The organism is Arcobacter sp. L (assembly GCF_000284235.1).
Classification (GTDB): domain Bacteria; phylum Campylobacterota; class Campylobacteria; order Campylobacterales; family Arcobacteraceae; genus Aliarcobacter; species Aliarcobacter defluvii.
This window is the reverse complement of sequence record NC_017192.1, coordinates 2,825,900-2,941,242: the sequence shown is the minus strand read 5'-3', so window position 1 is coordinate 2,941,242 and position 115,343 is coordinate 2,825,900. Positions and strand designations below refer to the sequence as shown.

The following is a 115,343-nucleotide window of genomic DNA, read 5'->3' as shown; positions in this document are numbered from 1 at the left end:
GTAATTTTAGCTATTGGAATCATAAATACTATAATTATCTATCAAATAAGAGAGAATAATTCAACAAAAGAGTTAATTACTAATTTGGTATCAATGCAAGAAAAAATGAATGAATTATTAAAGGATACTACTTTAGTAAATTCACTTGATGAGTTAGAATCTAAAAAAGCAGACTTCATAAAATATGAATTAGAATTTGAAGCTATTGAAAAAACTTTTAGTTTAAAAGACGAGAATGATTTTGTAGATTTTTTTATTTCGGATATTCATAAAGATAGTGTTATCTCTTCAAAGTTACATTTACTTTATGAGAGTGAAAAACAAATTGAAGAGGCATTTGATACTATCTATGAATTAGAAAAAGAAAAAATCAATTTAAAAAATCAATTTGATAGAGATTATCCAATTGAAAATACGTATAGAAAAAATTTGGATTTAAAAATTCAAGAATTAAAAGATTTTGAATTATATAGATTATTTAGTGAAATAAAATATTATAGTAAAGAGACACTTTATCAATATAAAAATCAAATTACTTTAGATAAATGGCTTAACAAAATAGAGTTATTTAAAGAAAAATATAATAATCAAGAGATAGAAGAATATCAACAAATAGTTACTAAAGTAGGAAATTATGTTGTTTCTTTGAAAGATATAGAAGATAAAGAAAATAGTTTACGAAGTAAAATTTATAATGTAATTAACCAAAATAAAATCTATAGTTCGGAAATTGAGAAGAAAATAGTAGAGTTATCTACAAATTTTATAAATCATACCTATTTTACGATTTTACTTTTGATTTTAGTAATAATCATTTTTATAATAGTGTTAGGTTATAAAGTTTACAAAAATGTAGGTTTATCTGTTGATGAAATTGAAACAAAAGTACAAGAGGGTTTAGAAGAGATAAAAAATCTAAATCATGAAATAGAAAAAACTCAAAAAGAAGTAGTTTTTACAATGGGTGCTATTGGAGAAAGTAGAAGTAAAGAGACGGGAAATCATGTAAAAAGAGTTGCAGAATACTCAAAACTTTTAGCTCTTTATTATGGTTTAAATGAAAAAGAAGCAGAAATGTTAAAACAAGCAAGTCCAATGCATGATATAGGAAAAGTTGCAATTCCAGATGCCGTGTTAAATAAACCTGGTCGTTTTGATGAGAGTGAACGAGAAATCATGAATACTCACGCAGCTTTAGGTTATGAAATGCTAAAACATTCAAATAGACCACTTTTAAAAATGGCCGCAGTTGTAGCAAATGAACACCATGAAAAATGGGATGGAAGTGGATATCCAAGAGGCTTAAGTGGTGAAAATATTCATATTTATGGAAGAATCACTGCACTCGCAGATGTTTTTGATGCTTTAGGAAGCCATAGGGTTTATAAAAAAGCTTGGGATGATGAAAGAATTTTTAATCTTTTTAAAGAAGAGAGAGGAAAACATTTTGACCCAAAACTTGTGGATATTTTCTTTGAACATTTAGATAAATTTTTAAAAATTAGAGAGACTTTTAAAGATAAGTTTTAAAAAGATTTATTATGACTTATATTGTTCCAAACTATTTTATAGAAAAAAATGATAGTAGAATTATCGATTTAGAAGAGATTTATTGCGTAAATTATATTACAAAATATCGAGAAGATTTTTTATCGATTAGAAATACAATGCACGCAGTTATGATTCCTTTGACTGGTCAAAAAATTATAACTACAAAAGAGCAAAAATTAGATATAAACTCTTCAAATATCTGTTTTTTGTATCAAAACAACTACTTTTTAAGTAAAAGAGTAAATGAAAATTTAAAATACAAATCAATAGTTTTGTTTTTTAGTGATAAGTTTGTATTGGATTTTATAAAAAAATATAAAATAAAGATTGATAAAAAGTCTGAAACTGAACTTTTTAATTTTGATTATTCAAAGTTTGAAGAGTTAAAAATAGCTATAAAATCTTTTGAAAACTATTTGGAAAAGGATTTTTCAAAAGAGCTCTTAAAACTAAAAATAGAGGAGTTATTTCTTTTAGTTTTACAAAAAGATGAAAAGAGTTTGATTCAATTTTTTAACAAAATTATAAATACTACAAAAGATAGAATCAAATATATTTTAGAATCAAATCTTGATTTTGTAAATAATTTTGAAGATATTTGCAGTTTAACTAGACAAAGTCCTGCAAAAATTAGAAAATATTTTAAAGATGAATTTAATACAACCCCAAAACTTTGGATAAATGAAAAAAGATTGGAAAAAGCAACTTTGTTATTGAAAACAACAGATGAAACAATCTCTCAAATTGCAACTTCATGCGGATATTCAAGTGTATCTTGGTTTATTTTAGAGTTTAAAAAAAGATATAACTTAACACCAAGAGATTACAGATATAAAATATAACTTTTCTTATACTTTTAATTTTTCAAAAAATATAAAATTTCTTAAAATAAAAAGGAATTAATTATGAATGGAAATATTTGGAATGCAGGTGATTATTCACAAAAAGCAAGTTTTGTTTCAAATTTGGCTTTTTCTTTAGTTGATATTTTAGCTGTGAAAAAAGATGAAAAGATTTTGGATTTAGGTTGTGGAGAGGGAACTTTAGCAATAAAAATACAAAATCAAGGTGCAAATGTAATCGGAATTGATTTAAGTGAAGAGATGGTTTTAAAAGCAAAAGAAAAAGGTATAAATTCTCATATTATGAGTGTTACGGATTTAAAATTTGAAGATGAGAGTTTTGATAAAGTTTTTTCAAATGCAGTATTACATTGGGTAAAAGATTTAGATAAAAGTGCAAAAGAAATAGCTAGAGTTTTGAAAAAGAATGGAAAATTTGTAGCTGAATTTGGTGGTTATGAAAATATAAAATCTTTATGTGAAGCTATGAGTGAAGTTTTTTTTAAACATAAAGATTTTGGAGAGTTTAATAATCCTTGGAACTTTATAAGTGATATTGAATATAAAAAAATATTAGAAAAAAATGGCTTTGAAATTGAATCAATAGAGTTGATAAATAGACCAACAAAAATTGAAGATATAAAAGTTTGGTTGGATATTTTTGCAAATGGAATAACTAAAAATTTGACAACAAAACAAAAAGAGATTTTTAAAGAAGAAGTTGAAAAGATTTTAAAAAATAAAATTTATTCAAAAGAGTTTGGTTGGCTTGCTGATTATGTAAGATTAAGAGTTGTTGCAAATAAATTATAAAACAATTTTAAAAATATTAAATTCATTTTCATAAGAGTAGAGTAGTTGGAAATTGTGTCTATCAAGGATTTTTTTTACAATACTAAGTCCTAAACCAAAGCCATCTCGTTGACTTAATTCTTGCGTAAAAGGTTTTAGATAGTATTCAAACTCTTTAGAGAGTTGTTTTCCTTTATTTGAAATAGAGATTTCATTTTTATTTACTTTTATGATTATTGGAAATGAAATAGCATATTTTAAAGCATTATCAATTAAGTTTTTTAGAGCTATTGAAAGATAATATAAATCAGCATCTATTTTAAAATCTTCATTTATCTCAATTTCTATTTTTGATTCATCTTCTAAATATAGTTTTCCTAGAGATTCTAAAACTAAAGTTTCTGCACTAAATGTTGATATATTTAATTTTGTAAGATTTAGCTTTTCAAGCTCAATTAGTTCATTTGTTAAGATTTCTAAATCCAAGAAGATTTTTTTGAGTAACTCTTTTTGTGAAAAATCATCTATTTTTTCTATAGCAAATTTTCCTTTTGCTATTGGCGTTCTTAGTTCATGACCTATATCTCTTAGAAGTTCTTCTCTTGTTTTTATTGAGTTTTCAAGTGAACTTGCCATACTATTAAAAGTTTTTGCTAATGTTCCTATTTCATCTTTTGAGTTTATATTTATTCTTGTTGATAAATCACCATTTGCAAAATTTGTTATCTCTTTAGTGATAGTTTTTAAAGGAGTCAATAGTTTTATAATATATAAAAAGATAAGAAAAAGTGCGAAAATATCTAAAAATACAAGAAGATTTAAAATAGTTTTGTCATTTAGATTTTGTTCATCGGGAGTTTTTAAAATATACTCTTCATCAAGATATTTTATTTTTATAATAAATTCATCTGCAAAAGATCTTTTTAGAATAATAATATGTCCAAAAGTATAGTTTTGTTCATAAATAATCTCTTCATTTGAATCTTTAAAATCTTTTAAAAGTTCAAGTTGATTTTTCTCAAAAACAGAATTTATGTAGTTTTTGTTTTCAATATTTCTAAAAATATCTTCTATTACTTTTAGGTATTTTTCTTTAACTAAATTATCCATTCTTTTTGAATTTATAGTATCAATCCAAGAACCAATAATAGTCATCAAAATAAGACTTATAACAAATAAAAAAGATATTTTTTTTAATATTGACATTTTAACCTACAAATTTGTAACCAATACCCCAAACAGATTTGATATATTTAGGATTTTTTGAATCATCACCAATTTTATATCTTATGTTTGAAATATGCATATCAATTGTTCTATTTTTTGTATTAATATCAAGTGTTGTTGCATTTAAAATCTGTTCTCTTGAAGAGATTTTATTTTGATTTTCAACTAAAAATAAAAAAATCTCAAATTCAATTTTTGTAAAATCAATAGCATAATCATCCATAAAAACAGTACGATTTTCTTTATCAATTACAAAATCACCAACACTCATAGTTTTATTAAAACTTTTTTTCAAAATATGTTCTATTCTTAAAACCAATTCTCTGGGTTCATAGGGTTTTGCAAGGTAATCATCAGCTCCAAGTTCAAAACCATGGATTTTATTTCCTATATCACCACGCGCACTTGAGATAATAATAGGAACATCTTTTATTTGTTTTAATTTTTTGAATAAATCAAAACCATCCATTTCTGGAAGCATCAGATCAAGAATTATGATTGAATAATCGTTTTCTTTAAAATTCTCAATTGCATCTTTTGGTTGGTCAAATGCAATACAATCAAAACCATAATCTTTTAAATATTCGATTATAAATTTTTGCATTTGTAAATCATCTTCGATTAATAAAACTTTTTTATTCAATTTCCCATTCCTCCAAATAGTCTGCAAACTCTTTTTTCTGTTTCTTATCTAAGATTTCATGTATTTTTTTTATTCTTTTAACTTCTAGTTTTGCTGCTTTTGTTCTTAAATCCATAATAATCTTATAATATAACTCTTCATTAAAATTATCAGCTTCTATAATATCTTCTAAAATATCTTCTTGTTCATCTTTATATTCATAAAAATCTTTATAATCTTTTTTTAAATCAAGTAAAGCTTTTTTAATAGCTTTCACTTGGGAATCATTTAAATCTAAATAATCAAGATTTTTATAAGAGTGTTTATATTTATGTTTATCATCATCTGCATTTAAAACAAAAAACAGACTACTTAAAATCAGAAATATCTTTAATATTTTCATTTTCAATTAATCCTTTTTCGATATCTGTATGACATGCTTTACAGTTTGAGATACTTTTTACTTTTGGATTCTCAAAAATCTCTTTTGGAATATCTTTGTGTTTTCTTTTCCAATAATCTGTTTGGCTTAAAGCTATTATATCTTTATTTCCAATTGAATTTAAAAAATTCCAACTAGCTTGCATAGTAGAAGTTTCTGCACTATTTTTTACTAAGAAAGCTAAAATTTCTTTATTTGTTTCATCATCAACTGAAGCATCATCTCCAAAATGATTTTCTAAATCACCCATGATTAATTCCCATGATTTTTTAGGCAAAAGATTGGGTGGGATAAAGAGTATGGCAACTTCCACACTCGGTTACAAAAACTTCATTTTGTGTTTTATAATCTATTGGTTCAAATTTTGAAGCAATAAAAACATTTTTTGGTTCAATTAGATTGAATACCAAAAATCCAATAAAAACTATAAACATCAAAAGAGCAAAAAGTTTTTGAAAAATATTTAGTTTTATATTTTCACTCTCATTTGTCATTTTATAACCTGTAACAATTGAGTTTAAAGTTTGATGTTTTTTATGTAAAAATCTATCTACCATCACACCACTTACGTGAGCAACAATTAAAGCAATAAGAATATTTGCTAAAACTTCATGAATCTCTTTAAATAGTTTCATATCTTTAAAAAGAGAATCATTTAAAAATGATACTAAGCCTTTTCCTTCTTGTACTCCAAAAGCTAAAACACCTGTAAATATTGTTAAAAATACAACTACAAGCATAGCTATCATTACATAAGAAGCAAGTGGATTGTGACCTAAATATTTTTGATTTTCTTCAAAGATATTATTTAAAAATTCTTTTACATTTTTTTTACCAGTTGGAAAATCTTTAAATTTTGAATATTTAGGACCAAATAATCCCCAAAATACTCTAAAAACTAATAAAATAAAGATTGAATATCCAATTACAGCGTGATAATTCAGTAATTTATCATCATCTGTTAAAAAAGCTAACAATATAAAAACTGCAAACAAAGAGTGAAAAACTCTTGTTGGCAGTGACCAAATATATGATTTTTCCATGATTTATCCTTTAATCATCTTCCCATCTACCAAAATTTGGGATTTTTATATCTCTTTCACTATATATTCCTTTATCTGCTGTTGTATGACAAGCTATACAATTAAACAGACCTTTTACTTCTTTTTGAGTAATTAAATCTTTTCTAATTTCTCTATGTTTTTTTACCATATAAGGTGTAGTAGAAATAGAATCAGGTATTTGATTTGGACTTAAACTAGAAACAATTCTATTACTTCTTTTATATTGCATATTTTTTTCTGCACTATTATCATTTAAATATTTTGATAAAGTTTTGAAAGTTTCATCATCAAGTGATGCATCAGTATTGAAGTGATTTTCTAAATTTGACATCATTTTATTCCATGCATTACTTGGAAGTAATCCTGGTTGATATGGAAAATGACAACTTCCACACTCTTTTATATATAAGTCATTTTTAACAGGTGCCACATCTGGCATTGATGAATAACCTTCTGCAAACAAAGCATTTATCATTAAACTTAAAAAAATTAGATATTTCATATTTTATCCTTTATTGATTTATGATGTATGTAGTTACATCACCTTTTTCAAGAGCTGTTCCTTCACGATTGTAAACATCATTGAAGTTTCTTTTCATCCATTTTTCAATAGTTTTTATATCAGTAAATCTTTCTTTATTCGCTTTTGGAGAAAGTGGTTCTATTACTTTAGTAGTAAAAATATTTTCACCAGCTTTTTGTAGATTTGCTCCATGACAAGTTGTACATGAAATCTCTTTGCCTTTTTTCCCTATATGTTTTGATGTAAAAATCTCTTCCCCTCTTTTCGCATCAAAATCTTTAAAAGATGGATTTTCTTTAAGAACTTCCTGTTTTAATGAATTTAAATAATCATCAACAGTTGCACTAAAACTTAAACTGGCAACTAAAGCTGAGATAATTAAAGCTTTCATAATTCCTCCTAATATTTTATATTATTAGAAGTTTAGAATAATAGTTTAAATTTTTATTGTTAAGTTAATTGACAATTTCTTGACAAAGTTTAAAAAATGTCTATTAAAATAATCACCCAAGTAACAACAAAAATAAAAATACTTAAAAATACGATTGCACTACCAACATCTTTTGCTCGTCCTGCCATATCGTGATGTTCTAAAGTTACTAAATCAACAACCCGTTCAATAGCACTATTTGTTGTTTCTGCTAAAATCATTCCCATTAAAGTTATAAATAATAGAGCTTTATTTGTCAAAGTTGTATCTATAAAAATAATAACAGGAAGTAAAACTAAAGTTATAATCAATTCAATTTTAAATGAGCTTTCTGTTTTTATTAAATCAACTAAACCTTTTAAAGCATAAGATGTGTTTTTAAAAAAATTATATTTTGGTTGGTTTCTCAAAAGTTCGCCTTTGTTGTTTGAATGAAATGAATTTTACTATTATTAATATTATAAGCCAAGCCAAAAGCATGGTGATTATAGTATGACTTAAAAAATGGTCACCTAAAAGCATTTTATAGTTTCCCATTGACCACGCAAGAATTAACACACTAATTAAAGCAATTTTTTGATTTCTTGGTTTTTTAAATAAAAAGAAAATTGACATTAAAGCAAAACCACCACTTGCATGACCTGCAGGCCAACATTTTACTTTAGATTTTTGTACAAAACCTTCTGGATAAGAATCAAAAACTTTTTTTTCTGGATATGTTCCACCAAATTTTACAATATTACAAGGACAAGGAGTATTTGTAAAGGCTTTCAAACTTCCAATAATACTTGGAATAAAAATAGATGAAAGTAAAACTATTAATAAACCCTTTTTATACTCTTGAACTATTTGCTTTTTTCTAAAAAATAGTAAAGCAATTAATATTAGAACATTAAAAAGAATAATTGCTTTTTTTAATCCATCATATAAAAAGAATCTTAATATAGGTTCATTTTTATCTATAAACCAATCTTTTGTATTAAAATCATAAAAAAATGATTGTACATAAATATCAAGATTTGTAAATTGAAATAAACAAAGTACAGCTATTAATAAAATAGCTGTTATGAAAATTTGTTTATTCAGGTTTTCTTGAATCATTTAAAATATCCATATCTTTTTTATAAACATCTGTTCCAACTTCAAAAAGTCCTAAAAGAGTGTGAAATAAATTATCTTGAGAAAAACTTTTATTTTTATAAGAATTTAGTTTCTCAATATCATAATCTTCTCTCATTTCTCCTCCTAACCATAAAACAGAAGCAATATGTTTTTGTTCATCAGGTGCTAGCATATATGGCATTCCATGTAGATAAAAACCATTTTCTCCTAAACTTTCTCCATGGTCACTCATATAAAGCATTGCAGTTTCATAATCATTTGAGTAAGGTTTTAAGAAATTAATTACTTTTGATAAGAAATAATCAGTATATAAAATCGCATTATCATAAGCATTACTTACTTCTTCTTGTGTACACTCTTCAAGTTGATTTGTTTTACAAACAGGAGTGAATTTTTCAAACTCTTTTGGGTATCTTTTATAATAAGCAGGTCCGTGATTTCCCATTTGATGAAGAACAATTAATATATCTTTATCTTTATGATTTTTGATATATTCATCAAGCCCTACAAGCATTCCTTCATCTCTACACTCATCATCACAAATAGTATTTGTTTGTGCTGTCCTATAATCTTCAAAATCAACTCTTAAAGCAACACCTTTTGAATCAGAGTTATTATCTCTCCATAAAATGTCTATATCATTTGTATGTTTTAAAACATCTAGTGCATTTTGTGTTGAAATTCCTTTTTTATAATCATAATCAGCTTTATCAAATATAGAAAACATACAAGGAACAGATTGAGCAGTTGAAGTTCCACAAGAGTACATATTAGAAAAATTTATTACATCTTCTTGTTTTAATAATGGATTAGTCTCTTTTTTATAACCATTTAAAGAGAATCTATCTGCACGAGCTGCTTCTCCTACAACCATGATAATTAACTCTTTTTTCTCTTTATCTGTATATTCTTGGATAATTTTTGCATCTTTACCTATTTCTTTTACAACAATTGGACCACTATTTACTGATTTATTTACATAGTTTCCAATACTATAAATCCAGTATATTGGGTTTACATGATATCTTAGAGGTTTATGTTCTCTAAAAAAAGATGTATAAAATTTACTAAAACTAAATAAAATAATCAGAATAATAGAGATAGATAAAATAATAGTTTTTAATTTTGCAAATAATTCTTGTCTAAAAGGTTTGTATTCAATTTTAAGTTTATAGATAAAATAACTTGGAAAAATAGCAAGAAAAACTACATATAAAACAAGTTTTAAACTAAATAAATCTGATGATTCACTTAAATTAGTTTGTAAACTATTTCTAATCATTTCATCATCAATAATCACATGATATGTATCCATAAAATAAGCTGCAAATGCAGAAATAATAATTGTAATTAATAATAAGGGTTTAGTAGTATATTTTGAACTAAATATTGTAAAAAACAGTGTTAAAAAACTAACTAATAAAAGAGCTGTAGATAAAATATAAATACTATTTAATCCACTGAAACTATAAGTTTTTATTACATTTGTAAAAAATGAGTAATTATAAAATAATGTAAAAAATATTGAACTAAATATGATTAATTTATATTGTGAAGATATTTTCAAGAAATTCCTTTTAGATGATTAAATTTAACGGTAGTTTATACTTTAAAAATTAATAATAGATGAATAGAATATGAATTTTTATTCATATTCTATTCATCTATTATATTATAAAAAATGTTTTCTTTTTGTAATGAATATAGGAATATAAGTAAAAATTTAGTATAATCGCGAAAATTTATATAAAGAGAATCAATGAGAGACATTAGAAATATCGCAGTAATAGCGCACGTTGACCACGGTAAAACAACACTTGTAGATGAGTTATTAAAACAATCAGGAACTTTTTCTTCACATCAAAATGTAGATGAAAGAGTAATGGATAGCAATGCTATCGAAAAAGAAAGAGGGATTACAATCCTTTCTAAAAATACAGCAATTGATTATGAAGGTGTAAGAATTAACATCATTGACACTCCAGGACACGCCGATTTTGGTGGAGAAGTTGAGAGGGTTTTAAAAATGGTTGATTCTGTTTTATTACTTGTTGATGCCCAAGAAGGAGTAATGCCTCAAACAAAATTCGTTGTTAAAAAAGCATTATCTTTAGGACATAGACCAATCGTTGTTGTAAATAAAATTGACAAACCAGCAGCAGAACCTGAAAGAGTTGTTGATGAGGTATTTGACTTATTTGCTCAAATGGATGCAAATGAAGATCAATTAGAATTCCCAGTTATTTATGCAGCTGCTAGAGATGGTTATGCAAGATATGATGCAAATGATGGAAATATGGATTTAAAACCATTATTTGAAACTATTTTAAAAGAAGTTCCAAAACCTCAAGGTGCTGATGAAAATGGATTACAACTTCAAGTATTTACTTTAGATTATGATAACTTCATTGGAAAAATTGGAATCGCTAGAATTTTTAATGGAACAATTTCTCAAGGTGAAACAGTTATGCTTTGTAAAGCAGATGGAGAAAAAGTAAAAGGAAGAGTTTCTAAACTTATTGGATTTAAAGGTTTAGAAAGAATTGATATTAAAACTGCTGGTGCAGGTGATATTTGTGCGGTTGCTGGATTTGAAACTATTGATGTAGGTGATTCATTATGTGATCCAGTTAATCCAATGCCATTAGACCCAATGCATATTGAAGAACCAACACTTTCTGTTACATTTGCAGTTAATGATTCTCCATTAGCAGGAACTGAAGGTAAATTTGTTACTTCAAATAAAATTGATGAGAGATTAAAAGCTGAAATGAACACTAACATTGCTATGGGATATGAGCAAATTGGTGAAGGTAAATTTAAAGTTAACGGAAGAGGTGAGCTTCAAATCACTATTTTAGCTGAAAATATGAGAAGAGAAGGTTTTGAGTTCTGTATTGGAAGACCTGAAGTTATTATTAGAGAAGAAAATGGTGTAAAAATGGAGCCATTTGAGCACTTAGTAATTGATACTCCTGATGAATTTTCAGGTGCAATTATTGAAAAACTTGGAAAAAGAAAAGCTACTATGACTAACATGGTACCAATGGGTGAAGGTTACACAAGACTTGAATTTGAAATTCCAGCAAGAGGATTAATTGGTATTAGAACAGAGTTCTTAACTGAAACAAAAGGTGAGGGTGTTATGAATCACTCATTCTTAGAGTTTAGACCATATTCTGGAACAGTTGAATCTAGAAAATATGGAGCATTAGTATCTATGGAAAATGGAGAAGCTTTAGGTTATTCAATTTTCAACTTACAAGATAGAGGAGTAATGTTTATTAAACCTCAAGATAAAGTATATGTTGGTATGGTAATTGGTCAACATGCAAAAGATAACGATTTAGATGTTAATCCAATTAAAGGAAAAGCACAATCAAACGTTAGATCTTCTGGTGCTGATGAAGCTATTAAATTAGTTCCACCAAGAACAATGTCTTTAGAAAATGCTTTAGAGTGGATTGAAGATGATGAATTAGTTGAAGTAACACCTTTATCTGTAAGAGTAAGAAAAAGAGAATTAGATCCAACTGTAAGAAAAAGAAGTGCGAAAAAAGAAAAATTTGCATAATTTTTAATAGAATTATAAAAATCTAATCAAAAAGGGGAAGATGTATAATCTTCCCCTTTTTTTATAGTTTATAAACTATTCATACTAAAATGTATATTTAATAAACAGAGAAAAATAGAAAGAAAGTAATTATTTAGTAATTTTTCAGATAATAAAGACTAGAATTTATTAGTTTAGGAGGTGTAAATTGCTAGATATAAAAAATGAGACGAATGAACTATTTTGGGAAATATTTTCAAAACAAGATAGATTAAAAATTGATGAATTCCAAAAGTATATGGATAAATTTGCAGTTAATTTCAATCTTTATAAAGATGGAAATTTTATTGAAAGATCACTTCCTTTTGATGTTATTCCAAGAATAATAGATTCAAAAGAGTTTGATAAAATGGATAAAGGTTTATCTCAACGAATAAAGGCTTTAAATCTTTTTTTAGAAGATTTATATACAGATAAAAAAATAGTAAAAGATGGAATTATTCCAGAAGAATTTATTTTTCAGGCAAAAGGTTATTTAAAAGAGCTTGAAGGTTTCTCTCCAAATAAAAAAATCAGAACACATATAAATGGTATAGATTTAGTAAAAGATACAGTAACAGATGATTGGGTTATTTTAGAAGATAATTTAAGAGTTCCAAGTGGTGCTAGTTATCCTTTGTCTGTTCGAGATACTTATAGAAAAATTTATCCAGATTTTTTTGAAAAACTAAAAATAAAACCTATAAAAGGTTATCCATCAATTTTAGAAGAAGCAATGAATTATGTTAGTTGTGGAGGAATAAACGTAGTTTTAACTCCAGGTAGATTTAATTCAGCTTATTATGAACATGCCTATTTAGCTAAAAAAATAGGTGCACAACTTGTAAGAAATGATGAAGTTATAGTTAAAAATAAGAATTTATATTTTAAAAATTATAATGGTCAATTAATTAAAGTGGGTGCAGTTTATAGAAGATTAGATGATGAATTTTTAGACCCAAAATTCTTTAATGAAGAAAGTCTTATTGGAGTTCCAGGCATAATGGAAGCATACTTAGCTGGAAATGTGGCAATTATGAATGCACCGGGAAATGGTATTGCTGATGATAAAGGTATTTACTATTTTGTTCCAAAAATGATTAAATATTATTTAGGTGAAGAACCAATTTTACATAATGCTCCAACTTATTTACCATATTTTGAAGATGATAAAAAGTATGTATTTGAAAATATGCATAAATTAGTTATTAAAGATGTTGCAGAAGCTGGTGGTTATGGAGTTATGTTTGGACATGCTATGTCAAAAATTCAATTAGAAGATTTGAAAACTATTATAAATGCAAATCCAAGAAGATTTATAGCTCAAGAGTTAATAGAGTTTTATGATGAAGAGTGTTATATAAATGATGAAATTGTTCCAAGAAAAGCTGATTTTAGAGCTTATGTAGTTATGTCAGATGAACCAAAAGTTTGGCAATGTGGATTAACACGATATGCAATGGAAGCAGGTAATTATTTAGTAAATTCATCTCAAGGTGGTGGATTTAAAGATACTTGGGTAATGGAGGCTTAATATGGAACAATTATTAACAGCAAATGTAGCAACTAATCTTTATTGGTTTGGAAGATATCTAGAAAGAGTAGAAGCAACACTTATTGAAGCAGTTTATCATTTTGATAGAATAATAGATATAGATAAAAATTCAGGAAAAGATTTTTATAAAAAATTAGGTGTTGATTTAGAATATACAAATGCAAGAGATTTTTTAAATGTTGCAATTTTTGGAAATCATAGTGCAAATATAAATAGTTTAATTTCATATGCAAAAGAAAATGCAATTATAAGTCGGTCAAATATGGATACAGAAGCATTTGGTTCTGTAATTGAATTAGCTGATTTGTTAAAACATTCAAGTCATGCAAGTTTTTTAATAGATTGTAGATTTATTGATTATGTCCTTTCTTTAATTAGTGAGATTTGGGGAGAATTAACAAGAAAACAAAAAAGAAATACAAGTGATTATTTTATTAGATTAGGGAAATTAGTAGAGAAAGTAGATTTCCATTTAAGAATTGAAAAGGATAAAGAGTTTTCATTGGTTGTTATGGAAGAAATTGATAAAATTGTAAGTATATTAGCACCAAATGCAGAATTTCTGACACATAATGAGAATGACTCTTATGAAGCAATTCTTAATTCAGTGAATAGAAAAATAAATAAAATAATAGTTGAGGGATAATGATTACAAAAGAAATATTTACATCTAATCTACCTGTAGGAGAAAAATTATCTGTTAAAAGAACTAGATTTGAACCTATTTATGTTGATGAAAATAAAAAATTAAAAAGAATCTCAATAGTTAGTGGAATACATGGAGATGAATTAGAAGGTCAATTAGTAATTTATTTATTAGCTGATTGGTTAAATAAAAATAGTGAAAAACTAAAAGGTATAGTTGATATTTATCCTGCGGTTAATTCTTTGGGTGTAGATACAATTACAAGAGGATTTCCTTTATATGATGTAGATTTAAATCGAACTTTTCCTGGAAGTGCTGATGAATTTCTTCCTGGGCAAGTTGTTTATGCTTTAGCACAAGATGTGAGAGGAAGTGATATTGCTATTGATATTCACTCAAGTAATATTTTTTTAAGAGAAATTCCTCAAATTAGAATAAATAAAGAGTTTTCAGAAGGTACTTTGCCCTTAGCCAAAGAGTTAAATTGTGATTTTATTTGGATTCATGATGCTGTAACTGTTCTTGAAGCAACTTTTTCTCATACATTAAACTCTATGGGTACAAAAACACTTGTTGTTGAAATGGGTGTTGGAATGAGACTTACTAAAGAATACGGAAATCAACTTTTAATTGGTATTTTAAATTTGATGAAAAAAGAGGGCATTATCGAATGTGATGAAGAGTTTTCAGTAAGAGAACCTTTTAGTTCAGAAATTGGTGATGTTTTTTATCTAAATGCTGCAAAAAGTGGTTTATTTGTTCCTGCTCTTGATCATTGTGCAATTATAAAAGAAGGAGATAAAATAGGTGATATTGTAGACCCTTTAACAGGAACTATCTTAACTACACTAACAGCTCCAAATAATGGTATTTTATTTACTTTAAGAGAATATCCAGTTGTTTATGAAGGTTCTTTAATAGCTAGAATTTTTGGAGAAAATAGTGGAAAAAATTGAAATATTAAGAATAGAATCTCTTAGTCGTGAACCTTTGGTTGTTGAAGGTTATTTATTTAAAGGAACAAATCCAAATGCTCCTAAAATTGCAATAGTTGGTGCAATGGAAGGAGATTCAATATTACCTTTATATTGTGCTTCTACTTTAGTTGATTTTTTTAAAAATAAACTTGAACAAGAAAAATTAAAAGGTGATGTTTTAATTATTCCTTCAATAAATCATTATGCATTAAATATTGGAAAAAGATTTTGGCCTTTAGATAACACCGATTTAAATATGATGTTCCCTGGATATGAATTAGGTGAAACAACTCAAAGAATTGCAAAAAAAGTATTTGATGTTTTAAATGGCTATGATTTTGGAGTTATACTTGAGCGACGCCCAGATCCAGCAACATGTTTACCTTATATAAAACTTTATAAAAGTGGATATGAAGATTTACTTGCAGCAAAGAAATTTGGTTTTAAACTAATTCATCATAGAACAATGAAATCAATAGATACAGTAACTTTACAATATAACTGGCAACTTTGGGGAACTAAAGCATTTTCAATTATGTGTCCTAGTGATAATCAAGTAGATAAAAAAGTTGCAAATCAAATAAATCAAGCAATTATCAGATTTATGGATAAAAGTAAAATCATAAATTATCATATTTTTAATGGATATGAATCAACAGTTATGGATAGAAATACAATAAGTGTTGTAAAATCTGCTAAAAGTGGAATTTTTATTTCAAAAGAATCACCAGGAAATTATGTCTCAAAAGACCAAGTAATTGGTGAAATAGTACATTCTTTAGAAGGAAATGTAATACACCAATTTTTAGCACCTTGTAATGGAATGATTACATGTTTTTATAGTAATTCACTTATTTTTGAACATGCTGTTGCATTTAGAATTGCAAAAATTGGCTAGAAAACTAGCTAATTTTTCAATTTTATTTTAAAAGTATTGACAAGTTAAAAAAAATAAAATATAATTTCACCAATTTAGTAGGTGATAAATGAAAATATCAAAAAAAACAGATTATGCTTTAAGAGCTTTATTTGCAATTGCTGAGCAAAAAAATAGTTCGATTTCAATTAGAGAATTATCAGAATCAGTGGATGTACCAAGAAGGTTTTTAGAAAATATTATGCTTGAAATGAATAGAGCAGGTTGGGTAAAAAGTATTCCTGGTCGTTATGGTGGATATATTTTAGCAAAAGCTTCAAATGAGATAACTTTAGGTGAAGTTATTCGTTATTTTGAGGGAATGATAGCTATGATTTCTTGTGTATCTGTTTCTAGTTATGAGCCTTGTTCTCAAGAAAGCAAGTGTTATTTTAGAAGAATATTTTTAAATATTAGAAATTTAACAGCTCAGATTTTAGATAAAACAACAATAGCTTCTTGTTTATTACAAGAACCTATTTCAAAAGAAGATGTTTACAAAGAAGAATTTATAGGTGGTTTAGGGATTTAACTACTTATATTTTTTTTAATTTTAAATATTCACCTATTTAGTGTATATTATATAAAAGGAGCCAAATATGATGTGTGATATGTGTAGGACTAAGAGTCGGTTTTAAGAATTGGTGAGATTTTTTTAAATCTTTAATATTCACACATTTAGTGTATATTAATTAGTAAAATAGGAAATAAAATGAAAAGAGTAATAAAAAATATAAAAAATTTAGTTTTAGTAGGTTTATTGATACCTGCATTTGCAATTGCAGATAAAGAGTATGACTATAAAGCAGAAGCACAAAAAAAATCAATTGAGATATTAAATGTTTCTTATGACCCAACAAGAGAGCTGTATGAAGAATACAATAAAGAGTTTTCTAAATATTGGAAAGAAAAAACAGGTCAAGAGGTAAAAATAAAACAATCTCATGGTGGTTCAGGAAAACAAGCACGGGCTGTAATTGATGGATTAAAAGCTGATGTTGTAACTTTGGCACTTGCTTATGATATAGATGCAATTAGTCAAAAAGCCAATCTTTTTCCAAATGATTGGCAAAAAAGATTTGAAAATAATTCATCTGCTTATACTTCAACAATAGTTTTTTTAGTTAGAAAAGGAAATCCAAAAGCTATAAAAGATTGGGATGATTTAATAAAAGATGATGTGGAGGTAATTACTCCAAATCCAAAAACATCAGGAGGTGCAAGATGGAACTATTTAGCAGCTTATGCTTATGCACTTAAAAAAGAGTTAGGAAGCTTAGATAATCTTGATAAAAATTCACAAAAATATAAAGAAGCAGATTTAAAAGCAAAGCAGTATTTAACAAATTTATTTAAACACGTTCCTGTTTTAGATTCAGGAGCAAGAGGTGCAACAAATACATTTGTTCAAAGAAAAATAGGAGATGTTTTACTTGCTTGGGAAAATGAAGCATTTTTAGCAAAAAATGAACTTGGACCTGATGAGTTTGAGATAGTTGTACCATCAATTTCAATTTTAGCTGAACCTCCTGTTGCAATTGTAGATGAAAACGCAAAAAAGAAAGGAACATATAATATTTCAAAAGCTTATTTGGAGTATTTATATTCAAAAGTTGGTCAAGAAATAGCAGTTAAAAATTATTATAGACCTTACAAACCTGAATTAGTCTCACAAGATGAATTAAAAATATTTCCAAAACTTGAATTAGTAAAAATAAATGATTTATTTGATAGTTGGCAAGATGCACAAAAAACACACTTTAATGATGGTGGAACATTTGATTCAATTTATAAATAAAAGTGATAGAAATGCAAATAGAAGATATAAAGATTAATCTTGCTAATAGAAAAGAGTTTTTAGAAGATAATAAAAATAAAATGTTCAATAAAGTAGCTATCTTTGATGTTAATGGTTTTGGAAATATAAATCATTATTATGGATATGATTTTGGTGAAAAAGTCTTAAAAATCATATCTTTAAGATTAGAAAATAGATTTTTAAATAGCAAAATTTATTATTTAGGAGCAGATAATTTTGCAGCAACTTCTAGTGCTGAAATATCTAAAGATAGATTTATTCAAACTATAAAATCAATCGTTTGGTATTTTGGATATTCACCTATTGAACTAGAGGGATATAAAGTATATATCCCTTTAAGAGCTGGTGTGGCTATAAATTATCCTGAACTTTTATTTAGTGCTGAGTTTGCCCTAAAACAAACAAAAATTGTAAAACATAATTTAGTGATTTATGATAGTGAACAACATCATATTTGTCATCCAAATTCTTTATCTATTGAACAAGATTTATATTGGGAAGCTCAAATTATTGAAGCAATTAGAAAAGATAAATTTGAAATTTTTGTTCAATCAATAACAAATCAATTTGAAAAAAAATATGAAGTTTTAGTTCGTATGAAAAATTCAAAAGGTGAAATAATAAGTCCATATTTTTTCATAAATAGGGCAAAAAAAATAAATTTATATAGTGAAATTACAAAAAAAGTAATTCAAAAATCTTTTGAGTATTTTGAAAACAAAAATATAGAGTTTAGTATCAACTTATCAATAAGTGATATTTTAGAAAAAGATGTTGTTGATTTTTTGATTCAAAAAATTTATGAGTTTGATATTGCACATTTTTTGACAATAGAAATAACAGAGAGTGAAGGTATAGATAATCTTGAAGAACTTATATCTTTTATCAAAATTATGAAAAATTTAGGGACAAAAATAGCAATTGATGATTTTGGTACGGGATATTCTAATTTCTCATATTTAGTTAGATTACAAGCAGATTTTATAAAACTTGATGGGTCAATTATCCAAGATTTAAATAGAACTAAAACAGCAAAAGCAGTTGTAGAGGCTATTGTTTTTTTTGCAAAAAAAGTTGGAATAAAAACAGTTGCAGAGTTTGTTTCAACAAAAGAGATTTATGAAACTTGTAAAGAGTTAGAAATAGATTATTTTCAAGGATTTTGGTTTGATGAACCTAAAAACGTCAAAGAGTTGAAGAAGGAAATATAAATGAGATTAAATTTTGGCATATTAAAAAGACCAAAATCCACAATCCCAGGATTTGGTTTGACTTTGGGATATACAGTTTTTTATTTAAGTATTATTGTGATTATTCCACTTATAGCTTTGTTTACAGAAGCTTTTAGTATGGGATGGCAAGCTTTTTTGGATGCAACTACAAATGATAGAGTAATAGCAAGTTATAAACTAACTTTTTTTACATCTTTAATAGCAGCACTTATAAATACTTTTTTTGGACTTATTGTTGCTTGGTGTTTAGTTAGATATAACTTTTTTGGAAAAAGAGTTTTTGATGCGATTGTTGATTTGCCTTTTGCTTTACCAACAGCTGTTTCAGGGATTGCACTTACAACACTTTATTCATCACAAGGTTGGTTTGGACAAATTTTACAACCACTTGGAATAAAAGTTGTTTTTACTCCTATTGGAATAACAATAGCTTTGATTTTTATTGGTCTTCCTTTTGTTGTAAGAACAATTCAACCAGCATTTGAAGAGTTAGAAGTTGAACAAGAAGAAGCAAGTGCAAGTTTGGGAGCAAGTAGATGGCAAACATTTTATAAAGTGATACTTCCTACTATTTTTCCAGCACTATTAACTGGATTTGCTTTATCTTTTGCAAGAGCTTTAGGTGAATATGGTTCGGTTGTTTTTATAGCTGGAAATATGCCAATGAAAACAGAGATTAGTACACTTTTGATTATTACAAAACTTGAGCAATATGATTATGCAGGAGCAACAGCGATTGCGGTTGTAATGTTATTAATCTCTTTTGTAATGTTACTTTTAATAAATATTCTTCAAAGATGGAGTTCAAGAAGAAGAGGAATGGAGGCTATATGAAAACTTTTAATAATTCAAAAAGTTCACAAGGTGAATCAAAAGTAGTTAAATATCTACTAATAACAACAGCAATAACTTTTTTAGCTGTTATGTTAGTAGTTCCTTTGATTACAATATTTGCAGAAGCTTTTAGAAAAGGAGTTGAAGCATATTTTTTAAGTTTTGAAGATGAGTATGTTTTAAGTGCAATTAAACTTACTTTTATAACTGCAATTATTGCTGTTCCTTTAAATTTAGTTTTTGGGCTTGCAGCTTCTTGGGCAATAGCAAAATACTCTTTTTTTGGGAAAAGTTTTTTGATAACTTTGATTGATTTACCTTTTGCTGTAAGTCCAGTTATTTCAGGATTTGTTTATGTTTTATTATTTGGAGCTCAAGGTTGGTTTGGTTCTTGGTTGATTGAAAATGATGTACAGATTATTTTTGCAGTTCCTGGAATTGTATTAGCAACTATATTTGTAACTTTTCCATTTGTTGCAAGAGAGTTAATCCCTTTGATGCAAGAGATGGGAAATGATGAAGAACAAGCTGCTTTACTTTTAGGAGCAAGTGGTTTTCAAACATTTTTAAAAGTTACTTTACCAAATATAAAATGGGGACTTTTATATGGAGTTATTTTATGTAATGCAAGAGCAATGGGAGAATTTGGAGCAGTTTCAGTTGTTTCAGGACATATTCAAGGTGTGACAAATACGATGCCTTTGCAAGTTGAGATTTTATATAACGAATATAACTTTGTTGCAGCTTTTGCAGTTTCAACACTTTTAGCAATTTTGGCCTTATTAACTCTTGTTTTAAAATATATTTTAGAGTGGAAAGTACAAAAAAGAGCAAAAAAATTAGAAAACGAAGAATAATTTATAGGAAAAAATATGAAGATTGAAGTAAAAAATTTAACAAAAAACTTTGGAAATTTTGTAGCACTCGAAAATATAAATTTAGATATTGTTGATGGTGAATTATTGGCACTTTTAGGACCATCAGGAAGTGGAAAAACAACTCTTTTAAGAATGATTGCTGGACTTGAAACAGTTGATGATAAAGATAGTGGAGAGATTTTATTTAATGGTATAAATGTTGCAAAGAAAGATATAGGTGAACGAGATATTGGTTTTGTTTTTCAACATTATGCACTATTTCGTCATATGACAGTTTTTGAAAACATCGCTTTTGGACTTAGAGTAAAACCTAAAAAACAAAGACTTTCAAATAAAGAGATTGAAGAAAAAGTAAATAAACTTTTAAAACTTATACAACTTGATGGTTTTGCTTCTCGTTTCCCTTGGCAATTATCTGGTGGTCAGAGACAAAGAGTTGCATTAGCAAGGGCTTTAGCAGTTGAGCCAAAAGTTTTACTTTTAGATGAACCTTTTGGTGCGCTTGATGCAAAAGTACGAACTGATTTAAGAAGATGGTTAAAAGAGCTTCAAGAAGAACTTGGAATTACAACTATTTTAGTTACACACGACCAAGAAGAAGCACTTGAAGTTGCAAATAGAATAGTAGTAATCAGTAAAGGAAAAATAGAGCAAGTTGGAACTCCTGAAGAGGTATTTCATAATCCTAAAAATGAGTTTGTAATAAACTTTTTAGGAAATGTAAATCTATTTCATGGACGAGTTGATGATGGAAAGTTAAATCTTGAAGATAGCTCAGATAATAAATATTTGATTAGACCCCATGAGTTAGAAATAATTTCTGTAAATGATAAAGAAGCAATTTTACAAGCAAAAGTAAAATATATCCAACTTGCAGGTTCTTTTGTGAAAATAGATTTAAGCCATCTAAATGATGAAACAAAAACTTTGATGGTTGAGATATCACACTCTGAGTTTAAAGAAAAAAATATTCAAAAAGGAAATCTTGTAGGTATTCGTCCAAGAACCTTAAGAACATTTGAAGATGGGGCAGGAATATAAAACTTCATTATAAGATTATTTATAAATATAATATAAGGAATATACTCCATAAAATGGATAGATTAATCTAATTATGTAAGTCTTATGTAATAAATTATTTAGTAAAGTACGCGATAGTAAATAACTTGTAAATAAGGAAAACTTATGTTAAAGAACTTAAATACAAAAATGAAACTTTTATTGTTTCCTTTTATGTTTGTAGTTATTGTTTTTGTATCAGTATTAATCTATTTAAATTATAGTAATTTAGCTGAAAAAAGAAATGAAGTTGCACTAGAAACAGAAGGTTTTGTACAAGACCTTTTAAAAGGAAGAATATCAGTATATCAATTTTTAAGAAATCAAAATGCAGAAAATATTCAAAAAGTTAGAGATAATTTCAGTGCATTAGATAAAAAAGTTTTAAATTTAAAAGAGGCTGTTTCTGTTGAAAGAAACAAAATCTTATGTGATGAAATAATTGAATCTTCTAAAAACTATATGGAAGATTTTGAAGCTTTCTCAAAAGATTATAGTAAAGATAAAGAAGAAACAGAGTCTTTAAAAGCAACTCTTAATGATATGGTAAAATCTGGTGAAATTTTAGAAGTTAAGATTAGAGAAATAAATAAAAGTGCCTTAGATCTAAAACAAGAAGCACATAATTCTCTAAATAATATTTTAATTGCATTAGCTATAGTTGCTATAATAAGTTTTATTTTGATTTCACTAATAATTTCAAAAATAGTTATAACTTCTTTAGACAACTTCAAAATAGGATTAATATCGTTTTTTTCATATCTAAATAGAAGCTCAAAAGATATTTCATTATTAGATGATTCTTCAAAAGATGAATTTGGTGAAATGGCTAAATTTGTTAATGATAATATTAAACAAATTGAAAAAACTATTAATCAAGATACAGCTCTAATAGAAGATGCTAAAGTTGTAATGACTAGAGTTAATAATGGTTGGTATGGTCAGTTTATAGAAAAATCAACTTCAAATGCCTCTTTAGAAGAGTTTAGAGATAATGTAAATAAAATGATTGAAAGTACTAGAAAAAGATTTGAAGAAGTAGATGAAATCTTAGAAGAGTACTCAAAACTTGATTATAGAAAAGCTTTAAAAATGCATCCAAATGATGAAAAAGGTGGAGTGTTTGAAAGATTAGTAGTAGGAATTAATACCCTACAAGATTCAATTACACAAATGTTAATAGATAATAAAACAAATGGATTAACATTAGATGCAAGTTCAGATATATTACTTATAAATGTAGATAAATTAAATCTAAGTTCAAATGAAGCAGCAGCATCTTTAGAAGAGACAGCAGCAGCAATAGAAGAGATAACAAGTAATGTAAGAAATAATACAGAGAATATTGCAAAAATGGCAATGCTTTCAAATCAAGTAACAAAATCAGCAAATGATGGAGAGAAACTTGCAAACCAAACAACTCAGTCAATGGATGAAATAAATAATCAAGTAAACTTGATAAATGAAGCAATAACTGTAATTGATCAAATAGCATTCCAAACAAATATACTTTCACTTAATGCAGCAGTAGAAGCAGCAACAGCAGGTGAAGCAGGAAAAGGATTTGCAGTTGTAGCAGCTGAAGTGAGAAACCTAGCATCAAGATCGGCAGAAGCTGCAAAAGAGATAAAAGCAATAGTAGAAAATGCAACAAGTAAAGCAGATCAAGGGAAACAAATAGCAGGACATATGATAGATGGATATAAACAATTAAATGAAAATATCCAACATACAATAAACTTGATTTCAGATATACAAAATGCCTCAAAAGAGCAATTGTTAGGAATAGAGCAAATAAATGATGCAGTAACCCAGTTAGACCAACAAACACAACAAAATGCGATGGTGGCAAGTCAAACACATGATGTAGCAGTAATAACAGACCAAATAGCGAAATTAGTTGTAAGTAATGCAAATGAAAAAGAGTTTAATGGTAAAAACGAGGTTAAAGCTAAGGATATGAATCTTAATACGGCTAAAAAAGAGAATTTTGTTGTTGCAAAAAAATCAACATTAAAACAACAAGAAACAACTTCAACTAAAAAAGAGACAAAAGTAGTATCATCAACAAAATCAAATGATGATGAGTGGGAAAGTTTTTAAACTTCCTTCTTCTCTTTTATAGCCTCAACATTTACTTTCACTTTTAATGTACTTCCTCCACTACTTTGAACAACACCTTTTAAAGGTGAAATATCTAAATAATCTCTTCCATATCCAAGAATAATATACTCTTCATTTGGGATTTTATTATTTGTTGGATCAAAATCTGCCCAACCAAAAGTAGGAATATATATAGAAAACCAAGCATGAGAAGCATCTGCACCAAAAAGTTTTTCTTTTCCTTCTGGTGGAATAGTTTGAATATAACCACTTACATATCTTGTTGGTATTCCAATACTTCTTAACGCTGAAATAGCAAATTGAGCAAAATCTTGACATACACCTTTTTTCTCTTTGAAAACTACTTCAATAGGAGTTGTAATATCTGTAAAACCAGAAACGAAATCAAAATCATTAAAGATTCTTCCCATAAATTCATTTGTAGCTTCAAATAAATTTCTATCATCACTAAATGATTCTAAAATATAATCTTTTATTTGAATTGATGGCATAGGAATAGATTCTGTTTCAAATAAAAATAGTTTTGCTAATACATCATCTTTATAATATTTATTTAATCTATCTTTTGCTTCTTTTACTGTAATTGAAATATTTTTAAGAGTTTCAATTTCTTTATTTATCTCTTCTTCTAATCTTTCAACTTTTGATTTTGCAATTACTTTTAAAGTTCTATGTGATTCTCTTATTAGCATAAAATTATTTGTATTCCCAAAATAATCAATAAATTCATTTGTTTCATAAGGTATTGGCTCAATATGTAAAGAATATTCTAAAAGTTTTTGAGTATTTATGTCTTTGGGTTTTAGTCTAGCTATATTATGGCTAAAAGTTACAATTGCAGCATAATCAAATTTTGTTTCGTGATATATTTCATAAATCATTAAATTACTCGTTGTAGTGTGAAAAATAAGTTTTTGTTAATTCTTCTGAAGTTTGACTTAGTAAATCAGAAATTACAGAAAGAAAACTTTCAAGCTCTTTGTATATGTATTCATCTTCTTTAGTTTCTAAAAGTTTATTTGTATTTGCAAGTGTTAACATAGAAAAGACTTTAAATATAGGCTCTTCAAAGTTGCTTAATCTTGAATTATCAATATTTTTTGGTAACTCTTTTAAATCTTCTAACAACTGAGTTATTATGTAAATCAGAGATTTTGGATATTTTTTGTTGAATAATAAAAAATCTAATACATTTTTTAAATCTAAAGATGATTTATAATAAGCTCTATAAGAGTTATAACTTTCATAAGAGTTAAGCATAGAATCCAAAACATCATATTCTAAAAGTTTATCAAGCTTTAAAGTGAGTAAAGAACGTAATTTAGAAATAAGCAATTGAGAAATCTCTATTTTACATCCTATGTCATATAAAATTAAACCTTGCTCTTTAAATATACTTTCATCAATCAATTCTTTGTAAGCCATTAAATAAATCAAAAGTTTATCAAGTTCATTTATATGGTCTTTATATGAAATTACTTCTCTTTTATTATAACTATTCCACTCTTTTTGGAGTTTTTCGTAGATTCTCCATGCTTCCATTGTTAGAAGATTTTTTACACTAGCATTTAAATTTGAGAGTAAACTAAGAGAAAAAGAGAGACTTCCAACTCTATTTTTATCTTTTATTAGTGAAATTATTTCTGTAAGAGGTTGTTTTAATTTTTCATCTAAAAATCCTGGATAACACATTGTAAGATGAGTTAATGCTCTATTTAAAATCTTTGTTGTTTGTTTTGAACTTATGTTATCATCATATCTGTTGATATTTAACATAGATTTTAAATTAAATCTAATCATTCTTGCTGTTGTAATAGCTCTACTTAAATATCTTCCCATCCAAAAGAGATTTTCAGCTCTTTTTGTAGAGATATTTTCAAGCCTAGAATCAAAAAAAGCTCTATTTTTAAATATATTATTTCCTACATATTCTTCATCTTTTCCTAAAATCCATAAATCTTTACTAGCTCCTCCTTTTTGATTAGAAACAACTAATGAATCTTTAGAGGGAGAAACACGAATTAAACCACCTTGTAAGACATTATAATCCTCTCCTTGTAGATAGGAAAAAGATCTAATTACAGTATTTCTAGGCTCAACTTTTCCTTTTGAAAAAGAGGGTGTAGTTGAAAAATCTATGATTTCTTGACCTACATAATAATGAGGTGCTTTTTTTATCTTTTCTGTTAAATCAAGAAGTTGTTTTTCATCAAGTTTATTTGCAAAATATACTTCAATATTATCAGTTCTATCAATCTTTTTTATTATTAGATTCTTCAGATTTGCAAGTACAAAGTCAAGTTCTTTTTTTTGTCCACACCACCAAGTGGCAATTTGAGGAAGAATTAATTCTTCATCTAATAAAAATTTTGCAATATTTTTCATAAAAGGATTTAATCCAATATTTTCAAGTATTCCAACTCCAATTGGATTAATCATAGATAAGTTATCTTCTCTAACAACATTTACAAGACCTGCAACACCTAATTGAGAATTGTTTTTTAATTCAAGTGGGTCACAATATTGGGCATCAACTCTTCTTATTAAAGTATCAACACGTCTTAATCCTTTTAGACTTTTTAGCCAAAGGTGATTGTTTTTTACAAGTAAATCTTCTCCTTGAACTAAAGTTAAATCTAAATATGAACTAAGATAAGAGTGTTCAAAATAAGTCTCATTTAATGGGCCAGGAGTTAAAAGTACAATTAAAGGATTATCTTGATTTGAAGAAGATAAAGATTTAAGCATATCTTTATAACCTTCTATAAATTTAGCCATTTTTTTTATTTCAACATTTGGATATAAATCATTTGAAATAGAGTTCATAGTAAGACGATTTTCTATAGCATATCCAAGACCTGATGGGGATTGAGTTCTATCATTAATAACCCAAAATTTACCATCTGGACCTCTGCTTATATCACTTGCATAAAATCTTAGAGAATAGTAGTCTTGATTATGAAAATTAAAAACTTCAGGAATAAAACTTTTGTGACCAAAAACTATTTCAGCAGGGATAATTCCTTCTTTTATAAGTTTTTGTTCAGTATATAAATCTTTAAAAATAAGATTTAGAAGTTTTGCCCTTTGTTTTAAACCTTTTGAAACTTCTTCCCATTCTTGTGAAGTTATAACTAAAGGAATAGGATCAAGATTCCATCTTCTATTATTTCCTTCTGGATCATTATAGATATTGTAAGTAACTCCATTATCTTCAAGTCGCCAATCAATTTCTAGTTGTTTTTGTTCTAATTGTTTGATTCCAGCATTTTCAAGTCCAGCTATAATATCTTTCCAGTGAGGTCTAATATTACATTCATTATCAAACATTTCATCAAATGATGATTCTAACCTACAACTATCAAAAATTGACATCTAATTTTTCATCCACCTTTGTCTTAAATCTAATGTATGAGGATACTCTTTATTTTTTGGCATTTCATGGAAGTATAGTTTTTTACTTCCAGTTTTACTTGTCATAACTCTTGATGCTTCAACTGCAAAAACAGAGTTTGCTTCACCAGTAATTTTAGGTTCAATTGGAGTTACTTCTCCTTGTGAATGGTTAAAGTCCCAATATCTATTTATTCTTCTTGATTCAGCTTCATAAGAATTTACAGGGAATGTATCATAACTTCTTCCACCAGGATGTGAAACAAAATAGTTAAATCCACCAATCGATCTTGTATTCCATTTGTCTATTATATCAAAAGTTAAAGGTGTATCAACTTTAATGGTTGGATGTAACGCTGACCAAGGTTGCCAAGCTTTATATCTAACACCACTTACATATTCTCCTTCAACATTTGTTTTACTAAGAGGAACTTGAACTCCATTACAACTTATGACATATCTTTCTTCATTGAAATCTTGGATTTTAATTTGTAGTCTTTCAAGTGATGAATCAACATATCTTGCTGTTCCTTGACTTCCAGATTCTTCTCCTAAAACATTCCAAGGCTCAATAGCAGCTCTTATTTCAACATGCATTCCTTCAATGGTTGTCATACCATATAATGGGAATCTAAACTCAAAAAATGGATCAAACCAGTCTAATTTAAATTCATATCCTTCATCATTTAGATACTCAACTACACTTTTTAAATCCTCTCTTACATAGTGCTCTAGTAAGAATTTATCGTGAAGTCTTGTTCCCCAACGAATAAGATTATGTTTATATGGTCTTTTCCAAAAGCATGAAACTAATGCACGAACTAATAACATTTGTAAAAGTGCCATTTGTGAATGAGGTGGCATATCAAAAGCACGTAATTCTAAAATTCCAAGTCTTCCACTTGCACTATCTGGTGAGTATAGTTTATCTATACAAAACTCACTTCTATGTGTATTTCCTGTAATATCTGTTAACATATGTCTAAATAATCTATCTGTTAGCCAATAAGGAACATCTCCACTTTCAGGTATTTGAGAAAAGGCAATTTCTAATTCATAAAGATTCTCAACTCTTCCTTCATCAACTCTTGGAGCTTGTGAAGTAGGACCTATGAATGCTCCACTAAATAGATATGAAAGTCCAGGGTGATGTTGCCAGAAAGTAATTAAACTTCGTAATAAATTAGGATTTCTTAATAGTGGCGAATCGCTAGGCTCCATAGCTCCAATAGTTACATGGTTTCCCCCACCAGTTCCTGTGTGTCTTCCATCTATCATAAATTTTTCAGTTCCAAGACGACAAACTCTAGCATCTTCATAAAGACTTAAAATATTGTCACTTAACTCTTTCCATGAGCTTGTTGGTTGAATATTTACTTCAATAACACCTGGGTCTGGAGTAACTTTTATTCTATCTGTTCTTAAATCATAAGGAGGTTCATATCCTTCAATTATAACAGCCATATTTAATCTAGTAGCTGTTTCTTCAATAGAAGCTATTAAGTCTAAAAATACTTCAGTTTTTTCAATTGGAGGAAGGAAAATACAAAGTTTGTTATCTCTTATCTCAATACTTAATGCTGTTCTAACAAAAGCTGTATATTTATTTTTAAGAGTAGTTTTTTTACTCATTTTTTTAGCACGTTTTTCAACTGCACTTATATAATCACCAAGCGCAGGATATGAGGCAAATAAATCTGGTTGAAAATCTTGCTCTAATTCAACTTGTGGTTTTACGATTAATGATTCTAAAGGAAGTCTAAATCCTATTGGCGAATTTCCTGCACTTAGAAATAGATGACCACGTCTAAATTCCCATTTTGATGTAATCCATTTTGTTGTTCCAAAATTAATAGGTAGAACATATCCTACTTCACTATTTAATCCTTGAGTTAACTTTTGAGCAATAGTTTTTCGCTCTAAAGGATCTTTTAAATCATATTTTAAAGGGTCAATATCAATAGGAAGTTCTGCTTCTTTCATAATATAATAAATTGGGTCTTCAAAAGCTGGAATTACATTTTCATCACTTATACCTAAAATCAAAGAAAGTGTTGAAATAAACTCTTTTGCATCAGCTGTCGTATACGAATAGCTTTTATTCATATCAGCTAATAAATCTGGATTCTTCCAAATAGGTTTATCATCTTTTCTCCAAAAGATAGTTGTTTGCCATCTAGGAAGTGGTTCTCCAGGGTACCATTTCCCTTGAGCGTGATGAAGTAGTCCACCATTTGTATTTGTTTCAAGTAATCTTCTTGCAAGATTATTTGCTAATTCTCTTTTATGTTCACCATCTGCTTCACTATTCCATTGAGCAGATTCCATATCATCAATAGATACAAAAGTTGGTTCTCCTCCCATAGTTAAACGAACATCATTTTTTACTAAATCTTCATCAACTTTAAAACCTAAGTTATAAATAGCATCCCATTGTTCTTCTTTGTATGGTTTTGTAACTCTTGGTGATTCAAAAATTCTTGTTACTTTATTTTCGTAATCAAACTCAGTTTCACATTTATCACTAAATCCTTCAATAGCGTGAGCAGAGTTATAATGTGGTGTACAAGCAAGTGGAATATGACCTTCTCCTGCAAAAAGTCCACTTGTACTATCAAGCCCAATCCATCCTGCTCCTGGAACATAGACTTCTGTCCAAGCATGTAAATCTGTAAAGTCAGCTTCAGGACCACTTGGACCATCTAATGATTTAACATCGGCTGTTAATTGAACTAAATATCCAGATACAAAACGGCTAGCAAGTCCAAGATGTCTTAATACTTGAACAAACAACCAAGCAAAATCTCTACAACTTCCAAGTTTCTTTTCTAGTGTTGTTTTACAAGTTTGAACACCTGGTTCAAGTCTTACAGTGTAGTTTAGGTGTTGATTTATTTTTTGATTTACTTCGACTAGAAAATCAATAATAGGTTTTTCTTTTTTATCAATACTATTTATAAAATCTTTTAATATTTTATTCTTTTCTTCAATTTTTAAATAAGGTTTTAACTCTTTTTTTAAATCTTTTTTATATTCAAATGGGTAATTTTTTGCACTATCTTCAACAAAAAAATCAAAAGGATTAATAGTAATCATATCAGCTATGATTTCTACATCAATACAAAATTCATCAGTTTTTTCAGGAAAAACCAATCTTGCTAAATAGTTTCCAAATGGATCTTGTTGCCAATTTAAGAAGTGATTTTCTGGCTTGATTTTCAATGAATAAGCTTCAATTGGAGTTCTACTATGAGGAGCCGGTCTTAATCTAATTATATGTGGAGATAATGAAATCTTTCTATCGTATTTGTAGTGAGTTTTATGAGAAATTACTACTTTTAAAGACATTTTGAATCCTTTTATTTTGATAAAAATCATTATACAGAAATAAGCAAATAATAAAAATTAAATATTGTATATAAAGTGATGTACTGTATAAATTAGCATACTAGGTAAAGAAGTGATAAATATAAATACAATAATAACGACTATATTTCTAAAATTAGCAATTAATATTGACAAGTGCTAAAAAATATGTTAATATTCTAAGACTTGATATAAATACTATCAAGATTAAAAATTTTTAAGGAGTTAGAAATGCTTTTAACAAAATTTGATCCTTTTAAACAAATAAGAGAAATTGAAAAAAATTTATATAATCAAACTAATAGTGAAGGTGTAAATGCTTTCGTCCCTGTAGTGAACACAAGGGAAGGAGAGTTTGCTTATCACGTCGATATTGATTTACCTGGTGTAAAAAAAGAAGATATAAAAGTAGACATAAACAAGGGTATTTTAACAATCAGTGGTGAAAGAAAAATCAAAGATGAAGTAAAAGAAGAAGATTACTACAAAGTAGAGACATATTTTGGAAAATTTTCAAGAAGTTTTACTCTTCCAGATAATGCAGATATTGAAAATATTGAAGCAAGTAGTGAAAATGGAGTTTTAGAGGTAATTATTCCAAAACTTAAAGATGAAACTACTAAAAAAACAATAACAGTTAAATAAAAAGAAGGAGTTTACTCCTTCTTAAAAAAGGAGATTTAAATGAATAAGAATAAAACAAATAAGATTGATTATATTATTTTAATGAGTATTTATACTATATCTATTTTAAGTTCATTTTTTTTATTTCATAAATAAAAAAAATTTATTAAGATAACTTTAAAATAGTTATCTCACTTGAAGCCCCTAATCTCATAGGTGGTCCCCAAAATCCTGTACCTTTATTAACATAAACTTGTGTAGTTTCATTGTGTTGATGTAAACCTTTTACATAAGGTTGTTGAAGTTTTACTAAAAAATTAAATGGAAAAATTTGTCCACCATGTGTGTGTCCACAAAGAACTAAATCTATACCTTTTGTTTCTATTTCTTCTAAATATTTTGGTTGATGGGCTAAAAGAATAGTTGGTTTATCTTCACTATTTTTTAAAGCTTGAGTTATATTTGGTTTGTAAGAGCCATATCTTTCACCAAATCTATCATAAACTCCACAAAGATAAAAACCTTTATCTTTTTCCCCTATATAAATATTTTCATTTTCTAAAGTTTTAATTCCTAATGAATTTACATAATTAATAATTGGTTTTACACCATGAAAATATTCGTGATTCCCTACTATAAAATATGTTCCATATTTAGAGTTTATATTTTTTAATTCATCCAAAGCAGGTTTTGCATATTCAAGTTTTGTATCAACTAAATCACCAGTTATTACAACAACATCAGGATTTAGAATATTTACTTTTTTTACAAGATTTTTTATAAAATCTTTTGTAATTAATCCACCAATGTGAATATCACTTAGTTGTAAAATAGTATAAGGTTTATTTAAATTATTTATCTTAACATCAACTACTTCAATTTCGATATGTCTTGCATTATCCATAGCTTTTGCATTTGTTGCAATTACAGCTGAAATAATACCTATATCTAAACCTTTTTTAAAAAATTCTCGTCGATTTTTAGTATATTTTGTTTTTGAAATTCCAAGAGAGATGATTTCATGAAATAAAGTAATAATAAATGTTAAAAAAATCACCCCAATTGGTAAAGAAAGGAGAAAATAGAGCCAGTTGGGCACTAAGGGAAAATATCTAGCTATTGGATACATAAGTACCCCAAAAAATGTTAGATATAAAAATAAGCTAAGATATTTTCTAGTCTTATAATTAAAATCTAGTTTATTTATAAGACGTTTTTTTATTATCAATGTTTGAAAAGCAAAAACAATCATAAAAACTGAAAAAAATATTATAAAACTCATTTTGGATTGTATGCTTTCTTAGTTAATGAATTTTAAATAGAGTGTTTAGAGTTTGTTTAATTTGCAATTTTTTTAATACTCTCAATTAAATTTTTAATATCTTCTTTTGTTTGTGAAAAATGAATAGAAATTCTAACCCATCCTGGACGATTATTTATATCTAGTTCTTTTATCCCAAGTAAATCATGTCCATAAGGTCCAGCACATGAACATCCAGCTCTAGTTTGAAAATTATCAGTTGAAGACAAATTGTTACATAAATCATAAGGACTTAAACCTTTTATATTAAAAGAAATAATTCCTATATTTTCAACTTCTTGATTTCCATAGATTACGCAATTTGGTATATTTCTTAGTTCACTGATAAAATACTTTTTTAATTCATTTTTTCTATCTTTTATAAAATCAAAACCTATTTCATTTCTTAGTTGATATGCAAGACTTGCTCGAATAAATTGCAAAATAGGTGGAGTTCCAGCATCTTCTCTAGCTTCTATATCTTTTTGATAATATTGTGAATCTTTATTTACATACTCTACAGTTCCACCACCAGCAAATGTTGGAGCAATTGATGTATCAATTAGATTTTTTCTAATAATTAATAATCCACAACTTCCAGGACCTCCAAGAAGTTTATGAGGAGATAAAACTAATGCATCATATAATTCACAAGGTACATTTATATATGGACTTGATGCAGCTGCATCAAATAAAACTTTCCCACCATAACGTTTAATAAGTTTTGATATCTCTTCATAAGGAGTAATTATTCCAGATACATTTGAAGCAATACAAAAGCAACCAATTATTTCTCTATGAGCATTTTCTTGCAAAATTTCTTTTAATTGAAAAAGATCAACCAATCCATCACTTGTTAGTTTTATCCTTATTACTTCACATAAAGCTTCTCTATAACTTACTTCATTTGAATGGTGTTCATAAGGTCCAACGATGATTAGAGGAAGTTTCTTTTTAGCTACTGTTATTCCAAATCTTTTAATTGTTGCAGGAGGAATATATATTCCTAATAATTCTTGAAATTTTTTTATAGCAGCAGTTGTTCCACAACCGCTAGGAAGTATTGCAAATTCATCATTTAATTCCAAAGATTTTGCTAGATTTTTTCTGGCTTCTTCATAATAATTTGATGTAGTATCAGCATTTGAAGCTTCTTTAGAGTGGGTATTTGCATAAGTTTCTAAAACATCAAAAATTCTATTTTCTATTTGTCTAAATGCAAGTCCAGAAGCTGTGTAATCAAAATACTCTTTTTTATTTTTTCCAATAGTGTTGTATCTAATAAAGTTTAATAAATCTGTATTTTCATTGAAAAAAGGTCTAAAAATATTTTTATCCATAAATTTTTACTCTTTATAATTAGTTATTGTTATCAATTTTATAATTTTAAGTTATTTACTATAAGAGTTGGCTTCAATAAAAAGAGCTTAATAAAAAGCTCTTTTTTAAATAAAAGGATTAAAGTTGATTTTTTCTAACTCTTTTGCTAAGTTTTCAGCACTATTTGTAGGAACATTTAAAATAATAATATTTCCTTTATGAGTGATTTTAACTCTATTTGCTTCATATTTTTCAAGTAAAGTTGATAATGTGTCAATATTTGTACTAGAAATAGTTGAAGATTTTACTCTACAACCTATATAACTTTGACCTTCAATTTTACTTTTATTAATTCCAAGTCTAGGTTTTCTTGGTATGATATTTCCGCTTTTATTTATATTTCTTTGAATTTTGTAATTTACAGTTGAATTTAAAATATCAGAAAATTTGTTAAATCCCCAATTATTTACAAGATACTCAAATGTACTTCTTCTTGAATTTTCTCTATCACCAAAATCTTTATAAATATTAGCAATTGCAATTGCAGTTTTTATAACTTGTGCAGGTGTGATATATCCTATAATTTTGTCTAAAATTTTAACTGCAAAAACTATTTTATCTTTTTCATCTTTTGTTGCATTAAAACTAACATCAGGAGTAAATCTTACATCACAACCCTCTTCATAACCACTAATTGCGATTTGAAGTTTATTTGGAAGATTTTCAAAATTCTTATTCCCAATAAATGTTTCATTTAACTTATTAGCAAGTGGTTCAACATCTAAAAGTTGCGTATGGTCTATTCCATTTACTGGACAAGTTAAAACTCTTCTTACTGTATGACCCGCTTCAAAATAAGTGTTTAAATTTATCTCTTGAAGAAGTTTGAAAATCTCTGGCAAATCAAAAATTTTTAGATTTGTAAGTTCTATTTTTTGCTCATCTGAAAAGATTAATGTATTATTACTATATTTTTTAGAAATCAAACTAAGAGTTTTTAATTGGATTAAATTTAATTCTCCCATAGATAAAGGGATTCTTAGTTTAAAATAGTTTTGTTGTTCATCTTGTGTATAAAGTCCATACCATTTGAATCTCTCCAAATCTTCAAGGCTCATTTTTTCACCAAAAACAGCATAGAAGTAGATGTCAGCTAAGACATCTACTCCACTTTTCTCTTTTTTTATTTTTTCCATATTAAATGCTAAGTTATTAGACATTATATAGCCTTACATTCCCATTCAGGGTAGTTTCTTCTAATAAATTCATTTAATTCAACTTCTGCTTTAGTATAAACTTTTTTATTTTCTTCAAGTTTTGCAAAACCTTCAATAGAAGATATGATCATTCCTGCACCAACAGTTGAGTTTGTATATTTATCAATGATAATGAAACTTCCTGTATATCTATTTTCATGGTATGGATCAACGGCAATTTCTCTATCTAATGATAAAGTACATTTTGCAATATCATTAAGTGCTAATTCTGTTGTATCAATTTCTTCAAATGTATTGATATTCTTTTTAAATTCAATAGCATTAAATGCACCATTTAATACTGAAGTTGCTCTTTTAATAATATAGTTTTGGTTCAATTTTAAAGGAGTTTCATCCATCCATACAACCATACAAGATAAGTGATTTGATACTTTTGGAATATCGTCTGATTTTACAATCATATCACCTCTAGAAATATCAATCTCATCTTCAAGTGTAATTGTTGTTGCCATTGGAGAAAATGCTCTATCTATAGTTTCAACAGTTTCATCTTTTCCAATTGGTCTTAAATCTTTAATCTCATTTGATACTATAGATTTAACTTTTGATGTTTTTCTTGATGGTAATACTGTAATTTCATCACCAACTTTGATTTCACCACTTGCTATTGTTCCTGAGAAACCTCTAAAGTTTAAGTGAGGACGTACCACATATTGAACAGGTAATCTAAATGAAGATGACTCTTGTTTATTAATAGGTGTAGTATCTAATAATTCCATTAAAGGAAGCCCTTTATACCATGAACATTTAGGTGAAATAGTTAAAATATTATCTCCATCAAGTGCAGAAATTGGAATAAACTGAATATTTAAATCTTTGTTATGAGGAAGATATTCAATAATTTCATTGTAATCACTTTTAAACTTTTCAAATACTTCTTGGCTAAAGTCAACTAAATCCATTTTATTAATAGCAACGATTAGGTTTTTAATTCCTAAAAGACTTGCAATATATGAGTGTCTTTTAGTTTGAGTTAAAATACCTTGTCTTGCATCAACTAAGATAATTGCTAAATCAGCTGTACTAGCTCCTGTTGCCATGTTTCTTGTATATTGCTCGTGACCTGGAGTATCTGCAATAATAAATTTTCTTCTTTCTGTTGAAAAAAATCTATAAGCAACATCGATAGTAATACCTTGCTCTCTTTCACTTGCAAGACCATCAACTAAAAGTGCTAAGTCAATTTTATCACCAGTTGTTCCAACTTTTTTACTATCTTTTTCAATAGCAGCTAATTGGTCTTCAAAAATCATTTTTGAATCATAAAGTAATCTTCCAATTAAAGTTGATTTACCGTCATCTACTGAACCACAAGTAATAAATCTTAAGATTTCTTTGTTTTCGTGTTCTTTTAAATATTGTTCAATATTTTGTGAAATTAAATCTGATTGATGTGCCATCTTAAAAATATCCTTCTTGTTTCTTTTTCTCCATTGATGCGTCACCATCAGAGTCTATAAGTCTTCCTTGTCTCTCACTTGTTGTACAAATAAGCATTTCTTGAATAATTTCAGGTAATGTTGTAGCAGTTGAATTTACTGCACCTGTTAATGGATAACACCCTAAAGTTCTAAATCTTACCATCTCTTTTTTAGCTGTTTTTCTTAATTCTTCAGGCATTCTATCATCATCAACCATGATTTTAGTTCCCATATATTCTACTACATCTCTTTCTTTTGAAAAGTATAAATCAGGAATAGAAATATTTTCTAAATAGATATATTGCCAAATATCAAGTTCTGTCCAGTTTGATAAAGGGAATACTCTAATAGACTCACCTTTTGTGTGTCTTCCATTATAGATATTCCAAAGTTCTGGTCTTTGATTTTTTGGATCCCATCTATGGTTTTTATCTCTAAATGAGTAAATTCTTTCTTTAGCTCTTGATTTTTCTTCATCACGTCTAGCTCCACCAAATACAGCATCAAACTGTTGAATGTTTAACATATTTTTTAAACCCTCAGTTTTCATGATATCTGTGTGTAAAGCTGAACCATGAGTAAATGGAGAGATATTCATCTCTTTCCCTTTTGGATTGATATAAACTAAAAGTTCCATACCAACTTCTTTAGCTCTTTTATCTCTAAACTCAATCATCTCTTTAAATTTCCATGTTGTATCAACATGAACTAAAGGTAGTGGTGGAGGTGCTGGATAAAATGCTTTTTGTAAAAGATGTAACATAACTGAACTATCTTTTCCAACACTATATAACATCGCTGGATTACTAAATTCTGCTACAACTTCTTTCATAATATGCATTGATTCTGCTTCTAGTTGTTTTAGATGAGTTAACCTATCTTGGCTTATTTGCATTTTCTTCCTTTCTTATTTTTTGTGTAAACCACACTCTTTATGTTCTGGGTTCTCCCACCACCATCTTCCTGCTCTTATATCTTCACCTTCTTTTATAGCTCTTGTACAAGGAGCACATCCAATACTAGGATATCCTTTATCGTGAAGTTTGTTATATGGAACTCTATTTTCTTTTATATAATCCCAAACATCTTTTTCACTCCAGTTGATTAAAGGATTTACTTTGATAACTTTAAAGCTATCATCCCATTCAACTAAAGGCATATCAACTCTTGTAATACTTTGAGCTGCTCTTAATCCTGTAATCCAAACTTCAACACCATTTAAAGCTCTTTTTAACGGTTCGATTTTTCTGATATTACAGCAGTTTTTTCTTTTTTCAATACTTTCATAATGACCATTTACACCTTGAGTTTGATAAAGCTCTTGTACTTTTTTATTATCAGGAAAAAATACATCGATTTTTACACCATATTTTAGATTTGTTGCATCCATTACATCATAAGTTTCAGGATGTAATCTTCCTGTATCCAATGTAAATATCGTTGCATTCTTATCTTTTTTAAGTAGTAAATCTGTCAAAACTTGATCTTCTACTGCTAAACTTGAACTTAAAGCCACATTTTTAAAATTATCTAAAAAATAAGTAACAACTTCTTTTATTGATTTATTTTCAAGTTCTTTATTTAAATTTTCTATTAACTCTTTTTTACTCATAAATTAACCTAAATTTGATAATCATTTTCTGCTGGTTTTACTCTTCCAAAAGATAACTTATTCCAAGCTCTTTCGTGAAAATAGTATAAAATCATTTTTGTTATAACTTCTATTGAGCCAATAGAAGCAGCCATTATTAAATTCCCTGTGACAAAATAAGAAACAATCATCGTATCAAGTGTTCCTACTGTTCGCCAAGATATTGCCTTTACAACTGACCTATAAGGTTTTTCGTGCATGTAATTTCCCTATTTTAATTGAACCTTATGATAAAGAGTTCTTACTCTTCATCATAATTGTATAAACCAGAACTTAAGTATCTTTCACCTGTGTCACATAAAATTGTAACTATAGTTTTACCTTTGTTTTCTGGTCTTGCTGCAACTAATGCTGCTACATGAGCATTAGCACCTGCACTGATTCCTACAAGTAGTCCTTCATTTTGTGCTAATTTTCTTGAACTTTCAATTGCATCATCATTTGCTACTTGAATTACTTCATCATAAATTGTTGTATTTAATACATCTGGTACAAATCCTGCTCCAATTCCTTGAATTTTATGAGGTCCTGGTTTTCCACCACTTAATACTGGACTTGCTTCAGGTTCAACGGCAATAATTTGTACATTTGGATTATGAGCTTTTAAAACTTCTCCAGTTCCAGTTAATGTTCCACCTGTTCCAACTGCTGCAATGAAAATATCAACTTTTCCATCAGTGTCAGCTAAAATCTCTTTTGCAGTTGTAAGTCTATGAATTTCTGGGTTTGCTGCATTTGCAAATTGTTGAGGAATAAAAGAGTTTGGTGTATTCTCTTTTATCTCATCAGCTTTTTCAATAGCTCCTTTCATTCCTTTTTCTGGTGGAGTTAACACAAGTTCAGCTCCTAATGCTTTTAATAATCTTCTTCTTTCAATACTCATTGATGCTGGCATTGTAAGAATTAGTTTTATTCCAAGTGCTGCACAAACTGAAGCAAGTGCAATTCCTGTATTTCCACTTGTTGGTTCAATTACAGTTGTATCTTTATTGATTAATCCTGCTTTTAAAGCAGTGTTTATCATATTTGTACCAATTCTATCTTTTACTGAATGTGAAGGATTCATAAATTCACATTTTCCTAAAACTGTTGCTCCACTTGCTTCACTTGCACCTTGCAATTTTACTAAAGGTGTGTTACCAATTAATTCTGTTATATTATTTGCATATTTCATCTTTTATCCTTTATATGTTGTAATGTAAAAATTCATTATATTTTTCTTGATATTCATCTAGTTTAGATAATTTTATATCAAAAATTTTTTTCATACTATTCTTTGACTCATCAAAAAAGATATTCAAAATTGGATTATCCGCTTTTGTATCTGTTATTTTTATGTCATCTTCTAATGCAATCAAAATATCAACTACTTTGATTTCATCAGGACTTTTTGCAAGAATATATCCACCTCTTGCTCCTCTTATACTTTTTACAAGTTCAGCTCGTCTTAGTTTGCTTAAGAGCTGTTCCAAGTAATTTTGAGGTATGTTTGCATTTGCAGATATTTCCTTAATTTGCATGGGACTATCTTCTTGATGCTTACTTAACTCGTACATGGCTGTTAATCCATATACACCTTTTGTTGATATTAAAGGCATTTTTAGTTTAATGCTTGAGTTAGATCTTCAATAAGATCAATAGGATTTTCTAAACCAATAGATAATCGAACAGTTACCGGATTTACGCCAGCTTTTAATAACTCTTCTTCAGTCATTTGAGAGTGAGTTGTTGAAGCTGGATGTGTTATAAGTGATTTGCTATCACCGATATTTACAACAACGCTAAATAATTTAACGCTATCAATTACTTTTTTTGCATCTTCAAATGATTCTACATCAAAAGAAATTAATCCAGAAGCTTTTCCATTTTTAAAATATTTTTGCGCTCTATCATAATATTTATTTGATTTTAACCCTGGATAATTTACTGCTTTTACTTTTGGATGTGATTCTAAAAATTTTGCAACTTCTAAAGCATTATCAGAGTGTTTATCAACTCTTAATCCTAAAGTTTCTAATGTTTGAATTAAAAGCCAAGAGTTAAATGGAGCAGGTGTTGCACCAATATCTCTCAATAGTGATAATCTAATTCTTAAACAAAAGTTTGGAAGAGGAACATCTGTATAAACTAATCCATGATATGATTCATCAGGAGTTGTGAAATGAGAATATCTATTAGAATTTGCTTTAAAAAACTCTGCTAAACCATCTCTTTCAACTATGATTCCTCCTAAAGCTGTTCCTTGTCCACTTGTGTATTTACTTGTTGAGTGAACTACAACATCAACTCCCCATGAAATAGGGTTGAATAATGCAGCACTTGCAACAGTGTTATCACAAATAGTTAAAACACCATGTTTTTTTGCAATTTCAACAATCTTTTCAAGAGCTGGAATAGCAATTTGTGGATTTGATAATGATTCAAAATAGATAGCTTTTGTTTTATCATCAATTAACTCTTCTAAATTTGATGCATCATCACTATTAAATATTTTTGTTTCAATTCCAAATCTTTTACAAGTATATGTAAAAAGTGAAACTGAACCACCATATAATTTATCAGAGATGATGATATTATCTCCAGCTTCTGCTACATTTGCTACTGCAAAAAATGATGCTGCTTGTCCTGATGATGTACAAATAGCTGCTGCTCCACCTTCAAGTTGTGCAAATCTTTGCTCTAAAATATCAGTTGTTGGATTTGTTAATCTTGTATAAATTGGTCCAAGTTCTTTTAAAGCAAATAAGTTTGCAGCGTGTTCGCTATCTCTAAACGCATAAGCTGTCGTTTGAGAAATTGGAACTGCCATCTCTCCATTTCCTTGTTTTTTATTATATCCTGCATGTATTGCAATTGTTTCTTTTTCCATGTATGTTAATCCTTTTTAATTTAATCAACTTTAAATATGTTGAAATTATAGACAATTTTTTTTATAAAGTCAAGTAGTTTAATCAAATTTAATATAATTACCTTTAAATAAGGTGTGTTTATATAACTTGATTAAATCAATCAAGATTATATCACATCATAATATGAATTTGGGTAAAATACCAAAAAATCAATATTTTAGGTCAAAATAAATATGAAAAAATATAATATCTTTGATGAAATTCCAATAGATAAAAGTGAAGAAAAATTTTTTGAAATTTTTAAAAATGAGAAGATAAAAATAGAAAAGATTGTTTCAAATGGTCAAAATTCACCTGAAGATTTTTGGTATGAGCAAGAACAAAGTGAATATATTTTACTTCTTGAGGGTTTTACTATACTTGAATTTGGTGATTTTGAAGTTGAGTTAAAAAAAGGTGATTGTTTAAATATAAAAGCTATGCAAAAACATAGAGTAAAATTTACAAGCCAAACAGAGCCAACTATTTGGTTTGCAGTTTTTTATTAAAAAAGGAAGAAAAATTGATTTATATTATTGGTGATGTTCATGGTTGTTATAAAACTTTATTGGCATTGATTGATAAATTACCAAATAAAAATGCCAAAATCGCTTTTGTTGGAGATTTGATTGATAGAGGAAAAAATTCTAGGGATGTTATAGAGTTTATAAGAAATAATCATTACGATTGTATTTTGGGAAATCATGAAAAAATGATGATAGATTCATTTGAACATATAAATACAAATAATGAAAATCCAATATTAAGAAGATGGATTGAAAAAGGTGGTGCAATGAGCACTATCAAAAATTATCAAAACAAAGAAGATATGATTGAAGATGTAACTTTTTTAAAAACACTACCTTTATATATTGAGTACAAAAATATCCAAGATGAAAATGGAAGATATTTGGTGATTAGTCACTCAAGTGTTGGAAAAGCCTGGAATTTGAAAGATTCAATAAATGAAGAAGATAAAGAGCAGTTTGAAGTCCAAGTTCTATGGAGTAGAAATAGACATTGTAACAATAGTGAAATTTTTAATGTTTATGGACACACGATTTTAGATGAAGTTTATCTAAATGAGTATAATGCAAATATTGATTTAGGCTGTTATGCAAAAGATAAAATGCCAAATCCAAGGTTGTGTGCTTTTGAGTTTCCAAGTATGAAAATAATTACTCAAGAAAATATAGAAGATTAGTTTCTAACTAAAAAATTACAATAGACCTTCCAAAAGGGATTCTATCTTTTCTGTTTGAAAGTGCCCAAAGAACTTCATATGATGGAGGAATTCTTGGGAAAATTCCATCACCATCAGTAAAATATAAAAGCATACTACTCATAGGAAAATTTGCATCTATGTAGTCAAATACTGGACGATAGTCAGTCCCTCCACCACCTTTTAAAACAAAATCAATATCTTGTGCATTTTTAAAACTATAGTGACCTTGTATTTTTGCATCAGCAATTAGAAGTTCTATATTTACTGCTGGGAAGTTTTGCATAATAGTTTTAAACTCTTCAACAAAAGCTGCTAAAATCTCCTCTTGAATAGAGCCTGATGTATCAATAGCAACTATTAAACTTAAAGTATCACTTGTTAGTGATGGCAAAGCAAAACCTCGATAAAGATGTTTTTTATTTGGTGGCATAAAAGCGTAGTTGTTTCTCATATGCCGATTGATAGCATTGTATAGTTCAAATTTCCAATCGATATTTTTTGCTTCAACTTTTTTTGCTAATCTTTCAAATCCCAAAGGCATAAGAGATTTTCTTATAGCTACCTCTTTTGCCAAAGTTGAAGCATATTCCCACTGTTCTTCATCTCGTTCATCAAGATTTTCTTCTATATTTTTTACTTTTGTAAATTTATTTTCATCATTTTGTTCTTGCTCTTTTTCATTGAGATCTTCTTCATAAGCATCTAATCCAGCTTCAATTCTCTCTTTTTTTAGCTCTTCATAAATCTCTTCAGCGTACATATTTTTGTATTTTTTATCAAAATTTGCACCTTTTGGGATTTTTACTCCATTTTTAAAAAGGAGATTATTGATTGCAAAATCAGTTGCAAGTTGCCAAAGAAAACCTTTTCTTTTTAGTTTTCTTTGTTGGTGAGATAAAATATGATGCATAACGCAGTTAGTTAAAACAAAAGATAACTCTTCGATACTACAACTCTCCACAAAAGAAGGATTATATAAAAATCGTTTTCCATTACTTGCATATGCTCTAATGCTTTCATTTTCTTCATGTTTTAGTCTTGAAGCTAACATACCAAAATATGGATGTTTGGTAGTTAGTTGGCTTTTTGCTTTTGTTAGTAAAATATCTGCGCTCATAATTTATCTAAGTAAAGTGTTAAATTTTTTCATCCATAAAGGCCAAGATTTTAGATAATCTAGTTCGATACTTCTTTGTCTTAAATCTTGGATTATCATAACTGCAAACTCTCCTGGAAGATTTAAAGAGTAAGTTACAAGATTGTCTAACTCTTTTGTTCTTGTTTCATCATTTACTTTTAGTGTTAAAGCAGTACATAAAATATGTAAAGCAGAAGTATCTGTTGGAGTTTCAGTCGTTGTTCCTTCAAAAATTGCGTTCATATCTGGTAAATCTTTAACTACAGATTTAAATCCTAAAAATGAAGCAGCTAACTCTTCACCAATTGCTCCACTAATAAGTGGCATAAGTAGGTCATCTTCAGGTGTTGATAGTAAAATCTCATTTACATAAGCCCAAGTTCTAGGAGTCGCAAAGGCTTTTGAATCACTGTGAGTATTAAAAGTAAATAGTGCATCAGGTCTATATGAGATAAATGAGATTATTGATAAATCTATATTTGCGACTCTTGCCCAAATCTTCCAATCATCAACATTTACTTCCATATCAAGGTGAATAAATCTATTGGCTAGTGGTGCAGCCATTCTAAAAACAACACCTTTGTCACTTTCTCTATTTCCAGCAGCAACTATCGCCCAACCATCAGGAAGTTTGTATTCTCCGATTTTTCTATCTAAGATAAGTTGATAAGCAGAAGCTTGAACCATCGGAGCAGCAGTATTTAACTCATCTAAAAATAAAATTCCCTCTTTGATACTACCATCAGGTAAAAATGAAGCTGGAGCCCAAATAGCTGTTTGATTAGAAGAGTCAAAAAATGGAATACCTCTTAAGTCTGTTGGGTCAAGTAGTGAAAGTCTTAAATCTATACAAGCTATATCTTTTTCTCGTGCTATTTGAGAAATAATTGATGATTTTCCAATACCTGGAGGTCCCCATAAAAATATAGGTACTTTTCGCTCACATAAGTGTTCAACTGAACGTTTTATTTTTTGTGGATTCATAAACTATCCTTTATTTATGGGAGAAGTAATGCAAATAACGTTCCTCATATTTTGAAAGAGTCTAAAAGAGTTCATTGGCTATAATCAAAAAAATGATTTAGGAAATAGTATTGAAAATAGCGATTATTGGCTGTGGAGCAGCTGGAATTATGGCTGCAATTACAGCTAAAAGATTAAATAAAAATTTACAAATAGATATGTTTGATGCAAATAAAGGTATTGGAAAAAAAATCTTAGCTTCAGGAAATGGAAGATGCAATATCTCAAATAGCAAGATAACTTCAAAAAACTATATTGGAGAAAATCCCGAGTTTGTAAATTTTGCTTTAAAAGAGTTTGATTTCAAAGCTTTTGAAAAGTTTTGTAAAAGTATCGGACTTTTACTAGATATTAAAGAGAGTGGAAAAGTTTATCCTCTTTCAAATGAAGCAAAATCTGTAACAAATCTTTTGGAGCTTGCTTTAAAAGAGTTGGATATAAAACTATATTTAGAACATTTCATAAAAGATATAGAAAAAATTGAAGATAAATTTGTAGTAAAAACAGCTGAATTTGAATATAAAAACTATGACAAAGTTCTAATCTCAAATGGTTTAGGTGCAGCTCCCCAACTAAACGCAAATGAAAGTGGTTTGGACTTTGCTTCAAAATTTGGACACACATATAATCCAACTTATCCTTCACTTGTGGGACTTCAAACTGATAATAACTACAATGGAAAACTTCAAGGGGTAAAAAAAGAGTGTTTAGTAAGTCTATTTGTAAACAATAATTTAGAGCAAGAGATATTTGGAGATGTACTTTTTACAAGTTATGGAGTTTCAGGTTTTGCAATACTTGATATCTCACAACTTGCTGTTTTAAATCTAAGCTCATATCAAGATGTGAAAATAGCAATAAACTTCTTCCCAAAAATCAATAAAAATGACTTAGCCGACCAAATACAAAGTTTGTTAAAAACTGTACCAACTCAAAAAGTTGTAGATATCTTAACTGGAATGGTTTCAAATAAAATAGCTCCTGTGTTACTTGATATTTGTAAAATCAGTCTTGATACAAAAGCAAATGAAATAAATGCAAAACAGATAAAAGCAATAGCCTATCAACTAAATTCTTGGAAAATGAAAATCATAGATACTCAAGGTTTTGGTCATGCAGAAGCAAGTGGTGGAGGAGTGAGAACTATCGAAGTTGATAACAAAACTTATGAGAGTAAGTTAGTGAAAAATCTCTATTTTGCTGGAGAGGTTTTAGATATAGTTGGGAATAGGGGAGGTTTTAATCTTCATTTTGCTTGGGCGAGTGGGTATTTGGTTGGGAAGAGTTTTGGAAAAATAAATTTCCAATAACTTTTAATTATTTTTTAATTAAATTTATATCATTTAATAAATTTATGATAGAGTAACCAATCGCTTCCGCAAGATTAACAGGAACAGCATTTCCTATTTGTTTATATTGTTGACTTTGAGAACCCTCAAATATCCAATCATCAGGAAAAGTCTGTATTCTTGCGTATTCTCTAATTTCAAAAGGTCTTGTTTCGTCTGGATGGCATCTTTCAGTTTGTTTTTGTGCAGGTGAACAAGTTAGTGTTAAACATGGTTCATCCCAACTTATTCTTCTAGCCATTCCAGTTTTTCCTCCTCCTAAATAAAAACTTTTTTGCATATATTCTTTTTGTATTTCAAGAGGAAGACTTCTCCAATATTCACCAGCAGGTACTAAAGATAAAATTTCCTTTTTTCTTTTTGGGTACTTTTGACCTGATGATTTTGGAACATCTTTATCAAAAAGTTCTCCTTTTTTTAGGGCATCTTTTAGAGTATATATTTTTTCATTTGGTTCAGGATATGAATAATTTATTTTTCCCATAAATTCTTTTTTTATGCCTACAATGATTAATCTTTCTCTTTTTTGAGGGACTTTGTAATAGATGGCTTTTAGAACTTGTGGTTTAAATACGTGATAACCAAGTTCATTTAAAACATTAATCATGATCTCAAGCGTTTTACCTTTTTCATGGCTTAATAATCCTCTAACATTTTCTGCTAAAAATACAGGTGCATTTGTCTCTTTTAAAGCTCTAGCAAATTCAAAGAATAGTGTTCCTCTTGTATCTTCAAATCCTAATTTCTTTCCAGCATAACTAAAAGCTTGACAAGGAAAACCACCTGTTAATAAATCTATTTTATTTTTATAAGGAGTAAAATCTATTTTTGAAACATCACTATGTTCAATTTTCCAATGAGGTCTATTTCGTTTTAAAGTTTGTACAGCATATTTATCTATTTCATTTAAAAGTATGTGTTCTATACCCGCTTTTTCAAGTCCTAGAGCTAAACCACCAGCACCTGCAAATAATTCTATACTTTTATAAATCTTTTTTGTATTGATAATAGAAGAAGGTTTTTCATTAAAATATATCTTTCCTTTTTCAAAAAGTACAATATCCTCTTTTCTATATTCTCTATAATTATTTATTGGATTTCTAATACTTTTTAATTTCCCTAGATTATCCCATCTTCTTAGCGTTTCTTTATCTACATTTAAAATTTCAGCAGTTTCACTAAGTGAAAAAATGCGTTGATTCATATACCCACCTTATACAACATTAAACATGGTTATTATACTAAAATGTATTTTAAATTATAGAATATATTTTGATAAAACATAAGAAATATTGCATATTGCAATATTTTATGAATTTAATTCTTTAGATAGTTCTTGAATATAATCAGATTTTGATAGCTCAATTATAATCTCATTAAGTTCATTTTTAAAATTTGCTTCAACAGCTACTTCAGCAATTGATTTAATCAAATCAGAATAAAAATCTTTATCTCCTGTTAATCTATGCCAAAAATCTTCACCAACTATTACTTCATAATTGTAATCTTTAGAAATTCTTTTATAGTGGGAACTTAATTCTTCTTTCTCACCATAGATTACACCTACAATCAAGTTATGAAAACCAAGTTTTAGATTATTTGTTTTTCCTAAATTTATAATATTCTTAAAATGCCCTGCAATAGTTTCAACATCATCTTTATTTATTGTATTTGGACCAGATTTTAGTTGGCAATATTTTTTTTCACCATCAATTTGATCAATAAATTCTATATCAATTCCACTTGTTGTACTTGCAAAAGATGAAAGAACATTTGATGTAAATTTTTGTATTTGAGTACCAAAAGATGTATTTATTGATGTTCCTAAAACTTTTGGAAGAATTAAAGCTTTTGCGATACTAATAGGTTCGTTATTACCTTCTAAGAAATTTGAAAGATAAGTGATTAAAAAAGGGTTAATTTGGAATTTTTTTATATTTGAAAGTTTTTTAGTATTCTTGATATGTTGCTTTGCAATTGATTCTTTAAACCATAATTTGGCATTTTGAAGTATCTCTTCTTTGTTTATCATATTTCTTACCTCATTCATATTTGTGTAAAAGTATATAATAAATAATTTAAAATAACTTTTTAAAACTTCTCCCTCAAAACCACCAACTTTTTAATCTTTTCAAACTCAAAAACACCTTTATCACTATAAAGTCTATTCTCATTATCTAGTTTTAGAGGTTTGATATTTTTATAACTTTTATTTTCATAACTAAAACTAATATAATTTTTATCATTGATTGCTTTTTGTAGAAATTTATATTCGATATTCATGTGAAGTATTTGAGATTTTTATAAAAAGAGAAAATATAAATCTTTCCTCTTTTTATAAATAATTATTTAGTTTCTAAAACTTTTTCTGTACAAACAGTGATAGCTTTTTTAACAATATCACTGCTAATATTTGCAAAAGATTGAATTTGTGAAGCTTGAGAACATAACTCTTTTGCTTTATCCATAGAAGAAACAGCAGTATTATTTGATTTTACAGCAGTTGCTAGTTTTTCACCTAAAGCTTCTGATGTTAATCCAGCTGATTCAGCAGCTGTTTTTGAAAGAGATTTTACATCAGTATCTCCATTTAATGCAGCAGTTCCAGTAGCTGTACCAGCATTTTTTAATGCCCCACCAATATCAAAAGCTAAAAGTGCTGAAATTGATAAAGCTGTTGCTAAAATGATTTTTTTCATATATTAATCCTTAAAATAAAGTTGCGAATTGTATCCGTTCTTTCTTTAAAAAACTTTTTAAGAGATTAAATTATTCAACTTTCTCATTTCCACCAAAAACACTATATAAGGAAACTCTATTTGTCAAATCTTCTAAATATGTATTTATTAAGGCTTGTTGTGAACTTATCAAAGTTCTTTGAGCAATAAGAACATTTAAATATGAACCAACACCAATTTTGTAAGAGTTTAAAGATATATCATAACTTTTAGAAACAGAATCAACTAACTCTTTTTGTTTTTGGATTTGCTCTTTTATTGTAGCTCTTGTGATTAAAGTATCAGATACTTCTTTAAATGCAGTTTGAATACTTTTTTCATATTCTAATAATGCAATATCTTTTTGAGTATAAGAGTAATCAAGATTTGCTTGATTTTCTCCTGCATTAAAAATTGGAATAGAAATATTTGGAGAAAAAGACCAAATACTTTTTGCTCCACCATCAAATAACGAAGATAAAGACCTACTTGCTAATCCAGAACTTGCAGTTAGTGAAATAGATGGGAAGAAAGAAGCTCTTGCTGCTCCAATATTTGCATTTTTAGCTTTTAGATTATATTCTGCTTCCATAATATCAGGTCTTGAAAGTAAAATATTTGAAGAAACTCCTGATTTTACTATCATTAAACTATTTTTATAACTTTCAAAATCTTTTGGTAAAAAATCTTCTTTTAAAGGTTCTGCTATTAGTAACTCAAGTGCATTTTTATTTTCTTCAACTTTTTTTGAATATGAAATTACATTTAATTCACTCTCTTTTAGTGAAGCATTTGCATCGTAAACATCATTTTTTGAAACTACACCAGCTGTAAATCTTTTTTGGGTAAGTTCATAAACTTTTTGAAGATTTGTTGCTGTTTGTTTTGCGAGTTCTAGTTGCTCCATATTTGATGCTAAAATAATCCAAGCATTTATAGTTTCACTAATAAGAGAAATTTTTGTTGCATTTGTTGCAAATTGAGTTGATAAATAGCTGTTTAGTGCATTTTCATTTAAACTTTTTATTTTTCCAAAAAGGTCCAATTCATAAGATGCTGCTATATTTGCATTGTAATTATGAGAAATTGTTGAGTTATTTGATGAATTTAAACTTTTTGAGTGAGATATATCCATATTTCCAGTTATATTAGGGAAAAGGTCAGCTCTTGAAATTCGATAAGTTGCCCTTGCTGCTTCAATATTTAAAAGTGCAATTTTTAAATCTTTGTTATTTTCAATTGCTTTTGATACAACTTTTTTTAGTGTTTCATCTTTTACAAAATCTTCCCAAGATGGTTTTATTAAAGCTAAATCATTACTATTATTTTCAATATTTGTTTTCCACTCTTTTGGTATAACTTTTGAATCTAAAGGCTCAAGTTTTGGCTCTAAAGAGACACAACCACTAAAAATAACTATTAATAAAAATATTGATATATTTGTTTTAATCATTTTAGTTTGCCTCATTTGTTAAGTTTTTATTTGATGTAATTTTTTTAATCAAAACAAAAAATAGTGGAACAAAGAAAATAACAAGAACGGTTGCAGTTAAAGTTCCACCTATAATTCCTGTACCAATAGAAATTCTACTATTTGCTCCAGCTCCTGTAGATAAAGCTAGAGGTGTAATACCTGCAATAAAAGCTAAAGAAGTCATAATTATAGGTCTTAATCTCAAAGTTGCACCTTCAACAGCTGCTTGGATTAGAGGTTTTCCTTCTTTATACGATGTGTCAACAAATTCTACAATTAAAATAGCATTTTTTGAAACTAAACCAATAGTTGTAAGAAGAGCTACTTGAAAATATACATCATTGTCTAATCCTCTAAAATATACAGCTAAAACAGCTCCGATAATTCCTAAAGGTACCACCATCAAAATAGAAAAAGGTACAGACCAACTTTCATATAAAGCAGCTAAACATAAAAATATAACTAAGATTGATACTGTATATAATAATCCAGATTGACCAGTTGATATTTTTTCTTGATAAGATAATCCACTCCATTCATGCATAGTTCCTGATGAATATTTATTGGCGATTTTATCCATTTCATCCATAGCTACACCAGAACTTACACCATTTGATGCTGAACCTTGTATCTCAAATGAAGCAAATCCATTATAACGAGTAAGTTCTTCTGGTCCAAATTCCCACTTTGTAGTTGCAAATTCTGAAAATGAAGTCATTTCTCCAGCAGAATTACGAACTTTCCAACTATATAAATCTTCAGGTTTTGATCTAAAAGGAGCATCACCTTGAATATAAACTCTTTTTACTCTTGATCTATCAATAAAATCATTTACATAAATTCCACCCCAAGCAGCACTAAGTGTATAATCAATATTATTTAAACTAAGTCCTAAAGCCAAAGCTTTATTTATGTCATAATTGACTTTTAATTGAGGTGTACTATCTGTACCATCTGCTCTTACGGAATCTATATTAGTATTTGATGATGCCTCTTCTAAGATTTTATCTTTTACTTCTGCTAGTTTAGTTCTTGTTGTTCCAGCATCTGCTTGAAGTTGAAATTCAAATCCATCACTTTGACCTAAACCTTGAATTACTGGTGGATTCATTGCAATTACTCTTGCATCTCTGATAAAATAAGGTGATTTTGAATTTGCAAAAGCTTTTGAAGCTCTTTGTCCTATCATATCAGAACGATTATTTACACCTTTTCTTAAATCCCAACTTTTTAAAGAGACAAAAGCTGTTCCTACATTTTGACCACTACTTCTACTACTATATCCTGAAATAGTAAAAATAGAATCCATATTTTCTTTTTCTTCAACCAAGAAATAATCTTTGATTTTCTCTGCAACTTCTACTGTTCTTGAGGTTATAGCTCCTTCAGGTAGAGTATATTGAATCATAATTGTACCTTGATCTTCTTTTGGAAGGAAACTTGTAGGAAGTTTTATAAATACAAAACCTAATAAACCAATAATTAATACATAGATAAACATCCAACGTTTTGGAGTTAGTAAAATCTTATTTAATGTAGCTTTATATTTTAAAGAAAGAGAATTAAACATCTCTCCAAACCAATTAATGAAACCATTTTTCTTTTGTTCTTCTTGTTTTATTGGATTTAAAATAGTTGCACATAAAGCTGGTGTTAACGTTAGTGCAACAATAACTGAAAGAATCATTGAAGAGACAATAGTTATAGAAAATTGTCTATATATAACTCCAGTTGAACCACTGAAAAATGCCATAGGTAAAAATACAACTGATAAAACAGTTGCAACTCCAACTAAAGCACTTGTGATTTCTTGCATTGAAAGAATAGTTGCTTCTTTAGGTGCAAGATTTTGTTCTCTCATATTTCTTTCAACATTTTCAACTACAACGATAGCATCATCAACTAATAAACCTATTGATAAGACCATACCAAACATAGTTAAAGTATTTATTGAATAACCTAAGATATTTAAAATTCCAAAAGTTCCAAGAAGAACAACAGGAACAGCAATAGCAGGGATTAAAGTAGCTTTCCAATTTTTCAAGAAAAGATACATAACTAAAACTACCAATAAAATAGCTTCCAAAAGAGTCTTTATAACTTCATATATCGAAGCTTTAATAAATAAAGTTGAATCTCTTGGATAATCTATTTTATAACCTTCTGGTAGATTTGGTTCATATTTGTTTAAAAACTCTTTTATAGCATTTGCAGTTTTTATAGCATTTGCTCCTGAAGCTAGTTGAATTGCAATCCCTGATGAAGGGTAGCCATTTAGATTTGTTATATTGTTATATGATTGTGAACCTAACTCAACTCTTGCAACATCTTTTAGTTTGATAAGCGAACCATCACTATTACTTTTTACAACTATATCTTCAAACTCTTTTACTGTTTGAAATTTTGAACGAGCTGTAACAGTAACTGCTAATTGTTGATTATCAATAACAGGCATTCCTCCAAGTCTTCCTGCTGAAGCCTGAGAGTTTTGAGCCTCAATAGCAGAATTTATATCAGATGGCATAAGTTTATAAGCATCAAGCTTTGTAGGGTCAAGCCATATTCTCATAGCATACTGACCACCAAATACTCTAACTTCTCCAACTCCATCAATTCTTGCGATACTATCTTGCAAATTACTTACCATATAATCTGCAATATCAATTTTTTCTGCTTTTCCTGTTGAATCATATAAAGAGGCTAAAAGTAAAAAGTCACTTTGAGATTTTACAACTCTTACTCCTTGTCTTTGAACATCATCAGGAAGTCTTGAAAGAATTTGTTCTACTTTATTTTGAACTTGAACTTGAGCAATATCAGGATCAGTTCCTTGTTCAAAAGTTACTGTAATTCTTGAACTACCAGATGAACTACTACTTGAAGAAAAATATATCATTCCATCAAGACCCGTTAGTTGTTGCTCAATAATTTGAGTTACACTATTTTCAACAGTTTGAGCAGATGCTCCTGTATATGTTGTAGAAATATTAATTTGTGGAGGAGCAATATCTGGATATTGTTCAACAGGAAGAGTATATAAAGATACAGTTCCTGCAATCATAATAACTAAAGAGATAACCCATGCAAAAATTGGACGATTAACAAAAAAACGAGCTAGCATATTTTTTTAATCCTCTTGAATATATTTATTTGTAACATCAATAGGATTTACTTTACTTTTCATATTGATTTTATTTAAACCTTCAATAATAATTCTATCACTATTGTTAATTCCACTTGTAACAACCCACTTATTACCTATTGCTCTTTCTATTGTAATTTGTCGTCTTTTTATACTGTTATCATCTTGAACAACTGTAATAATAGGATTTGCTTTTTCATCTCTTGATACAGCTTGCTGAGGTAATAAAAATGCTTTTGTATCAATTGCTCCTTCAATAGTTGCTTTTACAAACATACCCGGAAGCAAGATGTTTTCATCATTTGGAAAAATTGCTCTTAAAGTAACAGAACCTGTATTTTCATCAACTGAAACTTCTTGAAGTTGTAAAGTTCCTTTATGTGAATAAAGTGTTTCATCACTTAAAATTAGGCTTACATTAGTACTACCTTCTTTTATATTCTTTTTTGTTAAAAGTTTTTTTAGTGCTAAAAGTTGAGTTTGAGATTGGTTTAAATCAACATAAACGGTATTTGTATCTCTTATTGTTGTAAGAGCTGTTGTTTGATTTGCAGATACTAAGGCACCTTGAGTGATAGTTGAAATACCAATATATCCAGAAATAGGAGCTTTTATTTTTGTTCTTTCAAGGTTAATTTTTGCACTTTCAAGTGCTGCTTTTTTTTCTTCAACTAAAGCAAGAGCTTCTAAATAAGAGGCTTTTGCATCATCTGTTTCTTGTTTTGAAATACCATCAACTTTTAGTAATTCATCATATCTTTGACTTTTTAATTTTGCACTTTGTAAAGTTGCTTTTGCACTTTGTAAAGCAGCTTTTTCTTGATTATAAATTGCTTCATAACTTGAAGAATCTATTTGATAAAGTATATCACCTTGAGTTACTTTACTACCTTCTATAAAAAATTGCTTTTCTATTATTCCATTGATTTGTGGTCTTACTTCAGAAACTAATTTTGCTTTTACTCTTCCTGATAATTCTTGTTGCAAAGCAATAGGTTGTTCTTTTATAGTTATTGTACCAACTTCTATTGATTGTTTTGTTTGAGCTGATTGTGAATTTTTTTCTTCACAACCTGATAAAATAAAAAGAATAGTTAAAATAAAAAAAGAGAGTTTAGATATTCTTATCAAAATAGATCCTTAACTAAAAATTGTTAAATTTTATTCAATTAATATTAATGTTATATTAATAAAAATACCAAAAAATGCAGATTCTTATCTGAAAATTACAACTTGATCTCTTCCATTTTCTTTGGCTTTATATAGTGCTTTATCTGCATTTGAAACTATCTCTTCAGCTTTAAAAATATTTTCATTATAAGAAGCAACACCTAAACTCATAGTTATAGTTTTTGGATAAGTTGAGAAAATATGATTTTTTATTGCATTGTTTATATTTTTTGCAAGTTTTTGAGCACCTTCTAAATCAGTTTGTGGGCAAACAATTAAAAATTCTTCACCTCCCCATCTTCCTAAAACATCTACATTTCTAATTGAATTTCTAAGAATATTAGCACTTTCAACTAAAACTTCATCACCTACTTGATGCCCAAATTCATCATTAACTTTTTTAAAAAAATCTATATCAATTATAATAACAGAAAAAACAACACCATAACGTAAACTTCTGTTCATTTCATATTGAAGTGTTTTATCGAGTTTTTCTCTATTGTAAAGTGAAGTTAATTTATCAGTAATAGATAATTTAAGTAACTCTTCATTTTTTAAAGATAATTCTTTTGTTCTTTGTTTTACTTTTTCTTCTAGTGAGTGTTGATAGTTATAAATTGATTCAGACATACTTTCTAAAGAAGAAGAGAGTAAAGCAACTTCAAGTATTGAAGTTTCTACCTTTGTAATAGTGTTATATTTTCTTTTTTTTACTTTAATACTTTGTTTTACCAATTCATAAATAGGTTTTACAATAATCCCTGAAAAATATATAATAATAGGAATCATTAAAAGTACAGTGATAATAAAAGTTAATAATAAATTTAATATTTGTACTTGATAAGGTTCAATAATCTTATCATATTCTGCTAATAATATGATATTTTCTTCATTGTTTTGTTCATTAAGAGGTACTATCTGAACCACATATTGTTTCTTATTTAATTTGATGATTTTTGGTTTTGTAAAATCTGTTATAATTATATTTTCTTTGAAAAATTCTTTAAACAAATTTGTATTATCCGATAAAGATGAGATAATAGTATTATCTTTTTTAAATAAATAAACATCTATATAATCACTATTTATATGATTCTTGTAAATACTTCTAAAATCATTTATTAATACATCAATGGCAATAATATTTTTACTATTTGATATCTGTTTTGCATAAGTAATTCCAGTTGAATCAATATGAGAAAATTTATAAGGTGGAGTTTTTATAGAAGAGTTACTACTAATAGCCATTTTATACCAAGGTCTAGTTGTTGGGTTATAGTTATTATCGCTTATTCTTGAATTTGTTAATTTTAAATCAGAATTATATAAATAAATTTCTCTTTTATTTATATCTTGCCCTGAAATTTTTATAAGTAACCATTTATCTGTGGATTCTGCATTATAAATTTGAGGTAGGCTTTTATTGCTATTTAAATTGATAATTTCATAAAAACTACCATCTTCATAACCTGTATAAATTGCGTATAAAGAGGGATGAGTTGCTAATATATTTATATATAATTCAAAATTATTTTTATCTTTCATAAGGCTTAACATTTCAATCATATTAAAATTAAGAGTTTCATTGCTTTTAATAGATGTTCTTATATCTTGAACTAAACCATTAAGCTGTAAATCTATACTTTCAAGAGATAATTTTTTACTAAAATAAAAAAGTTGAGAACCAAGTACAATAATCAAGATTATGGTTACCAAAGAAAAAATAGATAAAACAGTACTTTTTAAAGATACTTCTTTTTTCTTTTTTAAAAGATTAATAAGATATTTATTCATGATTATTTTGCCTATATTAAAAGAGTGAATTATTAAAAATAAAATAGAAAAAATAATAACATAAAAATGTTGATAATAAAATTTATCTTTTAGCCTTTGTTAAGTAAAAAATAAGATAATTTCTAATTATTCCTTGCCCAATTGATAATTTTTCTATCTTCTTGAATTATATGATGAACTAACGCAATATCTATTATCTTTGCTAACTCTTTTTCAAAAAGAGTATCATTTAAATCTGGAAGTTTTTTTACAAAATTATTTATTGTTAAAATTATTTCTGCATGTAATTTTTTATGCTCTTTTATGTATGGATAATTTATCTCTTGCATATAGTGTTCTTCATGTTTAAAATGAGTTTTCATATAGTCATACAATTTAGTCAAAATAGTTTTAATTTTTGAAGCTTTTAATTCCTCATCAACTTCAATAAAAGCCTCTTGGGCAATATCAAAAAGTCGTTTATGTTCTGCATCAATTTTGGTATTATTAACACTATAAATCTCTTTCCATCCAAAATTCTTTTTTAAGTCTTCAAGATTTGTATTCCAAAGTTGAATTTTTTTATCTTCTAATATAATATGTCTTATAAAATACTCTTCAATAAAATCATATAGTGACTTTTGTATCTCTTCTATTTCCATATTATTTAGTTCTGAAACAAGTTTTGTAAGCATATTTAACATATTTTTATGAAGAAGTTTGTGTTTTTCTAAATCAGGATATTTTATTTTTTCCATATATTTTTGCTCATTACTAAAATGTGTTCCAACATAATCAAATAGTTTTGTTATTATTTTTTTTAATTTATCAATTTGTTCATTATTTTTTTTAAATTTTGAGATATTTAGTGCTTCTCTTGCAATTGCAAATAAATGTTGATGTTCTCTATCAATTTTTAAATTATTGATGTTATATTCAGACTTCCAAATAATTGAAGTATTACTATTTAATATATAATTCATAAGATACCTTTGTTATAAAAAAAAATTATATAATAAAATAATAAAAATAAGAGTAAAAAGAATTTTATTATTTTTATTAACTTGAAAAATAGCTAAAAATAATTTGTTTAAGTAGATTTTACAAGTTTTATTTCAAAAAACTTTACTATAATACGCAAAAAACTAGGAAGCATTTAAAAATGAGCAATATAAATATAATAGAAAAACCAACAACAAGTGAGCAAGAAAAGTTAGTTCAATCAAAATTTAATACAAATGTAGCTTTTTATGTACATTTAAAAGCATATGATAATAAAGTAAGAGAAGAGTTAGAAAGTAGAATTACAGAAGTTTTCTTTTTTACAAGAGGTATTGATTGGAAATTTGACAGCTTTGGAATAGAAAAAACAGGCTCAAGAGGAACTGAAGTTTTAGGATATTTTATATTTAGAGCTGTAGAAATAGAAAAATTACAAAAATTATTTGTTGAAGAGTTTAAAGATTATGAAAATGCAGTAAAAATCACTTGTTCAGTTGCAAAATATGAAAAAGTTGATGAATCATTTTTTGAATTAGAAGTATAAAAGATAAATTCTTTTATACTTTAATCATCTAAAAGTTCTTTAATTTCTAAAAATTTATCTAAATTATTAAAAAATACATCTATTAAATTTGGGTCAAAATGTTTGCCTTTTTCTTCTTTTAATAGTTTATAAATATCTTCTAAAGGCCAAGCTTTTTTATAAATTCTATCATGACCTAAGGCATCGAAAACATCAGCTATTGCAGTTATTCTTCCATAAATATGGATGTTATCGCCTTTTAACCCTCTTGGATAACCACTTCCATCCCATTTTTCATGATGTTCTCTTGCAACTATAGCTGATGCTTTTAGAATCTCTCTTTTTGAGTGTTTTAGCATTTCATAACCTAATTGAGCATGAGTTTTCATAATCTCAAATTCTTCAGGAGTTAAAACACCTGGTTTATTTAGGATATTATCAGGAATACCAACTTTTCCTATATCATGCATAGGACTTGCTTGTCTTAATAAATTTGCATCTTCTTCACTTAATCCAGATAAAATAGCAAGTAAATAAGAGTATTCAGCAACTCTTTTTACGTGAAGTCCTGTTTCTTGAGATCTTGTTTCTCCAATGGCACCCATTGTAAATACAACTTCTTTTTGTGTGTTTATTATCTCTTCATTTAAATTGAATATATCAGTTACATCAGTTAAAACATTTATATATTCAATAGTTTCATTTTTTAAATTTGTAATAGGATAAAAGTTAGATCTTGTGATAAAAGTTTCTCCATTTTTTCCTACTTTATTTAAAATATAATTTACAACTTCCCCTTCATTTAATCTTTTAGAAATATTCTCGAAATCACCATTGTTTTTATGTTTTATATCAAGTAATTTATCCCAAGAAAGACCTAATAACTCATCTTCTTTATATTGAGTTAATTCCAAAAATTTATCATTTGTATAGGTGATTATAAGATTTTTATCAATTTTTATAATTGCAACAGAAGTATTAACAGCATTTTCATATTGTTTTGTATAATTAAGATTATCAGCTAAAGTTTTACTTGTATTATCAAGTTCATATTTTAAAAGTATTTTATATTCTTCAAGTTCAGTAACATCATGTCTAATTCCAAGATATTCTCTAAAATCACCATTTTTATAATAAATTGGTGCAATATCTGATAAAACATGATATGAACTTCCATCTTTTCTTTTATTTTTTATAAGCCCATGCCAAGTTTTACCTTTACTTATAGTTTCCCATAAATTGATAAATTGTGAACTTTTATTTTCAGGGTGTCTAACAAGATTATGATTTTGTCCGATAAGTTCTTTTTTACTAAAACCACTTGATTTTTCAAAGTTTTCATTTACATAAGTAATTTCACCCATTTCATTTGTTGTTGAATAAATAGAAGATTCTTCAACTAATTCTTTAAATTGTTTTAGATAATAGTTGTTTTCATCAAGTTTTTCACTTGTTTTTTTTATAAGATTTGTAAGTGCGTTTAGTTTTATATCTTTTTTTGATGTTTTGATTTTTATATCTTTAAATGATATTTCTTCTTCTAATTCTTTCTCATTTAATGTTACAAAGGTTGAAGTGATATTTAATAAATTATTACAATTGCACGTTTTATTATGGAAAAATTCGCCAAAAAGAACTAAACCACTACTAGGTCCTAAACAATTTAAGATTTTCATCTCTTTTTCAAAATATGTACCAAGCATTTCACGTCTTGCTGCACAAGAATAGATAAAGACACCTTCTTGTTTATTTTTATATAAAGATAAAAGTTTTTGTTTATTGTGTAGTTTAATAGAGTCAATATTTGCAAACCCAAATTTTACTTTTTTCTTTTGAGGAATCTCTCCTGCAAAAGTAATAGATCCGTTTTCATTATCATAATCTATAATTCCCCTTGCAATCTCCACATTTGAATCTGTATAAATTAAAGGAAATTGTCCAGCATTTTCAAGTAAATTTGATGTAATTTCATCACCAAGATACTCTTTGTAAACATTAATTGCTTTTTTGTTATCTATTGTATAAACTGTGGCTTTATCTGATTTTGTGATAATCATCTCTTCACCTATAGTTTCCCAGTTAAATAGATAATCTGTTTTTACTTCTAAAACGTCAGAATTTATGGTTGTAACTACTAAATCACAATCCAAAATATCTTTTGTAAAAATATTTGGATTTATTTGTTCATAATAATTCCCCGTATTTCCCCCTGCAATAACAAGATTTGGAAATTTTTCATTAAGTTTCATTAAGAAATTTGAAGAATCAAAAGCAAAAACATTTGTAAAAGCAATAAGAAGTTTAGTATTCGATTTTATAATATTTTGAGATAAATCATTTAAGATATCTTCTAAATCTATATTTTTATATCCTTTAGATAAAGTTTTAGAGGCTTTAAAAATAGAAAAAGAGATGATAATATCATCATCTATTATCTCTTCATTTGAAATTATTCCTGAACTTACAGTTCCTAAAATAGAGGCTTTTGAAAAGATTTTTTCTAAAAAATCTTTTATTTTTAAAACTTTTTTTAAATCTTTTCCAGTATGTAAAATTTGAATAAAAAGTTTATTTGAATTTTTAATATGGTTTTTTTGCAAAAAATTTTTTAAATGAATTTTATTTTTGTAATGATAATTCAAAATATACATACTTACTTAACCTCTTTTTCTTGACACTATTTATAATGTACAAGATTTAGTTATTTGTTTTTAATAATTTAAAAGTGGGATTAAAAACTTTCCCACTCTTCATCATTAATTTTTTTAGATACTATTTTAGTATCTTCTTTTTTTGCTGTACTTTTTGTAGTAGATTTTGTTGTTGGTTTATGGTGAGTAGCTTTATCTATATTTCTAGCTTTTACATCATTTTTCCCTGCAAATTCTTTTTCATCTGCACTACTTACAACTAATTTAGCTATTTCATCTGTTAGAATAGCAACATCATGCGTTTGACTTGCTACCATTGCATTTTGTTGTGTTTGTTGGTCAAGTTGATTAACAGCATCATTTATTTGCTCAATTCCTAAAAGTTGCTCTTTTGAAGCATTTTGAATATCTGAAATTAGGTTGATAGTTTGAGAAATATTTTCATTTAATTGAATATATCCTTCTATCATATTTCCAGCTATTTCTTTACCTTGGTTTGCTTTTTGCGTAGCATTTTGAACTAATTCTTTTATCTCTTTAGCTGCTTCAGCACTTCTACTAGCAAGATTTCTAACTTCTTGAGCTACAACTGCAAAACCTTTTCCAGCTTCTCCAGCAGTTGCAGCTTCAACAGCTGCATTTAATGATAAAATATTTGTTTGGAATGCAATTTGATCAATTACCGTAATCGCTTCATTGATTGCTGTAACTTGAGCGTTTATTTCATCCATTGAAACATTTGTTTGATTTGCTAATTTTTCACCATGTGTTGCAGAGGCAGTTACATTTTCTGAGAAATTTGCCATTTTTGCAATACTTTCAGTATTATGTCTTATATTACTTGTAATCTCTTCAATAGCCGCAGCTGTTTCTTCTAAAGATGAAGCTGCTTCGTTTGAGCTTATATTTAGTTTATCAACATTAGTAAGTAAAATATTTGAACTTTGATCAAGCGTTAATCCATTTGATTTGTTTTCTATCAACATTTCAGTAATAGAATCTCCAAGAGTATTAACTCCATTTGCAAGTTTTAATAAATGCTCTTTTAAATTATTTGTTGAAATTTTATTTAAATAAGTATAAGAAGAATACTCTTCTAAAATATGAAGAACATTGTCTATGTTTGATTCAAGATTATTTGCCATATTATTTACAACATCTTTTAATTGCATTAAAGCAGGATTAGAAACATTGATATTTAATCTTTGACACAAATCACCTTGTTCAAATTCTCCTAAAACAGTAATTGTTTCATCAATTAGTTTTCTATCTTCTTCAATACCTTTTTTAGTTTTTGCTATATTTTCATTTACAACTTTTGACATTTCTCCAAATTCATCTTTTGCAGTGTCATCTAGAAGTGAAACTTCACTTGATTCTCTATTTAAATAAGAGAAAAATATTAATAAACCATTTTTAAATGATGTCAATGAATTTACAATAACATTTGAGATAAATATAGATATTAAAATAAAGATTAAAATTGCAACAACAGCAAGAATAATTAATGCGGTATTTAATGAATTAAATGCTTCATCTCTTAAATCAATTGCATTTTTATTTATTTCTTGAATTTTATCTTCAACTTTTAGTCCAATTTCTGCCATTTTTGATGAAATAGTTTTTATATCAGGAGATTCTACACCTGTAGTAGAACTTTTTATTTTTTCTTTTGCAAGAGAGCCAAATAAATCTAAATAGTTTTCTATTGAATTTATTATTTCATCACATAATTCTCTATTTCTTTTTAAAGAAAAAGATAATTTAGCTTGAGTAACACTTTCTACTAATTCTTTAAAATCACTTCGAACTTTATTATCTTTTATTTCTGTTGGTTCTGATAGAAATTGATAAACTGAAATTCTACCCTTTAGATTTTTTTGGATAAATATTTCTGTTGAAATAGCAGCATTATTTCTTGCTGTTGATAAATTATTATAGTGTTGATACACTAATGCCGAACCTATTACTATTAAAATAAATAGAATAGGAAATAAAAATAATTTCTTTTTCGTGTTGAGACTACTTAACATTTCACATCCTTTGCTTCCCTTTTTTATAAAGGAGTATAGTACAACTTTGTAGTAGAAAAATGACAAATAATTAATTCATGTTAAGCTAAATTTAGCAAAAAATTATTTTGTTACTTTTAGAAGCAAATTATTTCAGTCTATAGCCTTTATTGTAAATATTTTCGATAAAAAATTCAGAATCACTTGTTATTTCAGTAATTTTTTTCTTTAATCGTGAAATAAGTTGAATTATTGAATTATTTTTTAGGTCATGATTTAAGAAGATATATTCATTTATTTCTTCAGGTGTAAAAAATTTAAAATCATTTTCCACAAAAAGATTTATAAGAGATAATTCATTTTTAGTTAATGAAATTTTTTCTTTATTAAAATATAACTCTTTTTTTAATTTATTCCAAATGAGATTCTGACTCAATTTCTTTAGATTTGGATTTGAATATTCACAGAAAAATTCTTTTTTACATTTGTCAATAGTTTCTATTAATTCATTTATTTTAAATGGCTTGATTAAATATGAGAAAGCATGAAGATGTATTGCTTGCAAGAGGTTATCTTTATCACTATATGCTGTTAAAAAGATAATAGGTACTTTTTTATTTTTTTCTCTTATTTTTGTTGCTAATTTAATTCCATTTAATTTAGGAATATTTATATCTAAAATAATAATATCTGGATCTTTTTCTTCAAAAAAAGACAGAGCTTGTTCACCATCTTGTGCAATATATATTTCATTAAAGTGTCTTTTTAAAAAGAAATCTATACTTTCTACTGTCTCTTCATCATCTTCAACATATAATAAATTCAATCTATTCATTTATTTTCCTTTTGTAGGGTTATTATAAAGTTTGTAAAAGAATTATCAGAGTTAACATCAAGTTTCCCTCCAATGCTTTGTTCTATTAGAATTTTAGCCATGTATAAACCAATCCCTGAGCCTTCTTTTTTAAATTTTGTTGTGAAATAGGGTTCAAATATTTTATCAATAATAGATGAGGGAATGCCTCCTGAATTATCTCTTATTATTAAAGTAATTTTCTTTTTCTCTTTTTTTGCAAAAATACCAAGATATTTATTTTTTGAAGAGTTTAATTCAAAATTATCAATAGCATTTTCTAAAATGACTAAAATAACTTGTAATAATTCATTTTCAAAGTTGAAAATATTAATTTTTTCATCAACTTTGATTTCAAAATATATATCTGAATCCTTACTTTGAATTAAAATGATTGCTTTCATGATTAATTTTGATAAGTTAAAAAGATTTTTTTCTTTATTAGGGTGAAAAAAGTTCATAAAATCTTCAATTGTATTTGACATATAAATTATATTTTTATTTACGTGTAAAATTTTTTTATCAATGATATTTAAATCTTGTTGTTCCAATAAATTTTTATTTTCTTTCAAAATATTTTCAATTATTTGAACAGATAAGTTAATTCTATTTAATGGTTGTCTCCATTGATGAGCTATATTATTTATCATCTCTCCCATTGCAGCTAATTTTGTTTGTTTAAATAGCATTTCATCTTTTTTTCTATTTTTCAAACTTTCTTCTAAAACTCTTTTTTCTAAGTTTTCATTTAATTTTTGTATTTTATTTTTTAATATACTTTCTCTTACATAAACAATAGTAAGTAAACTTATAACCAAAAAAGAGCTTATTAAAACAATAAATAAAGTTTTATAATTCTTAACTTCCTTATACTTTAATAAAGTGTAATTATTTAAAATTAACTCTTTTTCTTCTTTTGAGATATTACTAATTACCTTATTTAAAATATTTTGCAATAAAAAATTATTGCTATTTATTGCTAAAAGAATATTCGTTTTATAATCAAAATTTCCTGTAATATTCACATCAGTATTATACTCCTTTTGCAAGTTATAAACGACATTTGCAATATTCCCAAGATATCCATCTGAGTTATTTTCTGAAATTTTCTTGAAAGCATAAGATGGATTATATGTAGTATATAAGTGAATATAAGGATAGTTTCTTTTTAAAGTTTGGAATAAATTAATATTATTTTCAACAAATATTTTTTTGTTTTTTAGTTGTTCAAAGTTTGTAATAAATGAGTCTTTTCCTGTGGTTACTAAAACAAAAGGCAATTCCATATAAGATTTTGTAAATAATATATCTTTATCTTCTATATTACTTTCATCAAAGAAAGAGAAAAAATCACATTCATAATTTTTTAGTTTAGATATAGATTCTTTTAAAGTATTCACAGGAACTAATGTTATACTTTTACCAATCTTCTTCTCAAATATTCTTAAATATTCAGAATTTATTCCAATAATATTCCCATCTATAATCGCTTCATATGGTAAAAAATTCTTTCTAACACACATTTTAAAAGTATCTTTATCTTTTAAAAATTCTTTCTCATATTCACTAAAAATTGGTTTATATTCATCAAATACCAAATCAGAAGGATAGGTAGAATTTTTGATATAACCCATTAAATAATAGATATCATAAATTCTTTTTAATTTATTTTCATCTATATCTCCAAGAGGATTGTTTTTATAGTAAGATAATTTTTTTAGAGCATTAGCTTCATAAATTAATTCATCTTTTGTAAGATTTTGAGAGTTGTATTTTTTTAAAATTATATCAACACTCTCTTCTATATTGTTAAAGGCATATTGCCAACCTAATAAAGAAGCTTTTTTAAAAGCAATTACTTTGTCTTCATCTTTTTTTATAAGAGTTTTATTAGTAAATAAAAAATCACTATAAAAGTCAAAACCTAAATCTTTTGGTGAAAAAATATTAAAAGGAATATGGTCTTTTTCTAAAAGATATGGCGTTTTTGAAATATATGCACTTATAATATCTGTGTTGTTATTTACTAAATCATTTACATTATGAGTATGCTTTAAGAATTTTATTGAATCTAAATCAACTTTATTTGCAATAAGCAAGGCCTTTATTGAAGCTTGAATATAATCATTATCAGTAAGCATAATTCTTTTATTATAAAATTCTTTTATTTCATTTATATTTGAATCTTTCTTTGAAATAAGCACTAAAGGTGAAATTTGAAATAGGGCATATAATGCAACTAGATTATTATAATTATTGATTCTTTCAGGAATTAATGTCTCTCTTGCAATTCCAAAATCACTTTTGTTTTCATTTACATCTTTTACAACATCTATATTAAAATTAAAATATTTAATATCAACATCCAATCCATAATCTTCATAAAAACCTTTTTCTTTGGCAATATAGTAACCAGCAAATTGAAATTGATTAAACCAAGATAGTTGTAGAGAAATTTTTTCTAAATGCTCATTTGCAATTAAAAGTATTGGTAGGAAAATCAAATATAAAAAATATCTATACAAAAAGATCAACCTTTAGTAAATTAAGGGGATTAAATGGATAAATTATAATCTAAAATAATATATAAAAAATGACACTTTTTATTCAAGAAAAATATTAATTTGTATTAAATTATTAAGTAGGATAGAATAAAGATTAGGATAATTCCTAATCTTTTAATAGCTTATGAACTAAATATTTTACTAAGGGTGAGATGATAGTGATTACTGGGAAGGCTACAAAAAATGCTTTTATCCATGCTTCAAGCCAAATTAATATAAATCCATCTATGAAACCAAGATTTATAAAGGTAATCACAAAGCTCATTATGAAACTCATAATAAAGCTCATAACAAAAGCAAAAACAATTCTTTCATATTTTCTTTTTATTAACATCAAAATCCTTTTTATTTGTAAGTTCTAATAATCAAAAATGAGATTATTGAAATGATTGTAATACTTAGTGCAATTGGTAAAAAAGTATTATTATGAAAACTTAGTGCGACTGAAGAGATAATTGCACCTAAACCAAATTGTAAAACGCCAATTACACCAGATGCAACTCCAGCATTCTTTGGGAAAAACTCCAATGCCAATGCCATACAATTTCCAAAGATAAATGGCATCATACACATATAAGAAGCAATTAAAATCATAATAGTAACCAGATGTATATCTTTTTGAAGGAGTATAAAAATTAAACCAACTATAATTTGAACTAAAATGGCAGTTTTTACTAAAAGCAAATCTTCATATTTTTTCAGTAGATTTATATTTACTTTAATCATAATAATTAAAAATATGAAATTAATTCCAAAGAAAAAAGGGAAATAATCAGTTGAAATTCCAAAATGTTCAATATATATAAATGAAGTCTTTGCAATAATTATAAAAAATCCACCAAAACTAAATCCAAGTGTTAACATAGCTTTCATGGCTGTTTTATGGGATAAAACGATTTTATATGATTCAAAAATATTTTGTTTTATATATGTATAACTTTCTGGTAAATCCTTATAAACAAAAAATGTAACAATCAAAGCATAAAGTGTTAAAAATATAAAAACAGCTTCCCAATTAAAAAAATGAATAATTGCTGCACCAATTGCTGGTGCTAAGAGAGGAGCTAAACTTCTTACTATTCCAATCAAAGAAAATACTTTAGCCGCTTCTGCTCCATGAAATCTATCTCTTACAGCTGCTGCTGCATTTACTACAACAATTCCACCAAAAAATGCTTCTAAAAATCTAAAAATCCATAATTCATAGATATTTGTTATAAAAATAATGATGAAACTAAATAGAGCAAAACCTAAAAGTCCAAATATTGAACTCACTCTTCTTCCATATCTATCAGAAATTGGTCCTCCGAAAATTTGCCCAACAGAAAATCCAATCAAAAATATTGATAAAGATAACTCAATTTTATCAATGCTAACACCAAATGATTTTGCAATTTCTGGAATTGAAGGAAGATATGTATCTGTTCCCATTGGTGCAGCAGATGATAAAACAGATAGTAAAACTATTAAATAAATGTGATTAATAGGTTTTTTCATTATTGTTCTTGTACATTTAATGCTACTTTTTCAAGTAAGTTTAGTAATAAAGTTATTTCATTTTTTTCTAAATTATTAAATAAAGAATCACGAAACTCTTTCACAAGATTAGAACTTTTATTTAAAATTTCATCACCAAGATCTGTGAGTTTAATAAGATTTGTTCTTTTATCTAATTGTTTTTTTTGAATAAAACCTTTTTTTTCTAAAGTTGATAAAGTTCTACTTATAGTTGTTTTATCTTTACCTAAAATATTTGCAATTTTTGTTTGATTGACATTTTCTTGGTATTTTATAATTTCTAATGTTGCTCTTTGTTCTGGAGCTATATTAAAAGTTTGAAGTAATTGAATATATTTATTATTGATTTTATTTGCAGTTTGGTTTATTTTGAAGCCAATAGATTTTTCTAATTCATAAGACATTTTAATCCTTTAATTGTATACGCAATAGTTGCATATACAACCTTTTGTAATACTTAAATTTAAATAGTATGAATTTTTAAAACTTTATCTAATCTAATTTCTTGTTTATTTGAAAGAATCAAATACTCTTCTTTATTTTTTGTTCTAAAATCAATAATCATATCTTCAATAACTTTTTCTTCATAATTATCAAGATAAGTTATTTGTACTTTTGATTTTTTTACTGCAAATTCTTCAAGTTGGTCATAAAGATGGCAATTTATAGGAATATATTTATCACTCATTTAAATCCTTTTTTTGAAGATTATAGCTGAAATAAATTAGTTATTTAATTTATAAATAAATGTTATAATTATTGGATAAGGAGTTTTTATGAGTTTGAAAAAAATCACTTCATTAACAATGCTTTTATCAATGTTAGTGATGACATTTACAGGAATTTTACTTTTTATTACACCTCCTGGAAGAGTTGCAAATTGGTCAAATTGGGAAATTTTAGGATTAACAAAAGATTTAATAGCCAATTTTCATACTACTTTTATGGTGTTATTTATAGTTGCAACAATTTTACATATTTTTTATAATATAAAACCAATGCTTAGTTATATGAAAAATAGTTTAAGAGAATTTGTCTTTTTTACAAAAGAGATGATAGTTTCTTTGATTGTTTTTGTTCTTTTTATATGTGGAACAGCTTTTGGATTTTTTCCTTTTTCAACTTTTTTAGATTTTGGAGATAAAGTAAAAAATTCTTGGGAAAAACAAACAGGAACGGCACCATATGCCCATGCAGAGTTATCTTCTTTGAAAAGTTTCACAAAAAAAATAGGTTTTGATTTGGAAGAATCAAAAATTATATTACAAAAAAATAACATAATATTTGAAGAAGAAAATAGTTTATCACAAATTGCAAAACAAAATGATACAAGTCCTAGTTTTATTTATGAATTATTAAAGAAAAATTTAAAAAATAGTAATCAAACTATTCCATTGACAGGATTAGGCAAAAAATCTATTGAAGAAGTTGCTTCAACTTTAAATATTTCAGTTGATGAGTTTATTTTAAAATTAAAAGAGTTAGGAATTGAAGCAAAAAAAGATGATAAGTTTAAAAATATTGCAGAACAATATGATATGAGTGTAATGGATATTTTAACTAAATTAGGTTATCAAAAAGAGTAAAGAAGTTTTTACTTCTTTACAATCTCTAAAATATCCAAAGGATGTTTTACTATGAAATCTGCTCCATTTTCATTTAGCTCTTTTTCATCTCTAAATCCCCATAAAACACCAATTGCTTTCATTCCTGCACTTTTTGCAGTTTTCATATCAACCAAGGTATCTCCCACAAAAAATATCTCTTCACAAGGAATATTTAATGCTTTAGCAATATTAATTGCACCAATTGGATCAGGTTTTCTTGGAACTTCAACTTTTTGTCCATGAACCTCTTTGAAGCCATAATCTTTAAATAGATAATCTACATATTGCACTGTAAAATCATGAGGTTTATTTGATAAAACAGCAAGATTATAATCAAGTTTTTTAAGTTCATCTAATAACTCATAAATGCCTTCATAAGGTTTTGTATTTTCATGAAGTTTTTGATCATATTCTTTTTTAAATCTTCTAGATACTTCTTTTTTCATATCTTGTGAAGACTCTTTTAAAGCATTCTCCACTAAAACATCAACACCACTTCCTACGAAATATTTATAATCTTCTATTTTATGAATAGGAAGATTTAATTCTTTTAAAACTTTATTCATAGATATAGCAATATCTTCAATTGAATCTAAAAGTGTTCCATCTAAATCAAATATAATTGTTTTTTTACCAGCCGCCACTTGCGCCTCCTCCTCCAAAACTTCCTCCGCCACCAGAGAATCCACCAAATCCACCACTTGAAGATGAAGATGAGCCAAAACCACCAAATCCACCTGAATTTCTTGAACTATTTGAATAACTAATTTTTGATAGTTTGTCAAAATCTACATTTTTTGAAGTGATAAAATTGAAAACAAATATTACTATAAACATAATTAATGCAGCAAACAAGTTATATGTGGTAAATATTTGAGACATAATAAACGTGAAAAAAGCAAAAAATGACGAAGATATTGAGGATTTTGTAACTTTATATAAAAATTGACTTTTTACTTTTCTTGAAATAGTATTTGCTATCATTGATAAAAATATCAAAGCAAAAAATCCTAAAGGTACAAGGGCATTAATAGCTCCATTAAAATCATTGTTTTTAGCTTTTGCAACATATTCACCTTTTATAGAAGCAATTATTTCATTTACGGCTTTTAATATTCCAAGTTCATATTGATTTGCTTTAAAGTTGGGTTTTATTGTGTAGTTTATGATTTCATGGGCAATTTTATCTGTTAATACTCCTTCAAGTCCATAACCAACTTCTATTCGTATTTTTCTCTCTTCCATCGAAACAACAAGTAAAACACCATTATTTTTATCTTTTTGTCCTATTCCCCAAAAACGACCAAGTTGATAAGAGTATTCTTCTATTGTGTAACCATTTAAAGAATTTAGAATAACAACAACTATTTGATTTGATGTTTTTTCTTCTTCTGTTTGTAATATTAAATCTATATCTTTTTTCACAGCTGGTGAAAGTAGATTCGCTTGATCAATAACTCTTCCGTCTAATTTTGGAAAATATTGCGTAATATCTGCATTTAATAAAGAAAAAGCAAAAAGTAAGAAAATTATAATTTTTTTCATTTTAACTCGATTACTTCATTTGATAGTTCATTTTCATCATTCTCTTGGATTGGAAAATGTTTTATCAAAATAGCTTTTGAAGTTTTTATAGCTTTTAAATAACCATTTAAAAAATCTTCTTTTTTTACATCTAATGTAAATTCATAAACTAATTGTTGCCAAAATTCATCTGGGATTTTTTTAGATATTTCACTATCTGTTATAATTTCAACATACCTTTCATCGAAACTAACAAAAAACATAATTGCCTGTCTTGTTTTTGTTCTATTTAATCCTAAATTGTTAAATTGTTCTTTAGCATTTGAAGAGGCTTTTTGATGTTTATAACTTAGAGGAACTATTTTTAAAATCAAATTATCAAATTTTTCAAAGAAAAGATTTATTCCTACAAATATTAAAAGTTGATATTGTAATAGTTCTAAAGTAGATATGTCTTTTATAAAAAAAAGAAGAAAAGAAATTAAAAAAACAAAAAATACACTAATCATTAAAGAGGCATATTTATAATCAGAACTTTTTTGTGCAATTACTGCAACTAATTCAGCAGAACTTAATTTCTCAAGATTTTCTATCTCTTTTGAAATAAGCTCTTTTTCTTTGTCATTTAGAAGCATTAAAATTTTACTTTTGGAGCATCTTGCTCTGTTGAACTTGCACTAAAAGTTTCTTTGATTTGAGCTTCTGGATGAACAATTGCAGCTACAAGTTTTCCAGGCATTGTTCTTAATTCTAAGTTATAAAGTTTAACAGCTTCAATAAAATCACGTCTAGCAACAGTGATTCTATTTTCAGTTCCTTCAAGTTGTGATTGTAAAGCCATAAAATTTTCATTTGCTTTTAATTCAGGATATTTTTCAACAACAACCATTAGTTTTGATAAAGCACTACTTAATCCAGCTTGTGCACTATCAAATTGTTGTAAAAGGGCAGGATTATTTAATGTTTCAGCATTTATATTCATTTGAGAAACTTTGCTTCTTGCTTCTGTAACTTCAACAAATGTACTTTTTTCATGTTCCGCATAACCTTTTACCGTTTCAACTAAATTTGGAATTAAGTCTGCTCTTCTTTTGTATTGATTTTGTACTTGCGACCATTTTTCTTTTACATTTTCGTCAAGTTTTGGAATATTGTTGTAATTTGTAACAATTAAATATGTAAAAGGAATGATGATAATAAGTGCCAAAATTAATAAAATTTTCTTCATAGTGTAACCTTTCGTTAAATATGAAATATAGTATTCAAAATATTATTAATTTTATCTAAACTTACAGTTTTAAAATGGTTATAATGTTAAGTGTTAATCAACTATAATTCGCAGTTGTAAAATAACAGTAACAAAATTATTCATATTCGAAATAAAACTAATAAATTAAGAGAAATTAAATAGATATTGAATATGATTATCAATTATATTTTATAAAAAATAATGGAGAAATAAAATGAATGCATCAGAACTATTTGTAAAGGCATTGGAAAATGAAGGTGTTGAGTATATCTTTGGTATTCCTGGTGAAGAAAATCTTGATTTTCTTGAAGCACTAAGGACATCAAATATTAAACTAATTTTAACAAGACATGAACAAGGTGCTGGATTTATGGCAGCAACTTATGGAAGACTAACAGGAAAAGTTGGAGTTTGTATTTCTACTTTAGGCCCTGGTGCTACAAATTTTGCTACAAGTGCAGCTTATGCACAACTTGGTGGAATGCCGATGATGATGATCACAGGGCAAAAACCAATCAAAAAATCTAAACAAGGACGATTCCAAATCGTTGATATTGTTGGTATGATGAAACCAATGACAAAATATGCGAAACAAGTTGTAAATGGAAATAATATTCCTTCAATGGTAAGAGAAGCGTTTAAAATTGCAACTACTGAAAGACCAGGTGCTGTTCATATTGAGTTACCTGAGGATATTGCAGCAGAAGAAGTAGAATTTAATATTTATCCAGTTAAACCTTTTAAATATCCAAAAGCAGGAAAAGAAGCAATTGCAGATGCAGTTGGTATGATTGAAAAAGCAAAAAGACCATTATTACTTATTGGTGCTGGTGCAAATAGAACAAGAATTGGTACAGCTTTAACTGATTTTGTTAATGAAACTGGAATCCCTTTCTTCTCAACACAAATGGGTAAAGGTGTAATTGATGAAAATCATAAACTTTGCTTGTCAACAGCTGCACTTTCAAAAGATGATTTTATTCACTGCGCGATTGAAAGAGCAGATTTAATTATCAATGTTGGACATGATGTTATTGAAAAACCACCATTTTTTATGGAAAATAAACCAAATGCAACAAAAGTTATTCATGTAAATTTCTTCCCATCAGAAGTTGATGATACTTATTTCCCTCAATTAGATGTAGTTGGTGATATTGCTTCAAATGTTTCTCAAATGACAGCAGCTATTTCTAAACAAGAGCATTGGGATTTTGATTATTATGTAAGATTAGCAGAAGATATTAGAACAAGATTATCTAAATATTTTGGTGATAATAGATTCCCTATTTTACCACAAAGAGCAGTAAGAGCTATTAGAAAAACTTTAGACGAAGAAGATATTGTAACACTTGATAATGGAGTTTATAAAATCTGGTTTGCAAGAAATTATAGATGTGCAAGACCAAATACATTATTATTAGACAATGCACTTGCCACTATGGGAGCAGGACTTCCATCTGGAATGGCTGCAAAAATGATAAATCCTGATAAAAAAGTTGTTGCAGTTTGTGGTGATGGTGGATTTATGATGAATTCACAAGAAATGGAAACAGCAGTAAGATTAGGACTTGATTTAACAGTTGTTATTTTAAATGATAATGCATACGGTATGATTAAATGGAAACAAACAGGAATGGGATTTGAAACATTTGGTTTAGATTTAGATAATCCTGATTTTGTTAAATATGCAGAAGCATATGGAGCAACTGGACATAGACCACAAAGTGTTGAAGAATTTGAAGAAACTCTAGACAAATGTGTAAATGGAAAAGGTGTTCATTTAATAGATTTAGCAGTTGATTATTCTTTAAATCACTCAATTTTAAATGAGTTATTAGCTAAAAAACAATGTTTAATATGAAAATTTGAAAGGAAAAATATGAGTACAATAGAAGTAACATCACCATTTGACGGAAAAGTAGTTGGAACAGTTCCATTCACAACAGTTGAAGGAGTACAAAAAGCTATCGACACTGCATATGAAAGATATTTAGATGTTGATAACTGGATTCCAAAATATAAAAGAGTGGAAATCTTAGAAAACTTGATGAAGATTATGTCTTCACAAGTTGAAGAGTTAACAATTCTTTGCGCAAGTGAAGGTGGAAAACCATATATGGACTCAAAAGTAGAAGTACTAAGAGCTATAAATGGTGTAAAAATAGCAATCGAACAAATAGGACTTCAAGAAGGTCATGAAATTGCAATGGGACATACTCCCACAAGTACAAATAGAATAGCTTATACTATGAAAGAACCAATTGGAGTTGTTGTATCAATTTCAGCGTTTAATCACCCATTAAATTTAGCAATTCACCAAGTAATTCCAGCACTTGCAGTAGGTTGTCCAGTTATTATTAGACCAGCAACTCAAACTCCAATGTCTGCTGTAAGATTAGTGGAATTATTAAAAGAAGCTGGATTACCTGAAGGTTGGGCACAAGCAGTAGTTTGTGATAGAGCAGGTGGAGAACTTTTAGTTACAAGTCCTAAAACAGCATTCTTTTCATTTATTGGTTCAGGTCCTGTTGGTTGGTATTTAAACTCAAAAGCTAGTGCAGGAACAAGAAGTGCATTAGAACATGGTGGTGTTGCGCCTGTTATTGTTGAACCAGATGCTGATATTGAATCAATGATACCAGATCTTGTAAAAGGTGGATTCTACCATGCAGGTCAAGTTTGTGTTTCTGTTCAAAGAATTTTTGTACATGAATCAATTGCAAATACAGTTGCATCAAAAATTACTGAAAAAGCTTCAAAACTTGTAGTTGGAAATCAATTAGATCCTAAAACTGAAGTTGGACCATTAATTAATCACAACGAAGTAAATAGAGTTGAAGAGTGGGTTAATGATGCAGTGGCACGTGGTGGAAAAATATTAACTGGTGGGAAAAGAATTTCTGATTCTTGTTATGAGCCAACTGTTATTTTCAATCCAAGTGATGATGCAATTATCTCTCAAAAAGAGATTTTTGGACCAGTTGTAGTTGTTTATCCATATAAAACTTTAGATGAAGCAATTAAAAGAGCAAATCAACTAGATGTTTCTTTCCAAGCAGCAGTATTTACAAAAAATATTGATACAGCTTTAAAAACTGTAAAAAGATTAAATGCAACAGCTGTTATGGTAAATGATCATACAGCATTTAGAGTTGATTGGATGCCATTTGGTGGAGCAAAAACTTCAGGTCTTGGATTAGGTGGAATTCCTGATACTATGGCTGAAATGCAAAATCAAAAAATGATGGTTATTAAATCACCAGTTTTATAATTTTTGATTTATGATTCTTTTAAAGCTAAGGTGAAAGCCTTAGCTTTTTTTATTTAAAAAAATTAGGGATAAAGAATGACTTGGGAAAATGTAATAAATATAGAAAAAGAAAAACCATATTATAAATTTTTAAAAGATGAAATAGATAAAAGATATGAAAATACAAGAGTATTTCCTGAAAAGAAAAATATTTTTAACGCTTTTTCTCTTACAAAATTGGATAATTTAAAAGTGGTAATATTAGGACAAGATCCTTATCATGGTTTTGGTCAGGCACAAGGTTTAGCTTTTTCAACACCAAAAAATATAAAAAATCCACCTTCAATGGTAAATATTTTAAAAGAAATAAATGATGATTTAGGTAAAAAATCTGTTTGTGAAGATGGAGATTTAACACCTTGGGCAAAACAAGGAGTTTTACTTTTAAATACAATCTTAACAGTTCAAGAAAGCTTAGCAAAGTCTCATCATAATTTAGGTTGGGAAACTTTTACAGATAATATAATTAAATTTATTAGTGACAATAAAGAGAATATAATTTTTATTCTTTGGGGAAGTCCAGCTATTTCTAAATCAAAATTAATTGATAAGAAAAAACATCATATTTTAACTGCACCACATCCAAGTCCACTTTCATCTTATAGAGGATTCTTTGGTTGTAAACATTTTTCAAAAACAAATGAAATACTAAAAAGTTTAGGAAAAGAAGAGATAACTTGGTGATTAATCAAAAAGATTGAAAATTTTAGATTTTATTTTACTTAAGGATAATTTTATTGCAGAATATTTCATAATTTTTGCAATGTTTTTCCATCTTTTTTTTTCATAGCAAGGATTTGGACAAATTCTGCATCTAGGTTTTATTTCATGTGGACAATTATTTAATCTTTCAAAAGAGTAACTTATAGCTTCTTTGCACTCTTCACATAAATGAAGGTTTAATTCAAAAGATTTCTCTTTATATATTAGATTTATAGTATAAGATTTTTGATTTAAATGTTTGTCATTACAATATAATTCATAAAATCTTTTTAGTGTTTGTATTTCTATCTCATATTTTTCAAATGTCATTTTATGTCTTTTCAAATTAAGATAGATATTATCTTAATTAATTTTCTTTTTTGAAATATTTACATAAAATACAGAATTAAACATTGATGATAATCAAGAAAAGAGTACAAATGATAAATAAAACGTTAGAAGATTTTTCTTTCTTTAATTTTCTAAATGAAACTGACTTATTACGATTAAAAGAGATTTCTATAAAAAAATATTTCAATAAAGATGAAATTTTATTTTATAAAGGAGATGAAGCAAAATATCTTCATCTCCTTTTAAAAGGAATAGCAAAAGTTTATACTTATGATCATAAAGATAATGAAGTAATTATCCATAATTTAATGGGACCATCTTTGATTGCAGAAATTGTAAATTATGAAGAATTGAAATTTCCTGCAAATTGTTCTTTTGAAACTAAAGCAGAAGTATTATTAATTGATTATGATAAATTTAAAAAAGAGTTCTTATTAAAACCTGAAATATCAATGTTTTTTATTAAATCTTTAACAAAAAAAATAAAAGCTCTTGAGAGCTTTATAAACTATAATATTAGTTCAAATAGTTTAGAAAAGATTGCAAAATTTTTATATGATAATGAAGCAATTTTGATAAATCTAAAACAAGTAAAAATCGCTCAAATTTTAAATATAACTCCTGAAACATTCTCAAGAAAACTTGCAAAATTAAAAAAAGATAATATTATTCAAAATGATAAAGGTTACATAAAAATTTTAAACCATGAAAAATTAAAAAATTATATAAATAACTAAAATATAGTAGTTTTTTAAACTACTATATCAATAGAATTTACAACTCCCAATCCTGAACCATCTTCTTTTATAAAAATACCATTACTTTTTTGAACAGCTTGTTTTGATTCAATACTATTTTGATATGAAAATCCACTTTGTACATCACCTAAATAAATAGCTCCAACATTAGCATCTAAAAGAGAAATAAGTGAACTATTTCCAGATTCATCAATACTCCAGATCTTTAATTTATTAAAAATCATATCATTTTCATCTATGAAATTATTATTGTCGCTATCATACATAGCTAGTTCTTTAAATCCATCATTAGTTTTTGGACCAAAAAGTTCACTTCCATTGTCTATATTTCCATTATCGTTTTTATCCAAAGCTAAAAATCCTGCACCATTTTTTAGATATGGAATCATCTCTGTTTCACCATTGTTATCTAAATCAAAGGCAAATCGTAATGAACTAATATTTTCAAAAGGATTGATATCTTCTCCATAATTTATAATCAATGGATCAACAAAATTTTTATCTCCTATTATTATTTGAGAAGAACTTGCTTCATATAATTCTTTTGAAAAAGAGATATTTAGATTCATTTCATAAGTATTATTTGGTGTTTGGAACTTAACAGAAGCAGAAAAATCAACACTTTGTTTTTGATAGTAGTTTTCTTGTGTTTGAAAAACCATAGCTTTGAGTTCTAGGGTTTTTTGGTTATCTTTATATGGATTTAAAGGCATAGTTATATTTTCTTTAAGATTAGAAACAATCTTTTTATTTGGATATAAAGATACTTTTTTTTCATTATTTAAACGTTCAAGAAGTTTTTCAATTATTAACTTTTTTATTCTATCTTCCAAACTCATATTATCTTCATAATTATATGCAACACGTTCATATTGAATAGAAGAAGCATAAGCTTGTTGGAAATTTAAGACAAATGCTTGATTTGTTTGTTTTTCATCTTGAGTTTCTTCCCCATAATGTAATTGTACACTTGTACTTGATGAATGTTTAAAAGCATATTGTGATTGAGAACTAAGCAAAATTTGAGAATTTTTTATAATCATAATAAAACCTTTTTAAACTAATATTAAGAATTGTATAACAAAAATAAAAAATTGTCAATTATATTTATTTTGCCTCGAATAAAGAGATATTTGAATTTGTTCTATTATTTTTCAATTTCATGCATCTTTTTTTAATTCTTTTAATAATATATAAGTATTCTTCTTATTTATTCTATTTAGTTGAACATATATAATTGCAACTATAATTACATTGAAATGTATCATTGCTTCTGTCAAAGGTAAATATATAAATAAAATTCCAGAAATTAAAATAAAAACAGGAGTTAAGAATTTTGCAAAAATTTCAGTTTTTTCACTTTTTTCTTTGTATTCTTTTTCATTTTGAGTTATATAATTTTTATCTTCTTGAGTTAATTTTTTTTCTGTTTTTAACTCATCAAGTTTTTTTATAACATCAATTCTTTTTTTATGTCTTAAATAAGAAACAACTAAAATTACAACAAGAATAATAGAAACAATATTTGAGATAATCTCAGGAGGCATTTGATTCATTTTTCACCTTTTAAATTTTGTTTTTAGATTAGCATAATTATATATAAGAATTTATTTAATAAGAAATTATAATGTTTTAGTATATAATTTAAAAAATTATTTTAAGGAGAAAATATGAAAAAAATTGTTGCATTATTTGCATTATGTGGAAGTTTATTGTTTGGTGCTATAAATTTACAAACAGCAAGTAAAGAAGAACTTATGAGTATCAAAGGAATTGGTGAGAAAAAAGCTGAACAAATAATTGAATATAGAAAAACAAATAAGATAAAATCTCCTGAAGATTTAAAAAATATCAAAGGTTTTGGAGATAGTATAGTTACAAATGTTGAAAAAAATGTAACAGTAAAAGATAAAGCTGAAAAAACATTTGAAGAAACAAAAAAAGAAAAGAAAAAAGAGTTAAAAGAAAGTAAAGAAAAACTTAATAAAAAAGTAGAAGAAAAAGCGATTAAAACTCTTCAAAAATAGAAAGTTAGAGTAGGGAAACCTACTTTAATTTTTTTACTACATTTATGATAGAATCTTTTAAAAATTATATAAAGGTAAATTTTGAAATTCTCTGTCAATGATTTTTGTCCTTGTGGAAGTTTAAAAAAATATAAAAAGTGTTGTAAACTTTTCCATGACAAAATAACTTTTCCAAAAACTGCACTTGAACTTATGAAGTCAAGATTTTCTGCTTTTGCTGTATCTAATAGTGATTATATTATTTTTACAACTCATGAAAATAATCCTGATTTTACAATAGATATAAAATCTTGGAGTAAAGATATTTTAAATTTTTCAAATAATACAGAATTTAAAAAGTTAGAAATCTTAGAGTTTATTGATGATGAAATAGAGAGTTTTGTAACTTTTAAAGCTACACTTATTCAAGGTAAAGAAGATATTTCATTTATCGAAAAAAGCAGATTTTTAAAAGTTGAAGGTATTTGGAAATATGTAGATGGAAATTTTTTAAACTAAGGATAGATATGAAAATACTTTTTTCTCCAAGTGAAACAAAAAATTCTGGTGGAATTACAACAAAATTTGATAATAATTCTTTTATTTTTCCAGAACTTTTTGAAAAAAGAATGCAAATAGTAAACGCTTATAATAGTTTTATAAAAAAAGCAACAAAAGATGAACTAATAAAACTTTTTGGAACAAAAAAAGATGATGTACTTGAACAATATAAAAAAGATATTTTTGAAACACCAACAATGAAAGTAATAGAAAGATATGAAGGTGTTGCATTTGATTATTTGGAATATGGAAAATTAAATAAAGAAGAAAAAAGTTATATTGATGAAAACGTGATAATCTTTTCAAATCTTTTTGGACCTTTAAGTGCTGGAAATAGTGGACTTCCTGATTATAAATTAAAACAAGGTGAAACATTTGATAGCTTAAAAATAGAGAAATTCTATATGGATAATTTTTCAAAAGTTTTAGATGAATATTTAGAAAATGAAGATATTATTGATTTAAGAGCAGGGTTTTACGAAAAATTTTACAAAATAGATAAACCATATACAACAATGAAATTTATAAAAGATGGAAAAGTTGTAAGTCATTGGGCTAAAGCATATCGAGGAATAATTTTAAAACTTCTTGCAAAAAATGAGATAAAAACAATAGACGAACTTATGAATATGCAAATAGAAAATTTAAAAATCCAAGAGATAAAAAAACAGAAATTAAAAACTGAAATAGTTTATTCTATTATTTAAGGTGAAAAATGATTTTTGATAGTCCAATGCAAGCTTTTTTATTAGATAAAGAGGGTGGAGCTTTAGAATTAAGTTATGAAGAATTAAATAATGTTGATTCAACAAATAAAATATTATGGGTACATTTTGATTATTCAAGCAATGAAGCAAAAGAGTGGATAACAGATAAAAGTGGAATAGATTCAGTTGCTATTGATGCACTTCTAACAGAAGAAACAAGACCTAGAACAACAGTTTTAGGTGAAGCTTTGTTGATTGCATTGAGAGGTGTGAATCTAAATCCAAATTCAAAACCTGAAGATATGATTTCTATTAGATTATTTATTTCACCAAATTTAATAATAAGTACAAGAAAAAGAAATTTATTATCTGTTGGTGAAATAATTGATAATCTAAAAAAAGGTTCAGGAGTTAAAAGTTCTTCAGAATTTTTAGTTGAATTAACACTAAGAGTTACTGATAGAATGGATGATGTTATCGATCAAATACAAGAACGAACAGATTTTTTAGAAGAGATTTTGATAGAAAATTTTGACGCAGAATTTAGAAGCGAAATTTTAGCAATAAGACGAGAAACAATAATTTTAAAAAGATATTTGTCTCCTCAAAAAGATGCTTTAATCAAATTATATAATGAAAAAATATCTTGGATAGATGAATATCAAAGAATAGAATTACGAGAGACAAATGACCAACTTATGAGACATATTGAAGAGTTAGATACAATTCGCGATAAAGTAATTTTGATTCAAGAAGAGTTAGCAAACAGTGTAAGTGAGCAGATGAACAGAAAGATGTATGTATTATCTATCATTTCTGCAATTTTTTTACCACTTACATTTTTAACTGGACTTTTAGGTATAAATATAGGTGGAATTCCTGGTGCAAAAGATGATAATGCTTTTTTAATATTCTCTTTTTTATTGATTATCGTTGTTACTATTCAATTTATAATTTTTAAAAAGAAGAAATGGATTTAAAAATCTAATTTCTTCTTAAATGAACATCCATTTGTGGAAAAGGTATTTCTATTTTATGTTCTTGTAAAGTATTATAAATAAATATTAAAAAATCTGACATATTTGATGAACCAACACCATTCTCATCAGGATTTTCACTAATCCAAACAAGTAACTCAAAATCAATCGAACTTGCATTCATCCCTGTCATTCTAACTTTTGCCATTTTTTCAGGGCTACTTCGTATATACATTAATGAACTATTTTGTAAAGATTTTAGAATTATTTTTATAACTTCTTCAATATTCGAGCCATAAGCTACTCCAAAAGGAACATTTAATCTTCTAATATCATCTGAAAATGTAAGATTTATTACATTATTTTGGATAAGTGTTGAGTTTGGAATGATAATATCAATATTATCAAAAGTAGTAATAACACTACTTCTCATATTTATTTGTGTCACTTTTCCTCTTAATCCAGCTTCAATCTCTATAATGTGACCAACTTGAATAGATTTCTCAAATATCAAAATAATTCCAGAAATAAAATTTGAAACTATATTTTGTAAGCCAAATCCAATACCAACTGATAATGCCCCAACTAAAATAGTAAGAGATGATAAATCTATTCCAATTGCATTTAATCCAAAGATAAAAGTAATAGCAACTAAAAAGTAATATCCAAGATTTGCAAGCATTGTTCTTGTTGCAATAGAAGTTGTTTTCAAATAGTGTGTAGTTGCATTTGAAATCTTTCTTTTATAAAATGTTGCAATTGAAAATCCAATTATAAAAATTAACAAGAATTTTGTAATTGCAAAAATAGAAATACCTTCTCCAATAGGAATAACTGGATTATTTATCTCTTGCCATGTATATTTAATCATATCAATAAAACTCTCTTTTGTATCAGCAAAAGTTGTTTTTGTAACTCCTAGATGTTCCCTTGATAAATATTTTAATAACTCAATTAAAGAGCTGTAATCTTCATTACTTGATTGAATAAATTCTTGTAAATTTTTACTAAAATCAAAATATTGTGATTTTTTATTTTTCAAAGATGGTAATAACTCTTCAATCTTTGTATAAATTATATTGTCAATAACTTTTGATTTTTCATTTTTAAGTTGATTAATATCATTTTCTAAAGAATTGATTTTTGATTCATTTTCACTTATTTGTGCTTTATCTAAAGCTAATAATAATCTTTTTTCTTCCTTTAATATTTGATTATAGTTAGTTTCTATTTTTGATAACTTTATTGCTAAATCTTCATTTGTCACAATTTTTAGACTATTTAAACTATCTAATAGTTTCTTCTTAAAATTCTTTTGATATTTTATATAGTCTTCTATAATAGTTTTATTTTGTTTATTTTTTAAAATATAAAAGGCATATAAAAGTTGAGAATTTATAGTGGGATAAGCATCTTTTTCTGTTAATTTACTGATTTGTTCTTCTAAAATTTCAATTTTCTTAGATGTCTCTTCATATTCATCTTTTTTATTTGTAAAATCTGATTCAATTTTCAAATAATCTTTGATTTTTTTTATATAATCATCTAAATTTTCGATTTGAACCACATCTTTTAATGTAAATTGATTATCTTGTTTTATAAAATTTGAGAGTTTTTTTAGGAGTAGATTTTGATAATCAAGTTGCTCTTTTTCTTCTTGTGAAGCAGTTGTTTTTAGAGAATCAATTTTTTTTATTTGATCTTGATATAACTTATCTAAATTTTCATTAGTTCCTTCATACCAACTTTTATCTATTGCAATTGCAAAAATATTTGAAATTAAAAATAAAATCAAAAATACTATTCTCATTATAATCCTTTTAAAAAATGGAATTTTACTATTTTTTTATGAAATATAGTGAAATAAAAGATAAAAGAGCAAATAATGCACTAAATAAAAATAAAAATTCTCCATAAACTGCACCTGCAACAAATGCACCAATAAATCCACCTAAGCCATATGCAACACCATACATAAACTGTTGAGCTAATTTTTTATTTTCATAAAGTGTATATAAGAAAATTATTACCGTACTATGATAAAGCCCAAATGAAAAGGCATGAAGTGATTGAGTTAAAAATGTAATTGTTAATGAATCAGGATATAAATATAATAAAAACCATCTAACTATAGTTATTCCAACACAAATTTTTATAAGATTTAAAAGATTGTTTTTTAGTAGAGGTGCTTGGAAATATAACATTAGAATTTCACAAATTACTCCAAAAGACCATAAATATGAAGTCATTTCTAATGAGATATTGTGTTCCGTTTCATAAATAGTAAAGAAGTTATAAAATCCTCCAAAACTCATTTGCATGAAAAATAGACTAATCCAAAGTGGCCAATATTTTAAAAAAGAAAAAGGTTCTTTATTTTCACTTTCAACTTTTTGTACATCATATTTTAAAAGTAAAAGGGCAAATATAACAGTTAAAATATTTAAAACTAAATAGTAATGAATAGCAATAAATGGTTGAGTTAAAAATTTTGCTAAAACTAAAGAAATTATCATAAATCCAATAGAACCATAAAGTCTTGATTTTCCATACTTCTCTTTTCCTAATGTAGAAATTGCAGTAACTTCAAGGTAAGGTAAAATCAAAGATAAACAAGCTGCCAAAATAGCATTATTTATCATAAAAAGAAAAAAGTTCTCAATAGTTAAATAAAAACATGCAGATGAAAATACTGAAATATAAAGTGCAGATTTAAACATCTTTTGGTCAAGTTTAATATGTTTTAAAAATAAAAAAGGTGTAATAAATCTCATTAAAGGTGCAAGGGCAAAAATAATACCTATATCAAAAGTACTATATCCAATATCATGAAGTACCTTTGGTAAAAATATTATATAAACACCAACAGCAGCAAAATAAAAAAAATAAAATGCTGAAAGATTAAAAAAAAGCATTATTTTTCGTTAATTATAGTAGTGTTAGAAATTATATCTTGAAAAGTTTTTTTATCTTTGTTGAAATAAGGAACAAAAAGTAAGAAGAAAGAGATAATTGCAAATAGAGTTGCAAAATATCTAATAAAAACTTGAAAAAATGAAACTCTTTGTTTTGTTAAAGAATTAACTATTTTCATTCCATAAGCTTTCATTCCAGGTGTTTGAGATTTTACATACCAAAAAAATACAATTATAAATGCACTAACACCTAAAATCAGACTCCAACCTAAAACTCTATTTTCAGCAAAGGCAGTACCTCCACCTAAAATTAGATACATAACAATGTATGTGATTGGAGTTGTAATCAAAAAAGCATCTGTTAAAAATGCTTTAAATCTAGAAGGAAGAGATGTTAAATCACTTTTTAATGATTTAGTTTTAAGTTCGTTTGTTTTATTTTGAACTTTATTATGTTTTACATCTCTCCATTTAGACATTAGTTTCCTCTGCTTCCTGGTTTGTAAGCAACACTTCCTTCTTTACACATAGGACACTCTTCAGGAGAATACATTTCAAATGCAAAATCTTCTAAAGCAAAAAGTGGTTTATCTAAAGGTAATTTACAGTTGTCTTTTCTTTCAATAGAACTTCCAACTCTTTCACAGAAACCTCTATTTGCTAAAGCAGCATAAGCAACTACAATTCCGCCAGCTTTTTCGATTTCACGTGCAGCTTCAAGTGCACTTCCACCAGTTGTGATAATATCTTCACAAACGATATAAGTTTCACCTTCTTTTACTTCAAAACCTCTTCTAATAGTCATTTCACCATCAGCTCGTTCAGCAAAAATAAATCTTACATCAAGTGCAGTTGCAAGTGCAAATCCAGCTATTAATCCACCAAGTGCAGGAGAACAAACACCATCAATTTTTAATCCAGATTTTTTTATTTGCTCTGCAAGTGCATCAGCTAATAACTTAGCAGTTTTAGGATCTTCTAAAACTTTTGCAGATTGTAAATAAAATTTTGAATGATTTCCACTACTTAATTTAAAATGACCTTCAAGTAGGGCAGAAGCGTCTTTATATATTTGTTCTACGTTCATAATTATACTTTTAAAATTTCAGCTTCTTTAGCTTTGAATGTATCATCAGCTTTTAAAACATAAGAATCAGTGATTTTTTGAATTTCGTCTTGAGCTTTTTTACTTTCATCTTCAGTAATAGCTTTATCTTTTAACAGATTTTTGATTTTTGTATTAGAGTTTTGTCTGATATTTCTAATTGCAACTTTTGCATGATCAGTCATACCTTTAGCTTGTTTAGCTGTTTCTTGTCTTTGTTCAACAGTCATTGGTGGGAAAAATAGTTTAATAATTACACCATCATTATTTGGATTAACACCAATATTTGCAGTTTGAATAGCTTTTTCAATTGGTCCTAAAAGATTTTTTTCCCATGGGCTAATAGTAATAGTTGTAGCATCTGGTGCTAAAACAGAACCAACTTGACTTAAATCAGTAGGTGTTCCATAATAATCAACTTTAATACCATCTAAAATATTTGTGCTAACTTTTCCCGTTCTTAAAGATTTGTAATCTCTTTTTAATGCATCGATAGCTTTGTCCATATGTTCTTTAGTTTGAGCATATACTTCTTCTAACATTTATTCTCCTTTATTTGATTAGTAATTTATTTGAAATAGTGTAATAGTCAGTACTTATAGCTATTCTATTTCTATTTAGATTTAGTTTTTTATCTAATTTGATATCTATTATACCATTTTTAACTTTGATATCTTGCCATCCATAAGTTGATATAAACAATTTTGCATCTTTTATATCTTTATTTACTTCAACTTTTACATGTTTTAGTATTCCATCTTTTGGATAAACTTGAGGTTCTATCCAGTTTGCTTCAAGAGTTTTATATTTTATCTTCTCTTCTAAATTTATTTTTCCAACAAGTGCTATTCTATTTAAATCGAATAAATCACTTTTTTCATTTACTGAACCATTCTTTTGATTCATAATATATTCAAAACCAAAATTTTTTATCTCATTTTTTACTCTATCATCATATTCACCATAAGGATAAGAGTATGCTTTTGGTTTAAATCCTAAATTCTTTTCAAATATTTCTAATGCTAAATTAGTATCTTTAGTAATTTCTTCATTAGTTAATTTTACAAGTTGCTTATGTGAATATGAGTGAAGTTCAATCTCTCCATATTTTGAAGCCTCTTTTATTTCATCCCAAGTCATAAAATCAGGATATTTATTTTGAGTTGCTTCAACATAAACAAAAAGAGTAAATGGATAGTTATATTTTTTAAATAATTCTAAACCATTTTGATAAAAACTTTTATAGGCATCATCAATTGTAAATGCAATCCAATTATCTGGTATTTTTTCTCTATTTTTTAGTTTCTCAACAATTTTTGAAACAGTTACAACTTTATAATTATTAGTTTTGAAATATTCAAACTCTTTTTTTAATTCTTGTAAAGAAGTATTTGTACTTTCATGTTTTGAATCACCAAATCGATGGTAAACAAAAACATGAGCATTTGCATTTAAATAAAGATAAGATAAACAAAGAAGTAAGAAATACTTCATATCTCTTTATTCTTTGTAATTATTTATTTTCAGGAGCTGTTGGAACAGGTGTCGCTGTTGGAGCAGCAGGAGCTGAATCAGTTTGAGTTGTTGGTGTTGTTGGGATTAAAGAATCAGTTTTTATTGTGTCAACAGCACTTTGATTTCTTTGTTGATTATATAAATATCCTAATGCAACAGTATTTATAACAAAAACTAATCCTAAAGCCATTGTAGCTTTTGTTAAGAAATTTGCTGGACCTTTAGCACCAAATAATGAATCATTACTTCCACTATATGCTCCAAGACCAATGCTTGAGCTTTTTTGAAGTAAAATGATTATAGTTAATAAGATTGCTAAAACAAACTGAACGATTAAAAGTGTAGATGTCATTATCTATTTCCTTTTTAAAAAATGGTAATCATTTTATCTAATACTTATTAAAATTAAGTTAAAATGAATTTTAAAACATGATTTCAGTCATTTTATAAAGAGTAAAATTGTCAGTAAAAAATCAATTCTCAAAATACGCAAACGAGTATAAAAATCATAATATCATTCAACAAATTGTTGCAAAGTCTCTTGTTCGTGAATTAAAATTTCAACCAAAAAGAATTTTAGAATTAGGTTGTGGTTCAGGTCAGGTTTTTAATCACATTTCATGGGAAGTTGAATTTTATAAAGCAATTGATGCTTCATCTTCAATGTGTGAATTACATCCAAAAGCACATAATATAGAAGTTAAATGTCTAAATTTTGATACTGATGAGTTTATCAATGAAATTAAAAATGACAGTTATGATATTGTGTTGTCATCTTCAGCTCTTCAATGGTCAAATAATTTATCAAGAATAATAGAACAGCTTTCATCTATAACTAAAGAGATTAATGCAGTTTTATTTACATCAAATACATTTAAAACAATTCAGAAAATTACAAATACTAAATCACCTATATTAGATGAAGATTCTATAAAAAATGCTTTTTCAAAATTTTTTAATTGTGAATTTGAAACTATATTATATAAATTAGAATTTGATAATAAAAAAGATTTATTTGATTATATAAAAAAATCAGGTGTAAGTGGAGAGAAATCTCTTTCTTATAGTGATTCAAAAAAACTATATAAAGAGTATCCTTATAATTATTTAGAATTTGAAGTGATTTTTGTTAAAACAATTTCTAAATTATAAAGTTCATATCTTATATATTTGAAATTTTCACTATCTTTTATTGAAGTTAATTTTGTAAATTCTTCTAAAACTCTAGCACTTTCTTGAGCTCTTTTAAAATTTGCAATTAATATTGAATATAAATCAGTTCGATTTTGTTCACTTTTTATTGAACTTCTTAAAACATCATTTTTTACATCTCTTGTTTCAAGTAATTCTATATAGTTATCTAATCTTGCTAAATGTCTAAGAGATTTTAATTTTAAAGCAGTTTCTTTATCATTGTACATATATCTAAAGATATCTTCAACTACTCGAATACCTTCTCGTAATCTATTTAAATTAGCATCAATAAGTCTTAAAGCGTTTGTCATAAAAAATGGAGTAAGACAAAAAGTCTTACTCTCTGTCTCCACTATTCATAATTCCAAGAATTTGTAATAATGAAATAAATAGATTAAAGAAATCTAAATATAAAGATAATGCTGCTTCAATAGGTGAATCATAATTACCTTTGATAATGTTTTGTGTATCATATAATATGAATGCTGAGAATAATAATGCTCCCACACTAGCTATTGCTAATTGCATCATTGAAGATTGAATGAAGATATTTGAGATACCAGCAACAATCATAATGATTAAAGCAATAAATAAAAATTTCCCCATAGCAGAAAAATCTCTTTTAGTTGTCATTGCGAACATTGAAATTCCACCAAATGCAACAGAAGTCATTAAAAATGCTTGACCAACAATAGATGCACCACTAGGCATTGCAAAAATTGAAGCTAATAATGGAGCAATTGTTAATCCTGTAATAAATGTAAATGCAAATAATACAGCTAAATTAACGCCTGGAGTATGTTTTACTCTTGGAATAACAAAAAATATTAATCCAAGTTCAATTGCAAATAGAACCCATTTCATTGGTCCCATTAATATAGAAACAATTCCTAATCCAATATATGCACCAGCAGTTGCAGCTAATAATGAACCAGCAAATAATTGATAAGTTGCTTTTAAAAAGCTCATTAATTGAACTTGAGATGATTCTTGTGCATATTGAGATGATTGATTTGATAGATAATCTCTATTATACATTTTTCTTTCCTTTTTTATAATTTACTAATAATATAACATAAGTTTGAAATATTATAGTTATATTTAAGCATATATATTAAACAAGAAAAGTAAATAGATGATTAATAAATAACATAAAATAATGAAAATCCAAGAAAAAGCGATAAAAAGATAGTAAAAAGAAGTAAAAGTGATAAAAAGAGGATAAATTTAAAAATTTAAGCTACATTTCAGCGTTAAGGTATTGACAAGCTAATAAAAATCTATTATAATTCCCGTCCAATTTGACTGGAACGCTTCAAACGAAAAGTGAGAAGAGAGACGCTTCAATCGAGAGGGAATGATCTTTAAAAATAATTATAAACGTTTGTAAAGTAATCTTTATAAACCGAATATGAGACTCTTATAAAAATCTATGTTTGTTTAGATTAAAAATAAGAATAAATGTTAAATAAAAATATAAAAACAAGAGAATTTGGTAAAACAAATACTTGTCTATAAAATTTGAGTGATAATTTTGTAATTGAAGAGTTATAAAATTTGTCAGTTTCAAAAGCTCTATAATTTATGGAGAGTTTGATCCTGGCTCAGAGTGAACGCTGGCGGCGTGCTTAACACATGCAAGTCGAACGAGAACGGATTATAGCTTGCTATAATTGTCAGCTAAGTGGCGCACGGGTGAGTAATGTATAGATAACCTGCCCTCTAGAAAGGAATAACAGATGGAAACGTCTGCTAATGCCCTATATGCCTTTAATACATAAGTATGCAAGGGAAACGCTTTAGTGCTAGAGGATGGGTCTGTATGGTATCAGCTTGTTGGTGAGGTAATGGCTCACCAAGGCAATGACGCCTAACTGGTTTGAGAGGATGATCAGTCACACTGGAACTGAGACACGGTCCAGACTCCTACGGGAGGCAGCAGTGGGGAATATTGCACAATGGACGAAAGTCTGATGCAGCAACGCCGCGTGGAGGATGACACATTTCGGTGCGTAAACTCCTTTTATATAGGAAGATAATGACGGTACTATATGAATAAGCACCGGCTAACTCCGTGCCAGCAGCCGCGGTAATACGGAGGGTGCAAGCGTTACTCGGAATCACTGGGCGTAAAGAGCGTGTAGGCGGGTATATAAGTCAGAAGTGAAATCCAATAGCTTAACTATTGAACTGCTTTTGAAACTGTATACCTAGAATGTGGGAGAGGTAGATGGAATTTCTGGTGTAGGGGTAAAATCCGTAGAGATCAGAAGGAATACCGATTGCGAAGGCGATCTACTGGAACATTATTGACGCTGAGACGCGAAAGCGTGGGGAGCAAACAGGATTAGATACCCTGGTAGTCCACGCCCTAAACGATGTACACTAGTTGTTGTGAGGCTCGACCTTGCAGTAATGCAGTTAACACATTAAGTGTACCGCCTGGGGAGTACGGTCGCAAGATTAAAACTCAAAGGAATAGACGGGGACCCGCACAAGCGGTGGAGCATGTGGTTTAATTCGACGATACACGAAGAACCTTACCTGGACTTGACATAGTAAGAACTTTCTAGAGATAGATTGGTGTCTGCTTGCAGAAACTTATATACAGGTGCTGCACGGCTGTCGTCAGCTCGTGTCGTGAGATGTTGGGTTAAGTCCCGCAACGAGCGCAACCCTCGTCATTAGTTGCTAACAGTTCGGCTGAGAACTCTAATGAGACTGCCTACGCAAGTAGGAGGAAGGTGAGGACGACGTCAAGTCATCATGGCCCTTACGTCCAGGGCTACACACGTGCTACAATGGGGTATACAAAGAGCAGCAATACAGTGATGTGGAGCAAATCTCAAAAATATCTCCCAGTTCGGATTGTAGTCTGCAACTCGACTACATGAAGTTGGAATCGCTAGTAATCGTAGATCAGCTATGCTACGGTGAATACGTTCCCGGGTCTTGTACTCACCGCCCGTCACACCATGGGAGTTGAACTCATTCGAAGCGGGGATGCTAAAGTAGCTACCTTCCACAGTGGATTCAGCGACTGGGGTGAAGTCGTAACAAGGTAACCGTAGGAGAACCTGCGGTTGGATCACCTCCTTTCAGAGAATTAAGTTAAGATTCGATTCTTAACTTAAAACTAAAAAGAAAGAGTTTTTATATTCGGTTTATAAAGATTATTTAAATAGGTAGTAAAAGGGGCCTATAGCTCAGCTGGCTAGAGCGCTCGACTGATAATCGTGAGGTCTCAGGTTCAAGTCCTGATAGGCCCACCATTAAATAATCTAGAAAGATTAATTTAGGTTGGGGAATTAGCTCAGCTGGGAGAGCGCCTGCTTTGCACGCAGGAGGTCAGCGGTTCGATCCCGCTATTCTCCACCACCTATTAAGAGTAAATGCGTAATAATTAATTTATAGAGTGATAAAGAAGTTAAATATAAGTTCAAAGGATATTGAATTTATATTTGATTTTCGAATCAAAATGATATTTAAAAATATAATGTTAAAGTCTTTAATTTTTTCGTAAGAATTAGATAACAGAAATGTTAAATAATTTAAAACAAAAAAAATTTCATATCTAAGAAATTAGATAGAACACAACATTATTTTATTGGATATATTTTAAATAATATGTTTAATAAGATAGTAGCCAAAGAATATTATCAAAAAGCGATAGAGTTTAACTCTATTTATTAATAAGCTATTAAGGGCTAATGGTGGATGCCTAGACTGTAAGAGGCGATGAAAGACGTATTAGGCTGCGATAAGCCTCGGGGAGCTGCCAAAGAGCTTTGATCCGGGGATTTCTGAATGGGGCAACCCAGTATATAGAGATATATATTACCCTACGGGGAGCTAACCTGGTGAAGTGAAACATCTCAGTAGCCAGAGGAAGAGAAATCAAACGAGATTCCGTCAGTAGCGGCGAGCGAAAGCGGATTAGGACAAACCCAATGCTTGCATTGGGGGTTGTAGGACCATAATGTGAGACTAAAGAGGATAGATGAAATACTTGGAAAAGTGTAGCATAGAAGGTGAAACTCCTGTAATTTAAATTCTCAATAGCTCTAATGGTATCCTGAGTAGGTCGGAACACGTGATATTTTGACTGAAACTGGGGGGACCACCCTCCAATCCTAAATACTACTTACAGATCGATAGTGAACAAGTACCGTGAGGGAAAGGTGAAAAGTACTCCAGCGAGGAGAGTGAAATAGAACCTGAAACCATTAGCTTACAATCATTCAGAGCCCTATGATTTATCAGGGTGATGGACTGCCTTTTGCATAATGAGCCTGCGAGTTGTGGTATCTGGCAAGGTTAAGTCAAGTACGAAGCCGTAGCGAAAGCGAGTCTTAATAGGGCGAATTAGTCAGATGCTGCAGACCCGAAACGAAGTGATCTATCCATGAGCAGGTTGAAGCTGGTGTAAGAGCCAGTGGAGGACCGAACCGATAGGCGTTGAAAAGTCTCCGGATGACTTGTGGATAGGGGTGAAAGGCCAATCAAACTTCGTGATAGCTGGTTCTCTCCGAAATATATTTAGGTATAGCCTTGTGTTGTAGCATATGGGGGTAGAGCACTGAATGGGCTAGGGCTGCTTACCGCGGTACCAAACCCTATCAAACTATGAATACCATATGTGGAATCACAGGAGTCAGGCGGTGGGTGATAAAATCAATCGTCGAGAGGGGAACAACCCAGACTAACAGCTAAGGTCCCTAAGTTACATCTAAGTGGAAAACGATGTGGAGTTACTGTGACAACCAGGAGGTTGGCTTAGAAGCAGCCATCCTTTAAAGAAAGCGTAACAGCTCACTGGTCTAGTGATTCTGCGCGGAAAATATAACGGGGCTAAGATGTACACCGAAGCTTTAGATTCAATTTTAATTGAGTGGTAGGAGAGCGTTCTATTCAGCGTAGAAGATGTACCGGTAAGGAGCGTTGGAGCGGATAGAAGTGAGCATGCAGGCATGAGTAGCGATAATTGAGGTGAGAATCCTCAACGCCGAAAACCCAAGGTTTCCTACGCGATGCTCGTCATCGTAGGGTTAGTCGGGACCTAAGTCGAGTCCGAAAGGGGTAGACGATGGCAAATTGATTAATATTTCAATACCAACATATAAGCGCGATGTGGGGACGCATAGAGTTAATCGAGGTCACTGATGGAATAGTGGCTCGAAGGACGTAGGCTGTTACTTAGGCAAATCCGGGTAACGTTAGGCCGAGATCTTACAGGCTCTTGACACTCTTCGGAGGAGATGGAGAATCGATGATACTGTCGTGCCAAGAAAAGCCACTAAGTATATTATATGTTGCCCGTACCGTAAACCGACACAGGTGGGTGGGATGAGTATTCTAAGGCGCGTGGAAGAACCCTGGTTAAGGAACTCTGCAAACTAGCACCGTATCTTCGGTATAAGGTGTGCCTACTATTGTATATGGACTTGCTCCAAAAAGCGATAGAGGTTGCAACAAAGAGTCCCTCCCGACTGTTTACCAAAAACACAGCACTTTGCTAACACGTAAGTGGATGTATAAGGTGTGACGCCTGCCCGGTGCTCGAAGGTTAACTGATGATGTCAGCGCAAGCGAAGCATTTGATTGAAGCCCGAGTAAACGGCGGCCGTAACTATAACGGTCCTAAGGTAGCGAAATTCCTTGTCGGTTAAATACCGACCTGCATGAATGGCGTAACGAGATGGGAGCTGTCTCAACCAGGGATCCAGTGAAATTGTAGTGGAGGTGAAAATTCCTCCTACCCGCGGAAAGACGGAAAGACCCCGTGCACCTTTACTACAGCTTGACACTGTAGCTTGGATATTCATGTGCAGGATAGGTGGGAGGCTATGATATATGGACGCAAGTACATATGGAGCCATCCTTGAGATACCACCCTTGAATATTTGAGTTACTAACTGCGTACAATTATCTTGTATCAGGACAATGTCTGGTGGGTAGTTTGACTGGGGCGGTCGCCTCCTAAAAAGTAACGGAGGCTTACAAAGGTTAGTTCATGGCGGATGGAAATCGCCAGTTGAGTATAATGGCATAAACTAGCTTGACTGTGAGACATACAAGTCGAACAGAGACGAAAGTCGGTCATAGTGATCCGGTGGTTCTGTGTGGAAGGGCCATCGCTCAAAGGATAAAAGGTACGCCGGGGATAACAGGCTGATCTCCCCCAAGAGCTCACATCGACGGGGAGGTTTGGCACCTCGATGTCGGCTCATCGCATCCTGGGGCTGAAGTAGGTCCCAAGGGTATGGCTGTTCGCCATTTAAAGCGGTACGCGAGCTGGGTTCAGAACGTCGTGAGACAGTTCGGTCCCTATCTTCCGTGGGCGTAGGAAAGTTGAAGAGATTTGTCCCTAGTACGAGAGGACCGGGATGAACGTACCACTGGTGTACCAATTGTTCTGCCAAGAGCATCGTTGGGTAGCTACGTACGGATGTGATAAGAGCTGAAAGCATCTAAGCTCGAAGCCAACTCTAAGATTAACTTTCCCTGAAGTTCCCAGCAAGACTAGCTGGTTGATAGGCTGGATGTGTAAGCGTTGTAAGGCGTTTAGCTGACCAGTACTAATAGAACGTTTGGCTTATTTTAAACAATTCTTTGGTTTACTATCTTATTAAATATATTTCTTATATTTAATATATATTGTGAAAAGACTTTAACATTATTTTTCTTAACTCCTAAACGAGTTGAGTGTAAAGAGTATTTACATATTGAATCTTTCTTTATGTTTCTTCTTACTTTTTTCACTCAACTTTGCTGGTGGCTATAGAGAAGTGGAAATACCCAGTCCCATTCCGAACCTGGAAGTCAAGCACTTCATCGCCGATAATACTGCCGGGTCCCCTGGTGGAAACGTAGGCCGCTGCCAGCTCTTGAGTTTTTTATTTACCAAGCTTTTACTAATTTGAACTTCTTTACAGTTCCTCTTAGTAGAAGCTTTTTTTTTACCCCTCTATCCTTCCACCCCTTTGTTGCTTTTTATCCTTTTATTTGGTTTGTTTATTTCCTCTTGTTTATTCACTTTGTATTACACATCACTTATTTCTATTTTATTTATTTTACAATGCATTATTTTTTAGATTTTATTTTATTTAGTTTTAGATGAACTATATTTAGCTTAGAAGGGCATTTCTTCTTTTTGGAGTACTTATTATTGAATTATTACTTTTTATACTTTTTAGCGATTTATTTATTATTTAGAGGTCTTTTATTTTTTTTATATTTTTACATAAAAAAAGGGAAGAAATTATTCATTCCTCCCCCTTCTTCTTTACAAATCAAAATATTATAATCTTGATTCGTATCTTCTTAGCATGTATAATCTTTTTAACATTTTCTTTCTAGCAGATATTTTTTGTTTTTTTCTGATCTCTGTCATTGGCTCAAAATATCTTCTAGCTCTAGTTTCAGTAACAATAAGATTTCTATCACATTGTTTCTTAAACCTTCTATAAGCTTCGTCAAAAGATTCGCTATCTTTAACTTTAATGCCTGGCACTAAAATCACCCTCTTTCTTTTTAAATTTAGGTGTTGATTATATTTAAAGTTTACTTAATTCTTATTTAACTTATTTTTGAATAGAATAAACTTTTAGAATAAAGGAAAATCTTGGAATTAACTCATTTAGATAATAATAATAGACCAAAAATGGTTGATGTTTCAGATAAAAATGAAACAAAAAGAGTAGCAATTGCTTCTGGTGAAATAAAAATGTCTAAAGAAGCTTATGATGCAATAATTTCAAATAATACAAAAAAAGGTCCAGTTTTACAAACAGCTGTAATAGCTGCTATAATGGGTGTGAAAAAAACATCAGATTTAATTCCTATGTGTCATCCTTTATTATTAAGTGGTATTAATTGTGATATTGAAGAACAACCAAGTAAACAAGGATTTAAGTTAATTGTTACAGCAAAATTAAATGGACAAACTGGTGTTGAAATGGAAGCATTAACAGGCGTTTCTATTGGTTTATTAACTATTTATGATATGGTAAAAGCAATTGATAAATCAATGATTATTTCTAACATTCAGTTAGAAAGTAAATCAGGTGGAAAAAGTGGAAATTTTAAAAGAGAGCAAATATGATTGATTTAAGTAAAGAAAAATTGGAATTAAATTACCCATGTAATTGGGAATATAAACTTATTGTTTTAGAACATATAAATATAAAATCTACTGTAAAAGATGTTATTTTAGATAGAGAACATAAAGTAAATGAATCGAAAGTTAGTAGTAAGGGAAAATATAAAAGTTATACTTTAGAAATGTTAGTACACAATGAAGATGATAGAAAAGAGATTTATAAAATGTTAGGTGACCATTCTAATATTAAAATGGTTTTATGATATAAATTAGTATCTTTTATTCAAAAGATACTAACTCTTTTTTGATTTTTTCTTGATTTAATTTCTTTTTTGCAACTTTATAATGTTCGTTAATCTTGTCATCATCATCTTTTATTAAAGTTTTTATTTCATCAAGTGATTTTCCTTCTTCAAAAGCTACAAAAACTTTGTACTCTTTTTTAGTAAATTTTCTTTTTAGAACTTCTTGTAATTCATCCTCTGGTCTTAATGTTCCAACAAGTTTATCAATATGTTTTAATAAAGATTCTGTAAAATTCATAAAATTCCCTTTTATTTAGTTAACCAATTTTCCATTGATTTTATATCATTATAAGAAGTCATATCAAGCATAACAGGTGTAATTGATACATAATTAGCTTTTATTGCTTCAAAGTCACAATCTTTATTTTGTGATTCTCTCCAAATTAGTGGATGCAAACCAATCCAATAAAACTCTTCTCCTCTTGGATTAAGATGTCTATGTGTATCATTACCATATTCTCTATATCCAGCTTTAGTAACTTTTATTCCATTACATTCATCAGCTTTGATTGGTGGAATATTAACATTTAAAAACTTTCTTTCATCTAATGGAAAATTGTTGCTAAAAATATTTGTAACAAGTTCTATAATAGTTTTTTTAGCTAATTCAAAATCCCAATTATTTTGTATATCTTGACATCTATCACGGCAAACTTGAGAAATTGCAATTGCTGGAACTCCATGAATAACTGCTTCCATTGCTCCAGCTGCAGTTCCACTGTAAGTTATATCTTCACCCATATTTGCACCTATGTTTATTCCACTTATTACTAAATCAGGTTTATAACCTTCTTTAAATAGATTACTAATTGAAATAAATACACAATCAGTTGGACTTCCATCATCAATTTTGTAAAAATCATCTTTTAAACAATCCATTCTAAGTGGTTTATCTAAAGTTAAAGAGTGCCCACATGCTGATTTATTTTTTGCCGGAGCTACAACTATAATTTTTGCAATAGAACTTAAAGCTTCAATTAAAGCTTTTAATCCAACTGCATCAAATCCGTCATCATTTGTTAGTAGTATCTGTTTCATCTACTATATAAGCTCCTTCTATTTTGTATATTAAATTTTCTATATTTGATGTTACTTTGAAACCTGTTTCAAGTTCTAGGTCTGCTAATTTTGATTTTATTAGAAGTTTTAATTCTCTTTTCCCTTGATTTTCAACTACAATTTCTAGTAGTTTGTATATTGTATTTTCATCATTTGAAAAAGGTAATGCTATTGTCAATGGTGGTTCTTGAATCTCTTTTTGTTTTGTTTTTACTTTTTCTTTTTGTGCATCTAAAATAGTTTCAATTTTTAAGATATTCATTCTTGTAAAATTTTCATCTTTTGAAATTCTTACTTTAAAAGCAATAGGTTCTTCAAGGTTATATGATTCTTTTAACTCTTTTAATCTATCTTCAAAAAGCATAAGTTCGATTGTTCCATGGAAATCCATAATTGTTGCAATTCCAAACTTATTGCCTTTTTTAGATATTTTTTCAGTTATATTTTCAATTTTCCCCACAAATAAAGCCTGACTACCATCATCAAGTTCATCAATTTGAGATGATAGCGTATAATTAATTTTATCAATTTGTTCTCTATATTCGTCAAGTGGATGTCCTGAAACATAAAAACCTAAAGATGCTTTTTCAAGTTCTAAAATATCTTTTGGGTCAAATTCAGGAATATGTTCAAGTTCTATATCAATTTTTGTTAATTCATCACTATCTCCAAAAAGTGAACCTGTTGCCATTTTTTTTGCAGTTGCAGCTTTCCCTACTGTTTCAACAATTTTCTCAATTTGATCAAGAAGTGCACGTCTTGAGTATCCAAAACTATCAAAAGCTCCTGCTTTTGTAAGAGACTCAATAACTCTTTTATTTACTTTACTTCCATCAATTCTAGAAATAAAATCTGCTAAATCAGTAAATGGACCATCATTTCTTGCATTTAATATAGATTTTATAGCTACATCTCCTGCCCCTTTAATTGCTCCCATTCCAAACATAACAACTTCTTTTCCATCAATTTGTTTTGCTGAGAAAACTAAATCTGATTTATTGATATCAGGTGGAAATAAATCAAGTCCTAATCTTTTTACTTCATCGACATATTTTACAACTTTATCAGTATTATCTTTTTCAAGTGTTAAAAGTGCTGCCATAAATTCAGCTGGATAGTAGCATTTTAAATAAGAAGTATAAAAAGTTACAAGAGCGTAAGCTGCTGAGTGAGATTTATTAAATCCATATCCAGCAAATTTTACAATCAGGTCAAATAGTTCTTCACAATGCTCTTTTACAAATCCTTTTTTAACTCCACCATCTGCAAACTCACCTTTTAGTCTATCCATCTCTTCTTTGATTTTTTTACCCATAGCCCGTCTAACTAAATCGGCTCCTCCAAGTGAAAAACCTCCAATAGATTGCACGATTTGCATAACTTGCTCTTGGTAAACAATAACTCCATAAGTCGTTTCAAGTATGGGTCTTAATGGACCATCAAACTCATCATAGAAGTAATTAATTTCTGCACGTCCATGTTTTCTATCAATAAAGTCATCAAGCATTCCTGATTCCATAGGTCCTGGTCTATAAAGTGCAAGAACGGCGATAACATCTTCAAAATTTGATGGTTTTAATCTTTTACATAAATCTTGCATACCATCAGACTCTATTTGGAATAGTCCAATTGTATTTCCTGTTTGAATTAGGTCATAAACACCTTTGTCATTTACATCTGTTGTGATGAAATTTACACGTTTTCCGTGACGTTGTTCGATTAGTTTATTTGCTTCTTCAATAACAGTTAGAGTTTTTAAACCTAAAAAGTCGAATTTAATTAAGTCAACGTCTTCTACATATTTTCCATTATATTGAGTTGCTAAAGTATCCAAACCACTAGGTTTAAAAAGTGGAGTTTTTTTCCATAAAGGTTCATTTGAAATAACAACTCCAGCTGCGTGAGTTCCTGCATTTCTATTTAGTCCTTCAAGTGCTAAAGCATATTCCCAAACCCTTGCTGCTTGTGGGTCTGCTTCACAAAGTTCTTTTATCTTTGGTTCTTTTTCCCAAGAGTTCTTTAAATCTATTCCTAATTCATCTGGAATTAGTTTTGCCATGGCATCTGCTTTTGCATAAGGCATATCAAGTACTCTTGCAACGTCTCTAATAACTCCTTTTGCTAAAAGCTTACCAAAAGTGATAATTTGAGCAACGTTAGCTCGACCGTATTGTTGAACAACATAATCTATAATCTCTCCTCTTCTACTTTGACAGAAATCCATATCAATATCGGGCATGGATACCCTTTCTGGATTTAGGAATCTCTCAAAAAGTAAACCATAAGGAATAGGGTCAATATCTGTGATTTTTAAAGAAAAGGCAACTAAACTTCCTGCTGCTGAACCCCTTCCCGGACCAACTGGAATACCCATTCTTTTTGCAACAATAACGAAATCCCAAACGATAAGCATATATCCTGGGAATTTCATATTATTGATAATTTCTATTTCAACTTCAAGTCTATCTCTGTACTCTTGATGATGCTCCTCGGGAACTATTTTTAATCTATCTTCTAATCCCATTCGACATTCATGCATAAATAAAATTTTGTCATTTTCAAGAGAATATTCAAGTTCAGGTTCAGGTAGTGTTAAACCAGCTTCCGCTGATTTTTGTCTTGTAAATTTGAAATTTGGAGGAGTAGGATTTCCTAATTTTATAGTTAGATTACACTTATCTGCTATTTCTTGTGTAGCTTCAATAGCTTCAGGAATATCAGCATAAAGTTTTGCTATTTGTTCTGGCGATTTTAGATAAAACTCATGAACACTATGTCTTAATCTATTTGGGTCATCATAAAGTTTATTCATTGCAATACACATAAATGCTTCATGTGCATCGGCATCTTTTTGTTCTAAATAGTGTGTATCATTTGTAGCAACAACTTTTATTCCAGTTTCTTGTGAAATTCTTAAAATCTGGTCATCAACAAAGTGTTGGTCAGAAATTCCATGACGCATGATTTCTAAATAAAAGTCATCACCAAAAATCTCTTTGTATTCAAGTGCAATTTTTTTTGCTTCTTCATAACCTTTTGCACCGTTTTTTACATTTCTTTCGTTTTGTGTGTTTAGATGCCAGTTTACTTCACCTTGTAAACAAGCTGCACTACAAACTAAACCTTCAGAGTTTTCTCTTAAAAGTTTTTTATTAATTCTTGGATAATAGTAAAACCCATGCATATAAGCTTGAGAGCTCAAAAACATAAGATTTTTATATCCAATATCATTTTTTGCATATAAGCATAAGTGATATCTTTGTCTATTAGTTTTATCACCAATATCATCACTATTATGAATGTATGCTTCCATTCCAATAATTGGTTTTATTCCTTCATCTCTCATAGCATTATAAAAAGCAATGGCTCCAAACATGTTTCCATGGTCTGTCATGGCAACACTTGTCATTCCCATTTTTTTAACTTTTTTAGCTAGTGGTTTAATCTTATTTGCACCATCAAGTAATGAAAATTCTGTATGTAAATGTAGATGGGTAAATTGAGGTATTTGTGACATAATATAAATCTTTATAATTTTTTATTTATAGTATATCTAAAAAATGTTTTTGAGCCTCTTTAAGTCCAAGATTAAAACACTCTTGCATCTCTTTAAAAGTAAAAAGTGAAAACTCTTTTATGTGGTGTGTTCCTATATAATGGTTAGTATTTTCTATTGTATATTTATGATTTATGTGTAGTTGTTTAAATAAAATCTTTTTTGCATTTTTTATTGGACTTATTCCTTTTCTTGGATTATCTATATTTTTTGCAAATAAATCTAAAGTATGTATTTCATAACCTTTATTTTCTAAAGGTTTTATTGGTAAATTGTCAAATAAACCACCATCAATTAAATACATATTTTCATAAGTAACTGGCTTAAACAAAGGAATTAATGCACTTGATGCCATACACAAAGTAATAGTATCACCACTGTTAAAATAGTGAAGTTGATTTTTTTTTATATCATAAGCACAAACATAAACTGGTTTTGGAATATCCTCAAGTTTTTCAATAGGAAGTAATTCTTTGATGATTTTATTTGAAGAGTCGATTTTTAATAAACCATTTCTAAAAAAGTTGAATTTTAGAGTTTGTTTTATATCTTTTGATGCAAAAATCTTTAATTGTTCTTTTGCACTTATTCCACTTGCATGAGAAGCACTTATAATTGCTCCAATTGAAGAACCACTATAAGCTTTTATATCAATATTATGTTGTTCACAAAAATCTAATACTCCTAGATGAAAAGCTCCACGTGCTGCTCCACCACCTAGAACAAATGCAATATTATTTTGATTCATGTTTATCTAACCAATCAATAATTTTAAATTCTCCATCAAAAGTTTCAACAATTGCAGTACAAGACTCAACCCAGTCACCACAATTTAAATATTCAATTTCGTTGATATATCTTATTTCAGCTTTGTGAATATGTCCACAAATAATACCATCAAAACCTTTATTTTTTGCATGACTTGATAAAACTTGTTCAAAATCATTGATAAATGAAACAGAAGATTTTACGCTATCTTTTACATATTTTGAGAGTGACCAATATTTTTTTATACCAAATTTTTTTCTAAAAAAATTTAAAACAGAATTTAAATGAAGAAGTAAATCATATCCATAATCACCCAATACAGCTAACCATTTTTTGGTCATAGTAATTGAATCAAAAAAATCACCATGGGTTATAAAATATTTTTTTCCATTAATACTTTCATATTCAAGTTCATTTGAGATATTTATAGTGTTACCTAAAATTAAAGGGACAAAAGGTCTTAGAAATTCATCATGGTTACCAGTTATAAATGTAACCTTTGTACCTTTTCTTGCTTTTTTGAGAATCTTTTGAATAACATCTGAGTGTTCTTGTGGCCAGATTAACTTCCTTTTTATTGCCCAACCATCTATGATATCACCTACTAAAATAAGGTGTTCACACTCATTATGTTTAAAAAAATTTAGAAGAACTTTTGCCTTAGAAAAACGAGTTCCTAAGTGTATGTCGGAGATAAAAATGCTTTTATATTTCATAAAAGCATTTTAAATCCTTTTAATTACAATTTGATTTCTTAAACTGCTAATAAACCATTTTTTACATTTAAATATGTTTCTTCATTACAAAGAATATTTACAATCTCTAATGCAAAAATCATTGCTGTTGCTGGACCTCTTGAAGTTATTATATTGTCATCAATTACTATTGCATCATTTTTGTGGTAGCCATTTAATCTGATTTTTTGTTCAAAACTTGGATAGCAAGTATAATTTTCATTTAAAACACCCGCTTCATGAAGAGCAAAAGGTGCTGCACAAATTGCTCCAATGTGTTTATTTTTTTCTTTAAATTCTTTTAGTAGATTTTGAACATTTTTGTCTTTTGCTAGAGTATAAGCATTTGGAAGACCACCTGGTAAAACTATCATATCAAAATCATCAGAATTTATATTTTCAATTTTACAATCAGCTTCAATTTTTATATTATGTGCTCCAATAGTTTGAATATTTTCAACACCTGCTATTGTAACTTCAATATTTGCTCGTCTACAAATATCAATAATTGATATTGCTTCAATTTCTTCAAAACCATTTGAAATAGGAACTATAATTTTTGCCATTTTTTTGCCTTTTTGATTTATTGTAAATATTATATACAAAGGAAATTTAAAATTCTAAAAAATAAATAATTTTAAAGGCTTTTAATAGCGTATTATTCAAGGATATATAAGCAAATTTTAAATAAAATCTAAGCAATTATAAAAAGGGGTTTTTATGTTTAAAAATATTTCTAAAGTAGGTTTTTTAGCAACTTTACTTCTATTTTTCATCTCAGGATGTTCTTATAAAAAGATAGTTTCAAATACTGCTGTTAGTGATGATGTAATAAAAGAATATAGTAAAGTGCAAACGGCAAAGCAACATCTAGAAGTTGCAGAAGATATGCAAAAAAATGTAACTACACAAAATTCGCTAGAAGCTACAATTGCATCGCTTGCAACTCAAATTATGCAAAATAGAAAACTAGATACAAATAAACCTGTACTTATAACATCATTTGTTAGATTAGATCAATTAAAAGAAACATCTGAGTTTGGACGAGTTATAGGAGAGAGTTTGATAAATGAACTTTCAAACAGAGGTTTTAATATTATTGAATATAGAGGGCAAATGGCTGTTTCTATAAATGAACAAGGTGAATATTTTATTTCTAGAAAACCCCACGAAATCAAAAATAAAGTACCAAGTACTTATGTTGTTGTAGGAACATATTCAAGACAAGTTGGAAGAATTATTTTAAATGCTAGAGTTATTGATAATGTTACAGGTAAAATTATTTCAAGTGCAAGATCAACTTATAATCATGGTTTAACGAATGATTGTATGATGTTTAGAGATTGTGCCCCTGCAAGAACTATAAATATTATAAAAGAGCGATAATTTATGGTATTTAAATTATTAAGAATTTCGAAACTCTTTTTAGTTTCTTTTTTCTTAACACTTTTTTTTACTTCATGTTCTTATAAAAATCCAATAAGTGGTTCTAATAATTTTCATTCTTTAATTTCTGGAATGGTTGATGAATCAGCTAATAAAATCAAAAAAAATGTTTCAAATGGTGAAGTTGTTTTAGTATCAGATTTTGTTAATTTAGATAAATTAAAAAATAAATCGCAATTAGGTTTTTTATTGTCTAGTATGTTAAAAGATAAATTATCATCACTTGATATAATTGTAAAAGAGATTGAACTAGGAAAAGAGTTTGAATTTGGTCCATCTGGATTTAATCTTTTAACAAGAGAAAAAGATAAAATTGTAACAAATAAAGTTAAATCAAAATATGCAGTTGTGGGTACATATTCAATTTCTAGTAGAAGTTTAAATGTGTTTATAAAATTGATTGATATTCAAACAGGAAATATCTTATCTTCTTCTTATGGAAGAACAGATATTGATGAAGAAATTTTAGGCTTGGAAGGGACTTTAGATAAAAAAGTTTTACCTCCTCAAAGACCTTATCTTTTTTTATAAAATATCTTGAATTAAGAATTGAGGAGTTATTTCTCCTCTAAATTCATTTTTTGCAATAGAAACTATTAAATTTAAAGTTGATGATATATTTGTATTTGAATCATTAAACTTTAAAGCTTCAAAGATAATTCCATTACTATTTAGAGTTAGTTTTAAGTGATTTTTATCACGTCCAATTAAATCATATTTGACTAATGATGTATTTGAAATCTTAAAAATTGGCCTATGATTTTCTAAACCATAAGGTTCAAATTGTTCAAGTATTGATAAAAATTCCAAATCAACTGCTTCAACATCTAATTCACCTAAAGTAATTGGTTCAATATGTAAATCATTTTTGAAATTTTCTAATTCTTTATTTATTATAGTTTTAAATTCTTCAAGATTTTCTTCTTTTAATGATAATCCAGCTGCATTTTTATGTCCACCATAACCTATTAGAAGATGAGAAGCTTTAGTAATTAAATCATAAAGATTTATATTTGCATTTGCTCTTGCACTTCCTTTTGCTATTCCATTATGAATAGAAAAAATAAAAGCTGGTTTTTTATAAGAATTAGAAAGTTTTGATGCAACAATTCCTATAACTCCTTCATGCCAATTTTCTCCCCAAACTACAACAGCATTATCCTCTTTATTTGTTTTAGAATCTGCTTTTTTTGATATTTCTTCTTGTAAAGTTTTTCGATAATTATTTAACTCATCTAATAACGCTAAAGTTTCATTTGCATTGTGAGAGTTTTCAGAAAGTAAAAAATCTAAAGCAATACTTGCATCGTCCATTCTTCCTGCACTATTTAATTTAGGTGCAATAAAAAATCCAATATCATCAGAAACTAAAGAGTCTTTTGCCATTATTTCATTTAATTTTTTAAAAGCTTCTCTTGGTGATGATTTTATTTTTTTTAATCCTTGTTTTACAATTGTGTAATTAAGTGTCGTCATAGGCATAATATCAGCAATAATTGCAACACAAAGCAAGTCAAGAAATTCAGCCATATTTACATTTAAATTCATCTCTTTTTTTATAGCTGCACATAAATACCAAGCAACTTGTGCACCACAAATATCCTTAAACTCAAAATTACACTCTTTTTGTTTTGGATTGATTATTGCAAGTGCGAGGGGAATTTTATCACCAACTGTATGGTGGTCAGTAATGATTAAGTCAATATTTTTTTCTTTTAATTTTAAAGAAGCTTCATAAGCTGAGATTCCATTATCAACCGTTATTACTAAACCTTCATCAATTAAATCAACAATTTTTGTTGATAATCCATATCCATGCTCAAATCTATTCGGAATGATGTGATTAACTTTTACGTTAATTATTTTAAAAAAATCAAGCATTATAGATGTTGATACAACACCATCAACATCATAATCTCCTACAATAGTGATAGTTTCTTTATCTAATATTGCTTTTTTGATTCGTTTACTAGCAATTTGAATATCTTTGAAATTTTCAGGTGAAGGTAAATCTGCAAGTTTTGAATAAGGATTATTCAAATGTCTCGCAGAAAGAAGTTCAAAAAGTCTATTTTTTGTTATTTTAGACATTACTTTGTTTTATTTGCTTGTTTTACAAACTCTAAAATAATTGGATTAGGAGTCTCTAAATGAGATGTAAATTCTGGGTGAAATTGTACTCCCACAAACCAAGGATGATCTTTTATTTCAACTGCTTCAATTAGACCATTTGATTGACCTGATATAATCATACCAGCAGCTTCTAATTGTTCTTTATATTTAGGATTTGCTTCATATCTATGTCTGTGTCTTTCATAGTATATTTCATCATTTCCATAAGCTTTTTGTAATTTAGAACCTTTTAGTGGTTCAAATGGATATTCTCCTAATCTCATAGTTCCACCCATTGGTGATTCATGAGTTCTTAATTGTTTATTTCCACTTTGGTCTATAAATTCATCAATTAAATAAATTAATGGATTTGGTGTTTCAGGATTAAACTCAATTGAGTTTGCATCTTCAATTCCTAAAACATTTCTAGCATATTCGATAATTGAAAGTTGCATTCCTAAACAAATTCCTAAATAAGGTATTTTATTTTCTCTTGCATATTTAATAGCTTCTAATTTTCCTTTAACACCTCTATGTCCAAATCCACCAGCAACTAAAATACCATCAGCATTTCCAATGATCTCATAAACACCAGAATCTTCTATTCTTTCACTATCACACCAGTGAATATTTACTTTTGTATTTAAGTGAGCACCTGCATGAATTAAAGCTTCAATAAGTGATTTGTATGATTCTTTTAATCCTAAATATTTTCCTACAAATGCAATTGTAACTTCATCTTGAGGAACTAAAATATTTTTTACTAAAGTGTCCCATCTTTCCATATTTGGTTTGATTTTAATATTAAAATGTTCTGATAAAGGATTTAAAATTCCTTCTTTTATAAAATGAAGAGGAACTTGATAAATAGACTGTGCATCACCAGCTTCAATAACTGCATTTCTATCAATATCACAAGATAGCGCTAATTTATCTTTTAGATTTTTTGGTAACTCTTTTTCAGTTCTACAAACTAGCATATGAGGAGTAATTCCTATTCTTCTTAATTCTTGAACAGAGTGTTGAGTTGGTTTTGTTTTTAATTCACCAGCTGCTTTTATATAAGGAATTAAACTTACATGAATATTCATAGTATTTGTTTTTGGTTGCTCATGTCTAATTGCTCGAATTGACTCCATAAATGGAAGTCCTTCGATATCACCAACTGTCCCACCAAGTTCTATTATTAAAAAATCATGGTCATCAGCAGCAGCATAAATTCTACTTTTTATTTCATCAACAACGTGAGGAATTACTTGGATAGTTTTACCTAAATATCCACCTTCTCTTTCTCTTTTTATTACACTTTGATAAACTTGACCTGTCGTAAAACTATTTTTTTTAGTTAAAGTTTTATCAATAAATCTTTCATAGTTTCCTAAATCTAAATCTGTTTCAGCACCATCAGCCGTAACAAAAACTTCCCCATGTTCAAGTGGACTCATTGTTCCTGGGTCTACATTTAAGTACGGGTCAATTTTAAGCATACTTACTTTAAATCCTGATTGTTTTAATATTGTTGCAATAGAAGCAGAAGTTATACCTTTTCCTAGAGAACTAAGAACCCCACCCGTTACAAAAATGAATTTTGTCATAAAAAATACTCCATAAAATTGTTGATAAATATATAATCGCGATTGTATCTAAGTTTTGTTGATAAGTAAGTTAATTAATGTATTCAATTTTAGAGATAAGAAAGTTCTTATCTCTATATAATTTTTATTTAAGTTTATCTAATCTTGGATAGATAAATACAGCTTTTCTAAATACTTTTACTTTTTCTGGATCTTCTTTTGCAAAAGCTTTTAATGTTAAAGTAATAGGTGTATCCTTAGTATTATCACTAACTAAAACTTTATCAGTTTCTAAAATCACAACTTTTTTTGCAAGTTTTCCAGGACTTAAAGTAAATGGTTCAAATCTTGTAATTTTAATGTCTGGATGATCTACTACTTCAATATCATATGTTAAGGGAACTGCTTCTGTATTTTGGAAAAGTAATACAAAATTATTTGCAACTACATTATTCTCTTTTACTTTATAAAGTTGAGTTGTTTTATTGATATTTAAAAGCATATGCTCTTTTTCTCCACCCATTACAAATAAAAGACCAATAACAACTAATAAAGCTACAAAATACATAATAGTTGATTTTCTAACCATCTTTGTAGGAATATCATTTTTAATTGCATTAGTACTTGACCATTGAACAAGTGAAGGTTTTCCTAATTTCCCCATAACAGTTGTACAGGCATCAACACACTCTAAACAGTTGATACACTCAAGTTGTAAACCTTTTCTAATATCTATATGTGTAGGACAAACTGTTACACATGATTCACATGTTGTACATTCATTTGTTTGTTCTGGTAAATCTTTTGCTTTAAAAATGATTTTTTCTTTATTTTCATTATAGATTTGTCCACCTCTATTTGTAGAGTAAATTGCTTGATATGTATCATTATCATATAAAACAGATTGAACTCTTGAATAAGGACATATGTAAACACAAAAATCTTCTTTTAAAAATACTACATCATAGATTAAAAAAGCTGCTATTGCTAAAACAAATCCAATTAAAAATAAATGTTCAGTTGGATTTTGTAAATAAGCAAAGAAATCTTCAGGAGGAACAAAATACCACATAAAATCAGCCGCTGCAATAAGTGCTAAACAAGCCCAAATGATGATACCTATAACTTTTTTTGTTTTGTTCTCTGCTTTTGATAAGTCTGGTTCTTTTTGTTTATTTTTAATTCTTCTTAAACCTAAAAGTTTAGATTCAATTAAATCTCTGTATATTACCCTGAAAATAGTTTGAGGACATGCCCACCCACACCAAGCTCTTCCGCCTAGTGAAGTTACAGCAAAAATTCCTAAAAATAAAAGCATTAATAAAAAAGGCATTAGATATAACTCTTGCATATCAAATGCTGTTCCTAATAAATGTAACTGTTTTTTATCAAAAGATAGTAAAAAAATATGATTACCATCAATTCTAATAAATGGCATTCCTAACGCAACAATTGTTGCAATTATGTATCCATAATATCTTTTAATCCTAAATGGAGTTTTATTTAAAAACTCATTATTCTCTTTCATTTTAAAACCTTTATGATTTTTTTAAAATTTTATATAAACTAACCTTATGATTTGCATAAATAATTATAAGAATTAGTTATATTAAAATATTTAAGGTTATTATAATTGAGTTAATTTATTAAATAAAGCAATTTTTTCTTTCACCTCTAAAATCATATTATCAAGTTTCTTTATTTCAAAATTTGTGATAGTTGGATAATCCTTTATAGTTGATTCAAAATTATTTATAAGTTCATCAATATTTGAATATTTGATTACTGGAATATTTAATTTAGAAATTAATTTATCATTATAACTTTTATCTTCTCTTTTAAATAAAACAGGAAAATTACCACATGATAGCGATTCATAAGCAGTTTGTATTGAACTTGTAAGAAGATATTTTGAATTTTGTATAGTTTGAACATACTCTTCTTCATCAATAACATTTGAAAAGTGATTTTGAAATATTTTTTCATTTCCCAAAAAGAAATAATGTCCCATTAGAAGATTTAAATCAAATTTTTTTGAATCTTTTAATAAATCTAACAGTAAATTATTATAATCATCATCTCCAAAAAAAAGAGTTTTTTCAAAAATGCTATTTTCACTTTTTTTATAAAGAGTAGTATCAACTATAATATCATCATTTTTAATTTCATATAACAAAGAACAAAACTCTTCCATCTCTTTTCTCATCTCTTCATTTGTTTCATTCGAATCATAAATCAAAATATCTTTTCTTTGCATAATATTAGGAAGATTTCTTATTACATCAATATTTACATATTTTTTTATTTCTAAATTATCTTTTGCAAAAGCTCCTGCTCTAAAATCACTTGTACATAATATTGGATTAAACTCTTTTAATAAATTTGCAATGGCTGCACATCTTTTTGTCGCTTCTAATCCAATTGTATGACCACTTTTTGCATATAAATAAATTTGCATATTATAAACCTTTAAAAAAAATTAATTATTAAAATTAGTTTTATTTTATAAAAATAAAATAAATAAGCGCCTTAAAAGTAAAAATTGTATCCAAATGAAAATTACTAGAAGATTTTCTTTTAATAAGATATTTTATAATAAATATTAAAGCATAATTTATTAAAATGTATAAAATTATGATAAGGAAAATTTATGAAATCATCATTTAAAAGAGTTATGTTTTTATCTTTTTTAATAGTTACATTTTTTAATTTTAATGTAAATGCTCAAGAAGGAAAAGTTATAGGTGGTTCAATGCATGAAATACCTAGTTGGTTTAAAGAGAGCTTTTTAGATATCAAAGAAGATATTGAAGAGGCGAAAGCAAAAAATAAACATTATATGATTTTTATGGATTTAGAAGGATGTCCATATTGTGCAAAGATGTTAAAAGAAAGTTTTATTAATGAAAATAAAACAAGTGATTTTATTAAAAAATATTTTGATGTAATTGAGTTAAATGTAAAAGGGAGTAGGGAAGTTACTTGGGATGAAAATACGACTTTAACAGAAAAAGAATTAGCAGAAAAGCTTGAAATTCAATATAGTCCAACAATTTTATTTTTTGATGATAAAAAAGAGATAATTGTAAGAGTTAATGGTTATAGAAATCCATCAGATTTTAAATATATCTTGGAGTATGTTCAAGGTGAACATTATAAAAAAATGAGTTTAACTGAATATGTAAATAAAATAGAAAAACAAAATCTTTATACGTTTAAAGATAATAAAATGTTTAAAAATATCAAAGATTTATCAAAAATAAAAACACCATTAGCTGTTGTTTTTGAAGATGGTAGTTGTACTCAATGTGATTATTTTCATGATAAAGTATTAAAAAATAAAGATGTCATGGATGAGTTTAAAAAATTTACAATAGTGAGATTTGATACAAATAGTAATGATGAAATTATTGATGTCGATGGAAATAAAACAACGGCAAAACAATGGGCTCAAACGATTAATTTAGATTATAGACCTGGAATTTTACTTTATGATAATAAAAAATTAATTTCAACAATTGATGCACTTTTATATCCTTTCCATTTCAAAGAATTACTAAGATATGTAAGTGGAAAATATTATGAAAAATATCCAAAAAGTTATTTGGATTATTTAAAAGTAAGACAAGAGGAACTTTTGAAAAAAGGAATTAATATAAATCTTGGAGAATAATAGAAGAAAATAACACTTCATAAGAAGTGTTATTTATGATTTTTTATTGAATAAATTTAAGTTTAAGTGTATTATATCAAGTGCTGCTGGCGTAATTCCCGATATTAAACTTGCATTGAAAAGAGTTGGTGGTTTGTGTTTTTGAAGCTTTTCAATTACTTCATTTGATAAACCTGGTAATCCTTTATAATTAAACTCATCAGGAATCGTAGTTTTTAACATTTTTTTCATTTTTTCAATTTGTTTTTGTTGTTTTTGGATATATCTATAATATTTTGCTTCAATTATAATTTGTTCTTTTAAATATTCATCAATTTGAGTTAAACTAGGAACTAATTTATCAAATTTTGTTGAGTCTATAGTATTTCTTCCTATTAAATCTACAAGTAGAACTTTATCATTAATTTTCTCTTCACCTATTGATTCTAAAAGTTCTAAAGTCTCTTTTTTTGATGTTAACCATTCATTTGCCATAAATTCTATTGAATCATCTAAAGTTTTTCTTTTATTTTCAACTTTTGCCATAGTTTCATCATCTATCAAACCAAATTCATATCCATATTGACTTAATCTTAAATCAGCATTCTCTTCTCTTAAAAGAAGTCTATATTCAGCTCTGCTCGTGAACATTCTATATGGTTCATTAGTACCTTTAGTTACTAAATCATCTATTAAAACACCAATATATGCTTCATCTCGTCTTAAAATAAAAGGTTCTTTTTCATCTATTGCTAAACAAGCGTTTATTCCTGCTATTAGACCTTGTGCTGCAGCCTCTTCATAACCAGTTGTTGCATTTATTTGTCCAGCAAGATATAAATTTTTTATTTTTTTAGTTTCAAGTGAATGTTTTAATTCTGTTGGATCAATATAATCATATTCAATAGCATACCCATATCTTATAATTCTTGCATTTTCCAAACCTCTAACAGAGTGAATCATCTCTTTTTGTACATCAATAGGAAGTGAGCTTGACATACCATTTATATAGTATTCTGTACACATAGCTGTTTGTGGTTCTAAAAATAATTGGTGTCTATCTCGTTCAGCAAATCTATTTACTTTATCTTCAATACTTGGACAATATCTAGGTCCCAATCCTTCAATTTGCCCTGTAAAAAGTGGAGCTCTATAAAAGTTTGATGAAATAATTTCATGAGTTTTTTCATTTGTATAAGTTATATAACAAGGATATTGAGTTGGAGCAAATTTAGATTTATCTGTTCTAAATGAAAATGGTGCTGGATTTACATCTCCACCATGCATATCCATAACTGAAAAATCTATTGAATTTGCATCAATTCTTGATGGAGTACCAGTTTTTAATCTACCAACTCTTAGTCCTAACTCTTTTAACTGAGTTGATAAAGTAGTTGATGGAAGTTCCCACGCACGTCCTGCTTCGTATTTATTTTCACCAATGTGAACAAGTCCACGCATAAATGTACCTGTTGTTAAAATAACTTTTTTTGCTGTAAACTCTTCAGTTAATTTTGTTTTTACACCATATATTTCATTTTCATTTTTTACTAATAATGCAGTTACTTCGTCTTGATAAACTTCTAGATTTGGAGTATTATGACAAACTTTTCTCATGTAAGTTCTGTATTTATCCATATCAATTTGAGCTCGACTTCCTTGAACAGCTGCACCTTTAGAAGCATTTAGTATTCTAAATTGAATACCAGCATAATCAGTACAAAGACCCATCTCTCCACCAATTGCATCGAGTTCTCTAACTAAGTGTCCTTTTGCAAGACCACCAACTGCTGGGTTACAACTAGCAGCTCCAATTTGTTCAACTAACATTGTAATAAGAAGAGTTTTTTTACCCATTCTTGCGCTTGCTAGTGAGGCTTCAATTCCTGCATGACCACCTCCAACAACAATTACATCATAATCCATTTTATTCCTTTTGATTAAGAGAAAATTATATTTTGAATTTTTTATAAATCAACTGTATCTTTTTAAGTTTTATAGTAAAGTAAGTTAAAATTAGCTTCTCAACATTTTTTCGATATTATACCTAAATTTTAACAAAAGGTTTTTTAAGTGTTTACAGGACTTATACGAGAATTGGCAAAAGTTGTTAGTTTTAAAAACAATTTTTTAACTTTACATGCAAAATATCATCCAAAAACTGGAGATTCTATTGCAATTAATGGAGCATGTTTAACAGTTGTAAAAGTTACAAGTGATACATTTACAGTTGAACTTTCACCAGAATCGCAAAAAATTCTTGCAATGGAAAACTATAAAGATGAGGTTCATATGGAACCTGCAATGATGATGGGTGATAGATTTGAAGGTCATATAGTTCAAGGTCATGTAGATTGTTTAGGAACAGTTAAATCAATAAAACAAAATGGAAATTCAACAGATTTTTTTATTGCTTTACCATCTGAATATTTAAAATATATTATTCCAAAAGGAAGTGTTACAATAGATGGAGTTTCACTTACTGTAAATGAAGTTTTAAAAGACAGTTTTAGACTTACAATTATACCTCATACAATTGAAAATACAATATTTAAAAGATATAAAATAGGTACAAAAGTAAATCTTGAAACAGATATGTTTGCAAGATATATTTATAATATGTTTAATATTAATAGTGATAAAAAAGCTGGATTATCATGGAAAGATGTAGATAGAATAATGGCTAATTATTAGGCGATTTTTCTATCTCATTGGTTTTTTTTGAGTTTTCTTCTTTATTTTCTAGATTATTGATATTTTTATAAGTATAGAAGTATTTCTTTTTTAAAACATTTACATAAGGTTTTACTGTTGCTATTTTCATATCAGGTAAATTTGTAATTTCTATGATTCTTCCTACTTTTAGTCCTTCATAAAAGATATTATCCATTCCTGAAGTTATTACTTCATCTCCTTTATTAATTTCAGACCAAATAGGAATGAATTTTATAAGTAATTCATCTGGAGTTTCACCTGCTGTGATGATACCTGGATTTTTACCTTCACCAATAAATACAGCATAAGAACAATCTTTATTACCATTTAATAAACCAACAGCTCTTCCATTTTTATTTACTACAATTCCAGCAGCATTGTTTTCAGTGATTAAACCTAAGATTTTGTCATCTTGAGGAACTTTATCTAGCCAAACTTTAGTAAAGTCATTAAAATTTATATAAGATAAAACTTTTACAAGTTCAATTTCTGGTTTAATTTCTGTTACTTCAACATGAACTAAAAATTCTTTTATTGCATCCAATTGTTTTTGAGTTGTATTATAAAGAATTTTATACTCTTTTAACTCATTATTTTCAGCTCTTAAATCTTCTATTGTTTTTGCTTGATTAAAATGTTTTTCAATATTAGTTGATATATTTATAACTTTATTTATGTAAGATATTTTTAAATCATTAAAAAAAGTAAATTTTTTAACAAGTAGCTCATCTATCTCAAAAATATAAGATAAACTTGCTACAACAAATAAAAAAATAAATACAAATTTACGCATTAGTTATTTGTAATAAGTTTTAATAATTCCGGTTCATCAAGAACTTGACTTGTTCCATAAGCTACTGATAATAAAGGTTCATTAGCTATTTTTACAGGTAGTTTAATAATTTCAGCTAAATAAGTATCTAAACCTCGAATTAATGCTCCCCCACCAGTGATAATAACACCATTATCCACAATATCACTCGCTAAATCAGGTGGCATATTTTCAAGAACACTTTTAATAGCAGATACAATCTCTTTTAGTGGTTCTTTTATTGCAATTCTTACACCTTCACTTCCAAGTTCAATAGTTGAAAGAAGACCAGAATTATCTCTTCCTTTTACTTTCATTTTTAGTTCAGTATCAAGTTTTATAGCTGTACCAATCTCTATTTTAATATTTTCAGCAGTTCTTTCACCAATAAATAAATTATAGTTTTGT

Annotated in this window: 108 protein-coding genes, 2 tRNA genes and 3 rRNA genes (2 of these 113 running past the window's edge); 41 read left to right on the top strand and 72 right to left on the bottom strand. The window is 27.8% G+C overall.

What is annotated here, in order from left to right; genetic code table 11:
- The 3 genes from ABLL_RS14525 to ABLL_RS14515 form a co-directional block, all read left to right on the top strand.
- Positions 1 to 1,530, top strand: partial view of an HD-GYP domain-containing protein gene (locus ABLL_RS14525; RefSeq protein WP_014475541.1) — the 3' portion only. 48 nt of this gene lie to the left of the window's left edge; the window shows 1,530 of its 1,578 coding nt (coding positions 49-1,578); its start codon lies beyond the left edge, outside the window; its stop codon occupies positions 1,528 to 1,530.
- Between the two features lie 11 nt (positions 1,531 to 1,541).
- Positions 1,542 to 2,393, top strand: coding sequence for a helix-turn-helix transcriptional regulator (locus ABLL_RS14520; RefSeq protein WP_014475540.1), 852 nt, complete (start codon positions 1,542 to 1,544; stop codon positions 2,391 to 2,393).
- Between the two features lie 63 nt (positions 2,394 to 2,456).
- On the top strand, positions 2,457 to 3,206 hold the full coding sequence (locus ABLL_RS14515) for a class I SAM-dependent methyltransferase (RefSeq protein WP_014475539.1): 750 nt from the start codon (positions 2,457 to 2,459) through the stop codon (positions 3,204 to 3,206).
- On the opposite strand, the gene ABLL_RS14510 is transcribed toward ABLL_RS14515, so the two are convergent.
- The 10 genes from ABLL_RS14510 to ABLL_RS14465 all read right to left on the bottom strand — a co-directional run bounded on the left by ABLL_RS14510 (position 3,201) and on the right by ABLL_RS14465 (position 10,182).
- Positions 3,201 to 4,391, bottom strand: a complete 1,191-nt coding sequence (locus ABLL_RS14510; protein ID WP_014475538.1) for an ArsS family sensor histidine kinase — start codon at positions 4,389 to 4,391, stop codon at positions 3,201 to 3,203. The two genes, ABLL_RS14515 and ABLL_RS14510, sit on opposite strands and share 6 nt — an antisense overlap.
- A 1-nt stretch (position 4,392) precedes the next feature.
- A complete protein-coding gene (locus ABLL_RS14505) occupies positions 4,393 to 5,055 on the bottom strand; it encodes a response regulator transcription factor (protein WP_014475537.1) in 663 nt (220 codons plus the stop codon).
- A complete protein-coding gene (locus tag ABLL_RS14500) occupies positions 5,048 to 5,437 on the bottom strand; it encodes a hypothetical protein (protein ID WP_014475536.1) in 390 nt (129 codons plus the stop codon). Before ABLL_RS14500 ends, ABLL_RS14505 begins: the two co-directional genes overlap by 8 nt.
- Complete coding sequence (locus tag ABLL_RS14495) at positions 5,403 to 5,726, bottom strand: cytochrome c (protein WP_014475535.1); 324 nt, start codon at positions 5,724 to 5,726, stop codon at positions 5,403 to 5,405. Before ABLL_RS14495 ends, ABLL_RS14500 begins: the two co-directional genes overlap by 35 nt.
- A gap of 19 nt (positions 5,727 to 5,745) precedes the next feature.
- Positions 5,746 to 6,519 (bottom strand): cytochrome b/b6 domain-containing protein, encoded by a 774-nt coding sequence (locus ABLL_RS14490; RefSeq protein ID WP_014475534.1) that lies wholly within the window; start codon positions 6,517 to 6,519, stop codon positions 5,746 to 5,748.
- 10 nt (positions 6,520 to 6,529) lie between these two features.
- On the bottom strand, positions 6,530 to 7,042 hold the full coding sequence (locus ABLL_RS14485; protein ID WP_014475533.1) for a diheme cytochrome c: 513 nt from the start codon (positions 7,040 to 7,042) through the stop codon (positions 6,530 to 6,532).
- Positions 7,043 to 7,052: 10 nt separating this feature from the next.
- Positions 7,053 to 7,454, bottom strand: a complete 402-nt coding sequence (locus ABLL_RS14480) for a DUF1924 domain-containing protein (RefSeq protein ID WP_014475532.1) — start codon at positions 7,452 to 7,454, stop codon at positions 7,053 to 7,055.
- Positions 7,455 to 7,543: 89 nt separating this feature from the next.
- A complete protein-coding gene (locus tag ABLL_RS14475) occupies positions 7,544 to 7,903 on the bottom strand; it encodes a diacylglycerol kinase (protein ID WP_014475531.1) in 360 nt (119 codons plus the stop codon).
- Positions 7,881 to 8,594: a phosphatase PAP2 family protein gene (locus tag ABLL_RS14470; protein ID WP_014475530.1), complete on the bottom strand. Its 714-nt coding sequence runs from the start codon at positions 8,592 to 8,594 to the stop codon at positions 7,881 to 7,883. The genes ABLL_RS14475 and ABLL_RS14470 overlap by 23 nt, the downstream gene beginning before the upstream one ends.
- Positions 8,572 to 10,182 carry a phosphoethanolamine transferase gene (locus tag ABLL_RS14465; protein WP_014475529.1) on the bottom strand — a complete coding sequence of 537 codons (1,611 nt, stop codon included), beginning with the start codon at positions 10,180 to 10,182 and terminating at the stop codon, positions 8,572 to 8,574. Before ABLL_RS14465 ends, ABLL_RS14470 begins: the two co-directional genes overlap by 23 nt.
- Positions 10,183 to 10,374: 192 nt before the next feature.
- Between ABLL_RS14465 and typA the strand changes: the two genes are divergently transcribed.
- From typA to ABLL_RS14405, 12 genes are all read left to right on the top strand, one after another.
- Entirely contained in the window at positions 10,375 to 12,189 is a 1,815-nt protein-coding gene (gene typA / locus ABLL_RS14460) for a translational GTPase TypA (RefSeq protein WP_014475528.1), read from the top strand.
- A gap of 187 nt (positions 12,190 to 12,376) precedes the next feature.
- A complete protein-coding gene (locus tag ABLL_RS14455; protein ID WP_014475527.1) occupies positions 12,377 to 13,741 on the top strand; it encodes a circularly permuted type 2 ATP-grasp protein in 1,365 nt (454 codons plus the stop codon).
- Between the two features lies 1 nt (position 13,742).
- Positions 13,743 to 14,408, top strand: coding sequence for an alpha-E domain-containing protein (locus tag ABLL_RS14450; RefSeq protein WP_014475526.1), 666 nt, complete (start codon positions 13,743 to 13,745; stop codon positions 14,406 to 14,408).
- Positions 14,408 to 15,364 (top strand): M14 family metallopeptidase, encoded by a 957-nt coding sequence (locus tag ABLL_RS14445; protein ID WP_014475525.1) that lies wholly within the window; start codon positions 14,408 to 14,410, stop codon positions 15,362 to 15,364. Before ABLL_RS14450 ends, ABLL_RS14445 begins: the two co-directional genes overlap by 1 nt.
- Complete coding sequence (locus ABLL_RS14440) at positions 15,351 to 16,283, top strand: M14 family metallopeptidase (protein ID WP_014475524.1); 933 nt, start codon at positions 15,351 to 15,353, stop codon at positions 16,281 to 16,283. Before ABLL_RS14445 ends, ABLL_RS14440 begins: the two co-directional genes overlap by 14 nt.
- An 88-nt stretch (positions 16,284 to 16,371) precedes the next feature.
- Positions 16,372 to 16,833 (top strand): Rrf2 family transcriptional regulator, encoded by a 462-nt coding sequence (locus ABLL_RS14435; protein WP_014475523.1) that lies wholly within the window; start codon positions 16,372 to 16,374, stop codon positions 16,831 to 16,833.
- 180 nt (positions 16,834 to 17,013) lie between these two features.
- A complete protein-coding gene (locus ABLL_RS14430; protein WP_014475522.1) occupies positions 17,014 to 18,099 on the top strand; it encodes a sulfate ABC transporter substrate-binding protein in 1,086 nt (361 codons plus the stop codon).
- An 11-nt stretch (positions 18,100 to 18,110) separates the two neighbouring features.
- Positions 18,111 to 19,331 (top strand): EAL domain-containing protein, encoded by a 1,221-nt coding sequence (locus ABLL_RS14425; protein ID WP_014475521.1) that lies wholly within the window; start codon positions 18,111 to 18,113, stop codon positions 19,329 to 19,331.
- Positions 19,332 to 20,186 carry a sulfate ABC transporter permease subunit CysT gene (cysT, locus tag ABLL_RS14420; RefSeq protein WP_014475520.1) on the top strand — a complete coding sequence of 285 codons (855 nt, stop codon included), beginning with the start codon at positions 19,332 to 19,334 and terminating at the stop codon, positions 20,184 to 20,186. It abuts the gene before it with no gap.
- On the top strand, positions 20,183 to 21,043 hold the full coding sequence (gene cysW, locus ABLL_RS14415; RefSeq protein WP_014475519.1) for a sulfate ABC transporter permease subunit CysW: 861 nt from the start codon (positions 20,183 to 20,185) through the stop codon (positions 21,041 to 21,043). The genes cysT and cysW overlap by 4 nt, the downstream gene beginning before the upstream one ends.
- A 15-nt stretch (positions 21,044 to 21,058) precedes the next feature.
- Positions 21,059 to 22,105, top strand: a complete 1,047-nt coding sequence (locus ABLL_RS14410) for a sulfate/molybdate ABC transporter ATP-binding protein (protein WP_014475518.1) — start codon at positions 21,059 to 21,061, stop codon at positions 22,103 to 22,105.
- 144 nt (positions 22,106 to 22,249) lie between these two features.
- The gene (locus tag ABLL_RS14405; protein ID WP_014475517.1) at positions 22,250 to 24,226 is read left to right on the top strand and encodes a methyl-accepting chemotaxis protein; all 1,977 of its coding nucleotides are present in this window, start codon (positions 22,250 to 22,252) and stop codon (positions 24,224 to 24,226) included.
- Here the strand turns inward: ABLL_RS14405 and ABLL_RS14400 are convergent.
- Genes ABLL_RS14400 through ABLL_RS14390 form a run of 3 tightly spaced genes read right to left on the bottom strand, consistent with a single transcriptional unit; the run spans position 24,223 to position 30,988 of the window.
- The gene (locus tag ABLL_RS14400; protein WP_014475516.1) at positions 24,223 to 25,128 is read right to left on the bottom strand and encodes a transglutaminase family protein; all 906 of its coding nucleotides are present in this window, start codon (positions 25,126 to 25,128) and stop codon (positions 24,223 to 24,225) included. The two genes, ABLL_RS14405 and ABLL_RS14400, sit on opposite strands and share 4 nt — an antisense overlap.
- A gap of 4 nt (positions 25,129 to 25,132) precedes the next feature.
- Entirely contained in the window at positions 25,133 to 27,622 is a 2,490-nt protein-coding gene (locus ABLL_RS14395; RefSeq protein ID WP_014475515.1) for a circularly permuted type 2 ATP-grasp protein, read from the bottom strand.
- Complete coding sequence (locus tag ABLL_RS14390; protein WP_014475514.1) at positions 27,623 to 30,988, bottom strand: DUF2126 domain-containing protein; 3,366 nt, start codon at positions 30,986 to 30,988, stop codon at positions 27,623 to 27,625. It lies immediately after the preceding gene.
- Between the two features lie 249 nt (positions 30,989 to 31,237).
- Between ABLL_RS14390 and ABLL_RS14385 the strand changes: the two genes are divergently transcribed.
- Positions 31,238 to 31,651 carry an Hsp20/alpha crystallin family protein gene (locus tag ABLL_RS14385; protein WP_014475513.1) on the top strand — a complete coding sequence of 138 codons (414 nt, stop codon included), beginning with the start codon at positions 31,238 to 31,240 and terminating at the stop codon, positions 31,649 to 31,651.
- 145 nt (positions 31,652 to 31,796) lie between these two features.
- Here the strand turns inward: ABLL_RS14385 and ABLL_RS14380 are convergent, their stop codons facing one another.
- From ABLL_RS14380 to ABLL_RS14335, 10 genes are all read right to left on the bottom strand, one after another.
- Positions 31,797 to 32,687 (bottom strand): metallophosphoesterase, encoded by an 891-nt coding sequence (locus ABLL_RS14380; RefSeq protein WP_228712401.1) that lies wholly within the window; start codon positions 32,685 to 32,687, stop codon positions 31,797 to 31,799.
- 281 nt (positions 32,688 to 32,968) lie between these two features.
- Positions 32,969 to 34,270: an aminotransferase class V-fold PLP-dependent enzyme gene (locus ABLL_RS14375; protein ID WP_014475511.1), complete on the bottom strand. Its 1,302-nt coding sequence runs from the start codon at positions 34,268 to 34,270 to the stop codon at positions 32,969 to 32,971.
- 105 nt (positions 34,271 to 34,375) lie between these two features.
- A complete protein-coding gene (locus ABLL_RS14370; protein ID WP_014475510.1) occupies positions 34,376 to 35,470 on the bottom strand; it encodes a sulfite reductase in 1,095 nt (364 codons plus the stop codon).
- Positions 35,470 to 36,927: a sulfate adenylyltransferase subunit CysN gene (cysN, locus tag ABLL_RS14365; RefSeq protein WP_014475509.1), complete on the bottom strand. Its 1,458-nt coding sequence runs from the start codon at positions 36,925 to 36,927 to the stop codon at positions 35,470 to 35,472. Before cysN ends, ABLL_RS14370 begins: the two co-directional genes overlap by 1 nt.
- A gap of 1 nt (position 36,928) precedes the next feature.
- Positions 36,929 to 37,843 (bottom strand): sulfate adenylyltransferase subunit CysD, encoded by a 915-nt coding sequence (cysD, locus tag ABLL_RS14360; protein ID WP_014475508.1) that lies wholly within the window; start codon positions 37,841 to 37,843, stop codon positions 36,929 to 36,931.
- Between the two features lie 12 nt (positions 37,844 to 37,855).
- Positions 37,856 to 38,560 carry a phosphoadenylyl-sulfate reductase gene (locus ABLL_RS14355; protein ID WP_014475507.1) on the bottom strand — a complete coding sequence of 235 codons (705 nt, stop codon included), beginning with the start codon at positions 38,558 to 38,560 and terminating at the stop codon, positions 37,856 to 37,858.
- 8 nt (positions 38,561 to 38,568) lie between these two features.
- Complete coding sequence (locus ABLL_RS14350; RefSeq protein WP_041654950.1) at positions 38,569 to 38,799, bottom strand: DUF2061 domain-containing protein; 231 nt, start codon at positions 38,797 to 38,799, stop codon at positions 38,569 to 38,571.
- Positions 38,800 to 38,840: 41 nt separating this feature from the next.
- Positions 38,841 to 39,773 carry a cysteine synthase A gene (gene cysK / locus ABLL_RS14345; protein WP_014475505.1) on the bottom strand — a complete coding sequence of 311 codons (933 nt, stop codon included), beginning with the start codon at positions 39,771 to 39,773 and terminating at the stop codon, positions 38,841 to 38,843.
- A 10-nt stretch (positions 39,774 to 39,783) separates the two neighbouring features.
- Positions 39,784 to 40,197: an Rrf2 family transcriptional regulator gene (locus ABLL_RS14340; protein ID WP_014475504.1), complete on the bottom strand. Its 414-nt coding sequence runs from the start codon at positions 40,195 to 40,197 to the stop codon at positions 39,784 to 39,786.
- A gap of 2 nt (positions 40,198 to 40,199) precedes the next feature.
- Positions 40,200 to 41,468: an O-acetylhomoserine aminocarboxypropyltransferase/cysteine synthase family protein gene (locus ABLL_RS14335; protein ID WP_014475503.1), complete on the bottom strand. Its 1,269-nt coding sequence runs from the start codon at positions 41,466 to 41,468 to the stop codon at positions 40,200 to 40,202.
- Between the two features lie 213 nt (positions 41,469 to 41,681).
- On the opposite strand from ABLL_RS14335, the gene ABLL_RS14330 reads away from it, so the two are divergent.
- Both ABLL_RS14330 and ABLL_RS14325 read left to right on the top strand, forming a co-directional pair.
- Positions 41,682 to 41,996, top strand: a complete 315-nt coding sequence (locus ABLL_RS14330) for a cupin domain-containing protein (RefSeq protein WP_014475502.1) — start codon at positions 41,682 to 41,684, stop codon at positions 41,994 to 41,996.
- A gap of 14 nt (positions 41,997 to 42,010) precedes the next feature.
- Positions 42,011 to 42,691, top strand: a complete 681-nt coding sequence (locus ABLL_RS14325; protein ID WP_014475501.1) for a metallophosphoesterase — start codon at positions 42,011 to 42,013, stop codon at positions 42,689 to 42,691.
- 7 nt (positions 42,692 to 42,698) lie between these two features.
- Here the strand turns inward: ABLL_RS14325 and ABLL_RS14320 are convergent, their stop codons facing one another.
- Both ABLL_RS14320 and ABLL_RS14315 read right to left on the bottom strand, forming a co-directional pair.
- Positions 42,699 to 43,829 carry a VWA-like domain-containing protein gene (locus ABLL_RS14320; protein WP_014475500.1) on the bottom strand — a complete coding sequence of 377 codons (1,131 nt, stop codon included), beginning with the start codon at positions 43,827 to 43,829 and terminating at the stop codon, positions 42,699 to 42,701.
- 3 nt (positions 43,830 to 43,832) lie between these two features.
- Complete coding sequence (locus ABLL_RS14315) at positions 43,833 to 44,834, bottom strand: AAA family ATPase (protein WP_014475499.1); 1,002 nt, start codon at positions 44,832 to 44,834, stop codon at positions 43,833 to 43,835.
- Positions 44,835 to 44,944: 110 nt separating this feature from the next.
- Between ABLL_RS14315 and ABLL_RS14310 the strand changes: the two genes are divergently transcribed.
- Positions 44,945 to 46,183 (top strand): NAD(P)/FAD-dependent oxidoreductase, encoded by a 1,239-nt coding sequence (locus ABLL_RS14310; RefSeq protein WP_014475498.1) that lies wholly within the window; start codon positions 44,945 to 44,947, stop codon positions 46,181 to 46,183.
- Between the two features lie 7 nt (positions 46,184 to 46,190).
- Here ABLL_RS14310 and dcm read toward each other — a convergent pair whose 3' ends face one another.
- The 9 genes from dcm to ABLL_RS14840 form a co-directional block, all read right to left on the bottom strand.
- Entirely contained in the window at positions 46,191 to 47,426 is a 1,236-nt protein-coding gene (gene dcm, locus ABLL_RS14305) for a DNA (cytosine-5-)-methyltransferase (RefSeq protein ID WP_014475497.1), read from the bottom strand.
- A 105-nt stretch (positions 47,427 to 47,531) separates the two neighbouring features.
- Positions 47,532 to 48,254 carry a PmeII family type II restriction endonuclease gene (locus tag ABLL_RS14300; protein WP_014475496.1) on the bottom strand — a complete coding sequence of 241 codons (723 nt, stop codon included), beginning with the start codon at positions 48,252 to 48,254 and terminating at the stop codon, positions 47,532 to 47,534.
- A gap of 59 nt (positions 48,255 to 48,313) precedes the next feature.
- Positions 48,314 to 48,505 carry a hypothetical protein gene (locus tag ABLL_RS14295; RefSeq protein ID WP_014475495.1) on the bottom strand — a complete coding sequence of 64 codons (192 nt, stop codon included), beginning with the start codon at positions 48,503 to 48,505 and terminating at the stop codon, positions 48,314 to 48,316.
- Positions 48,506 to 48,567: 62 nt separating this feature from the next.
- The gene (locus tag ABLL_RS14290; protein ID WP_014475494.1) at positions 48,568 to 48,921 is read right to left on the bottom strand and encodes a hypothetical protein; all 354 of its coding nucleotides are present in this window, start codon (positions 48,919 to 48,921) and stop codon (positions 48,568 to 48,570) included.
- 70 nt (positions 48,922 to 48,991) lie between these two features.
- Positions 48,992 to 50,392, bottom strand: a complete 1,401-nt coding sequence (locus ABLL_RS14285) for an efflux transporter outer membrane subunit (protein WP_014475493.1) — start codon at positions 50,390 to 50,392, stop codon at positions 48,992 to 48,994.
- Between the two features lies 1 nt (position 50,393).
- Positions 50,394 to 53,534 (bottom strand): efflux RND transporter permease subunit, encoded by a 3,141-nt coding sequence (locus ABLL_RS14280; protein WP_014475492.1) that lies wholly within the window; start codon positions 53,532 to 53,534, stop codon positions 50,394 to 50,396.
- A 6-nt stretch (positions 53,535 to 53,540) separates the two neighbouring features.
- Positions 53,541 to 54,686 carry an efflux RND transporter periplasmic adaptor subunit gene (locus ABLL_RS14275; RefSeq protein WP_014475491.1) on the bottom strand — a complete coding sequence of 382 codons (1,146 nt, stop codon included), beginning with the start codon at positions 54,684 to 54,686 and terminating at the stop codon, positions 53,541 to 53,543.
- A gap of 84 nt (positions 54,687 to 54,770) precedes the next feature.
- Entirely contained in the window at positions 54,771 to 56,519 is a 1,749-nt protein-coding gene (locus ABLL_RS14270; protein WP_014475490.1) for a diguanylate cyclase, read from the bottom strand.
- Positions 56,520 to 56,641: 122 nt separating this feature from the next.
- Positions 56,642 to 57,481: a bacteriohemerythrin gene (locus ABLL_RS14840; protein WP_014475489.1), complete on the bottom strand. Its 840-nt coding sequence runs from the start codon at positions 57,479 to 57,481 to the stop codon at positions 56,642 to 56,644.
- A 179-nt stretch (positions 57,482 to 57,660) separates the two neighbouring features.
- On the opposite strand from ABLL_RS14840, the gene ABLL_RS14260 reads away from it, so the two are divergent.
- Positions 57,661 to 58,044 carry a hypothetical protein gene (locus tag ABLL_RS14260; protein WP_014475488.1) on the top strand — a complete coding sequence of 128 codons (384 nt, stop codon included), beginning with the start codon at positions 57,661 to 57,663 and terminating at the stop codon, positions 58,042 to 58,044.
- Positions 58,045 to 58,064: 20 nt separating this feature from the next.
- Here the strand turns inward: ABLL_RS14260 and ABLL_RS14835 are convergent, their stop codons facing one another.
- From ABLL_RS14835 to ABLL_RS14220, 8 genes are all read right to left on the bottom strand, one after another.
- On the bottom strand, positions 58,065 to 60,623 hold the full coding sequence (locus ABLL_RS14835) for an HD domain-containing phosphohydrolase (RefSeq protein WP_158310012.1): 2,559 nt from the start codon (positions 60,621 to 60,623) through the stop codon (positions 58,065 to 58,067).
- A 131-nt stretch (positions 60,624 to 60,754) separates the two neighbouring features.
- Positions 60,755 to 62,707 (bottom strand): methyl-accepting chemotaxis protein, encoded by a 1,953-nt coding sequence (locus tag ABLL_RS14250; RefSeq protein ID WP_041654947.1) that lies wholly within the window; start codon positions 62,705 to 62,707, stop codon positions 60,755 to 60,757.
- A 127-nt stretch (positions 62,708 to 62,834) separates the two neighbouring features.
- Complete coding sequence (locus tag ABLL_RS14245) at positions 62,835 to 63,521, bottom strand: response regulator transcription factor (RefSeq protein WP_014475485.1); 687 nt, start codon at positions 63,519 to 63,521, stop codon at positions 62,835 to 62,837.
- The gene (locus ABLL_RS14240; RefSeq protein ID WP_014475484.1) at positions 63,518 to 66,064 is read right to left on the bottom strand and encodes an ABC transporter substrate-binding protein; all 2,547 of its coding nucleotides are present in this window, start codon (positions 66,062 to 66,064) and stop codon (positions 63,518 to 63,520) included. Before ABLL_RS14240 ends, ABLL_RS14245 begins: the two co-directional genes overlap by 4 nt.
- Before the next feature lie 145 nt (positions 66,065 to 66,209).
- On the bottom strand, positions 66,210 to 66,437 hold the full coding sequence (locus tag ABLL_RS14235; RefSeq protein WP_014475483.1) for a DUF2798 domain-containing protein: 228 nt from the start codon (positions 66,435 to 66,437) through the stop codon (positions 66,210 to 66,212).
- An 11-nt stretch (positions 66,438 to 66,448) separates the two neighbouring features.
- A complete protein-coding gene (locus tag ABLL_RS14230; protein WP_014475482.1) occupies positions 66,449 to 67,600 on the bottom strand; it encodes a multidrug effflux MFS transporter in 1,152 nt (383 codons plus the stop codon).
- Positions 67,600 to 68,025 (bottom strand): MarR family winged helix-turn-helix transcriptional regulator, encoded by a 426-nt coding sequence (locus ABLL_RS14225; RefSeq protein WP_014475481.1) that lies wholly within the window; start codon positions 68,023 to 68,025, stop codon positions 67,600 to 67,602. Before ABLL_RS14225 ends, ABLL_RS14230 begins: the two co-directional genes overlap by 1 nt.
- Before the next feature lie 59 nt (positions 68,026 to 68,084).
- A complete protein-coding gene (locus ABLL_RS14220; RefSeq protein ID WP_014475480.1) occupies positions 68,085 to 68,309 on the bottom strand; it encodes a Rho-binding antiterminator in 225 nt (74 codons plus the stop codon).
- Positions 68,310 to 68,397: 88 nt separating this feature from the next.
- On the opposite strand from ABLL_RS14220, the gene ABLL_RS14215 reads away from it, so the two are divergent.
- Positions 68,398 to 69,207 carry a DUF4405 domain-containing protein gene (locus tag ABLL_RS14215; protein WP_014475479.1) on the top strand — a complete coding sequence of 270 codons (810 nt, stop codon included), beginning with the start codon at positions 68,398 to 68,400 and terminating at the stop codon, positions 69,205 to 69,207.
- Positions 69,208 to 69,215: 8 nt separating this feature from the next.
- On the opposite strand, the gene ABLL_RS14210 is transcribed toward ABLL_RS14215, so the two are convergent.
- Genes ABLL_RS14210 through ABLL_RS14195 form a run of 4 tightly spaced genes read right to left on the bottom strand, consistent with a single transcriptional unit; the run spans position 69,216 to position 71,980 of the window.
- Positions 69,216 to 69,872 carry an HAD family hydrolase gene (locus ABLL_RS14210; RefSeq protein WP_014475478.1) on the bottom strand — a complete coding sequence of 219 codons (657 nt, stop codon included), beginning with the start codon at positions 69,870 to 69,872 and terminating at the stop codon, positions 69,216 to 69,218.
- Entirely contained in the window at positions 69,859 to 70,773 is a 915-nt protein-coding gene (locus ABLL_RS14205) for a YgcG family protein (RefSeq protein ID WP_014475477.1), read from the bottom strand. Before ABLL_RS14205 ends, ABLL_RS14210 begins: the two co-directional genes overlap by 14 nt.
- Complete coding sequence (locus ABLL_RS14200; protein WP_014475476.1) at positions 70,770 to 71,387, bottom strand: TPM domain-containing protein; 618 nt, start codon at positions 71,385 to 71,387, stop codon at positions 70,770 to 70,772. The genes ABLL_RS14205 and ABLL_RS14200 overlap by 4 nt, the downstream gene beginning before the upstream one ends.
- Positions 71,387 to 71,980 (bottom strand): LemA family protein, encoded by a 594-nt coding sequence (locus tag ABLL_RS14195; RefSeq protein ID WP_014475475.1) that lies wholly within the window; start codon positions 71,978 to 71,980, stop codon positions 71,387 to 71,389. Before ABLL_RS14195 ends, ABLL_RS14200 begins: the two co-directional genes overlap by 1 nt.
- A 235-nt stretch (positions 71,981 to 72,215) precedes the next feature.
- Here ABLL_RS14195 and ABLL_RS14190 point away from each other — a divergent pair, with 235 nt between their 5' ends.
- The 3 genes from ABLL_RS14190 (at position 72,216) to ung (ending at position 75,995) form a co-directional block, all read left to right on the top strand.
- Complete coding sequence (locus tag ABLL_RS14190) at positions 72,216 to 73,862, top strand: acetolactate synthase large subunit (protein ID WP_014475474.1); 1,647 nt, start codon at positions 72,216 to 72,218, stop codon at positions 73,860 to 73,862.
- A gap of 18 nt (positions 73,863 to 73,880) precedes the next feature.
- Positions 73,881 to 75,272: an aldehyde dehydrogenase family protein gene (locus ABLL_RS14185; protein WP_014475473.1), complete on the top strand. Its 1,392-nt coding sequence runs from the start codon at positions 73,881 to 73,883 to the stop codon at positions 75,270 to 75,272.
- Positions 75,273 to 75,347: 75 nt separating this feature from the next.
- Positions 75,348 to 75,995, top strand: a complete 648-nt coding sequence (ung, locus tag ABLL_RS14180; RefSeq protein ID WP_014475472.1) for a uracil-DNA glycosylase — start codon at positions 75,348 to 75,350, stop codon at positions 75,993 to 75,995.
- On the opposite strand, the gene ABLL_RS14175 is transcribed toward ung, so the two are convergent.
- Positions 75,996 to 76,343: a nitrous oxide-stimulated promoter family protein gene (locus ABLL_RS14175; RefSeq protein WP_014475471.1), complete on the bottom strand. Its 348-nt coding sequence runs from the start codon at positions 76,341 to 76,343 to the stop codon at positions 75,996 to 75,998.
- Between the two features lie 110 nt (positions 76,344 to 76,453).
- Here ABLL_RS14175 and ABLL_RS14170 point away from each other — a divergent pair, with 110 nt between their 5' ends.
- Entirely contained in the window at positions 76,454 to 77,101 is a 648-nt protein-coding gene (locus ABLL_RS14170) for a Crp/Fnr family transcriptional regulator (protein ID WP_014475470.1), read from the top strand.
- A gap of 14 nt (positions 77,102 to 77,115) precedes the next feature.
- Here the strand turns inward: ABLL_RS14170 and ABLL_RS14165 are convergent, their stop codons facing one another.
- Entirely contained in the window at positions 77,116 to 78,165 is a 1,050-nt protein-coding gene (locus tag ABLL_RS14165; RefSeq protein WP_014475469.1) for a hypothetical protein, read from the bottom strand.
- Positions 78,166 to 78,282: 117 nt separating this feature from the next.
- On the bottom strand, positions 78,283 to 78,678 hold the full coding sequence (locus ABLL_RS14160; protein ID WP_014475468.1) for a hypothetical protein: 396 nt from the start codon (positions 78,676 to 78,678) through the stop codon (positions 78,283 to 78,285).
- A 114-nt stretch (positions 78,679 to 78,792) separates the two neighbouring features.
- Here ABLL_RS14160 and ABLL_RS14155 point away from each other — a divergent pair, with 114 nt between their 5' ends.
- The 4 genes from ABLL_RS14155 (at position 78,793) to ABLL_RS14140 (ending at position 81,376) form a co-directional block, all read left to right on the top strand.
- Entirely contained in the window at positions 78,793 to 79,149 is a 357-nt protein-coding gene (locus ABLL_RS14155) for a helix-hairpin-helix domain-containing protein (RefSeq protein WP_014475467.1), read from the top strand.
- An 81-nt stretch (positions 79,150 to 79,230) separates the two neighbouring features.
- Positions 79,231 to 79,647, top strand: coding sequence for a YchJ family metal-binding protein (locus ABLL_RS14150; protein ID WP_014475466.1), 417 nt, complete (start codon positions 79,231 to 79,233; stop codon positions 79,645 to 79,647).
- Between the two features lie 8 nt (positions 79,648 to 79,655).
- Positions 79,656 to 80,396, top strand: coding sequence for a YaaA family protein (locus tag ABLL_RS14145; RefSeq protein WP_014475465.1), 741 nt, complete (start codon positions 79,656 to 79,658; stop codon positions 80,394 to 80,396).
- Between the two features lie 8 nt (positions 80,397 to 80,404).
- Positions 80,405 to 81,376, top strand: coding sequence for a zinc transporter ZntB (locus ABLL_RS14140; protein WP_014475464.1), 972 nt, complete (start codon positions 80,405 to 80,407; stop codon positions 81,374 to 81,376).
- Between the two features lie 4 nt (positions 81,377 to 81,380).
- Here the strand turns inward: ABLL_RS14140 and ABLL_RS14965 are convergent, their stop codons facing one another.
- Genes ABLL_RS14965 through secG form a run of 7 tightly spaced genes read right to left on the bottom strand, consistent with a single transcriptional unit; the run spans position 81,381 to position 87,260 of the window.
- Positions 81,381 to 83,183: a mechanosensitive ion channel domain-containing protein gene (locus ABLL_RS14965; RefSeq protein ID WP_014475463.1), complete on the bottom strand. Its 1,803-nt coding sequence runs from the start codon at positions 83,181 to 83,183 to the stop codon at positions 81,381 to 81,383.
- 28 nt (positions 83,184 to 83,211) lie between these two features.
- The gene (locus ABLL_RS14130) at positions 83,212 to 84,288 is read right to left on the bottom strand and encodes an MFS transporter (RefSeq protein ID WP_014475462.1); all 1,077 of its coding nucleotides are present in this window, start codon (positions 84,286 to 84,288) and stop codon (positions 83,212 to 83,214) included.
- Positions 84,288 to 84,767 carry an RDD family protein gene (locus ABLL_RS14125; RefSeq protein ID WP_014475461.1) on the bottom strand — a complete coding sequence of 160 codons (480 nt, stop codon included), beginning with the start codon at positions 84,765 to 84,767 and terminating at the stop codon, positions 84,288 to 84,290. The genes ABLL_RS14130 and ABLL_RS14125 overlap by 1 nt, the downstream gene beginning before the upstream one ends.
- Positions 84,767 to 85,375, bottom strand: a complete 609-nt coding sequence (gene pyrE, locus ABLL_RS14120; RefSeq protein WP_014475460.1) for an orotate phosphoribosyltransferase — start codon at positions 85,373 to 85,375, stop codon at positions 84,767 to 84,769. The genes ABLL_RS14125 and pyrE overlap by 1 nt, the downstream gene beginning before the upstream one ends.
- Positions 85,376 to 85,377: 2 nt before the next feature.
- Positions 85,378 to 85,935: a ribosome recycling factor gene (gene frr, locus ABLL_RS14115; RefSeq protein ID WP_014475459.1), complete on the bottom strand. Its 558-nt coding sequence runs from the start codon at positions 85,933 to 85,935 to the stop codon at positions 85,378 to 85,380.
- Positions 85,936 to 85,945: 10 nt separating this feature from the next.
- Positions 85,946 to 86,887: a polysaccharide deacetylase family protein gene (locus ABLL_RS14110; protein WP_014475458.1), complete on the bottom strand. Its 942-nt coding sequence runs from the start codon at positions 86,885 to 86,887 to the stop codon at positions 85,946 to 85,948.
- A gap of 19 nt (positions 86,888 to 86,906) precedes the next feature.
- Positions 86,907 to 87,260, bottom strand: coding sequence for a preprotein translocase subunit SecG (secG, locus tag ABLL_RS14105; protein WP_014475457.1), 354 nt, complete (start codon positions 87,258 to 87,260; stop codon positions 86,907 to 86,909).
- Between the two features lie 107 nt (positions 87,261 to 87,367).
- Between secG and ABLL_RS14100 the strand changes: the two genes are divergently transcribed.
- Positions 87,368 to 88,060, top strand: a complete 693-nt coding sequence (locus tag ABLL_RS14100) for a methyltransferase (protein WP_014475456.1) — start codon at positions 87,368 to 87,370, stop codon at positions 88,058 to 88,060.
- On the opposite strand, the gene ABLL_RS14095 is transcribed toward ABLL_RS14100, so the two are convergent.
- Positions 88,012 to 88,413 (bottom strand): hypothetical protein, encoded by a 402-nt coding sequence (locus tag ABLL_RS14095; RefSeq protein ID WP_014475455.1) that lies wholly within the window; start codon positions 88,411 to 88,413, stop codon positions 88,012 to 88,014. The genes ABLL_RS14100 and ABLL_RS14095 overlap by 49 nt on opposite strands.
- Before the next feature lie 25 nt (positions 88,414 to 88,438).
- On the bottom strand, positions 88,439 to 89,140 hold the full coding sequence (locus tag ABLL_RS14090) for a Bax inhibitor-1/YccA family protein (RefSeq protein ID WP_014475454.1): 702 nt from the start codon (positions 89,138 to 89,140) through the stop codon (positions 88,439 to 88,441).
- Between the two features lie 543 nt (positions 89,141 to 89,683).
- On the opposite strand from ABLL_RS14090, the gene ABLL_RS14085 reads away from it, so the two are divergent.
- From ABLL_RS14085 to rrf, 5 genes are all read left to right on the top strand, one after another.
- Positions 89,684 to 91,201, top strand: a 16S ribosomal RNA gene (locus tag ABLL_RS14085).
- A gap of 96 nt (positions 91,202 to 91,297) precedes the next feature.
- Positions 91,298 to 91,374, top strand: a tRNA-Ile gene (locus ABLL_RS14080).
- A 30-nt stretch (positions 91,375 to 91,404) separates the two neighbouring features.
- Positions 91,405 to 91,480: transfer RNA gene (locus tag ABLL_RS14075), tRNA-Ala, on the top strand.
- A gap of 312 nt (positions 91,481 to 91,792) precedes the next feature.
- Positions 91,793 to 94,705 (top strand): 23S ribosomal RNA (locus tag ABLL_RS14070).
- Between the two features lie 167 nt (positions 94,706 to 94,872).
- Positions 94,873 to 94,988: ribosomal RNA gene (gene rrf / locus ABLL_RS14065) — 5S ribosomal RNA — on the top strand.
- The 16S, 23S and 5S rRNA genes sit together here with 2 tRNA genes alongside, the layout of an rRNA operon.
- 414 nt (positions 94,989 to 95,402) lie before the next feature.
- Here the strand turns inward: rrf and rpsU are convergent.
- Entirely contained in the window at positions 95,403 to 95,615 is a 213-nt protein-coding gene (gene rpsU / locus ABLL_RS14060; protein WP_041655391.1) for a 30S ribosomal protein S21, read from the bottom strand.
- A gap of 111 nt (positions 95,616 to 95,726) precedes the next feature.
- On the opposite strand from rpsU, the gene moaC reads away from it, so the two are divergent.
- Positions 95,727 to 96,206 (top strand): cyclic pyranopterin monophosphate synthase MoaC, encoded by a 480-nt coding sequence (gene moaC / locus ABLL_RS14055; protein ID WP_014475452.1) that lies wholly within the window; start codon positions 95,727 to 95,729, stop codon positions 96,204 to 96,206.
- Entirely contained in the window at positions 96,203 to 96,466 is a 264-nt protein-coding gene (locus tag ABLL_RS14050) for a YbeD family protein (RefSeq protein ID WP_014475451.1), read from the top strand. The genes moaC and ABLL_RS14050 overlap by 4 nt, the downstream gene beginning before the upstream one ends.
- 16 nt (positions 96,467 to 96,482) lie before the next feature.
- Here the strand turns inward: ABLL_RS14050 and ABLL_RS14045 are convergent, their stop codons facing one another.
- The 6 genes from ABLL_RS14045 to ABLL_RS14020 are packed head-to-tail and all read right to left on the bottom strand — an operon-like array spanning position 96,483 to position 103,191.
- Entirely contained in the window at positions 96,483 to 96,746 is a 264-nt protein-coding gene (locus ABLL_RS14045) for a hypothetical protein (protein WP_014475450.1), read from the bottom strand.
- Positions 96,747 to 96,757: 11 nt separating this feature from the next.
- Positions 96,758 to 97,546, bottom strand: coding sequence for a 5'/3'-nucleotidase SurE (gene surE / locus ABLL_RS14040; protein ID WP_014475449.1), 789 nt, complete (start codon positions 97,544 to 97,546; stop codon positions 96,758 to 96,760).
- On the bottom strand, positions 97,521 to 101,084 hold the full coding sequence (dnaE, locus tag ABLL_RS14035) for a DNA polymerase III subunit alpha (RefSeq protein WP_014475448.1): 3,564 nt from the start codon (positions 101,082 to 101,084) through the stop codon (positions 97,521 to 97,523). The genes surE and dnaE overlap by 26 nt, the downstream gene beginning before the upstream one ends.
- A gap of 25 nt (positions 101,085 to 101,109) precedes the next feature.
- Positions 101,110 to 101,871 carry a patatin-like phospholipase family protein gene (locus tag ABLL_RS14030; protein ID WP_014475447.1) on the bottom strand — a complete coding sequence of 254 codons (762 nt, stop codon included), beginning with the start codon at positions 101,869 to 101,871 and terminating at the stop codon, positions 101,110 to 101,112.
- Complete coding sequence (locus tag ABLL_RS14025) at positions 101,858 to 102,607, bottom strand: UDP-2,3-diacylglucosamine diphosphatase (protein ID WP_014475446.1); 750 nt, start codon at positions 102,605 to 102,607, stop codon at positions 101,858 to 101,860. The genes ABLL_RS14030 and ABLL_RS14025 overlap by 14 nt, the downstream gene beginning before the upstream one ends.
- 38 nt (positions 102,608 to 102,645) lie before the next feature.
- The gene (locus tag ABLL_RS14020) at positions 102,646 to 103,191 is read right to left on the bottom strand and encodes a DJ-1 family glyoxalase III (protein ID WP_014475445.1); all 546 of its coding nucleotides are present in this window, start codon (positions 103,189 to 103,191) and stop codon (positions 102,646 to 102,648) included.
- 154 nt (positions 103,192 to 103,345) lie between these two features.
- Here ABLL_RS14020 and ABLL_RS14015 point away from each other — a divergent pair, with 154 nt between their 5' ends.
- Both ABLL_RS14015 and ABLL_RS14010 read left to right on the top strand, forming a co-directional pair.
- Positions 103,346 to 104,011 carry a FlgO family outer membrane protein gene (locus ABLL_RS14015; RefSeq protein ID WP_014475444.1) on the top strand — a complete coding sequence of 222 codons (666 nt, stop codon included), beginning with the start codon at positions 103,346 to 103,348 and terminating at the stop codon, positions 104,009 to 104,011.
- 3 nt (positions 104,012 to 104,014) lie between these two features.
- Positions 104,015 to 104,602: a FlgO family outer membrane protein gene (locus ABLL_RS14010; protein ID WP_014475443.1), complete on the top strand. Its 588-nt coding sequence runs from the start codon at positions 104,015 to 104,017 to the stop codon at positions 104,600 to 104,602.
- On the opposite strand, the gene recJ is transcribed toward ABLL_RS14010, so the two are convergent.
- The 4 genes from recJ to ABLL_RS13990 form a co-directional block, all read right to left on the bottom strand.
- Positions 104,597 to 106,162 (bottom strand): single-stranded-DNA-specific exonuclease RecJ, encoded by a 1,566-nt coding sequence (gene recJ / locus ABLL_RS14005; protein WP_014475442.1) that lies wholly within the window; start codon positions 106,160 to 106,162, stop codon positions 104,597 to 104,599. The two genes, ABLL_RS14010 and recJ, sit on opposite strands and share 6 nt — an antisense overlap.
- Complete coding sequence (locus ABLL_RS14000; protein ID WP_014475441.1) at positions 106,162 to 107,778, bottom strand: CTP synthase; 1,617 nt, start codon at positions 107,776 to 107,778, stop codon at positions 106,162 to 106,164. The genes recJ and ABLL_RS14000 overlap by 1 nt, the downstream gene beginning before the upstream one ends.
- A gap of 124 nt (positions 107,779 to 107,902) precedes the next feature.
- Positions 107,903 to 109,285 (bottom strand): cytochrome c oxidase accessory protein CcoG, encoded by a 1,383-nt coding sequence (ccoG, locus tag ABLL_RS13995; RefSeq protein ID WP_014475440.1) that lies wholly within the window; start codon positions 109,283 to 109,285, stop codon positions 107,903 to 107,905.
- Positions 109,286 to 109,384: 99 nt separating this feature from the next.
- Positions 109,385 to 110,215 carry a hypothetical protein gene (locus ABLL_RS13990; protein WP_014475439.1) on the bottom strand — a complete coding sequence of 277 codons (831 nt, stop codon included), beginning with the start codon at positions 110,213 to 110,215 and terminating at the stop codon, positions 109,385 to 109,387.
- Positions 110,216 to 110,407: 192 nt separating this feature from the next.
- Here ABLL_RS13990 and ABLL_RS13985 point away from each other — a divergent pair, with 192 nt between their 5' ends.
- On the top strand, positions 110,408 to 111,430 hold the full coding sequence (locus ABLL_RS13985; RefSeq protein ID WP_014475438.1) for a thioredoxin fold domain-containing protein: 1,023 nt from the start codon (positions 110,408 to 110,410) through the stop codon (positions 111,428 to 111,430).
- Positions 111,431 to 111,463: 33 nt separating this feature from the next.
- Here ABLL_RS13985 and mnmG read toward each other — a convergent pair whose 3' ends face one another.
- Positions 111,464 to 113,335 (bottom strand): tRNA uridine-5-carboxymethylaminomethyl(34) synthesis enzyme MnmG, encoded by a 1,872-nt coding sequence (mnmG, locus tag ABLL_RS13980; protein WP_014475437.1) that lies wholly within the window; start codon positions 113,333 to 113,335, stop codon positions 111,464 to 111,466.
- Positions 113,336 to 113,482: 147 nt separating this feature from the next.
- Here mnmG and ribE point away from each other — a divergent pair, with 147 nt between their 5' ends.
- On the top strand, positions 113,483 to 114,103 hold the full coding sequence (ribE, locus tag ABLL_RS13975) for a riboflavin synthase (protein WP_014475436.1): 621 nt from the start codon (positions 113,483 to 113,485) through the stop codon (positions 114,101 to 114,103).
- Here the strand turns inward: ribE and mreC are convergent.
- Positions 114,093 to 114,917, bottom strand: a complete 825-nt coding sequence (gene mreC / locus ABLL_RS13970) for a rod shape-determining protein MreC (RefSeq protein ID WP_014475435.1) — start codon at positions 114,915 to 114,917, stop codon at positions 114,093 to 114,095. The genes ribE and mreC overlap by 11 nt on opposite strands.
- On the bottom strand, positions 114,917 to 115,343 hold the final stretch of the coding sequence (locus ABLL_RS13965) for a rod shape-determining protein (RefSeq protein WP_014475434.1). Its footprint extends 605 nt past the window's final position; the window shows 427 of its 1,032 coding nt (coding positions 606-1,032); the start codon falls outside the window, past its right edge; its stop codon occupies positions 114,917 to 114,919. The genes mreC and ABLL_RS13965 overlap by 1 nt, the downstream gene beginning before the upstream one ends.

Coding starts and splice junctions, on each gene's coding strand:
- ABLL_RS14520 (WP_014475540.1), top strand. CDS start 1,542: ATGACTTATATTGTTCCAAACTATTTTATAGAAAAAAATGATAGTAGA.
- ABLL_RS14515 (WP_014475539.1), top strand. CDS start 2,457: ATGAATGGAAATATTTGGAATGCAGGTGATTATTCACAAAAAGCAAGT.
- ABLL_RS14510 (WP_014475538.1), bottom strand. CDS start 4,391: ATGTCAATATTAAAAAAAATATCTTTTTTATTTGTTATAAGTCTTATT.
- ABLL_RS14500 (WP_014475536.1), bottom strand. CDS start 5,437: ATGAAAATATTAAAGATATTTCTGATTTTAAGTAGTCTGTTTTTTGTT.
- ABLL_RS14495 (WP_014475535.1), bottom strand. CDS start 5,726: ATGGGTGATTTAGAAAATCATTTTGGAGATGATGCTTCAGTTGATGAT.
- ABLL_RS14490 (WP_014475534.1), bottom strand. CDS start 6,519: ATGGAAAAATCATATATTTGGTCACTGCCAACAAGAGTTTTTCACTCT.
- ABLL_RS14485 (WP_014475533.1), bottom strand. CDS start 7,042: ATGAAATATCTAATTTTTTTAAGTTTAATGATAAATGCTTTGTTTGCA.
- ABLL_RS14480 (WP_014475532.1), bottom strand. CDS start 7,454: ATGAAAGCTTTAATTATCTCAGCTTTAGTTGCCAGTTTAAGTTTTAGT.
- ABLL_RS14470 (WP_014475530.1), bottom strand. CDS start 8,594: ATGATTCAAGAAAACCTGAATAAACAAATTTTCATAACAGCTATTTTA.
- typA (WP_014475528.1), top strand. CDS start 10,375: ATGAGAGACATTAGAAATATCGCAGTAATAGCGCACGTTGACCACGGT.
- ABLL_RS14450 (WP_014475526.1), top strand. CDS start 13,743: ATGGAACAATTATTAACAGCAAATGTAGCAACTAATCTTTATTGGTTT.
- ABLL_RS14445 (WP_014475525.1), top strand. CDS start 14,408: ATGATTACAAAAGAAATATTTACATCTAATCTACCTGTAGGAGAAAAA.
- ABLL_RS14435 (WP_014475523.1), top strand. CDS start 16,372: ATGAAAATATCAAAAAAAACAGATTATGCTTTAAGAGCTTTATTTGCA.
- ABLL_RS14430 (WP_014475522.1), top strand. CDS start 17,014: ATGAAAAGAGTAATAAAAAATATAAAAAATTTAGTTTTAGTAGGTTTA.
- ABLL_RS14425 (WP_014475521.1), top strand. CDS start 18,111: ATGCAAATAGAAGATATAAAGATTAATCTTGCTAATAGAAAAGAGTTT.
- cysT (WP_014475520.1), top strand. CDS start 19,332: ATGAGATTAAATTTTGGCATATTAAAAAGACCAAAATCCACAATCCCA.
- cysW (WP_014475519.1), top strand. CDS start 20,183: ATGAAAACTTTTAATAATTCAAAAAGTTCACAAGGTGAATCAAAAGTA.
- ABLL_RS14410 (WP_014475518.1), top strand. CDS start 21,059: ATGAAGATTGAAGTAAAAAATTTAACAAAAAACTTTGGAAATTTTGTA.
- ABLL_RS14405 (WP_014475517.1), top strand. CDS start 22,250: ATGTTAAAGAACTTAAATACAAAAATGAAACTTTTATTGTTTCCTTTT.
- ABLL_RS14400 (WP_014475516.1), bottom strand. CDS start 25,128: ATGATTTATGAAATATATCACGAAACAAAATTTGATTATGCTGCAATT.
- ABLL_RS14395 (WP_014475515.1), bottom strand. CDS start 27,622: ATGTCAATTTTTGATAGTTGTAGGTTAGAATCATCATTTGATGAAATG.
- ABLL_RS14390 (WP_014475514.1), bottom strand. CDS start 30,988: ATGTCTTTAAAAGTAGTAATTTCTCATAAAACTCACTACAAATACGAT.
- ABLL_RS14385 (WP_014475513.1), top strand. CDS start 31,238: ATGCTTTTAACAAAATTTGATCCTTTTAAACAAATAAGAGAAATTGAA.
- ABLL_RS14375 (WP_014475511.1), bottom strand. CDS start 34,270: ATGGATAAAAATATTTTTAGACCTTTTTTCAATGAAAATACAGATTTA.
- ABLL_RS14370 (WP_014475510.1), bottom strand. CDS start 35,470: ATGTCTAATAACTTAGCATTTAATATGGAAAAAATAAAAAAAGAGAAA.
- cysN (WP_014475509.1), bottom strand. CDS start 36,927: ATGGCACATCAATCAGATTTAATTTCACAAAATATTGAACAATATTTA.
- cysD (WP_014475508.1), bottom strand. CDS start 37,843: ATGCAAATAAGCCAAGATAGGTTAACTCATCTAAAACAACTAGAAGCA.
- ABLL_RS14355 (WP_014475507.1), bottom strand. CDS start 38,560: ATGAGTAAAAAAGAGTTAATAGAAAATTTAAATAAAGAACTTGAAAAT.
- ABLL_RS14350 (WP_041654950.1), bottom strand. CDS start 38,799: ATGCACGAAAAACCTTATAGGTCAGTTGTAAAGGCAATATCTTGGCGA.
- cysK (WP_014475505.1), bottom strand. CDS start 39,773: ATGAAATATGCAAATAATATAACAGAATTAATTGGTAACACACCTTTA.
- ABLL_RS14340 (WP_014475504.1), bottom strand. CDS start 40,197: ATGCCTTTAATATCAACAAAAGGTGTATATGGATTAACAGCCATGTAC.
- ABLL_RS14335 (WP_014475503.1), bottom strand. CDS start 41,468: ATGGAAAAAGAAACAATTGCAATACATGCAGGATATAATAAAAAACAA.
- ABLL_RS14330 (WP_014475502.1), top strand. CDS start 41,682: ATGAAAAAATATAATATCTTTGATGAAATTCCAATAGATAAAAGTGAA.
- ABLL_RS14320 (WP_014475500.1), bottom strand. CDS start 43,829: ATGAGCGCAGATATTTTACTAACAAAAGCAAAAAGCCAACTAACTACC.
- ABLL_RS14315 (WP_014475499.1), bottom strand. CDS start 44,834: ATGAATCCACAAAAAATAAAACGTTCAGTTGAACACTTATGTGAGCGA.
- dcm (WP_014475497.1), bottom strand. CDS start 47,426: ATGAATCAACGCATTTTTTCACTTAGTGAAACTGCTGAAATTTTAAAT.
- ABLL_RS14300 (WP_014475496.1), bottom strand. CDS start 48,254: ATGATAAACAAAGAAGAGATACTTCAAAATGCCAAATTATGGTTTAAA.
- ABLL_RS14295 (WP_014475495.1), bottom strand. CDS start 48,505: ATGAATATCGAATATAAATTTCTACAAAAAGCAATCAATGATAAAAAT.
- ABLL_RS14290 (WP_014475494.1), bottom strand. CDS start 48,921: ATGAAAAAAATCATTTTAGCAACAGCTTTATCAATTTCAGCACTTTTA.
- ABLL_RS14285 (WP_014475493.1), bottom strand. CDS start 50,392: ATGATTAAAACAAATATATCAATATTTTTATTAATAGTTATTTTTAGT.
- ABLL_RS14280 (WP_014475492.1), bottom strand. CDS start 53,534: ATGCTAGCTCGTTTTTTTGTTAATCGTCCAATTTTTGCATGGGTTATC.
- ABLL_RS14270 (WP_014475490.1), bottom strand. CDS start 56,519: ATGAATAAATATCTTATTAATCTTTTAAAAAAGAAAAAAGAAGTATCT.
- ABLL_RS14840 (WP_014475489.1), bottom strand. CDS start 57,481: ATGAATTATATATTAAATAGTAATACTTCAATTATTTGGAAGTCTGAA.
- ABLL_RS14260 (WP_014475488.1), top strand. CDS start 57,661: ATGAGCAATATAAATATAATAGAAAAACCAACAACAAGTGAGCAAGAA.
- ABLL_RS14250 (WP_041654947.1), bottom strand. CDS start 62,707: ATGTTAAGTAGTCTCAACACGAAAAAGAAATTATTTTTATTTCCTATT.
- ABLL_RS14245 (WP_014475485.1), bottom strand. CDS start 63,521: ATGAATAGATTGAATTTATTATATGTTGAAGATGATGAAGAGACAGTA.
- ABLL_RS14235 (WP_014475483.1), bottom strand. CDS start 66,437: ATGTTAATAAAAAGAAAATATGAAAGAATTGTTTTTGCTTTTGTTATG.
- ABLL_RS14230 (WP_014475482.1), bottom strand. CDS start 67,600: ATGAAAAAACCTATTAATCACATTTATTTAATAGTTTTACTATCTGTT.
- ABLL_RS14225 (WP_014475481.1), bottom strand. CDS start 68,025: ATGTCTTATGAATTAGAAAAATCTATTGGCTTCAAAATAAACCAAACT.
- ABLL_RS14220 (WP_014475480.1), bottom strand. CDS start 68,309: ATGAGTGATAAATATATTCCTATAAATTGCCATCTTTATGACCAACTT.
- ABLL_RS14215 (WP_014475479.1), top strand. CDS start 68,398: ATGAGTTTGAAAAAAATCACTTCATTAACAATGCTTTTATCAATGTTA.
- ABLL_RS14205 (WP_014475477.1), bottom strand. CDS start 70,773: ATGAAAAAAATTATAATTTTCTTACTTTTTGCTTTTTCTTTATTAAAT.
- ABLL_RS14200 (WP_014475476.1), bottom strand. CDS start 71,387: ATGCTTCTAAATGACAAAGAAAAAGAGCTTATTTCAAAAGAGATAGAA.
- ABLL_RS14195 (WP_014475475.1), bottom strand. CDS start 71,980: ATGAAGAAAATTTTATTAATTTTGGCACTTATTATCATCATTCCTTTT.
- ABLL_RS14190 (WP_014475474.1), top strand. CDS start 72,216: ATGAATGCATCAGAACTATTTGTAAAGGCATTGGAAAATGAAGGTGTT.
- ABLL_RS14185 (WP_014475473.1), top strand. CDS start 73,881: ATGAGTACAATAGAAGTAACATCACCATTTGACGGAAAAGTAGTTGGA.
- ung (WP_014475472.1), top strand. CDS start 75,348: ATGACTTGGGAAAATGTAATAAATATAGAAAAAGAAAAACCATATTAT.
- ABLL_RS14175 (WP_014475471.1), bottom strand. CDS start 76,343: ATGACATTTGAAAAATATGAGATAGAAATACAAACACTAAAAAGATTT.
- ABLL_RS14170 (WP_014475470.1), top strand. CDS start 76,454: ATGATAAATAAAACGTTAGAAGATTTTTCTTTCTTTAATTTTCTAAAT.
- ABLL_RS14165 (WP_014475469.1), bottom strand. CDS start 78,165: ATGATTATAAAAAATTCTCAAATTTTGCTTAGTTCTCAATCACAATAT.
- ABLL_RS14160 (WP_014475468.1), bottom strand. CDS start 78,678: ATGAATCAAATGCCTCCTGAGATTATCTCAAATATTGTTTCTATTATT.
- ABLL_RS14155 (WP_014475467.1), top strand. CDS start 78,793: ATGAAAAAAATTGTTGCATTATTTGCATTATGTGGAAGTTTATTGTTT.
- ABLL_RS14145 (WP_014475465.1), top strand. CDS start 79,656: ATGAAAATACTTTTTTCTCCAAGTGAAACAAAAAATTCTGGTGGAATT.
- ABLL_RS14140 (WP_014475464.1), top strand. CDS start 80,405: ATGATTTTTGATAGTCCAATGCAAGCTTTTTTATTAGATAAAGAGGGT.
- ABLL_RS14965 (WP_014475463.1), bottom strand. CDS start 83,183: ATGAGAATAGTATTTTTGATTTTATTTTTAATTTCAAATATTTTTGCA.
- ABLL_RS14130 (WP_014475462.1), bottom strand. CDS start 84,288: ATGCTTTTTTTTAATCTTTCAGCATTTTATTTTTTTTATTTTGCTGCT.
- ABLL_RS14125 (WP_014475461.1), bottom strand. CDS start 84,767: ATGTCTAAATGGAGAGATGTAAAACATAATAAAGTTCAAAATAAAACA.
- pyrE (WP_014475460.1), bottom strand. CDS start 85,375: ATGAACGTAGAACAAATATATAAAGACGCTTCTGCCCTACTTGAAGGT.
- frr (WP_014475459.1), bottom strand. CDS start 85,935: ATGTTAGAAGAAGTATATGCTCAAACTAAAGAACATATGGACAAAGCT.
- ABLL_RS14110 (WP_014475458.1), bottom strand. CDS start 86,887: ATGAAGTATTTCTTACTTCTTTGTTTATCTTATCTTTATTTAAATGCA.
- secG (WP_014475457.1), bottom strand. CDS start 87,260: ATGACATCTACACTTTTAATCGTTCAGTTTGTTTTAGCAATCTTATTA.
- ABLL_RS14095 (WP_014475455.1), bottom strand. CDS start 88,413: ATGACAAACGCTTTAAGACTTATTGATGCTAATTTAAATAGATTACGA.
- ABLL_RS14090 (WP_014475454.1), bottom strand. CDS start 89,140: ATGTATAATAGAGATTATCTATCAAATCAATCATCTCAATATGCACAA.
- ABLL_RS14050 (WP_014475451.1), top strand. CDS start 96,203: ATGATTGATTTAAGTAAAGAAAAATTGGAATTAAATTACCCATGTAAT.
- ABLL_RS14045 (WP_014475450.1), bottom strand. CDS start 96,746: ATGAATTTTACAGAATCTTTATTAAAACATATTGATAAACTTGTTGGA.
- surE (WP_014475449.1), bottom strand. CDS start 97,546: ATGAAACAGATACTACTAACAAATGATGACGGATTTGATGCAGTTGGA.
- dnaE (WP_014475448.1), bottom strand. CDS start 101,084: ATGTCACAAATACCTCAATTTACCCATCTACATTTACATACAGAATTT.
- ABLL_RS14030 (WP_014475447.1), bottom strand. CDS start 101,871: ATGAATCAAAATAATATTGCATTTGTTCTAGGTGGTGGAGCAGCACGT.
- ABLL_RS14025 (WP_014475446.1), bottom strand. CDS start 102,607: ATGAAATATAAAAGCATTTTTATCTCCGACATACACTTAGGAACTCGT.
- ABLL_RS14020 (WP_014475445.1), bottom strand. CDS start 103,191: ATGGCAAAAATTATAGTTCCTATTTCAAATGGTTTTGAAGAAATTGAA.
- ABLL_RS14015 (WP_014475444.1), top strand. CDS start 103,346: ATGTTTAAAAATATTTCTAAAGTAGGTTTTTTAGCAACTTTACTTCTA.
- ABLL_RS14010 (WP_014475443.1), top strand. CDS start 104,015: ATGGTATTTAAATTATTAAGAATTTCGAAACTCTTTTTAGTTTCTTTT.
- recJ (WP_014475442.1), bottom strand. CDS start 106,162: ATGTCTAAAATAACAAAAAATAGACTTTTTGAACTTCTTTCTGCGAGA.
- ABLL_RS14000 (WP_014475441.1), bottom strand. CDS start 107,778: ATGACAAAATTCATTTTTGTAACGGGTGGGGTTCTTAGTTCTCTAGGA.
- ccoG (WP_014475440.1), bottom strand. CDS start 109,285: ATGAAAGAGAATAATGAGTTTTTAAATAAAACTCCATTTAGGATTAAA.
- ABLL_RS13990 (WP_014475439.1), bottom strand. CDS start 110,215: ATGCAAATTTATTTATATGCAAAAAGTGGTCATACAATTGGATTAGAA.
- ABLL_RS13985 (WP_014475438.1), top strand. CDS start 110,408: ATGAAATCATCATTTAAAAGAGTTATGTTTTTATCTTTTTTAATAGTT.
- mnmG (WP_014475437.1), bottom strand. CDS start 113,335: ATGGATTATGATGTAATTGTTGTTGGAGGTGGTCATGCAGGAATTGAA.
- mreC (WP_014475435.1), bottom strand. CDS start 114,917: ATGCGTAAATTTGTATTTATTTTTTTATTTGTTGTAGCAAGTTTATCT.